Source organism: Bradyrhizobium sp. AUGA SZCCT0105 (assembly GCF_018129565.1).
In the GTDB taxonomy this organism is placed as follows: Bacteria; Pseudomonadota; Alphaproteobacteria; order Rhizobiales; family Xanthobacteraceae; genus Bradyrhizobium.
Map to the genome: position 1 here is coordinate 1707864 of NZ_JAFCMK010000001.1, position 115343 is coordinate 1823206.

Sequence of the window (115343 nt, forward strand, 5' to 3'; positions counted from 1 at the left end):
GGCCGCGTGCCTCTTGATGCGCAAGCGCGATTTCGTGGCCGTCGGCGGCATGGATGAGGTCCGCTTTCCGATCAGTTTCAACGATATCGATCTGTGCCTGAAGCTGCGTCAGATCGGAAAGCGGATCGTATTCACGCCGGACGCGAAGCTCGTTCACCTGGAGTCGGCAAGCCGGGGCCGCGATTCCGCGCCGGACCGCAAGGCACGCTTCGGGCGCGAGCTGGCGATGCTGCGCGCGAAGTGGGGCGAGGTGCTGCTCGACGATCCCTATTACAGCCCGCTGCTCGGGCTGGATTCGACGCCGTTCTCCTCGCTTGCATGGCCGCCGCGGTCATGGAAGCCGCGCGCCAACCTCCCGCCTGTGCCGACTGCTCCTCCGATCGGGATGTAGCTGCACGTCTTCGACCACCCAGTCGAGGACAGCGGCAACCATTTCATCGGCGTCAAAGCCGGGCTGCAGCTTGAGGTCGGTCTTTCGGCTGCGTCCCGGCGGTGTCGGAAGCCATTCCGTCGCGGCGGCCGGCAATCCGCTCGCCAGCAGCGCGTCGACCAGCGGATGCCCGAATGCCGGTTCGCCGATGTCGAGCACCAGTTTCGTGATGCCGTGACCTTCGATGAGTGTCGCGACGTCGTCGACGGCGATTTCGCCGGTGACCATGACATTGGTCCGCTGCATCAGCTTGAGGTCGTCGAGGGTGGTGCCGAGCACGATGATCTCGGTGTCTGCATGGGCATTGGCGATTTGATCGCTGAGCGCTCTCACGAAGCGAAATTCCGCCGCACTGTCGCGCAGGGCAAGCAGGCCGAGACGCGCCGGGCTGCTCGCGGCGGGATGCCGTGCCGGCCGCACCAGCGGGTCGCTCGGCCTGACCACTTGCAGGCCGAGAACCGAGACCGAAAAGGCTGCCCCATCTTCGCCGATCGCGATCACGCCTCGGGCCCCTTCGACGAGACTGGTCCAGTCCGGATGGAGGCCCGATCCAATCGCGGCACGCACGGCAAGTCTGGTGTCGGTGATCAGCAGCTCGTAGGCGAAATGTTGCGTGAGCTGCGCGAAACATGCGCCGGGGATGCGGTTCGGTTCCGAAATCTCGAGCGAGCGGATTCGGAGATCGGTGAGAAACCTCAGAAAGGCTTCGCGTCCCTCGGGTGTCGCAACGTCGAGTGCGATCGACTGCGGGGCTCCGCCGTCCGGCGCAAAGATCGCAGCCAGCTGGCGTCGTCCCTCGGCGCGGAAGTGAACGATCAGCCCGCGCTTGTTGTCCGCCGCGAGTTGCCGGCACCGCCTGATGGCAATCTCGCGGCCAACGGCGGAGCCGCAGAGGATGACGTGCGGGCCGGCGGCGCGCGGTTCGTTGCAGAGCAGCTTGAGCTCAAGCGCCGCGCGGCAATCACGCAGCGGATCGGCGAGCAGGAACGCCGCGCACTCCGTCGCATAGCGCCGGTAACGGTGCTCGAGCACGCGAAGATTGCGCAGCACCAGCGAACGCTTCTCGCCAAGAAACGAGCGCGAACCTTCGTGTCCGACAAAGACCGAAGGGATGCACACATTGCGGAAGCCGGCCTCCGCGGCGCGGAGACAGAAGTCGACGTCTTCAAGATAGCCGCGATAGAAATCGTCGGAGAGCGCGTGCACGGCGTCGAGGCATTCGCGGGTGATGTAGAGGCAGAACCCGATGCCGTTGGGAATGTCGATGGCGATCCCGGAATTTGCCGTGCCGGCAATTTCGTCCAGCAATTCAAGTTCGTCGGGCGAGGGCAGGGGGTTCGACCGGTTCGGAACTGGAAAGCTGGTATATTCGCCGTTGTTCGAGAGCGGGGTCGCCGTGCCGACGCCCGGCGTCGATTGCACCGCGCTCCGCAGGCGTTGCAGCGCGTATTTCGGCACCGTCGTATCCGAGTTCAGCAGCACGACGTCGCCGCTATCGGTCTCGGCAAGCGCCCGGTTGACCGCGCCGACAAAGCCGAGATTGTGCGCGTTGGTCAGGAGCCGGATGCGCTGCTCGGACGCCAGTTCGCCGAGCAGGCGCTTGATGTCGGGCTCGGGCGACGCATCATCGACGGCGACGATGGTCGCACCCGGCGTGCAAGCCACGGCCGTCAATGCGCTCTCGATGCAGGCACGCGTCGCGGCCAGATCCCGGTACACCGGAATGATGATGGTGAGCGGCGGAGTTTCGGCCCTCTCAGCGCGAGGTGGCCGTTGTGGCGCCTCGCGGCGATCCGGCGCGCGGTTGGCCGGGAGCTGGATGCTCGCGATGACGCGGCCCGCCTGCGCGATCTCGAGGCGTTGCGAGGTCGCGGACGCCGGCCGCATCAGACGGAAGCTTGCAGCACGTCGTCCATTGACCGCAAACCTGTGACGGGGATCGGCGGGAAGCTGGACGGTGCTGGATTGATCGGCCTGCGCCAGTGAAAGGTGGGGATCGTCCGCGCCTCGCCACGTCACCCATCCCTTCACTTCCTCATCCAGGAAGTCGATACGGGCGCAGCTGTCCTGACCGTTCTGCTCGAGCAGCAGGAGAGCGCTCCTGACGGAATCCGGATCGTCATCGCGCCGCGCGACGCTTCGTGCGGCTTCGATCTGCGCAACGCCGTCGCCCCAAGCCATCATTCGCCGAGCGGCGGCAAGATCGTCCGGTTCGAGCTCGAGCGCTTTGGCTACGCTGGCGACCGCCGCTTCCTTGAGATCGAGGCGAAACAGCGCTTCTGCGCGCAGCAAATGGGCGCGGGCGCCCGGATGCGGTAAGATCCGGCAGCGGCGGTCGGCGAGCGCAAATGCGCGACGGAAATCACGTGCCTCGAGCGCCCTGACAGCGGCCCGCTCGAGATCGACATGGTGGAGCGTTCTGGACGTAAAGGCGATCCTGCGCGCGTCGGCGGTCAAATGTCGCCCTTGTCTGCCCGCATGGTCAGCCCGCCGTCTTGACCGCGTTCTGCCGGCTCCGGAATACGCGTACCCGTCCCTCGAGGCGCGGTGCCTCCTGGCGCGGCATAGGCATCGGGGGAGCGGGTTCAGCGTGCCTTGGCTGCCGGGGCGCGAGGGGCGCTGCTTGCGCCCGGTGCTCCTCAAGACTGAGCTTGAGGCCCACCAAGGGTTCCCGGCCTGAAGGGCCCGATACCACAATCCGGTTCCCGGTTACGCGCAAGGCGGGAGCCCCGAGGAAGATGGTTTCGGCGGCGATGGCGTAGCGATCCGCGCCGGGGCCTGTGGCCTCCAGCGAGAACCCTGTGATGGCCAGCGCGCGTCCCCGGGTTCCGGCAAAGGTTCCGAGCGGAACGAACTGGTTGTCGCCGCGCTGCGGCCTGGCGAACTTGACCGCATATTGCAGGTTGAGATCGTACGGCTTGTTCGGCCATTCGAGGGAAATTCCCTCGATTCGGGCCGGCGCGGCCGGTCCGGCAATCCAGGTATTCGGGCCGACCGTCACGTCACCCAAACCCGCGACATGCGCGAGCAGCTTGAGGGCGCTCAGCTCGTCAGGGCCGGCCTCGGGCTCGTAGGTGTCGAATGGCTGGCTGGCCGGCTGACCGATCGGCTGCACGGCCGGTTGTCCCTGGCTCAGCGGTTCGATCTTGATATTGGCGGCGGTCGAGCCCCCGACGCGCCCTGCCGTGACCTCGACGATCAGGCGGCTTGGCCGGGCCACCGACACGACCAGCGCGGTCTCGGGCGCAAACAGGGTTCCATTGGCCGCATCGGGTCCGGTAATAATGTTACAATTGTTAAGGCTGGCGCGATCGGCATAGACGCGCACCACCGGAGGTGATGTCTTGTCTTCCGCGCCATTGTAGCGAACCAGGAAAAGACCCCGTGCCAGGTCGATGGTTTTCTGCTGAATCTGTTCGTTCATGGTCGCCTGTGAGCCTAACGGAATGGATCGATATGTTTCCCACAGTGTGCCCCAAAAATTGGTGTGATAGAAGGGGGGTAATGTTAATCCGGTGAGATAGTTCGCACGTGCATATCGAAGACACCCTGCCGGTCATGATCTCGAGCATGACCCCAACCGAAGACCGCGCGGCCGGGGGGCGCGCCCGCCCGCCAATGAACGTCCTCTTCGTCCACAACAACTTTCCAGCCCAGTACCGCCACATTGCGCGTGCGCTCGCGGAGCAGCCCGGAAACAAGGTCGTTGCGGTCGGTTCATCGACCGCGAGCACGACGCGGGATATCCGGCTGCTGAAATATTCGACGACCAAGTCGGACTCCGCGATGGTCCATCCCTTTGCCCGCCGCTTCGACGTCGAGGCGCGGCGTGCCGAAGAGGTCCTGTATGCGCTGTCGTCGCTGTCGGGGCAGGGCTTCGTGCCCGACCTGATCTTCGCGCATCCCGGTTGGGGGGAGACGCTGCCGCTGCGCACGATGTTTCCGAAAGCGCGGATCATCCTCTATTGCGAATTCTACTACGGCGCCGAGGGCAGGGACGTCGGCTTCGATCCCGAGTTTCCGATGACGGGCCTCGACGGCAATGTCGCGCTTCATCTGAAGAACGCGACGACGCTGCTGGCGCTCACGGAATGCGATTCCGGCGTTTCGCCGACGCCATGGCAGAGGTCGACCTTTCCCCGCGAGTTTCAGAGCAAGATCGATGTCATCCACGAGGGCGTCGACACCGACGAGGTGAAGCCCAATCCCGTCGCCAGGTTTCAGCTTCCGAACGGCGCGACACTGTCGGCGGACGACGAGGTGATCACCTACGTCTCGCGCAATTTGGAGCCGGTGCGCGGATTCCATGTCTTCATGCGATCGCTGCCGAGGATATTGGCTGCGCGGCCGAATGCGCAGGTCGTGATCGTCGGCGGCAGCGGGACATCCTACGGCGCGAATCCGCCGAAGGGCTCGAGCTGGAAGTCGATGTTCCTCGACGAAATCAGATCGGACATCGACCTGCGCCGCGTGCATTTCCTCGGCCGGATTCCGCGGGACCAGTATCTCGCGCTGCTGCAGATATCCTCGGTGCACGTCTATCTGACCTATCCCTTCGTGCTGTCATGGTCGCTGCTGGAGGCCATGAGTGCGGGATGTGCGGTGGTGGCATCCGACACCGCCCCGCTTCGCGATATCATCTCGGACGGCAACGGCCTGCTGGCGCCGTTTTTTGATATTGATGCGTTGTCGGATCAGGTCGTCTCGGTGCTGTCACGGCCGAAAGCCTTCAAGAAGATGCGGATGAAGGCGAGGAGCTTTGTGCGAGACAATTACGACGCAAAGCGGGTCTGTCTGCCGCGGATGCTGACGCTCGTCGATGAAGGTGTCCTCGCGCGCGCGCACGGGGGATAACGCCAGGAGCTAGCGATGCCGCTTGTCATCTCGGTTGCCCAGCGCAAGGGCGGGGTCGGAAAGACGACCCTTGCGGTTTTGCTGGCTGCAGAACTGGATCGGCGTACGGGCTTGGTAGGACTGGTCGACGCCGACTCCCAGGCGTCCGCCTGCCACTGGGCCGAGCCCGGCAATTTGTCGTTTCCCGTCTACCAGCTTGATCCGGAAACCCGGCCGGTTGCCGAATGGGCCAGGCTGATGCGCCAGATTCCGCATCAGATCATCGTCGTGGATTCCGCGCCCAACGACCGGGTGCTGGGCGCCGTGCTCGCGGTCGCCAATATCGTGCTGATGCCCTGTACGCCGTCCGGCCTCGACATCGAGGCCACTGCGCGGACACTCGACATCGTGCGCGAGGTGCGCGCGACGCGGCGAACCGCGCTCCGTGCCATGATCGTGCCGAACCGCGTCGACCAGCGCACGCTCGAGGGCCAGCAGCTGATCGAGGAGCTGGATACGCTCGACGAAGAGATCGGACCGATGATCGGAAGCCGCTCGGCCTATGTTCGCGCCGTCGCGTTGGGGCAATCGGTTGCCGATTTCGCCAGCGGTACGCCCGCGGATATCGAGATCAAGACGCTCGCCGATCTCGTCATGAGCTGGTGCGGGATCGCACCCCGGCAGCGCGTGACGGTCTAGATTCAACTGAGCGCTCCGGCTGCTTCACATCAGGCTAACCATGCCTGCATGGGAGCAAGAAATCCTGCGCCGCGACGGCCGCTTCATCTGCCGGCGGCGTCCTCCGAACAAGCAGGAGAAATGGCCCGGAAGCGCGATGGAGTCGCGATTCGTTGACCGGCATGTGCGTTATCGTTCGGCAACCGAAAGGCTTGCCGGCGCGCGAACCTCGCTTGGTTAACGGACTGCTCGCTCGCGTCTGAGCATTTGAGGCAAATGCCGCCGCGCGCCTGAGCCTAAGCTCAAGACATTTCCCGTACATGCTTCCCCTCACTGTGGGGAGTGAAGAATGTACAACGTCAAGAGAGTGATGGCCTTGCTGCTGGCCATCGTCGCGCTCGGGACCAGCGCGCAGCAAACGCAGGCTGCAATGATCGGCTCGCCGCTGCCGCTGCGCGGCATGGTCGAGAAGATCCGCTTCAGCGAGCCGACGCTGGCGCCGATGGCCTACGTCATGTTCTGCATGCGCTATGCCGACGAATGCAAGCCGAAGCCGCGTGCCCGCGTGGTGTTCCGCGGCGGCGCAACACGTCTGACCAAGCAGCGCATGGCCGACCTGATCGAGGTCAATGCCTCGGTCAATCGTAGCATCGCACCACAGCGCAACGAGCGTGGCCTCGCCGGCGAGGAATGGCTGATCAATCCGGCACGCGGCGATTGCAACGACTATGCCGTCAGCAAGCGCCATGAGCTGCTGGCGCGCGGCTGGCCGATGCGCAACCTGCTGCTGAGCGAGGTGGTGACCTCCTGGGGCGAGCATCATCTCGTGCTGGTGGTCCGCGCCCAGGGCGGCGATGTCGTGCTCGACAATCTGAACGCGCAGATCCGCAACTGGTCGCAGGCGCGCTATCGCTGGGTCAGGATGCAGACCCCGGCGAGCCCCGATCGCTGGGCCGCCCTCGCGCAGGCCGGCGTTTGACATCTGAATTTGCTAACGCCCCGCTGGGGGCGCGTTAGCCGTCGCTGCGGCGGTAAATCCGTTCGGTCTTAACGCTATTCCCATCGTCATTTTGCTGCGCCGGACGGAATGTCGTACCCATCATTGCGATTGTTGAGGCGCGGGATTGGTCCGCGCAGGGACGGCGTTTTCAATGGCGAGCAGGGGTTCGATCCTCATCACGGGCGGCGCGGGATACATCGGATCCCATTGCGCCAAGGCGGTCGCCGAGGCCGGGTTTCTCCCGGTCGTCTACGACAACCTCTCCACCGGCCACCGCAACTTCGTGCAATGGGGACCGCTCGTGATCGGCGACGTCGCCGATCATGACAGGATCGCCGCCACCATCCGCGAGCACGATGCGCTGGCCGTGATGCACTTCGCCGCGTTTAGCGCGGTCGGCGAGTCCGTCGCGGATCCGCAGAAATACTTTGGCAATAACGTTGCCGGCACGCTCGGCCTGCTGCGCGGCATGCGTGAGGCAGGCTGCGACCGCCTGGTGTTTTCCAGCACCGGCGCCGTCTATGGCAATGCCGGGCGCGATCCCATTCCCGAGAGCGCCGCAGGGCCGACCGTCAATCCCTACGGCCGCTCCAAGTTCATGATCGAGCAGATGCTCGACGATTATCGCGCCGCCTATCAGTTCAAATCGGTCTGCCTGCGCTACTTCAACGCCTGCGGCGCCGATGCATCCGGCACCATCGGCGAGCTCCGCGATCCCGAAACGCATTTGATTCCGCGCGCGCTGATGGCGCTGCTCGGGCACGTGCCGGACTTTGCGATCTTCGGCGAAGATTATGAGACGCCTGACGGCACTGCGGTGCGCGACTACATCCATGTCGACGATCTCGCCACCGCGCATATCGCGGCGCTCGAGCTGCTGTTGAAGGGGCATGCCGGCGGTGTGTTCAACCTCGGCACCGGCGCCGGCTATTCGGTGCGCGAGGTGCTCGACGCGATCCGCGCCGAGACCGGTGAAGCGGTGCCGAGCGTGGTGCGCGAACGCCGGGCCGGCGATCCGCCGATCCTGGTTGCCGATCCCTCCAGGTCGGAAAGCGGCCTCGGCTTCAAGGCGAGCCGGTCGGATCTCGGCTACATCATTCGCTCGGCCTGGGCGTGGCACCAGAAGGCGCATCCACGCCGGCGATAGGGCATGATCCGGAAACGTGCGAAGCGCGGCTTTCCGTCACGACAAGCGCGGAACGGTGTGCGGAGATCATGCCCAAAATGGCGGAAGACTAAGCTGCGTCCGTGCGCGACCTCAGCCGGCCGAACTGACTACGCAGCACCAGCAGGATGAGGTGACCGGTGCCGATGCCGGCAAGACCTCCCGCCACCTTGACGATCGCGTCAAGCAGGCGGCCGTGACGGTCCGGTGTCAGCAGTTGCATCGCTTCGAGTGTGAACGAGCTGAAGACGACAAAGAGCACGATCAGCGCGGTACGCCGCGGGTAACCCAACACAAAGGCCATCGCCATCACTGCGTATGCGGCGAAGCGCTCGGTCTGAGGGGGGAAAAACGACGGACGGTCCTGGATCGGCGATAGCGTCACGAAGGCGATAAAGGCAAGCGCGAGCCAGCCCGCAATCACGCCGAACTTCCGTATCTGTGAAATTTCCAACAAAGTATTCCCGGTCCTGTACCGCAGACGACCCCCTGGCTGGATTAGCGCATCACAGGTGTCAGCGACATGGAAATGGTGGCCGAAGGTTAACTTGCCCGCCGACTGTGACCGACACGACGCGTCGTCCTGTTGCCAAATTATAGGTATTAAAATACCGTATGCTGAAACTCGGTCCCACCTGGCGCGCATCTCTTTGCGGGAACCTGTCGCGCTTGCGCGGGTTCCCGGGGGTGGTGCACCTGACGAAAAAATAAGGTTTGCCCTGCGGCTCCATTCATAGGCCGTTCACGGCCGGGAGCCTCATTTGATGCCGGAATATCGCAATGCTCACTCTCGGAGGCCAAAGTGCGTCTGCTCGTCGTTGAGGATGACCCGGATCTGAACCGCCAGCTCACCACCGCCCTGACGGACGCCGGCTATGTGGTCGATCGCGCGTTCGACGGCGAGGAGGGGCATTTCCTTGGCGACAGCGAGCCCTACGACGCGGTCGTGCTGGATATCGGCCTGCCGAAGATGGACGGTATCTCGGTGCTCGAGGCCTGGCGGCGGAACAAGCGGGTGATGCCGGTGCTGATTCTCACCGCGCGCGACCGCTGGAGCGACAAGGTTCAGGGGTTCGATGCCGGCGCCGACGACTATGTCGCAAAGCCCTTCCATCTGGAGGAGGTGCTGGCGCGGATCCGCGCGCTGCTGCGCCGCGCGACCGGGCATGCCCAGGTCGAGCTGACCTGCGGGCCGGTGGCGCTGAATACCCGGACCAAGCGGGTCACCGTCAACGGCAACCCGATCAAGCTGACCTCGCACGAGTACAACCTGCTTGATTATCTGATGCACCACACCGGGCGGGTGGTCTCGCGCACCGAACTGGTCGAGCATCTCTACGACCAGGACTTCGACCGCGACTCCAACACCATCGAGGTGTTCGTCGGCCGCATCCGCAAGAAGCTGGAAGTCGATATCATCCAGACTGTTCGGGGCCTCGGCTACATGCTGTCGCCGCCGACTTAAAGCGTTTTCGAGCGAAGTGGATAACCAGTTCGCTCGCGTGAAGAAGACGCGACCAAACAAAAGGATGAGAGCATATCCTGTTCAATCGGATCATGTTCTTAGAGCGCTTGATCGGCGTACACGGGCATTGGCATGATCCGCGCCGGGAGAACTGGATTCGCCAATGTTTGAGTCCCTGACGTCTATTGCCGCTGACACGCTGTTCGAGCCTGTGTCCTGATGGGCGGCAGCTCGCTTGCGACCCGCCTGTTCGTCTCGGCGACCGCCTGGGTGGTGGTGATTCTGGCGATCACCGGCGTCATCCTGTCGTCGGTCTATCGCGACGCCACCGAGCGCGCCTTCGACCGGCGGCTCAATCTCTATCTGCGCACCCTGATCGCCGAAGTGGCGACGCCGGACGAGCCGGCGGACCGCCAGTTCCAGTCGCTCGGCGAGCCGCTGTTCGACCTTCCGCTGTCGGGCTGGTACTGGCAGATCACCCGCACCGATACCGAGAAGGGCGAAACCCGCGCCTCGCGTTCGCTGTGGGACAAGAAGCTGCCGAAGCTCGAGGAGCACGGCGCCGAGCTGACTGCCGCCGGGGTCCGCCTCGGCTATGTCGATGGACCCGAAGGCCAGAGCCTGCGTGTGGTCGAGCGCCCGGTCGACCTCGGCGCCGACGGCAAGTTCCTGGTCAGCGTCGCCGGCGATGCGACCGAGATCTTCGATGAGACGCGCAGCTTCGACTATTATCTCGGCGGCACCTTCGCAGCCCTCGGCATCGTGCTGCTGCTGACCACGATCTTCCAGGTGCGCTACGGCCTCGCGCCGCTCAAGCGCATTTCGGATTCGATTGCCGATATCCGTTCCGGCCGCGCCGAGCGGCTGGAGGGCCGGTTTCCGGTCGAGATCGCGCCGCTCGCGCGCGAGACCAACGCGCTGATCGATGCCAACCGGGAGATCGTCGAGCGCTCGCGCACCCATGTCGGCAATCTCGCCCATGCGATCAAGACGCCGCTGTCGGTGATCGTGAACGAAGCCGGCGCCCATGCCGGCGATCCCTTTGCCAGCAAGGTGCTGGAGCAGGCCGATCTGATGCGCGACCAGGTCGCGCACCATCTCGAGCGCGCGCGGATCGCCGCCCGGGCCACCATCGTCAGCACCATCACCGACGTCGCCCCTGTCATCGAGGCGCTGCGCCGGACCATGGAGAAGATCCATCGCGATCGCGATCTCGCGATCGAGGCGAAGGCCGACCCGGCGGCGGGGTTTCGCGGCGAGCGGCAGGACCTCGAGGAGATGGTCGGCAATCTCGTCGACAACGCCTGCAAATGGGCGGCCTCGCAGGTGTTTATCGAGGTCACCGTCGTGCCGCCGGAGGCCCCGGGCGCCGGGCCGAAGCTGCGCATCGTGGTCGATGACGACGGCCGCGGCCTGTCCGAGGACGAGCGCGCCCAGGTGGCGCGGCGCGGCCAGCGGCTCGACGAATCGAAGCCCGGCTCGGGGCTCGGCCTGTCGATCGTGACCGATCTCGCCGGCCTCTATGGCGGCAAGCTCGCCCTGAATGACGCGCCGATCGGCGGCCTGCGGGCCGAGCTCATGCTGCCTGCGGTGTAGGGCATGATGGAATTCGGTTAAATGGCGGTCGCGAAGGCGGTTCGCACCCGCTCCCGCTTGCAGGTGCCGTCCGTATATAAGCCCTCGTGCGGGACGCCATCTGTTCTTGCCCATGATCTAGATCAAAGGTTCAGATCCAATCCCGGGGTTCTCCGTGGGTGAACGGAGTTCCAGAAGTCGTATTGTGCGGCTTGTTCCCCGTGCAATCATCCCCCGATCTCGGGAGACGGCCCATGAAGGACATGCAGGCGCACTTGGAGAAGCTTCGTGTCGAGGCGGAAGAGTGCGAGCTAATCAGCAAGCTGGCGACCAATAAGTCCAAGAAAGAACTGTTCGCTAGGTTGGCCGCACATCACCGGACGCTAGCCGATGAAGTCGAGCGGACCATGAAGGAAGCCCGATAGGAACTTTGCATTCCCATGTGGATTTACAGCCCCGTTCCCGTAAGGAACTGAGCGAGGAAAAAGGTCACATGGGCCAAATTCGACGTCGGGTCAGACACACCGATTCACTTGAAGCGCGCCTTGTTGAGAGAGCCAGAGAGCTACGCGAACAGGCCGAAGCGCTCGCCCCAGGTATCGAGAGAGAAGCGCTCCTGAAGCTAGCCCGGCAAGCTGAGGCTGGCGCTAGCATGACCGAATGGCTGCGCGCTGGGGGGCTGCAATCATCCGCGACCTAGAAACTCTTTGCCGACGTCACCATCAATCTCTGCCGCGTGCATGATGCACTGCGGACTACGCCAGCTATAGCGCTTGTTATTGCTAAGCAGGTTTGGACGATCGATGATTTGCTGGATGCCGTGTGCCGCTGGAGCCGAACGGCCAGTGCGCGTGACGCGCAACGGCCCCAGCGCCGGGGGAACGCTGAGGCCGTGTCCAAGTGCTGTCCGTCTTGAGCACCGGGACCACGCGACAACGGAACGTCACCGGGGGCTGTTCCTAACCGTGAAAAAGAAACGGCCCCAGCGAGGGGGCGCAAGCCGGGACCGAGTTTACATACGTCATCCGACGCGCCCGGCGGGGACGCCGGACATAAAACAACCGCCAGCCAACACGCCTCGTTCCTGTGGCGCGCAAAGAAACGGCCCCAGCACCCTTGGAGGTGATGCTGGAGCCGTTCTTTATTCCCATTCTCACGCCGAACCGCCGGTTGCCGATAATTGACGGCCCCTTCTGGGCTGTAATTTGATCTTAATGAAACACCCTGCCCAGTTCCGAAAGGATCGAATCAGCGGGCTGTTCCAGAAATCACCTGTGTGAATCGAACGCAAATAAACTGCCACTTTTTCCAGGGCGTTTGACAAATGTCCTGGTTTCCCGGAGCGCGTGTCCGAATGAGGACAGCACCCGCTTGCGGGGGGAGGCGAGGAGAGCTCGCGGACAATCTTCGCAGACGTCATATGCGAATTGGCCTGCGGACGCGGCGCAGCCTTTTGGGCGGCTCGACCCGCTATTATTCCTAAACGGCTTCTTAACGCGCCCACCTCTATCATCGCGGGCGGACGGGCTGCGGCGTTTGCCGGGCACCTAGCTTTCACGACCGGGCATGAGCCAGAAATCGACCGAGCGGCTGAGGGATTATCTCGCGCAGCTTCCGCCGCAATCGCAGGCGCTGCTGATGCGGGAGCTGGAGCGCGCCGTCGAACGCGGCGATGATGTCGCGATCGCCAATCTGGTTCTGGAGCAGCTGCGCAAGATCGTGCGCGGGGTCGAGGAGGACGAGCAGATCCAGCCGCGCAGTGACGACCCGGCGCGGCTGCTGTTCCGGCCGCTCGAGCCGTTCCTTGCCGAGACCAATTTCCCGACCCGAGCCGGCCAGCTCCGCCGTGCCTCGCTGCTGCCGATCTGGCAGTGGCTCGCCCGCGAGGGCGCGCCCGAGGCCGCCCGCGAATTCGAGAAGGCGCTGGCGGCTGCCTCGGAGAGCGGTCCGATGGAGATCGCCGCGCGCAAGTTCCAGCTGGCGGCTGCGGAAGCCATCCTCAAGATCGCGGGGCCGACCCAGGACGACCGTCAGCGCGCGTTGGCGCGCGTGGGCCCCCCGAGCGTTGTCGAGGACCTGCTGCCGATCGGCCTCGTGTTGCAGGCCCGTGAAGCCCTGGAAACCCTGGGCAGCCGGCTGCCGAGCCAGATCAGGGTGTTTTCCGATTCCCAGATCGCCTCGGCGATGGAGGCGCTCAAGCTGCCGTCGCTGCAGACGCCGCAACTGCTGCCGTTCGCGCTGTCATTGATCGCGCAGCGGCTCGCCGCGCCATGGCAGCTCATCCGCCTCGCGATCAAGATGGCGGCCTCCGACGACGAGCTGCGGGTCGCGGCAACGCCGTACGGCATCGCCGTCACCATCGCGCTGCATGACCTGTCATTCGTCGCGGCCTGCCTTCGCACCGACATCAAGCGCGGGCATTTCGATTATGTCGGCGACCAGCTCAAGACCCTGCACGACGGGGTCCGCGGCCTGCGCACCGAGCTCGACCTGCGCAACGATTCCACCTGGGGCCGCCAGCTCACCTCGGTGCGCGCCGATACCTCGAACGCGCTGCAATCGGAGATCGACAGCGTGCCGGGCCGGGTCCGCCGCATCCTGCGCCAGCGCGCCGACAAGGACATCACGGCCGGCGCCAAGATCGATGCGTCGGAGGTCGAGGATGCCGCCGCCCTGATCGATTTCGTCGCGGTGTGCCGCACCTATGCCAGCGAACTCGCCATCAACGAGGTGACGCTGCGGACCTTCTCGGACCTGCAACATTATGTCGAGCAGTCGACCGAGGGGCTGGTGCAGTCGCTACGCGGCGGCGACGCCCGGGTCCGCACCTTCCGGCAGCAGCAGGTCAAGGCCGCGATCCGCTTCTGCGAGGTGCTGTTCGGACACGACTACGCCTCGCTGATGAACCGGGCGGCCGAGAACGCCGTGACCGGCGAGCGCAAGTCGTCTCGCGCGGGGTAGCGAGAGCGCGCCATTCGTGGGCATTCTCGACGGCAAACCGACGGGCCCCGCCAAGTCGGGACGACAAGCATTTGCGCAATTTCGGAATAATGGAAGTGTCGCGCTGATTTGCCCGACGTGTCAAGTCGTCAATCGCCCGGTGGCAGCCGCTGGCTACTTTGCATGGGGTTGTTTTCGATATTTTGGTCGCGCGCACCCTTCGCCCGGGAACGCCGTTGCAGTACCGCCGGAACGGCACCGGAAACCGGCTGATTTCGACCTTCGGTCGATCCAGCAATTGTCAATTGCCGCGCTTGGCGCCGGTAGTGTAAAGCGATTCTAAGGCGGCTTGCCGGAAGCCGCCGTTCCATCCGGGAACCGCTTGATGACGCTGTGGTTTGTGTTCGCGCTGATGACGGTCGCGGCGATCTTTGCCGTGCTGTGGCCGCTCAGCCGCCGCGGACGGGCGAATACCGGCGGCAGCGAGGTCGTGGTCTACCGGGACCAGCTCGCCGAAATCGACCGCGACATGGCCGCCGGCATCATCGGCGCCGCCGAGGCCGATGCTGCGCGGATCGAGATCAGCCGCCGGCTGCTGGCCGCCGCCGACCAGAGCGGGCGCGAAGCCCCGGTGCAGGGCAGTCTCAGCCTGCGGCGCACTGCTGCGATCGTGGCCCTGGTCGGGTTGCCGGTCATCGCTTCGGGCTTCTATCTCGCGCTCGGCTCGCCGCGGCTTGGCGACTTTCCGCTCGCCGAGCGCAGCCGGGTGGCCGATGCCAACCAGCCGCTCACCAATCTGGTCGCGCAGGTCGAGGCCCATCTGGAAAAGAACCCGACCGACGGCCGCGGCTGGACGGTGCTGGCGCCGGTGCTGTCGCGCCTTGGCCGCTACGATGATGCCGTCCGTGCCTATCGCAATGCCATCACCTATGCTGGCGACAGCGCCGATCGCCGCGCCGATCTCGGCGAGGCGTTGATGGGGAGCGCCGGCGGCGTCGTCACCGCCGACGCCAAGGCGGAGTTCGAGCGCTCGGTCGCGCTGAATGGCGACGACGCCAAGGCCAATTATTTCCTCGGCCTCGCCGCCGAGCAGGACGGCCGCAAGGCCGACGCCGCCGCGATCTGGCAGAAGATGATGGCGAAGGCACCGTCGGACGCGCCATGGCGGCCGCTGGTGCAGGCTGCGCTGGTACGGGTCGGCGGAGTCGGTGCACCCGCTGGCGCCAGCGCGCCCGCGCTGCCGGATGGCGCGGTGGCGGCGGCCAAGGACATGAGCGAGGCCGATCGCGGCATCATGATCAAGGGTATGGTCGATCGGCTGGCGACGCGGCTGAAGACCAACGGCGACGACGTCGAGGGCTGGCTGCGGCTGGTCCGCGCCTATCTCGTGATGGGTGAGCGCGGCAAGGCGATGAGCGCACTTGCGGATGCCCGTCAGGCGGTGGCCAATGATGCGGACCGGTTGCGTCAGCTCAATGAGGGGCTGAAGAATCTCGGGCTGGATGGATAACGCATGATGCCGAAACATGTGCAGCGGTTTTCGGCTGACGTCATGCGCAAGGATGCACCATGACCAGGAAGCAACGGCGTTTGACACTGATCGGCTGCGCGCTCGTCGTGCTCGCGGTGGCCGCGGGCCTGGTGCTGAACGCGCTGCGCGATTCCATCGTGTTCTTCTCGACGCCCTCGATGGTCGCCGAAAAGCATCTCGGGCCGGGCAAGCGTTTCCGCCTCGGCGGTCTGGTGGAGCAGGGCTCGCTCAAGCGCGGCGACAATCTCGCGGTGACCTTCACCGTCGGCGACGGCGGCGCAACGCTGCCGGTCGCCTACAAGGGCATCCTGCCGGATCTGTTCCGCGAGGGGCAGGGCGTGGTTGCCGAAGGCGCACTCGATGCTGACGGCGTATTCCGTGCCGACACCGTGCTCGCCAAGCATGACGAGACCTACATGCCGAAGGACGTCGCCGATGCCCTGAAGAAGCAGGGCCACTGGAAGGACGACTACGGCGCCAAACCAAACAGCATGCCGAGCGCCTCCGCGGCGCCGACCCAGGGAGCGATGCGGTGATCGCCGAAAGCGGACATTATGCCCTGGTGCTGGCGCTCGCCCTCGCGCTGATCCAGTCGATCGTGCCGATCCTCGGCGCGCGCTGGCGCGATGCGGCGCTGATGAACGTCGCGCGCTCGACCGCGCTTGCCCAATTGCTGTTCGTCGCGGCGTCGTTCGCGGCGCTGGTGACCTTGCACGTCACCTCGGATTTCTCGGTCGCCAATGTCTTCGAGAATTCGCATTCGCTGAAACCGCTGCTCTACAAGATCACCGGCGTGTGGGGCAACCATGAAGGCTCGATGCTGCTGTGGGTGTCGATCCTGGCGCTGTTCGGCGGCCTCGTCGCGGCCTTCGGCAACAACCTGCCGCTGTCGCTGCGCGCGCATGTGCTGGCGGTGCAGGCCTGGGTCGCCAGCGCCTTCTATCTGTTCATCCTGATCACCTCGAATCCGTTCCTGCGCATCGCCAATCCGCCGCTCGAGGGACGCGACCTCAATCCGGTGCTGCAGGATATCGGCCTCGCGGTGCATCCGCCGATGCTCTATCTCGGCTATGTCGGCTTCTCGATCTCGTTCTCGTTCGCGGTGGCGGCGCTGCTGGAGGGCCGGATCGACGCCGCCTGGGCGCGCTGGGTGCGGCCGTGGACGCTGATGGCGTGGATCTTCCTGACGCTCGGCATCGCGATGGGCTCCTACTGGGCCTATTACGAGCTCGGCTGGGGCGGCTGGTGGTTCTGGGATCCGGTAGAGAACGCCTCGCTGATGCCCTGGCTTGCCGGCACTGCGCTGTTGCATTCGGCGCTGGTGATGGAGAAGCGCAACGCGCTGAAGGTCTGGACCGTCCTGCTGTCGATCCTGACCTTCTCGCTATCGCTGCTCGGTACCTTCCTGGTGCGCTCCGGTGTGCTCACCTCGGTCCACGCGTTCGCGACCGATCCGACCCGCGGCGTGTTCATCCTGCTGATCCTGTTTGTCTTCATCGGCGGCAGCCTGTCGCTCTATGCCTGGCGCGCGCCGACGCTGAAGCAGGGCGGGCTGTTCGCGCCGATCTCGCGCGAAGGCGCGCTGGTGCTCAACAACCTCCTGCTCACCACCGCCTGCGCGACGGTATTCATCGGCACGCTGTATCCGCTGGCGCTCGAGGTCCTGACCGGCGAGAAGATCTCGGTCGGCGCGCCGTTCTTCAATTTCACCTTTGCGCCGCTGTTCGTGCCGCTGCTGCTCGCGGTGCCGTTCGGGCCGCTGCTGGCCTGGAAGCGCGGCGACCTGCTCGGCGCGGCGCAACGGCTGATGGTGGCCGGCATCGTCGCGCTGGTTGCGATCGCGGTGGTGTGGGCGTGGACCTATGGCGGCGCGACGCTGGCGCCGCTCGCGATCGGGCTTGCGGCCTTCGTGATCATGGGCGCGCTGTGCGATCTCGCCGAACGTATCGCGCTGTTCCGGATTCCGCTGTCGCTGTCGCTGCGCCGCGCACGCGGCCTGCCGCGCGCGACCTGGGGCACGGTGTTCGCGCATGCCGGCCTCGGCGTCGCACTGATCGGAATCGTCTGCGAGACCACCTGGAACAGCGAATATATCGGCTCCATGAAGCCGGATGATGTCGCCAAGGTCGCCGGCTACGAGCTGCGGCTCGACGGCCTGAATCCACGGCAGGGGCCGAACTTCCGTGAGATGGTCGCGCAATTCACCTTGATCCGCGACGGCGAGAAGGTCAGCGTGATGACCCCGTCGAAGCGCAACTTCACGACCCGCGGCGCCTCGACGACGGAGGCCGCACTGCTGACGCGCGGCGCCAGCCAGCTCTATATCTCGCTCGGCGATACCTCGGCCGACGGCGCGATCGCGGTGCGCATCTATCACAAGCCGCTGGTGCTGATGATCTGGTGGGGCCCGGTGCTGATGGCCTTCGGCGGCATGCTGTCGCTGTCCGACCGCCGCTTGCGGGTCGGCGCGCCGAAGCCGGCCAAGGCAGCGGCGCGCGCCTTGCAGGCGGCCGAATGATGCGGTCGCGCACCCTTGCGGCCGCCGCGCTTGCGGCGACCCTGATGCTCGGTGCGATGCCCGCCCGGGCCGTGCTGCCCGACGAGATCATGGCGGACCCGGCGAAGGAGGCGAGGGCGCGCGAGCTTTCGAAAGAGCTGCGCTGCATGGTCTGCCAGAACCAGTCGATCGACGATTCCGAGGCGCCGCTGGCGCGCGACCTCCGTTTGCTGGTGCGTGAACGGATCTCGGCCGGCGACAGCGACCGCCAGGTGATCGATTTCCTGGTGGCCCGCTATGGCGAATTCGTGCTTCTGAAGCCGCGCCTCAACGAGCACACGCTGGTGCTGTGGCTGACCCCGCCGCTGGCGCTTTTGCTGGGCGGTTTTGCGCTCTGGCGGCTCGGCCGGCGTAAGGCAAATCCGGCCGCCGGCGCGGGCGATTCCAGCCCCGGATTGACGCCCGACGAAGAGGCGCGCCTTGAGCGGCTGCTGGCGGCCGAATCCGCGCCGGACAAGCCGCTTTAGTTCCTTTCTAAGCCCTTAATTTGCATGCGCTATTCTGCCGCAGCGCAGGATTGCTCAATTACCAAAGTTTAATTCCGCAGCCAGCGCGCCGTAAGGCTGATGACCCCATGTTCAGACGCATCAGGTGCTCGCCCCCGCACCGAATGATTCTGGCCCTGGAGACCTCAAGACATGACCGACCGTCCCGACCTCTCGACCCCTCCGTCCTACAAGGCGCCGAAGCGCTCGCTGTTCTCTGCCCGCAAACTCGCGCTGATGGCGTCGGTCGTGGCCGGCCTCGGTGCCGCCACCTACGGCTTCAGCCCCACCCACAACCCGGCCGACCTGTTCACGACGCCCGCGCATGCGCAGGTCAATAACGAGGTCAAGAAGGTTCAGCAGCCGGTCGGGTTTGCCGACATCGTCGAGCGGGTGAAGCCGTCGGTGATCTCGGTCAAGGTCAATATTCGCGAGAAGGTCGCGAAGGATGACAGCAACAATAATGACGATTCGCCGTTCCAGCCGGGTTCGCCGATGGAGCGTTTCTTCCGCCGCTTCGGCGGTCCGGATGGCTTGCCCCCGGGCCTGCGCGGTGGACCGCGTGGCGGTGGCGTGGTGACGGGCCAGGGCTCCGGCTTCTTCATCTCGGCTGACGGCTTCGCCGTGACCAACAATCACGTCGTCGATGGCGCCGACAAGGTCGAAGTCACGACCGACGACGGCAAGACCTTCTCCGCCAAGGTGATCGGCACCGATCCGCGCACCGATCTCGCGCTGATCAAGGTCGAGGGCGGCTCCAACTTCCAGTTTGCCAAGCTCTCCGACACCAAGCCGCGGATCGGCGACTGGGTGCTGGCGGTCGGCAATCCCTTCGGTCTCGGCGGCACCGTGACCGCGGGCATCGTCTCGGCCTCCGGCCGCGACATCGGCAACGGCCCGTATGACGATTTCATCCAGATCGATGCGCCCGTGAACAAGGGCAATTCGGGCGGCCCGGCGTTCGACGTGTCCGGTGAGGTGATGGGCGTCAATACCGCGATCTACTCGCCGTCCGGCGGCAGCGTCGGCATCGCGTTCTCGATCCCGGCCCAGACCGTCAAGAGCGTCGTTGCCCAGCTGAAGGACAAGGGCTCGGTCAGCCGCGGCTGGATCGGCGTCCAGATCCAGCCGGTGACATCAGACATCGCCGACAGCCTCGGCATGAAGAAGGCCGAAGGCGCGCTGGTTGCCGAACCGCAGGCCAACGGCCCCGCGGCCAAGGCCGGCATCGAGTCCGGCGACGTCATCACCGCCGTCAATGGCGAGCCGGTGAAGGACGCGCGCGAACTCGCCCGCACCATCGGCGGCCTCGCGCCCGGCAATGCCGTGAAGCTGAACGTGCTGCACAAGGGGCAGGACAAGACCGTCAACCTCACGCTCGGCCAGTTGCCGAACAACCTGGAAGCCAAGGCTGACACCGACAACAACGGCGACAAGGGCAACTCGTCCCGTGGCACCGACGTGCCGAAACTGGGCCTCACTGTGGCACCCGCCAACAGCGTGGCCGGCGCCGGCAAGGAAGGCGTGGTCGTGACCGAAGTCGATCCCAAGAGTGCTGCCGCTGAGCGGGGCTTCAAGGAAGGCGACGTGATCCTCGAGGTCGCCGGCAAGTCCGTCGGCACCGCCGGTGAGGTGCGTGATGCGATCACCGCGGCGCGCAATGACAACAAGAACAGCGTTCTCATGCGCGTGAAGAGCGGCGGTTCGTCGCGCTTTGTGGCAGTGCCGCTGGCGAAGGGATAACTATCTATGAGTTGGAACGCGTCGCCGGCATTAGTCGCCCCCGCCGACGGCGCGTTCCGGGGGGCGGGCCCCTTGCTCGCTCCCTATGTTGCCTTTCGATGGAATATGCCCCCCTCTGTCGGAAGGTCTCAGGGCGGTGAGGTCCCCCAGCTTCACCGCCCACTTTTTTCAGCGCCGCATGATCCGGAAAAGTGGAAACCGGTTTTCCCCCGCGACAAACCCGGAACGGGTTTGCGCGGAGATCATGCGCCCACAAGATTCCCGGAATATTCGCGGTCGTCTTGCATGTGCAGGCCGGCCGCGCCATGCTGACAGAGGGCCCTTTCCCGTGACCGCAACCGCTCCGCAAATGCGTATCCTGATCATCGAAGACGACCGCGAGTCAGCCGACTATCTGGTCAAGGCATTCCGTGAAGTCGGCTATATCGCCGATCTCGCCTCCGACGGCGAGGAAGGCCTGTCGATGGCGGAGACCGGCGACTACGACGTGCTGGTTGTGGATCGCATGCTGCCGAAGCGGGACGGCCTGTCGCTGATCGGCATTCTGCGCGACAAGGGCAACCGGACGCCGGTCCTGATCCTGTCGGCGCTCGGCCAGGTGGACGACCGGATCAAGGGCCTGCGCGCCGGCGGCGACGACTATCTGCCAAAGCCCTATTCCTTCGCCGAGCTGCTCGCGCGCGTCGAGGTGCTGTCGCGGCGCAATGTCGGGCCGGCCGAGGAGACCACCTACCGCGTCGGCGACCTCGAGCTCGATCGCCTGTCGCATCGCGTCGCCCGCGGCAAGGATGAGCTGACCTTGCAGCCGCGCGAATTCCGCCTGCTCGAATATCTGATGAAGCATGCCGGGCAGGTGGTGACGCGGACCATGCTGCTCGAGAACGTCTGGGATTATCATTTCGATCCGCAGACCAACGTCATCGACGTCCACATCTCGCGGCTGCGCTCCAAGATCGACAAAGGATTCGAGCGGCCGCTGCTGCATACCATCCGCGGCGCGGGGTATATGATCAGAGATGGCATTAGGTAGATCGTGACGGCCTTCGGCAAACTGATCCGGACCACGGCGTTTCGGCTGACGCTGGTCTACCTGTTCCTGTTCGCGCTGTTTGCCGCCTCGCTGCTGGCTTATTTCGCCTGGAACACGCGACGGCTGATCACCGAGCAGATCACGACCACCGTCAATGTCGAGATCGGCGAGATCACCGCCATCTATAACCGTCGCGGCCTGCACGGCCTGCTGACCACCATGGGCAATCGTGCGCTGCGGCCGGGCGCCAACCTCTATCTCTTGACGGCGCCGAACGGGCAGGCGCTGGCCGGCAATGTCGGCTCGCTGGCGCCTGGCGTGATGAGCGTCCAGGGCTGGAGCGAGACCGCCTATCGCCGGTTCGACGATCAGGACAAGACCGATCACCGCGCGCTGGTTCGGGTCACCGAGATGGACAACGGTTTCCGCCTCCTGGTCGGGCGCGACCTCGAGGAGCGGCGGCGGCTGTTCGGCATCGTCGCCAAGGCCGCGCAATGGTCGATCCTCGTCGTCGTCGTGCTCGGCATCGGCGGCGGCATCTTCGTCGCGCGCCGCGTGCTCCGCCGGATCGACGCCATGACCGGCACCACCAAGCGCATCATGGCGGGCGATCTGTCCGGCCGGCTGCCGGTCGGCCGCAGCGGCGACGAGCTCGACCGTCTCGCGGAAAATCTCAATGTCATGCTGGAGCGCATCGAGGCGCTGATGACGGGGCTGAAGGAGGTCTCCGACAACATCGCCCATGACCTCAAGACCCCGCTGACGCGGCTGCGCAACCGCGCCGAGGAGGCGCTGGCGCGGTCGGGCTCCGAGGCCGATTATCGCGCGGCGCTGGAGCGGACGATCGAGGAGTCCGACGGCTTGATCCGCACCTTCAACGCGCTGCTGATGATCGCGCGCGCCGAGTCCGGCCAGGCGCGCGGCAACATGGACGATTTCGACGGCGCCGACGTCGCCAACGGCATCCACGAACTGTACGAGCCGCTGGCTGAGGACGACGGCATGACGCTGCAGGTGAAGACCGCGCCGGCGCCGATTCACGGCAACCGCGAATTGATCAGCCAAGCGGTCGCCAACCTGGTCGAGAACGCGATCAAATATGGCAAGCCCGAACCGGGCGTGGAGCCGATGAAGGCCGATGCGCGGGAGATCCTGATCGAGGCCCGGCGCGAGGGCGATCAGGTCCTGCTCAGCGTCACCGACCACGGTCCGGGCATCCCCGAGGGTGACCGCAAGCACGCGGTGGAGCGCTTCGTCCGGCTCGAGGCCAGCCGCACCTTACCCGGTTCCGGTCTCGGCCTCAGCCTGGCCTCGGCGGTTGCCACGCTCCATGGCGGTGAGCTGCGGCTCGGCGATGCCCATCCGGGGCTGGTGGCCACCCTGGTGCTGCCGGCGCGGGCGGGCGGCAGTGACAGGCTTGCGGCTCAAACGCAGGATGTGCCACAGAAGGCGGCATGAATGCCGCCGCGCCGGGAAACGCGGATCGACACCTTCTGGCCGCGCGGTTCGCGGACGGACCGCGTGTCGCCGCTCCCGTATCCGCCGATCAGCGCCTGACCGACTGGTTCGCCGAGCTCGAGCCGGCGCAATCGGCTGCGCTCGCGGCGCTGCTGGAGCACCCGTTCGCACGGGACATCCTGCGCGGCATTGCCGAATTCTCGCCCTATCTGTTCGAGCTCGCGCGGGCTGATGCCGCGCGGCTGATCCGGATCCTGTCATGCGACCCGGAGTCGCATCTTGCGAACCTGATCGAGACGACCTCGCGCGACGTGCTCGCCGCCGGCAGCGAGGCCGACGTGATGGTTCTGCTTCGCCGCATGAAGGCGGAGGCCGCCCTGATGATCGCGCTGTGCGACATCGGCGGCGTCTGGCCGGTGATGCGGGTGACGGCGGCGCTGACCGACATCGCGGTGAATTCGGTGCAGTCGGCGCTGCGATATCTGCTCCGGCAGGAAATCGCGCGCGGCCGGATGATTGCCGCCGACCTCGACCATCCCGAGATCCGCTCCGGCCTGATCGTGCTTGCGATGGGCAAGATGGGTGCGGGCGAGCTGAACTATTCCAGCGACATCGACCTGATCGTGTTCTTCGATCGCACGGCCACCTCGCTCGCCGAGGATATCGAGCCGCAGCCGTTCTTCGTCCGTGTCACCCAGGCGATGGCGCGGATGCTGCAGCAGCGCTCGGGCGAGGGCTATGTATTCCGGGTCGATCTCAGGCTGCGTCCGGACCCGGCCTCGACCCAGGTCGCGATCTCGACCGACGCGGCCTTGCATTATTACGAGCGCGAAGGACGCACCTGGGAACGCGCCGCGATGATCAAGGCGCGGCCCTGCGCCGGCGATCCCAAGGCCGGCGATGCGCTGATCGCCGAGCTCGCGCCGTTCGTCTGGCGCAAGCATCTGGATTTTGCGGCGCTGGCCGATGTCCACGACATGAAGCGGCAGATGCAGACCTATCGCGGCCAGAGCGAGATCTCGGTCGAGGGCCACAACGTCAAGGTCGGCCGCGGCGGCATCCGCGAGATCGAGTTCTTCGCCCAGACCCAGCAGCTGATCGCCGGCGGCCGTCATCCGGAGTTGCGGGTGCGGCCGACGCTGGAGGCGCTCAATGTGCTCGCCGACAGCAACTGGATCACCTTCGAGGCGCGCGACGAGCTGGCCACGGCTTACGAATTCCTGCGCCGGGTCGAGCACCGGCTGCAGATGATCGCCGACGAGCAGACCCACTCGCTGCCCGAAGCGCCCGAGGACGTCGAGCGCTTTGCGCATTTCTTCGGCTACGCAAATCGCGAGGCCTTCGCCAGGGATTTGCTCGGCCAGCTCAACATCGTGCAGAACCATTACGGCAAGCTGTTCGAGGGCGACGATCCGACCGGGAGCGCGAAGCTGCCGGACGTCGACTACGGGGCGGGCCCCGAAGACGGTCGCCTGATCGAGCATCTCGCCAGTCTCGGCTTCAAGAAGCCGGTCATGGTCGCCGGCACTGTGCAGCAATGGATCAAGGGCGATTATCGCGCGCTGCGCGTGGAGGCGACGCGGGCGGCGTTCCTCGAATTCATTCCCGGCCTGATCGATGGCCTCGCGGATGCCGAGGAGCCGGACGATGCGGTCGCGGCATTCGACCGTTTCCTGGCCGCGCTGCAGCGCGGCGGGCGGCTGATCTCGCTGCTCAGCCAGAACCGCGATTTCGTCGCGCTGGTGGCGCTGATCCTCGGTGCTGCGCCGCGGCTCGGCGACATGCTGGCGCGGCAGCCGCAGATCATGGACGGTCTGGTCGATCCACGCTTCTTCGGCGCGATGCCGGACAAGAAGGAGCTGTCGGCGCGGCTCGCCGCCACGCTGCAGGACGCGTCCTCCTATGAGGACTTCCTCGATCGTCTGAGATTGTTCGGGCAGGAGAGCCTGTTCCTGATCGGCACGCGGATCCTGTCGGGCACGGTGTCGGCGCAACACGCCAGCACGGCCTTTGCCGATGTCGCCGAAGGCATCGTGCACACCGTGCACGGTCTCGTCACCGACCAGTTCGCCGCGCAATATGGCCGGATCAAGGGGCAGGAGACTGCGATCGTCGCGATGGGCCGACTGGGCAGCCGCGAGATGACCGCGTCCTCCGACCTCGATTTGATCCTGCTCTACGATTTCGACGGCGAGGCGCCGGACTCCGACGGAGAGCGCTCGCTGCACGGCGCGCAGTATTTTGCCCGCTTCACCCAGCGCCTGATCAGCGCATTCACGACCCGGACCAATTACGGCGTGCTCTATGACGTCGACATGCGGCTGCGGCCGTCGGGGCGGGCCGGTCCGGTCGCCTCGCGGATCGATTCGTTTTCCGACTACCAGGAGCGCGAGGCGTGGACCTGGGAGCACATGGCGCTGACGCGTGCGCGCGTGATCTCGTCGTCGCCGCAATTCCGCGAGAGGATCGAGGCGATCACCCGCAGCGTGCTGACCCGGCCGCGCGATGCGGCATCGACCGCGGCCGACGTTGCCGACATGCGGCGCGCGATTGCGCTGGAGAAGGGCGAGGACGATGTCTGGGACCTCAAGCTTGCCGCCGGCGGGCTCGTCGACATCGATTTCATCGCGCAATATCTGCAGCTCGCGCATGCCTCAGCGAAGCCGGAGATCCTCAGCGTCTCGACGCTGCAGGTGCTGGAGCATGCCGCCAAGCTCGGCCTGCTCGGCCAGTCGGAAGCCGAGATCCTGCGCTCGGCGGCGCGGCTCTATCATGATCTGACGCAGATCCTGCGGCTGTGCGTCACCGGCAAGTTCAATCCGGAGACCGCGGGCGAGGATCTGCGGCGCGTGATGGCGCGGGCCGGCGACGCGCCGGATTTCTCCGCGCTGGAAGCCCGCCTGCGCGAGACGCAAGGCGAGGTACGCCGCGTCTTCAACACGATCGTGGGCGGGGGATAGCGCGCACGATATTTGATCCGTCATCCCCGCGCAAAGGCTTCGCCTTTGTCGCTGGAGGTGCGAGCTCTTGCGAGCCTCGAAGGATGCACGGCCACAGTCGGGCCGTCGACCCTTCGAGACGGCCGCCGCGCGGCCTCCTCAGGGTGACGGCGAGAAAGCCGTGGAAGCGCTTCGAGAGCTACGCCTGCTGCTTCAGCTTCTGCAGGGCATCGCGGACGTCGGGGTCGAGGCCGGCGCCGCCGGTGTCGAGATGGGCGAAGATCTGCTTGCGCATCCTGGGGTCCCAGAACTTCCAGATGTGCTCGGAAATGCCCTGCACCGCGCGGTCGTGTCCCTGGCTGTGGAAGAACTTTCCGATCTGGTTCGCCATATAGACCAGTTTGTCAGGCGACGACGACATAAGCGGACTCCTTGCCGGGCACCGCGCCTGTGACGCGTTCCGGATGCGTAAAGATTTCAAATCCGTCGGCGCGCGCGATCGCGGCAAGCGTGATGCCGGCGGCGTCCGCCATCCGCACCGCAAGCGCGGTCGGGGCCGACACCGCAGCAATCAGCGGCGCGCCGATCGCGGCGGTCTTCTGCACCATTTCGACCGAGACGCGGCTGGTCACCAGCACGATGCCGTCACTTGCGACGACCTTGTCGCGGGCCAGCGCGCCGGCGAGCTTGTCGAGCGCATTGTGGCGGCCGACATCTTCGCGCAGCGCGACGATGCCGCGCGTGGCGGTCCAGAACGCGGCGGCGTGCACCGCGCGGGTCTGGTGGTTGATCTCCTGCAGCGGCGCGACCGCCGCCACCGCTGTCATGATCTCGCGCGGTGCGAAGACGCGGCCCGCGGGCACCACCGCGGCCGGCCGGACCGCCTCGCTGATGGAATCAAGACCGCACAGGCCGCAGCCGGTCGGGCCGGCGATGTTGCGCCGCCGCTCGGCGATCCGCGCGGCCTTGTCGGGCTTGAGCCACATCCGAAGCTCGATGCCGTCATCGAGCTCGACGATGTCGAGGGTCTCGATCTCGTCGGCTGATTGCACGATGCCTTCGCTCAGGCTGAAGCCGACCGCGAAGTCGCCGAGGTCCTCGGGCGAGCCCATCATCACGGCGTAGGTGCCGCCATTATAGGTCAGCGCCAGCGGCGTCTCTTCCGGGATCAGGCGCGCGCCCTCGCTGAAGACGCCGTCGCGCCAGACCTTCCGGTTCGCCTTGTGGACCGGTTCGCGCATCGCTACTCCGCGGCTTCCACCACCGGCGCGATGCGCCGGGAGTTGCGCGCCTGCTCGTCATAGGCCTTCTGCCAGTCGGACGGACCGTTCGACGGCGAGATCTGCACGGCGGTGACCTTGTACTCCGGACAGTTGGTCGCCCAGTCCGAGAAGTCGGTCGTGATGACGTTGGCCTGGGTGTCCGGGTGATGGAACGTGGTGTAGACCACGCCCGGTGCGACGCGGTCGGTGATCAGCGCGCGCAGCGTGGTCTCGCCGGCACGGCTCGCCAGCCGTACCCAGTCGCCGTCGCGCACGCCGCGCTGCTCGGCATCGTGCGGATGGATTTCGAGCCGGTCCTCGGCGTGCCACACCACGTTCTCGGTGCGGCGGGTCTGCGCGCCAACATTGTACTGGCTGAGGATGCGCCCCGTCGTGAGCAGCAGCGGGTAGCGCGGGCCGGTGCGCTCGTCGGTCGCGATATATTCGGTGATGATGAACTTGCCCTTGCCGCGCACGAAGCCGCCGATATGCATCACCGGCGTGCCTTCCGGCGCCTTCTCGTTGCAAGGCCACTGTACCGAGCCGAGTTTATCGAGCCTGGCATAGGAGACGCCGGTGAAGGTCGGCGTCAGCGCGGCGATCTCGTCCATGATCTCCGACGGATGGCTGTAGTTCATCTCGTAGCCCATCGCCTTGCCAAGCATGATCGTCACTTCCCAGTCGGCATAGCCGTTGAGCGGCGTCATCACCTTGCGGACGCGCTGGATGCGGCGTTCGGCGTTGGTGAAGGTACCGTCTTTCTCGAGGAAGGTCGAGCCGGGCAGGAAGACGTGGGCGTAGTTCGCGGTCTCGTTCAGGAAGAGATCGTGGACGATGACGCATTCCATCGCCGACAGCGCCGCCACCACATGCTTGGTGTTCGGGTCGGATTGCAGGATGTCCTCACCCTGCACATAGAGCCCCATGAAGGTGCCTTCGATCGCGGCGTCGAACATGTTGGGGATGCGCAGGCCCGGCTCCTTGTTGAGCTTGACGTTCCACATCGCCTCGAACTGCTCGCGCACCGCATCGCCGGAGATGTGGCGATAGCCGGGCAGCTCGTGCGGGAACGAGCCCATGTCGCAGGAGCCCTGCACGTTGTTCTGGCCGCGCAGCGGGTTCACTCCGACGCCGGGCCGGCCGATATTGCCGGTCACCATCGCGAGGTTGGCAATCGCGATCACCGTGGTCGAGCCCTGGCTGTGCTCGGTGACGCCGAGCCCGTAATAGATCGCGCCGTTGCCGCCGGTGGCGTAGATCCGCGCCGCCTCGCGCAGAGCCTTGGGATCGACGCCGGTCATGATCGCGGTCGCTTCGGGGCTGTATTTCTCCTGGGCGACGAAGGCGGCCCATTCCTCGAACTCGCTCCAGTCGCAGCGTTCGCGCACGAAGCTCTCGTTGACGAGCCCTTCGGTGACGATGACGTGGGCGAGCGCCGTGACCACCGCGACGTTCGTGCCGGGCATCAGCGGCAGATGCAACGCCTTTACATGCGGCGATTCCACCATCTCGGTGCGGCGCGGATCGAGCACGATCAGCTTGGCGCCCTGGCGCAGCCGCTTCTTCAGCCGCGAGGCGAACACGGGGTGAGCCGAGGCCGGGTTGGCGCCGATGATCATCACGACGTCGGTGTCTTCAACCGAATCGAAATCCTGGGTGCCGGCCGAGGTGCCGAAGGTCTGCGACAGGCCGTAGCCGGTCGGCGAATGGCAGACGCGGGCACAGGTGTCGACATTGTTGTTGCCGAATCCGCCGCGGATCAGCTTCTGCACAAGGTAGGTCTCTTCGTTGGTGCAGCGCGAGGAGGTGATGCCGCCGACCGCGTCGCGGCCGTATTTCTGTTGAATGCCCTTGAACTTGGCGGCGGCGAAATTCAGCGCCTCGTCCCACGACACCTCCTGCCAGGGATCCTCGATCCGCTCGCGGATCATCGGCTTCAGGATGCGCTCCTTGTGGGTGGTGTAGCCCCAGGCGAAGCGGCCCTTGACGCAGGAATGGCCGCGGTTGGCCTTGCCGTCCTTCCACGGCACCATGCGCACCACTTCCTCGCCACGCATCTCGGCCTTGAACGCGCAGCCGACGCCGCAATAGGCGCAGGTAGTGACGACCGAGTGTTCGGGCTGGCCGATCTCGATCACGGATTTCTCGGTCAGCGTCGCGGTCGGGCAGGCCTGCACGCAGGCGCCGCAGGACACGCATTCGGAGCCGAGGAAGCTCTCGCTCATGCCGGGCGAGACGCGGCTGTCGAAGCCGCGGCCGGAGATCGTCAGCGCGAAGGTGCCTTGCACTTCCTCGCAGGCGCGGACGCAGCGCGAGCAGACGATGCACTTCGAGGGATCGTAGGTGAAATACGGATTGGATTCGTCCTTCGGCATCCAGTTGTCGTTTTCGCAGCCGTGCGATTTGGCGAAGACGTGGTTCTCGCCTTCATAGCCGTAACGCACGTCGCGCAGGCCGACGGCGCCTGCCATGTCCTGCAATTCGCAATCGCCGTTCGCCGCACAGGTCAGGCAGTCCAGCGGATGGTCGGAGATGTAGAGCTCCATCACGCCCTTGCGTAGCTTCTTCAGCCGATCGCTCTGGGTGTGTACGACGAGGCCCGGCATCACCGGCGTGGTGCAGGAGGCCGGCGTGCCGGCGCGGCCCTCGATCTCGACCAGGCAGAGCCGGCAGGAGCCGAAGGCGTCGACCATATCGGTCGCGCAGAGCTTTGGAATCTGCGTGCCGGCTTCCATCGCCGCGCGCATGATCGAGGTGCCCTCGGGCACCGTGATCTGATTGCCGTCGATGGTCAGCGTGACCATCGCCTCGGATTTGGATTTTGGCGTGCCGAAATCGATTTCCTGGATCAGCGACATCGTGATCTCCTTGCTATTCCGCGGCCTGCAGCCGGGCCGGTGCGGGACCTAAATCTCCGCCAAAATCTTCCCGGAAGTGTTTCAGTGCGCTCATCACGGGGTAGGGCGTGAAGCCGCCGAGTGCGCACAGCGATCCGAATTTCATGGTGTTGCAGAGGTCTTCGATCACGGCGAGGTTTTCCGCCACGCGCTCGCCGTTGATGATCTTGTTGATGGTCTCGACGCCGCGGGTCGAGCCGATCCGGCACGGTGTGCACTTGCCGCAGGATTCGATCGCGCAGAACTCCATCGCGAAGCGCGCCTGCTTGACCATGTCGACGGTGTCGTCGAACACCACGATGCCGCCATGGCCGATCAGGCCGTCGCGCGCGGCGAATGCCTCATAGTCGAACGGCGTATCGAACAGCGCGCGGGGGAAATAAGCGCCGAGCGGGCCGCCGACCTGCACCGCGCGCACCTCGCGTCCGGTGAAGGTGCCGCCGCCGATCTCGTCGACGAGCTCGCCGAGCGTGACGCCGAACGCGGTCTCGAACAGCCCGCCATATCTGATGTTGCCGGCGAGCTGGATAGGCATCGTGCCGCGCGAGCGGCCCATGCCGAAATCGGCGTAGGCCTTGGCGCCGTTGTCGAGGATGAAGGGGATCGCCGCGAACGACAGCACGTTGTTGATCACGCTAGGACGGCCGAACAGGCCCTTATGCGCGGGCAGCGGCGGCTTGGCCCGCACGATGCCGCGGCGGCCCTCGAGGCTCTCCAGCAGCGAGGTCTCTTCGCCGCAGACATAGGCGCCGGCGCCGACCCGTACTTCGAGATCGAACTCATGCGTCGAGCCGCCGATGCGCTTGCCGAGGAAGCCGGCGCGCCGGGCGGCCGCGATCGCCGCGTTCATCGCCTCGACCGCGTGCGGATATTCCGAGCGGATGTAGATGTAGCCCTTGGTGGCGCCTACCGTGGTACCCGCGATCGTCATGCCCTCGATCACGACGAAAGGGTCGCCTTCCATGATCATGCGGTCGGCGAAGGTGCCGCTGTCGCCTTCGTCGGCATTGCAGACAATGTATTTGCGGTCGGCGCTGGCCTGCGCCACCGTCTTCCACTTGATGCCGGTCGGGAAGCCGGCGCCGCCGCGGCCGCGCAGGCCCGAGGTCATGACATCGGCGAGGATCTGGTCGGAGCTTAGCGTCAGCGCCCGCTCCAGGCCTCTGTAGCCGCCATGGGTGCGGTAGTCGTCGACCGAGCGCGGATCGACCACGCCGCAGCGGACGAAGGTCAGTCTCGTCTGGCGCTTCAGCCAGGGGATCTCATCCGTGACACCAAGCCGCAGGGCATGCTGGCCGTTGCCGGCCATCGCATCGAGCAGCGACGGCACGTCGGCCGGGGTCACCGGGCCGAACGCGACGCGGCCCTCGGCGGTCGAGAGCTCAACCATCGGCTCCAGCCAGCACAGCCCGCGCGAGCCGTTCCTGACGATCTCGATTGCTGCGCCACGCGCTGCTGCGGCTTGCGCGAAGGCGAGGGCGACCTCGTCGGCGCCGACCGCGACCGCGGCGGCATCGCGGGGGACGTAAATTCGCATCGTCATCGCTGTGCCTCCGCGACCAGCGCGTCGATGCGCGCTTCATCGAGGCGGCCGACCAGCCGGCCATCCAGCATCGCCGAGGGTGCGGTGGCGCAGAGCCCGAGGCAGTAGATCGGCTCCAGCGTCACCCGCTCATCCGCCGTGGTATTGCCTAAGGATACGCCGAGCTTTGCCTCCGCGCGCGCCGCAAGCCGATCGCCGCCGGCGGCCTGGCAGGCCTCGGCGCGGCAGAGCTTGAGGACGTGGCGTCCGGCAGGTCGCTTCCGGAAGTCGTGGTAGAAGGTGAACACGCCGTGCACCTCGGCGCGGGACAGATTGAGCGCCTCCGCCACCATCGGGATCGCGGGCTCCGGCACGTAGCCGAAGGCTTCCTGCAGCGCGTGCAGGATCACCAGCGTGGCGCCTTCAAGCCCGGCATGCTCGGCGATGATCTCCGCGCCGCGCGCCTTGTCCCAAGGTTCGTATCCCACCGTCATCAGCGCTTCTCACGATCAGTTTTTTGCTTTGCACATGAGAATTGGAATCCTTCGAAACATCAATAAAGCTGTCTCATGCGGCGATTGCGAAACGCGATTAATAGCGTTGCCGAATGGGTCGATCCGGGATCGCAATAATGTTCTCGAATCACGGACTTCCGGGACGCTTTGGATTTCGGGATCGCACCCCGATCGTGCTACCTATGGACACGTCGGGCTGCCATCTGGGGCGCCGTTTTCCGAAGGGGTTTGAACCTTGATCGACAAGCTGGAACTTCTGCTGGCGCTGGCCAAGGAACGGCATTTCGGCCGGGCTGCGGAGGCCTGCGGGGTCACCCAGCCGACCATGTCGACCAGTCTCAAGCAGCTCGAGGAAATCCTCGGCGTCATGCTGGTGCAGCGCGGATCGCGCTTCCAGGGTTTCACGCCGGAGGGCGAACGGACGCTGGACTGGGCGCGGCGCATCGTCGGCGATGCGCGGGCGATGAAGCAGGAGATCAACAGCCTCAAGGACAAGCTGTCGGGCGAGATCCGGATCGCGGCGATCCCGACCGCGCTCGGCATGGTGGCCTCGCTCACCACGCCGTACCGGGCGCGCCATCCCGACGTGCGGTTTCGCATCCAGTCGTGCACGTCCGCCGACGTGCTCGGCCTGCTCGAAAATCTCGAGGTCGATGCCGGGCTGACCTACATCGAGAACGAGCCGATCGGCAAGGTCCGCACCATCCCGCTCTACAACGAGAGCTATCGTCTGCTGACAGCGCCGGATGCGATGTTCGGCGACCGCAAGCAGGTGACGTGGAAGGAAGTCGGTACCGTGCCGCTGTGCCTGCTGACGCCCGACATGCAGAACCGCCGCATCATCGATCGCGCGCTGACTTCGGTCGGTGCGGAGGCGACACCGTCGCTGACGTCGAATTCCCTGCTCGTGCTCTACACCCATGTGAAGACCGGACGCTGGGCCAGCGTGATGCCGGCCAAGCTCGCCGAGACGCTCGGCCTTGCCGATGCCGTGCGCAGCATTCCGATCGTCGATCCGGTTGTCGACTACAGCATCGGCCTCGTGATCCCGCAGCGTGATCCAATGACGCCGCTGATCGCAGCCCTGGTGCAGGTCGCGCGCGAGGTCGCGCCGAAGCTGGAGAGCGCGTAGCGCCGGGCAATCGAGGCGCTTCCAAGACGGTTCCCATTCCGACGACCGCTGGCCTAGCCCCGGGGCGAAGCAATTGTCCTGCGCGCATGGCAACCTTGGAACTCAGCGACGGCTGAGCGGTTTCATTGCGACGTCCCGGTCAGCGAGCAGGAGCTGCTTTGAATCGTCGCCAGTTACTCCACGGATCGGCCATGTTGCCGGCACTCATGCTTTTGCCGCAGCGGGAGGCCGCTGCGGCGGGCAACACGGCTGATGCACCCTTCAACCCGTCGATGGTGAGGGAGCTCGCCCGCAATCTCGCCGGCAAGTCGTTCGAGGCGCCGGACGAGAAGTTGCCGAATGGCCTGACGGACCTGAACTACGATCAGTACCGCTCGATCCGCTTCGTGCCGGAGCGCGCGCTGTGGCGCGGCGCGAGGCTGCCGTTCGAGGCGCAGTTCTTCCACCGCGGCTTCTTCTACAAGAACAAGGTCAAGATCTTCGAGGTCGCGGACGGCAAGGTCAGCGAAGTCAGCTACAGCAAGGACATGTTCTCGTTCGGTGAGACCGTGCCTGCCTTCACCGAGACCGATCTCGGCTTCGCCGGATTTCGGATCCACGCGCCGATCAACAAGCCTGACTATTACGACGAGGTCTGCGTCTTCCTCGGAGCGAGCTATTTCCGCGCCGTCGCCAAGGATGAGACCTATGGCCTGTCGGCGCGTGGCCTGTCGATCGATACCGGCGAGGCGAAGGGCGAGGAGTTTCCGTTCTTCAAGGCGTTCTGGCTCGAGCGCCCGGTGCCCAACGCGACATCCCTCGTGATTCACGCGTTGCTCGACAGCAAGAGCTGCGCGGCGAGCTATCGCTTCACGATCAGGCCGGGGAAGACCACGGTGTTCGATGTCGAGGCATCGCTCTATCCGCGCGCCGATCTCGAGCACGCCGGCGTTGCGCCGATGACCAGCATGTTCTTCTTCGGGCCGAACGATCGCAACGAGGTCGATGACTTCAGACCGTCGGTGCACGATTCCGACGGGCTCGCGATCTACAACGGCAGGGGCGAGAGCCTGTGGCGTCCGCTGAGCAATCCGCGCGACCTCCAGATCAGCACGTTCCAGGACATCAATCCACACGGCTTCGGGCTGATGCAGCGGGAGAAGAATTTCTTCGCCTATCAGGACATCGAGTCGAGCTTCGAGAAGCGCCCGAGCCTGTGGGTCGAGCCGATCGGCGATTGGGGCGAGGGCGCGGTCATCCTGTTCGAGATTCCGACCAAGGAGGAGATCCACGACAACATTGCCGCGTTCTGGCGGCCGAAGGCGCCGCTCAAGGCCAAGAGCGAGACCAATCTCACCTATCGCCTGCATTGGGGATCTGACGCGCCGAAGCCGCATTCGCTGGCGCGCTTCACGCGCACTGGCATCGGCGCGCATGGTGAGAACAGCAAGCTGTTCGTGCTCGATCTGTTCGGCGACAATCTGAAGGGTGTCGATCCCAAGAGCATCAAGGGCGTCGTATCGGCCGAGAAGGCCGAGATCACGAACATCGTTACGCAGCCGAACCCGAACACCGGCGGATGGCGGCTCAGCTTCCAGTGCGCCGTCAAGAAGGATCCGATCGAGCTGCGCGCCCATCTGGCGCAGGATGACAAGCCGCTTTCGGAGGTCTGGGTCTATCGATGGGCGCCATAGTCACGTCGCCTCGTCCCGACGTCGCGGCAGCAGCCGAAGGCTTCCTGCCACGAGAGAGCCCGCTTGCGATGGCGGCGGCCGACCTCGGCCGGCCGCCGCGCGCGGTGAGCAAGCCGGTGTCGGTCGGTGCGGGCATGTTCATGCGCCGCGCTTTCGTCCTGATGCTGACCGTCGCACTGACCGGCGCTGGCGCCTACGAGATGTACATGGTGGTCCAGGTCGGCGGCGTGACGATCATGGAGGGCATGGTGCTGGCGCTGTTCGTCGCGCTGCTCGCCTGGATCGCGTTCTCGTTCGCCTCGGCGCTGGCCGGCTTCTTCGTGCTGCTTCGGCGCAATGGGAATGCCCTGCCGATCCGCGACGATGGTCCGTTGCCACAGCTTGCGAGCCGGACCGCAGTGCTGCTCCCGACCTACAACGAGAATCCGTATCAATTGATGGCGCGCCTGCAGGCCATCTACGAGTCCATCGAAGTGACTGGACAAGCGGACAGCTTCGACTGGTTCGTGCTGAGCGACACGCGCGATCCCGACATCTGGATCGCGGAGGAACAGGCTTTCCTTTCGCTCAGCGATGCCTGCGGTGGTGGGCGGCTCTATTACCGGCATCGCGCCGACAACACCGCGCGGAAGTCCGGCAATGTCGGCGAGTGGATCACCCGGTTCGGCGGCGCCTACCAGTTCATCATCGTGCTCGACGCCGACAGCTTGATGTCGGGCGACACCATGGTGCGGATGGTCCACGCCATGGAGACCAATCCGCAGGCGGCGTTGCTGCAGACGCTGCCCATCATCGTCAATGCGCGCAGCCTGTTCAGCCGCCTGCAGCAGTTCGCCGGCCGGCTCTACGGGCCGATGGTCGCCGCCGGCGTCGCATGGTGGCACGGCTCCGAGGGCAATTACTGGGGGCACAATGCCATCATCAGGATTCGGGCCTTTGCGGAGCAGGCGGGCCTGCCCGAACTCTCCGGGCGCAAGCCGTTCGGCGGGCATATCCTGAGCCACGATTTCGTCGAGGCGGCACTGATGCGGCGCGCAGGCTGGGGCATCTACATGGCGCCGATGCTCGGCGGCAGCTTCGAGGAGGTGCCGCCATCGCTGTTGGATTTTGCCGCGCGCGACCGGCGCTGGTGCCAGGGCAATCTGCAGCATCTCGCGGTGCTGACGACGCGCCGCCTGCACTGGATCTCGCGGCTGCATTTCATGACCGGGATCGGCTCCTACATCACCGCGCCGCTTTGGCTTGCGTTCCTGCTGCTCGGCATCCTGATCTCGTTGCAGGCGCGCTTCATTCGCCCCGAATATTTCCCGAAGGGCTTCTCGCTGTTCCCGAACTGGCCGGCGCAGGATCCCGTGCTCGCCGCATGGGTGTTTGGCCTCACGATGGCGCTTCTGATCGTGCCGAAGCTGCTCGGCTTCATCCTGTTGCTGACGCGGTCGGACACGCGCCGGCAATTCGGCGGCGGCTTCCGGGCGCTGGCAGGTGTGATCGCCGAGGTGCTGATCTCGGCAATGATCGCGCCCGTCATGATGGTGTTCCAGTCGATCGCCGTCATCGAGATCCTGCTCGGCCGGGATGCCGGCTGGCAGACGCAGCGGCGCGACGACGGCGAGGTCGAGCGCCGGGAGCTCTATCGGAAATACGGCATCCCGACCGCGTGCGGCGTCGCGATGGCGGCGAGCGCCTATGCGGTGTCATTGCCGCTCCTGCTGTGGATGTCGCCGGTGATCGTCGGTCTCTTGTTTGCGATCCCGATCGGCGCCTGGACCGCCAAGCCCGCGATGCGCGCGCTGTTCATGACGCCGGAGGAGGTCGGGCCGCCGGGCGTGCTGGTCCGTGCCAACGAACTGGCGTCGTCGCCCGCCCAGGCCTCGGCCCCCGCGCTCGCAATGCTCCGGCAGGATTCCGACCTGCTGCATCGTCATCTCTCGTCGCTACCGCCGGCGAGGCGCCGCGGTCCGGACGAGATCGATCCTGACCTCGCGATGGCGCGCGCGCGGATCGAGGCGAGCGGGAGCTTCAACGAGGCGGTCGAGCATCTCACGCCGCGCGAGACGCTCGCCGTCCTCGGCGATTCCGTCCTGCTGGAAGGGGTGCTTGCGAAGTAGTGTGGGGGCTCAGGCCGCTTCCGGTAACCTGGTCTGCAGCGAGCGCGGATCGCGGGGCAGCGTGATGCGGACGACGGTGCCGATGCCGAGCTTGGAGCGCAGCTTCATCGAGCCGCCGTGCAGGTTGGTGAGCGAGCGCGCGATCGCAAGTCCGAGGCCCGAGCCCTGGTAGCTCTTGGTGAGCTGGCTCTCGACCTGCTCGAACGGCTTGCCGAGCCGCCGCAGCGATTCCGGTGCGATGCCGATGCCGCTGTCGGCGATCAGCAGCACGATCGAGCCATCCAGCATCTGGCCGCGCACCAGCACGCGGCCGTGATCCGGCGTGAACTTCACGGCGTTGGAGAGCAGGTTGACGATGATCTGCTTGACCGCGCGGCGGTCGGCGACGACCGAGATCGTGCTTTCGATATCCGATTCCAGCGACAGGCCCTTGTGCTCGGCGCGGCCGGAGACCACCCGCAGCGACTCGGCGAGGATGCCGGAGAGGTCGAGCGGCTCCATGTCGAACTTCATCCGGCCGGCCTCGATCTTCGACATGTCGAGAATGTCGTTGATGACCTCGAGCAGGTATTTCCCCGAGGTCAGGATGTCGTGGCAATACTCCGCGTACTTGTCCGAGCCGAGTGTCCCGAACAGGCCGGAGCCCATGATCTCGGAGAAGCCGATGATGGCGTTGAGCGGCGTGCGCAGCTCATGGCTCATATTGGCGAGGAACTTCGACTTCGCGGCGTTGGCGTCCTCGGCGCGGGTCTTTTCCTGCGAATATTTCTCGGCGAGATCGGCGAGCTCGACGGCCTGGCGCTCCAGCTCGGATTGCGAGCGCTGCAGGTCGATCACGGTGGCGCGCAGGCGGAGATCGTTGTCGACCAGCTTCTGCTCGTGCGCCTTGATGCGGGTGATGTCGGTGCCGACCGAGACGTAGCCGCCGTCCTTGGTGCGGCGCTCGCTGATATGCAGCCAGCTGCCGTCGTCGAGCTGCGCCTCGAAGGTGCGCGCGCCCGGCGCCGGCACACCGCTCTCGTGCAGGCGGGTGCGCACCTCGGGCATGCTGCCGACCTCGATCACGGTCTCATAGGAGGTGCCGGGGCTGACGGCGGAATCGGGCAGCTTGTGCAGCCGCTGGAAGTGCGAGTTGCAGAGCACGAGGCGGTCCTCGGCGTCCCAGAGTACGAAGGCCTCGGGAATGGTCTCGATGGCGTCGCGCAGCCGGAGGTCGGCTTCCACCGACTTCTCGGCGAGGCTCTTCTGTTCGGTGATGTCGACCGCGATGCCGATCAAATGCAGGCCGCTGTCGGCCGCGGCGTGGCTGAGCTCGCAGCGGACGCGCAGCCAGATCCAGTGGCCGCCGACATGGCGCATGCGGAAGCTCTGGTCGATGTGATCGATCTTGCCCGAGATCAGCTGCTCGGCGATGTCGAACAGGTTGATGTCGTCGGAGTTCACCAGCGCGTTGACCTCGCCGAAGGTGAGCAGGTCGTTGCGGGTATCGAGGCCGAGCAGGGTGAACATCGACTGCGACCAGAAGATCCGGCCGCGCGACAGGTCCCAGTCCCACAATCCGCAGCGGCCGCGATTGAGCGCGGTGTCGATCCGGCCGCGCACGGCGTCGTTGATCAGGTCACCCTCGCGGGCGCGGGTCGATTGCCAGTGGAAGGCGAAGCCGAGGATCAGCACCACGAAGCTCGTGGTCGCCGACAGCGTCACCGAGAGTGCGGCGTCCGATCCCCAGATCGGCTCGTTCATCTCCTGGATGACGACGACCTGGCCGGGCAGCGACTTGACGAGCTGCGAGATCGCCAGCGCGCCGGTGCCGCCCGGCAATGTCATGTCGCTGACCGCACCCTGCTGGCCCGGTGCGACCAGGAGCTGCGCGGTGGAGACGATGTCGAGGACGCGGTCGTTCTCGCCGGCGCCGTCGATCGGAACGCGGGCCAGCACGCGGTGATCGGCGCTGGTGATGATGACATGGCGGCCGTTGGCGATGCCCCAGGACGGAATGAGGTCCGGCAGCAGCTCCTGCATCTGCTCGATATTGGCGAGCCGGTCGCGCCGCACCGAGGTCAGGCGGTCGAGACGCTCGGCGAGGATGTCGGAGAGCGCGGCCAGGTCGCGCTTCATCGCGCCGCGCTTCTGCCGGTTCTGGTCGATCACCTGGACGAAGGCGCCGAGGCAGATGGTGATGAGGAAGGCGATGATCAGCGTAGGGACAGCGCGGCGCAGTGCAGGCTCGGCCGTCAAGAGCCTGTGATAGGCCGGTTTCGCGATCGACTGTGCCAATCCCTTGATCGAATCGGATTGGACACAAGCGTTCGCTGCATGCGCGCGCGCCATGCCTTAGACCCCCATCTAAGCTGATTTTTTACCCGGATCGGATGCTCCCCTCGTCGCATCCGAATCATGATGATTTGAATCCAGATTTCGCGGGCTGTCGAGAGTCAACGATTCGTTAATGCGAAAAAATTCTTGTCCAAGACAGAATCAGTGCGCGCAAAGTGAGTCCGAAACAGGAACGGCTCCGTAGAATTACGCGCGCGTCGGTTCTGCGTGACTGATCACACGCTTCACGGTGGGGAACGCGCGGCGCAGCTTGCGTTCGATCTCGTCGACGCTTTCGTGCACCTTGATCACACTCATCGAGGGCTCAGCGCGGCAATGGAAGTTGACGACCTCGCCGGCGTCGGTGTTGCGGACCCGCACATTATGGATGTCATGGATCGCGCCGCCATCGGCGAATCCGGTCAGCGCGGTCTTGATCGCTTCAACGCGGTCGGGCGCGGCGTCGGTTCCCCACGGCAGTTCCGGCTCGAGCGGCTCGATATGGGTGTCGACCTCGACGTCCTCGCCAAAATCCTCGCGGATCGCGCGCTCGAGCTCGTGGGCGATGTCGTGTGCGGCGTCCAGCGCCATGTTGCTATCGACCTCGAGGTCGATGCCGACGATCAGCTTGCCGCCGATGTCGTGCACGGTGACGTGGTGGATGGCGAGGCCGGAGTTGCGCGCGATCACCATGATGCGCTCGCGCACGCTCTCATTGTCGCGCGCCACCGGCACCGCGGTGAAGGTGAGATCGGCGTCGCCGAACGTCTTGGTCATCGCCTGCTGTGCCCTGCGCTTGATGTCCTCGACGCGGTCGATCGGATAGGTGCGCGGCACGGCGGCAATGGCGTCGATGAAATGCGTGGCGCCGACCATGCGGACCCGTAGCCGCTCGACGTCGACCACGCCCGGCACGGCCTTGATGGCCGCGGTGGCCTTTTCCAGCGCGCCTTCGGGCGCGCGGTCGAGCAGGGTCTCGACCGTCTCGCGCGCCATGCGCAGGCCGAGCAGGGCGATCATCACGGCAACCGCGATGGCGGCCGCGGCATCGCCCCACCAGAAGCCGAAGCCCGCCAGCACCAGGCCGACAATGACGGCCGCGGATCCCATCACGTCGGAGGCGAAATGGAGTGCGTCGGCGGCCAGCGCCTGGCTCTTGGTGTCGCGCGCGGCGCGGTGCAGCGCGCGGGCGCGCCACAGATTGACGCCGATATCGAGGACCAGGACGACGAAGGGAACGGCTGATATCGAGGGCGGCGGCGCGCCTTCGCGCAAATGGCTGTAGGCCTGCACCAGGATGCCGCCGGCCAGCACATAGAGCAGGGCGATGACGAAGAGCGCCGAGACGCTTTCGAACTTGCCGTGGCCGTAATGATGCTCGGCGTCGGCCGGCTGGTCCGACACCCGCACCACCGCCCAGGTAATGATGGTGGCGACGAGGTCGATCGAAGAGTGCAGCGCCTCGGAGATCAGCGCCAGCGATCCGATGGCGATGCCGACGACGAATTTCGCCACGGCCATGCTGCCGCTGGCAAGGATCGAGATCGCGGCGACTGATGTCTTGGTGTTGGGTGTGCTGGTGCTGGAAGAGCTCATGGGCGGGGGTTTAGCAGGGAGTCCGTGAACATCAAGTGTCAGTCGTCACGCGCAATCGCCACTCACTTGCAATTGCATCTTTGCGCGAAAATTCACACCGTCGTCCTGGCCTGGTGCGCAATTGCGCACTAGGCCAGGACGACGGTGTGGATGGTTCTCGCGCGATACGACGCACCGTCATTGCATACTTTATCTCGGTGTCATCGCCCGGATCGACCGGGCGATCCAGTATTCCAGAGACCCCGGTGCTTGAATCGAGAAGCCGCGGCGTACTGGATCGCCCGGTCGAGCCGGGCGATGACGGTGTGGGCGAGGACGCAGCTTCGCATTCTCGCGACACGATTTGTCCGAGCTTTGGATTTCGTTCCGCCCTCTCACTTGAAGAGGGCGCAGGGAATACCGGGTGCGCGCTGCACCCGCGGTCTCGTGTGCAAAAGTGGAAACAAAAACGCACACGAGCATACAGGTTCAGCGGGAGACACTCCGGCATTCCCTGCGCGATGGCGTTACGGCTTATTTCGTGCTCTCCCCGGCGAGACCGGGCTTGCTTGTCACCGTCCTCGCAAGGCGCATCGCGTCTTGCGAGAAGACACCTGCCACTGGGGCGTCAGGACCACACGACTTCACCGTCCGCCTCATGCATGCTCGTCAGTCACACACGCGGCGGCCACCGCATCTCACCGCAACACCCGTGACGATCGCGAAGCGCCCCTCGATCGGGTGAGACGGGCGGATCATACGCTGAGTTGAACTTCTGATAAAGCGAAATATTTTTGACGCGAGGGATTGACGCGTTTTGCTGAGTTGCCCGTCGTGTCGAATGGGCAACACACCGGTTGCCGCAACGACCGGCGCAGCAGGATGGGCAGAGCGCAGCGAAACCCATCAATTGTATCCGCGTGGTGAGGTGATGGGTTTCGTGTCGCTGACTACGGACCACTACGCCGGTAATCCGATGCTCGGAATTTGCTCGGGCAAATAATGGCCCGCGCGAATATCTTTCAGCAGCGTGCTGAAATCGGTGCCGGATTTGAAGCTCTGGTAGACGCGCGCCGGATCGAAGGATACGCCGATCGGATTTTCGGAGAATGCGCGGGACGTCCGCATGTACGCGGTCGAAAGTTTCCAATCGGAGAAATTGTCGCTTTGCAGTTCGACGTAGTTGGCCTCGGGGTCCTCATAGCCAGCCCAGCCGCAACTCGCCGGTTCGTGATCCAAATGACCACTTGCGATATGTAGACCAATTGGTCTATATATCGACAATGAGCCGCCAAACCACCATGCAGTTGCCCCGCGGCCGCCCGCGAAGCTTCGACATGGAAGCTGCTGTCGGACGCGCGATGGATGTGTTCTGGTCGCGCGGCTATCATGCGACGGCGCTTCCGGACCTGCTTCGTGCGACGAAGCTCTCGCGTGGCAGCCTTTATGCTGCCTTCGGCGACAAGCACTCGTTGTTCCTGCGGGCGCTCGATCGCTACATTGCCGATGCGCTGACTCGGATGGATGTCGAACTCGCCCCCGGCAGAGAGCCGGTTGCCGGCCTGCGGGCCTACCTTGCCGGTTATATCGAGCGCGCCGGCGGCGCCAACGGCCGGCGCGGATGCCTGCTGGTGGCGACGGCTATGGAACTGGCCGGCCGGGATGCCGAGGTTGGTCGTCGCGTCGCAAGCTTTTTCAAAACCATGGAAGCCAGGGTGGCAGACGCACTGTCTCGCGCGGAGGCGGCGGGCAGATTGGCCGATGGCGTCGAGCCTGCGAGTGCCGCCCGAATTCTCGTCTGTTTCGTTTGGGGGTTACGAGTGGTCGCCAAAACGGCACAGACACGGATCGCATGGCAAGCCACCGCCGACGCGCTTCTCGATCGCTTCTTCAGATAAGCAATAACCCATGGACGCCTCCGCTATTGGTGCGTCCATATCTAGACTGATCGGTCTTGAAAGGAATGTTGCCATGTCGGCCATCCAGATCGTCTGCGCAGTAGCCGTTCCCTTGCTCTGGGGTCTTCAGTTCGTGGCCATCAAGGTGGGCGTCACGGAGTTTCCGCCGCTATTCTTCCTCGCACTGCGCTTCCTGGCGATCGCACTGCTGCTTGTTCCGTTCGTCAAAAAACCCACGCGTCAACAGTTCGGCCCTATCGCAGCTATTTCGATCTTCCTTGGCGGACTGAACTTCGGGCTGTTCTACGTTGGTCTTGGGCTCGGCTCGGGAAGCATATCGGCCGTCGCATATCAACTCGCGCCGCCTTTTACCGTCCTGTTGGCCTGGCCGCTGCTCGCGGAGAGGCCGTCTCTCGTCACGTCAGCCGGCGTGGTGCTTGCATTCGCCGGCGTGGTGGTGTTGGCGGCGGGGCCGGGGCTGTCGACCAACGCGCTTCCGCTGCTGCTTGTGGTCGGGGCGGCGTTCGCGTTCGCGGTGTCCAACGTCCTGACGAAACGCTACGGCCCGTTTGATCCCCTGATGTTGATGGGCTGGTCGTCGCTGCTCACCGTGCCGCAGGTGATGTTGATGTCGCTGCTGCTCGAATATGGACAGCTGGCGAGCCTTGGCACGGCGGATCAACGCGGCTGGCTGGCGCTCGCCTACACCATCTTCATCGGAGGCATTGTCGGCTTTGGCCTCTGGTTCTGGCTGATCGGGCGTTGCTCCATGGGCCGCGTCGCCCCGTTCGGCCTGCTGCTTCCGGTGTTCGCTCTGATCTCGAGCGTGTTGTTCCTTGGCGACAGCGTGACGCCGAAGCTGGTTGTCGGCGGGCTGCTCGCGATCTCCGGCGTCGCCATCACGCAGGTACGACCGAGATTAGGGTCGTAGGACGGGTAGAGCGGCAGCGATGTCAATCAAATTGGATCCGCGCGATGAGGTGATGGGTTTCGCTTGCGCCTTCGCTCTTCGAGCTACGGCGCACGAGTCGCTCACCCCATCCTGCGGAGCAGCGTGCAGCGCTACAGCGTCACCACGATCTTGCCGAGGTGCTTGCTGGCTTACATGTATTCGAACGCCTTGCTGACGTCGGCGAATCTGTAGACCTGGTCGATCGGCAGTTGCAGCTTGCGCGCCTCGACCGCGGCCCAGATGTCCTTGCGTGCCTCGTCAAAAAATCTCGCGGATCTCCCCGATCGAGCGGGTGCGGAAAGTGACGCCGAGATGCTCTTCATGCGCTGTCGAAGACCGCTCCATTCAGTCATTTTGCTGACGCATTCTCTGTCTTAGTCGGGCGCGAGACTGAAGACACGGTGTGAGGACCGCCACGGTTCTCATAATGGTTCCGTCGCCGGAACTGGCGCGAATCCGCAAAGAATTGGCACACGTTAACGCCTCCGCGTTCGTTCGACCATGTTTTGCGGCATCGGGAACCGGACGATCAAAAAAATCAATCAAGGAGTTATGATGCTGTTCGGCTCGAGCGCCGCAATTTGCGGCGCCCTGGTTGCGCTCGCCATTTCTGGCACCGCTGCTCGAAGTGAAATCGGTGCGGTTCATTCAAGCGCCGTCGTCAACGCCGCGTGTGGGGATGCAATCGTTGGCGCGGCATCCATGTACAATCCGTTCAAGCCCGGCAAGGAGGAGGGCGGTCCGAGCACAGCCTCCGGCGAGCGCTACGATCGCTCGGTCTGGGCGGCTGCCATCAAAACGAGTTTGCGTCGGAAGTTTGGTGGGGTCCAATTTGGCGCGAGGCCGAAATATGCCCTCGTCGAGGCTGTAGGCAAGAAGGTCATCGTGAAGATAAATGACGTGGGGCCGCTACGGCCTGGCCGCATCATTGACCTCAATGAGCGGACGATGCGCTATTTCGATCCAAGCCTGGAGCTCGGAGTCATTGGTGACGTAAAGGTCAGCCCGCTTGCGGGGGATTATTGGATTCCCGGACCGGTCGGCTGAACACCGCACGCGAAAGAGCCAGGGCATCGCACGCAGCAGGCGCGGATCAGCCCACCGCGTCCGCGCGAAGCGCGGCCCGATGACAGGCTCCGGCGTAATCCGCCGGTGCACCCGACAGAAGATGGCGGATTACGCTTCGCTAATCCGCCCTACGCACCTCGTCGCTACAGCGTCACCACGATCTTGCCGAGGTGCTTGTTGGCTTCCATGTGTTCGAATGCCTTGCCGATGTCGGCGAATTTGTAGACCTGGTCGATCGGCAGCTGCAGCTTGCGCGCCTCGACCGCGGGCCAGATGTCCTTGCGCACCTCGTCGAAGATCTCTCTGATTTCCTCGATCGAGCGGGTACGGAAGGTGACGCCGATATACTGGATGCGCCGCGCCGCGTGCAGGTCGAAATTGAAATCGGCGTGGGTGCCGCCGAGCCGGCCGACATTGACGATGCGGCCCTTGACCTTGGTCGCCTTGAGATTCTGGTTCGCCACCGGTCCTGAGATCTGATCGACGATCAGATCGACACCTTCACCGCCGGTCGCCTGCAACACCTGATCGACCCAGCCGGGATCCCTGGAATCGACCGCGAGATCGGCGCCGAATTCCTTCAAGCGCCCGCGGCGCATCGCATCGGTCGAGGACCCGACCACGAGCTTCGCGCCCTTCAGCTTGGCGATCTGCATCGCCATCAGGCCGACGCCGGAGCTCGCGCCCTGGATCAGCACGGTCTGGCCCGCCTGCAGCGCGCCATTGGTGACGACGGCATTGTGCATGGTGGCGAGCGCGACGGGCAGGGTGGCGGCCTCGTCGAAGTTCATGTTCGATGGCGCGCGAAACAGCCTGCCGTGATCGGCGAGCGTGTACTCGGCGAACGCCGCGCCGCCGGAGCCCATGATCCTGTCGCCGACCTTGACACCCCTGGCGTCGGGGCCGAGCTCGGCAACCTCGCCGGCCCATTCCATGCCGAGCACGGTGCCGACGCCGCCGGCCGCGCCGTGGGCGTGGCCCTTGGTCATGCCGAGATCGGCGCGATTCAGCCCGCAGGCGTGAACCTTGACCAGCACCTGCGTGCCCTTCGGCACGGGCTTGGCGACGTCGGTGATTTCAGGGCCATTGGCTCCGTACACATAGGCTTTCATGGGCTTCTTCTCGTTGTGTCGTCGAATTCGAGATGACTCTGAGTTCCGTCATCCCGAGGAGCGCGCAGCGCGCCTCGAAGGATGAACGGCCCGGCCTGTGGCCGTCGACCCTTCGAGACGCGCTTCGCGCTCTTCAGGGTGACGGATCACGACTCGATGCTTACTCCGCGGCTTGGCGCTTGCCGACCGATGTCATGCGGTCCAGGCGTTCGCGGATGATCGCTTCCGCCTCGCTCACGATGCGCGAGATCAGTTCGGCGCAGGACGGAATGTCGTGGATCAGGCCCTGCACCTGGCCGGCCGACCAGATGCCTTCGTCGGCATCGCCGGTGGCGTAGACCATCTTGCCGCGGGCGCCGGCGACCAGCTCACGGACGTCCTCGAACTTGGCGCCTTCCTTCTCCATCTGCACGACCTTGGTCGAGATCGCATTCTTGGCGACGCGCGAGGTGTTGCGCATGGTGCGGAAGATCAGCTCGGTCTCGCGCTCGTCATTGGCGACGATGCGTTCCTTCACGAGCTGATGGATCGGGCTCTCCTTGGTGCACATGAAGCGTGTGCCCATGTTGATGCCTTCGGCGCCGAGCGCCAGCGCTGCGACGAGGCCGCGGGCATCGCCGAAGCCGCCGGAGGCGATCATCGGGATCTTCACCTTGTCGGCGGCGGCCGGAATCAGGATCAGGCCGGGGGTGTCGTCCTCGCCGGGATGGCCGGCGCATTCAAAGCCGTCGATCGAGATCGCGTCGGCGCCCATCCGCTCGGCGGACAGCGCGTGGCGCACGCTGGTGCATTTGTGCAGCACCTTGATGCCGTGCCTCTTGAACTCGTCGACATGTTCCTGCGGCTTGTTGCCGGCGGTCTCGACGATCTTGATGCCGCTCTCGATGATGACCTGGCGGTATTCGGCGTAAGGCGGCGGCTTGATCGCGGGCAGGATGGTCAGGTTCACGCCGAACGGCTTGTCGGTCAGTTCGCGGCAGCGCGCGATTTCCTTGCGCAGATCGTCCGGCGTCGGCTGCGTCAGCGCGGTGATCATGCCGAGCGCGCCGGCATTGGCGACGGCGGCGACCAGCTCCGCGCGCCCGACCCATTGCATGCCGCCCTGCACGATCGGGTGGTCGACGCCGAACATTTCGGTGAAGCGTGTCTTGATCATTCTGCCCTCGTTTCCATCAGAATTTTCCGCGACGCGGACGGCCGCGCACGGTGTTGTTTTTGCATGTCGAGGGAAGGATGCAGTTCTGTCCGGCAAATGTCTACCGGCGACCTGCGGCGCGCCCATGCGGAAATGACGGGGCGCGGTGGTCAGGCGAGGGCGGAGTTTTAGGTTATTGCGGCAGGCGCTGGTGATCGGCACGCAGCGCCTGGCCGAGAGCAATGACAGCGGAGATGCTTGTTACGCCGGCACCGCGTCCTTCTTCGAGGCGGAAGTTTCCTCGTCGAACGCGGCCGCGATGTCGCGCATGCTGACGACGCCGATCAGGCTGTAATCGTCGATCACGGGCACGTGGCGAATGTGGTGCTTGGTCATGAGATGACGGATGTGCTCGAGCGTGTCGCTCGAGGTGCACGACACCAGCTGTTGCACCGAGACCAGCTGCGACACCTTCATGCTGGCGCCGGCGGCGCCGTGCTCGGCAATCGCGCGCACCACGTCGCGCTCGGTGAACATGCCGACGGCAGTGTTGCCCTCGGTGCGAACGACATCCTTGACCACGAGCGCGCTGATATTGCTGGCGCGCATCAATTGCGCGGCGATCGCCACCGTCTCGTTCATGCGAACCGTGGCAACGCGAGGGGTCTTCTTGCGCAGGATATCTCCGACTTGCATGGCAACCTCCTTGGTTATCGTTGACAGGATTTTGGTATACAAAATGCCAATTGTCAACGCGGCCGTTACGGAAATCTATCACCAGGAAACCGCCGAAATAGGCAGAGTTGCTGACGTTTCAGACGATTGTGACCTGGTGTGAGCGGGCTGGCCATCTGCCGCGCTTGGCGTATCTGGTATCTGGCATCCCTGTACTCCCCAAACGAAAGAGGCGCACCGAAATGCGCCTCCATCAGTTCCGCGGGAAGTCCCGAACTCGGGCCGTCAAATCAGGCCGGCATATCAAGCCGACATATCAGGCTGTCTTGGCGTTCGTCGCGGTCTCGGCTGCAGCGGCAGCCTCGTTGCCGTTGATGAAGGCGCGGCGCATCGGCTTGATCACGAACAGCGCCATCAGCGCCGCGGTGGCATTGAGCGCGACCGCGATCACGAACACCGCCTGCCAGCCATAGCTGGCGGCAACGATGCTGGCGGCCGGCACCAAGAGCGCAGCGGTGCCCTTCGCGGTGTAAAGCATGCCGTTGTTGGTGGTCGCGAACTTCGAGCCGAAAGTGTCGCCGCAGGTCGCGGGGAACAATGAGTAGATCTCGCCGAACACGCCGAAATAGACCGCGGTCGCAAGCACGAACACCAGCGGGTTATGGCCCCAGGTGGACAGCGTCAGCAGCATCAGCGCGCCGGTGCCGAACGCGATGAACATGGTGTGCTCGCGGCCGATATTGTCGGAGACCCAGCCGAAGAACGGCCGTCCGAACCCGTCGAAGATGCGGTCGAGCGAGATCGCAAATGTCAGCGCGGCCATCTGGAAGCCGGCGAGCGAGACCGGCGTGTTGGCGATCTTGTAGTCGTGCGCGATCGGCGCGATCTGCGCCGCCGCCATCAGGCCGCCGGAGGCGACCATCACGAACACCAGATACATCACCCAGAAGATCGGGCTGCGCAGCACCTGCGGCGGCGTGAAGTCGATCTTGGTCTGCGGCAGATTGAGCTGCTTCTTCTTCGGCGGGATCGTGACCGCAGGCTTCTGGATGAAGAAGGCGAGCAGGAACACGATCAGGCCTTGCCCGATGCCGAAATCGAAGAATGCGGTCTGATAGCCGCTCGAGGCGATCATGTTGGCGATCGGCACCACGGTCAGCGCAGCGCCGGCGCCGAAGCCCGCGGCGGTTGCGCCGGCGGCGAGGCCGCGGCGATCGGGAAACCATTTCAGCGCATTGCCGACGCAGGTGCCGTACACCGAGCCGGCGCCGATGCCGCCGATCACAGCCGCGGCGTAGAGCAAAGTGAGCGAATCCGCGTAGGAGTTCAGCACCCAGGACAGCGTGATCATGACGCCGCCGAACATGATGACGATCCGCGGGCCGTATTTGTCGACGAACCAGGCCTCGACCGGCACCAGCCAGGTCTCCGTCACCACGAAGATCGTGAAGGCGAACTGGATCGCCGCGCGGCCCCAGTGATGCGCGCCGTCGATCGGATCGACGAACAGCGTCCAGCCGTATTGCAGGTTCGCGATCATCGCCATGCAGACGATGCCCATGACGAGCTGCAGCCAGCGGAAGCCACTGGACGAAGGTTGTGCTTGTGTTACGGCAGCATTGCTGGAAACCATCAAATCCTCCCGAGCGCGCCTGGTCTTGTTGTGACCCAGTGTCGCAATTCTTGTGGCGTATCGTCGCAAGCGCTTAGCCGGAGGTTGGTATACTATATTCCAGAAAGCAAGCCTATCTTTCTGCTGCATTGCAGCAGAACTGGCATACGACGCGCCGCTTCAGCCTCGGATTCGAGCCCATAGCGGACGCCGAAAAATGAAAACGCCCGGCGTTCGGCCGGGCGCTTTCGTCAGCAGAAGATTAGCACGTTGCTTAAGCCATCGCCGCCGATTTCGCGACCACGATTTTCCGCCACGGCTTGAGCACGGCGATCGCGAGCAGCGAGGCAAGGATGTTGGCGCCGGCTGCGATGATGAACACGTTGTCCCAATGGCCCGACGACTGCTGCATGTAGTTGGCGATCGGCACCAACAGCGCGGCGGTGCCTTTCGCGGTGTAGAGCAGGCCCGCATTCGTCGTCGCGAACTTGGCGCCGAACGTGTCGGTGCAGGTCGAGGGGAACAGCGAATAGATCTCGCCCCAGGCGAAGAACACGAAGCCCGAGAGCAGCACGAACCACACCGGGTCGTGGCCCCAGAGGTAGAGCATCCAGATGCCGAAGCCTTCCATGCCGAAGGCGATGAACATCGTGTTCTCGCGGCCGATCATGTCGGAGATCCAGCCAAAGAACGGACGCGTCAGACCGTTGAGGACGCGGTCGATGGTGGCCGCGAAGGTCACCGCCGTCATCGTCACCGCCATCAGCGTGACCGGCACGCTGTCGACCTTCCAGTCGACTGCGATCGGCTTCAGGTTCGCCGTCACCATCAGGCCGCCGGCGCCGACGATCACGAACATGAAGTACATCAGCCAGAAGGTCGGCTGTCGCAGCACTTCGGTCGGCTGATAGTTGCGCCGGGTCTGGATGATGTTGGCATTCGCCACGACGGCCGGCACCTGACCGGCCTTCGGCGCGAGCAGGAAGAAGGCGAGCAGCACGATGATGATGCCCTGGCCGAGACCGAAATACAGGAAGGTGGTCTGGAAGCCGGAGTCCTTGATCATCGCCTGGATCGGCGCCACCGTGAGTGCGGAGCCCGCGCCGAAGCCGGCTGCGGTGATCCCCGCCGCAAGCCCGCGCTTGTCGGGAAACCATTTCAGCGCGTTGCCGACGCAGGTGCCGTAGACGCCGCCGGCGCCGATGCCGGCGATGATCATGCCGAGATAGTAGCCGTTCAGCGAGGTCGCCTGCGCGTTGATCGACCACCCGATCGCGCAGAGAATGCCGCCGATCAGCACGACGAGGCGCGGGCCGTATTTATCGACGAACCAGCCCTCGACCGGCACCAGCCAGGTCTCGAACAGCACGAAGAGCGTGAAGGCCCACTGGATCGATGCGCGATCCCATCCGAATTTCTTCTGGATGTCGGGGACGAAGAACGTCCACCCGTATTGATAGTTTGCGATCATCACCATCGCGGCGACGCCGATCGCAAGTTGCGTCCAGCGATAGGTATCGCTGACCCGCGCGGCCGCGGGGGCCGCAGTTGCCTGAACCATGTCCGACATTCATCCTCCCAGTGCGCGCTTTGTCATTCTGCTTGTGGCGCGGCTCGGTCATCTTGGTATTTGATATGCCAAGGTTCAAGCTATCGCAGAGGTCGCGTGCGCTTATGCCGCAGAGGACTGAAGGCGGTCACCGCAGCGAGAGTAATTCAGCGCGCAAAAAAATGGCCCCGAAAATCGGGGCCATTGGTCGAAGGTTCAATGTCAGGTCGCAACTTGCGACGAAACGGTCTCGGTGCCGCGCGCGCGGAATCATCTGGCCTCAGAGGCCGAAGTGCGGCAGGTCGCCATTGCGGTTGGAGATCTCCGCGCTCTTCATCAGCAGGCGGTCGATCGAGGCCATCAGGCGGCCGAACAGGGTGGAGGAGGGCGCGAGCGTGAGTGCAGTGGTCTTGGACATTGGTGTCCCCTTTGACTGGAGGGCCAGCAACGGGCCGGCTCATCATCTGCAGTCAAACTATGTATACCAGATACCAGAGGCAACGGACTTGTTTGCATAGCAGCATTTCGGATTGTGCAGTGCAATAGGATGGACTGGTTGGCATCCCAGATCGGGCGACGAGGGCACGGTACCCGCGGAACTGGCGAGCTCGGAATTTCCAGCAAAAATTGGCTTTTACCGAGTGTTTTGCGCCCGCTCGGCAGACGTCCGACATGGGCGATGCCGACGCCGGCCTGCGGCGTCATCCGCAGGTCGAGTCCGCCTTCGAGCTGCGCCGCGTTGCGGCCACGCTGAAACTGGTTCCCCGGTTCTGGAAGGCGAGCGCTGCGGTCGGCGTGATGCTGCCAAAGACGTATTGGCAGGCGATCGAGGCGCGGCGTCAGCCAGATGGCGTTGGCGAGCGAAGCAAGGCGGCGCCGCAGGGCCGCCTTGCTTCAATATCAATGCTCTGAGGACGAGTTACCCCGCGGGTAACTCATCTTCGGACAAGGTCTGCTCGATAGCGGAAGGCATTTTCGCAACCGACATCAGCGAGCGCGCGACCTGATTGAGCAGCTGATCGGCGTTCTCCTCTTCCGCCAACGTCTTCGAAAGCAGCGCGACAATGGCACTGTAACGCAATTGCTGCGCCAGGTTGCGAGCAGTGGTGTAGCCGGCAATTTCGTAATGCTCGACGCGCTGTGCCGCGCCGATCAAGGCAAGATCCGCAGCTGCATCGTCCTTCTTGGCACTCTCCTTGATCACTTCGCCGCCCTCGTCGACGAGCCCCTGCATACCCTTGCAGGGCTTGGCGCGCGGCTTCTTGCCGAGCAACCCGAAGCACTCGTCGAGGCGGTCGACCTGTGCTTCGGTCTCGATCAGATGCATTGTGAAGAGCTCGCGGAGCTGGTCGTAGCGTGCCGCCTCGATCATCTCAGGCAATGCCTTTGTCAGTTGTTTCTCGGCATGCAAGAGGTCCCGCAGCTGATCGATCAACAGATCGTCGAAACCAACGAATGCTTCGGGTGGGGAACTCTCGGCCACGATGGAAGGTGCCGTGCCGGACTCGCCACTCTGGAGCGCCGGCGATTCCATGAAAACCCAAGCTTCACCCTCGTTCCAGGGACCTCGCGTGTCGATTTCACCGTTCTCGCCGGAACCGGTCGAATCGTTGAAGAACTGGTCGACGAGACCCGGGGTAGGAGCGATACGGCCGATACTGAAACTGGGCTTCCCCATGCTCTCAAGCGCGAGCGCGAACGCCTTCATATGGGTGATTTCCCGCGTCATCAAAAACTGCAACGCGTCCTTGGTCCCGGCGTCATCACAGAAATTGATCAGCCGTTCATAAACAATTTTGGCACGAGCCTCTGCTGCGATGTTGCTGCGCAGATCAACGTCCAGTTCGCCGGTGATCTTGAGATAGTCGGCTGTCCAGGCATTGCCTTGCGAGTTGAACAGATTGACGCCGCCGCCTCCGGCGATAGCGATCAAGGGATCGGCTTCCGCCGCTTCGCGGTCGAACTTCAAGGGTTTCAGATGCAGGCGTGCGAGGGAACCCACGACTTCGAGGTGGCTCAATTCCTCCGTTCCAATGTCCATCAGGAGGTCCTTGCGATCTGGATCTTCGCAATTGAGGCCTTGAATGGAATATTGCATGGCGGCCGCCAGCTCGCCGTTGGCGCCGCCGAACTGTTCCAGCAGCATGTTGCCGAACCGAGGATCGGGTTCATCGACCCGGACCGTGAACATGAGCTTCTTGACGTGATGATACATGGGAAGACCTTTGATGATTGGCAGGAGGACACGTGGCCAACAGGACGTTCGGTTGAACGTTCCTAACTGCGACTAGCGCCGCAGCCAGATCCGCTGCGAAGTTAGAACGCTCTCAATGCAGCGTTTCCGCCGCGGCTTCGTCGACCGCCGCCATCAGGTCGGCCGTATCCGACTGCTGAATCATATGGCCGGCTCTCGGGAGGCGGTGCATCTTGCTGTGCTTGATCTCGTCATGCAGCCTGCCGGACTGCTCGTCGATGTCGATGATGCGATCGTCCTCGCCTGCCAGGATGACGACCGGCATGGCCAATTCACCGTAGGTCTTCGCGGACAGGATCGCCGCAGGGACCATTAGCGCAGCTTCGGCGGCACTGGCGCGAAGTTGCGATGGACGCACGGCCAATGACTTTGGAAAGCGGTCGAATTTATGCGGGACGGATTTGGGTCCGAAAAGCTGCCGCAGCATGGCGGGCCACATCAGGCGGCTGAGGATCGGCGAGATTGTGTGACTGAGGATATCGCCGAATCCGGGTATTGCCGGCCCGGCCATCGCCATGATCGCGTCGGGGCGGGCCGTCGGGAAATAGTATCCCGACGCCAGTATTAGCGCTTCGACCATCGAAGGATACTTGCTCGCCAAGGCGACTGCAACGGAAGCCCCCCAGGAATGTCCGAGCACGATCGCCTTGTCGACGCCCAGGTGCGCAAGCGCGTCCCTGAAGAGATCCGCCTGGGCCGCGGGGGTCCATACGACATTGCGGGGCCTCAGGCTGTAGCCGAAGCCCGGGCGATCAAACACGATTACGCGATAGTGCCTGGCGGCGAGATCGATGAGACCACTCGTCTCAAAATCCTGGATCATGCTGCCGTTGCCATGAAGCAGGACCAGTGGCCGGCCGGACCCGCGTTCGACATAGTGCAGGCGGACGCCGTCGATTTCGATGAAACGTCCTTGTGGCGGATGATCGCGCTGCGCCTTGTCGGCAAGTCGTTGATTGACGACCGCAGCGGCAGCCATCAAGCCGACTGCCGCGACAACGGCGGATGCCATCGGATATTCCCTCAGAGCACGAACGGCGCTGACCGCCAGCGATGGCGAACGTTTTTTCAGAATGCGCATGTGACACTTTCGCTGGACGAAGCCAGCTGCTGGAGACGGGTTGCTTGCGGATCTGCGTCCTGGTCCGATTGCGATCTTGATGACGCCGACTTCTTCGTCGCGTTCTTTGTCGCGAAATTTCTTGCACAGCTCAGGCCGAGACCGGCCGGATGACTGACCGCAATGCTGGGATCGATTTCGCCATCGACGATCTTCGGCCTTGACCCTGTCGAGGACGGCTCCCGCGGCGCCGTGCCGGTCATGTCGTGCAGACGCAACAGGAGGTGCAACGATAGGTTCCTAACATCGCGAGGGGATGCGGCATGGCGGGATAGGAACGAACCTCCCAGGGGCTGACTGAGCTTCATGGACGATTGGCGTGAGCAACGGGATGCGGCCGCGCAAGCTGCGAGCTCGGTCCCAGCGTGTTGATGCTGCTCGGCGCCAGCGGTGCACTTGCAGCTCTCATCGTGGGGGACACGTGGCTTACTTCAGACCCGGATCGCAAGCCGCGCGGCGATGGAGGAACCAAAGCTTCAACGGCGGCTTGGCTCACTCCTCAGACCCTGGAGAAAATTATGAAACGCCCATCAATCTTCGTTTGCATTTCTTTATTGGCGGCTGCCACGGCATTGCCGGCCTCGGCGCAGAATCCGCCGGCGCAGTCCCAGCCGAACAACAACGCGGTCAACAGTGCCGGTCAGAACAACTCCGATGCTCCTGTCGCGGGTCACAACAGTTTCACCGAAGGCCAAGCCAAATCGAAGATCGAGGATGCTGGCTACGCAAACGTCACCGAGTTGAAGAAGGACGACAACGGCGTCTGGCGCGGCCAAGCCAGCAAAGGCGGATCGGCCACTGCAGTCAGCGTCGACTTTCAAGGCAACGTCAATTCGGCCAAGTAACAAGTAACAAGGATACAAAATGACCGTTACAATTTCTCGCCTTTACGACCAATACAATGACGCCCAGCAGGCTGTTCGACGGCTCGAGGCTGCGGGCGTGCCTCATTCGGACATCAGCATCGTTGCCAATAATTCGGACAGCTGGTTCAGTTCCGACAAGAAGGTGGATCGTGACCGCGATGGTGTCGACGATCGCGCCGAAGGTGCCGGCAAGGGCGCCGGCATCGGTGCGGGGTTGGGTGGCGCCGCCGGCCTATTTGCCGGTCTCGGCTTGCTGGCCATCCCTGGCCTTGGGCCCGTTGTCGCAGCAGGCTGGCTGGCCGCGACTGCGGTCGGTGCTGCCGCGGGCGCCGCTACGGGCGGAATTGTCGGAGCGCTCACGGAGGCCGGCGTTTCAAGGGAGGATGCGGGCACCTACGCGGAAGGGGTTCGTCGCGGAGGTACGCTCGTGTCAGCGCGCGTAGCGGATGCGGAGCGGCCTCGCGTTGAGACGATACTCGACGAGTCGTCCGTCAACCTGCGTGACCGGAGTGCCGCGTGGCAAAAGGCCGGGTGGAAATCGTTCGATCCTGCCAGCCAGCCTTATGGCGCCGAAGAGATTCGCGAGGAGCGGCGGCGTTACGGTGGTTCACTGCGTTAAACAGAACGTTGCGACGGCTTGCGCGCGCAAGCCGTCGCTCTTCTATACTTTCCCTACGAGAGAGGGCAGGGCATATCCGGGAAGCGATGTCTGCTTTGATGAATCCGGCTCGCTTGCTGGAATCTCTGATTTCTCCTCTGGCAGGTGCGGGAGACAGGCGCCGCTTTCATTGCTGTCCGCCGGCGGTCCGGCTACGCCGCGCAAGGTGCTCAACAATCCCAAACGAGCCGGGAGCTGACGCGGCTTGCTGCGGCCTCCATGGAGGCGTCGCCTTCATAAAGAAGGCCGCCTGACGGGGCGGCCTTGAGTGACTGGGTTTGCTTTTCTTCTTGGCCGATGAAGGGTCGGGGCCAGATCCCTTCACCGCGTCCAGTCTTCGCCCGCGCACAGCGTTCCCATGCAGCCGCGAACGTTCAGCGTGCCCGACGACATCAGTGTCACCGAGCTTTCATAGGTCTTGCCGTCATCGGCGTTGTAGATCCTGCCGGCCCATTTGTTCGGGCCTGCGGGCTGCATGTTGATGAACAGCGAGATGCCTATCACCGGCCGGGTCCGCTGCACGGGATCGGCATTCTTGTCGTCGCGCTGCGGCTTGCCGGTGGCCTTGTCGGTCGGCTCCTTCAGCCAGACGACGCGGCCGCACAGCGCGCTGCCGCAGCGCTGCACCTTGATCCTGGCGTCGCCGGACTGGGTCAGCCAGACCCCGGCCGGATCGTTGGCCTTGTCGGCGGCTTTGGCGGCATCGGCGGCGCTGCCAAGCAGCGGAATGTGGAACGCCGCCACGATCAGGCGGCGCGTGAGGTGAGCGTGGATCAGCTGTTTCAGGGCGCTGCGGAGGCCGTCAATATCTGGGGGTAACGTCATCATCCACCTTCTTCATGAAAAATTTCATGATAAACATGAAATAAATCACGTTTAAGGTTGAGTCAACAACATTACCGCAGCATGATGCCGCCCGGCCGTAACGGCCTGTACGGGCAAAAAATTATCGGATGGATGTGATGAGGAAATCGGTTCGCGAGCAGCGCCAGCTTTGGTTTCGCCGGCTCGATCGGGCGTTCTGGGTGATCTGGGCTGCGCTGCCGGTCGTGCTGTGGCTGGCCTATTACCGCACCACGACGGCCGCGGGCGCGATCGCCGAAAGCCTCACCGGCGAGCAGGCGAAATGCGCGGCCATCGTCGCCGACCCGCTCGCCATGTCGGCCAAGGGGCAGATGCTGTTCTGGGCGCTGTTCGCGCTTGGGGTATCGTTTTATGCCGTGCTGATCGGCATCCTTCATCGCATGGTGAATCGATTCGCCAACGGACGAATCTTCGTGTCGGAAACCTTGCAGGGTGTGTGGTGGATGGGGATCTTCCTGGTGGTCTGGCCGTTTGTCGATACGATCACCACCAACGCGGTCGCCTTTGCCTTGTACAAGCTCGGCGACATCAAGTTCTTCCTGCCGAGCTACGGCGTCGACGTCGGCACCATCGCCGGCGGTGTGTTCCTGATGGCGCTGAAATTCGTGCTCGAGCACGCCATCCTGTTGCAGTCCGAAAACGATCTGACGATCTGAGGGTGATGCTCGTGCCCATCGTGGTGAACCTCGATGTCATGCTCGCAAAGCGCAAGCGCCGCCTCGGAGACCTCGCGGACGCGATCGGCATCTCGATCCAGAACCTGTCGATCCTGAAAACCGGCAAGGCCAAGGCGATGCGCTTCTCGACGCTGTCGGCGATCTGCCGCGAACTCGACTGCCGGCCGGGGGACATTCTGGAATATGTGCCGGGCGATGAGGGTGAGGCCGAGGGCGGCTGATCTGGCGCGACCGACTGGAAGGCCGCGCGGCCAGTCCGCTCAGCTTGCAGCGGCGCCTGGCCGGATCATGGCGCGCATTAGCTCCTCGACGAGAGCTGTTGCCCTAGGCCAGCGCAAGGTGGGCTTGTTGATCTGGAGTGAGATCACGCCGTGGGTGGCTGCCCATAGCAGCAGTGACAGTCGTTCCGCATCTTCCGCCTCGCGGCCGGGTGTCGCCGCGAGGATTTCCTTGATCAGCGCCACCACGCGGATCTGAATCGCACGCCCGAACGTTGCGGCCTTCGGATCGCTCAGGCCGCGATATCACGCGGCCTTCGTAGAGCATCTTGTAATGGTCCGGCCGTTCCAGCCCGAAACGGACCGTGGCGAAGACGCCGGCCCGCAGGCGCTCCCATGCACCGCTGCCGGCTGCGTCCTCCGCCCTGGTGCGCAGCTCGACGAGTTCATCGAACAGCTTTTGCAGGACCGCGAGCAGCAACGCGTCGCGATCGGCAAAGTGCGGATAGATCGACGGCGCGGCGATGCCGGCCTGCTTGGCGACAGCGCGCAGCGAAACGCCTTCGCACGAGCCGGCTTTGTCGATCAGGGCAATGGCGGCCTTGAGGATGTCCTAGCGCTATTGCCCGCCTTCACCTCGCGCATTCCGTCGACGCGCCTTCATCCGATTCCCTTGGCGATAGCGTTTTCCAGCGAAGCGGACACCGGTTCGCGTGAGGAAAACGCGTCAAAACATGAATCTCGAGCGATTCAGTTCCGATTCTATCGGAACTGAATCGCTCTGGGGATCGTAACCCTACGCGTGTTCGGCTTGACGTGTAAATTTAACGGACCCCGCCGGGCTTACGATCGCGACCAAGGTCGGCGCGCGCCGCGGACCGGACAAATCCTGGCCCAGGGCGATATCCCGGGAGGAATTGATCGACGCCGTGCACGACAATCCGCGCAATCTCGGCCTTGACGTGCTTGATGTCGTCAACCTGCGCCTCGGTGGCCAGTTCGGCCCGGACGACAGTTCGGTGGAGGCGCCGCTCTCCGTGCTGGCCGAATTGCAGCAGCAGGGTTTGATCCGCCATATCGGCCTGAGCAACATTTCCCGCGCGCAGTTCGATGAAGGCAGCAGGATCGCCGCCATCGTCTGCGTGCAGAACCACTACAATCTGGCGCATCGCAGCGATGACGCCTTGATCGATGATCTCGCGGCCAAGCAGGTTGCCTATGTGCCGTTTTTCCCCTGGGCGGCTTCCGCCCGCGCAACTCGCCCATTCTGGACAGCGTCGCGCAAAGCCTCGGGGCGACGACCCGCCAGGTGGCGCTCGCGTGGCTGCTGCAACGCGCGCCGAACCTGCTGTTGATCGCCGGCACGTCATCGGTCGCGCATCTCCACCAGAATTTTGCAGCGGGCGCCCTGCGACTGCCGCCCGAGGCCATCCCGCAGCTCGACCGCGTCGCTATGGCCAGTCAGGCATCTCGCGCCGCTGGCCAGCAGGAGCAGAGCTGACAATGCGCGACGGGGGCCGTGGTTTGCCTCTTTTGCCTAGATAGGATGCATATGGGCGCCAAGGTTCGCTTCTGACGCGAAGCGGTCATGAGAGCGGCAGCGAGAGTTCTTGCGCCAACAGGGAAAATGATTGCTGATGATGTCACCGACACGCAGCGGGATCGGGCCGATTCGTATTCCGGATGCTGCCGCGCGTCGTGTACCGCCACCGTTAGGTCAACGGTGCTGTCCGATGGCCCTTGGTTCCGAAGTTGCCTAGCGCCTCTCTACTCACGATCGGGCGGCCATGTTTTGGTCAAAACTGCGTCCGCATTGTTGAGATGCCCACTGCAAAAGGCTCGCGATGGAAAGGGCAACGTTCGCCAAGGCCAGGATTTTCGCTTTTGGCGACGCTTGGAGCGTTGCGATCTACGCGGCCGAAATCCTGATAATTGCCGCAATTTATGCTGGTCTCGCCGAATCCGCGCGATTGCTTCCCGCAATCAATCCAGCCGCGACACCGCTATGGCCACCAACCGGGCTTGCGCTCGCGCTGGTCCTGCTGCGCGGCTACCGGATCTGGCCCGCGATCCTGGTGGGGGCCCTCGCTCCTTACCTCTTGGCCGACCGATCGCTCCTGGAGATCGGCGCCGCCGGGATCGGCAGCCTGCTTGCCGCATGTGCCGGGACATGGCTGATCGGCCGCTGGTCGAACGGTCGCCAGACGTTTGCCACACCGTCCGGTGTCGCAAGGTTTGCAATCATTTCCTTTGCGCCGACCACGATCATCAGTTCAGCCATCGCCTTGGCCGGCTTCACGCTCGCCAACGAATCGAATTTTTCCGATTCCGTCGTCGCCGGGTTGACCTGGTGGCTTGCGGACGCTGCCGGGGCCCTGGTGATTGCTCCGGTCATCGTGCTCTGGGCGACGATGCCCTTACGCATTGCTTCCAAATGGACTCTGTTGGAATCGATCACGGTCGCTGCTCTCGCTGGTACCATCGGGCTCGCTGCTTATAGCCCGCTGATCGGTAGCGATCTCGTCAGCAACGGCCTCGACGTGTTGCTGCCGCATCGGAGCCTTCTGGGCTTTCTGGTTTTACTGCCCTTGATCTGGGCCGGTCTGCGCGGCGATCGATGCGCCGCGACGACGGCCGCGCTCATTTTCGTCGGAACTGCCGTGTGGGGGTTCTCGGTGGGGAATGATCCATTTTCGAAAATCGATCCGAACGGGGCGCTGTTATCCTTGTTCGTGCTTTCGATCATCGTGTCGGCGCCTCCGCTTGCCCTGGCCGCGGCAAGCGCGACGCGCCAGGCCAGGGAAGCCCAGTTGCTTTCCGTCCAGGATCAGCTGAACGGTCAACTTGAACGGAAAGCTTTGGCGCTCGACAGCATCAGACGGCACTTCCAGACCCTTATCGAAGGCGTTGTCGATTATGCAATTTTTGCGCTTGATCGAGAAGGACACGTGACGAGCTGGAATAGCACCGCTCAAAAGATCATCGGCTACACCTCGGAAGAAATCATAGGCAAGCACTTCGGGATATTCTATCGGCCGGATGAACGCCGCGCGGGTTCACCGACGCACGCGCTGGAGTCGGCAATCGAAAGCGGCAAGTACGACGTAGAGGGTTGGCGTATCAGAAAGAATGGTACGCCGTTTTTCATCACAGGCTCAGTCTCTTCGAGCCGTGATGACGCAGGAAATCTGATCGGTTTTATCAGTATCCTGCGCGACGCGACGGAGCGCCGCGACGCGGAGGAGAAGCTGGTCCAGGCGCGCGAACAGCTCGCGATGTCTCAGAAGATGGAGGCAATCGGCAAGCTGACCGGCGGGATCGCACACGACTTCAACAATCTATTGATGATCATCGGCGGCAGTGCCCAGATATTTCAACGCCTGCTTGATCCAAAACTGCCAAAGGCCATCGAAGCCATACAAACCGCGGCCAAACGCGGCGAAAGTCTCACGCGCCAATTGTTGACATTCTCTCGTCACCAGCATCTCAGCCCGACGGTCGTTGATCTGAATGCGTCCATCAAGAACATGCGGACCATGATTGAGAGCTCGCTGCGCGGGAACATCGTGTACAACGAGAACGTTGGCGACGGCGTTTCACCGGTCAAGGTTGACCTCGCCGAGCTGGAACTTGCGATCGTCAACATCGCCGTCAATGCGCGAGATGCAATGACAAGCGGCGGCACATTCACGTTGTCGGTCCACGCGGTGACCGCAAATCAGGAAACCGGCGGCGATCGCCGTGGGAAGGCCTTCTTTGCGATCACACTTGGCGATACCGGCACCGGTATTCCGCCAAATCTTCTGTCCAAGATGTTCGATCCGTTTTTCACGACCAAGGAGGTCGGCAAAGGGACCGGGCTCGGCTTGTCCCAGGTTTATGGTTTTGCGCACCAGGCGGGCGGAACCGTGACGGCAGACAGCAAGGTCGGACAGGGAACAACGATTACAATCTATTTGCCGTCCTGTGTGGACGAGCAGATCACCAGCAAAGAGCTCGCCGCTGCCCGGGCAAGACCAAGGCAGCCGCCGCGGCAGACGGTTCTCGTGGTCGACGACAGCCCCGAAGTGGCGGATGTGACATCATCGCTGTTCGAGCATCTGGGTTATGAAACCATCTACCGAGACTCGGCCGAAGCGGCATTGAAGTTGCTCGATACCGGTACGAAGATCGATCTCGTCTTCAGCGATATCGTCATGCCAGGGACCATCGATGGCGTCGGGCTCGCGAGAGAAGTTCGGTCGCGGTACCCCGGTTTGCCCATAGCCCTCACAACCGGTTATAGCGATGCCGCAAAAGCAGCCCCGCCAAGCCTGAAAATACTCCGCAAGCCGTTCGATACCGAAGCACTAAGAGATTTTATCCAGGATCTTGCGCCGCCGAGATCAACGCGCTCATCCGGCATACCTTTGGCGTCAAGCACGACTGAGGCTGTACGCAGAAGTTGACCGGTCGCACCATCGCGGGCATTGCACCGGCGGTGCCGACGCAGTGATCGAACAGGCTATTGTCGTAAAAGCTGAATAGGTTGTCCGCATCTCGCCCCGGGCAGACATGAGGCACCGGGCTCATCGATGTCCGCCATTGATGCGGAGAGCGGCAGCCCGAACAAAAATGGCCGCGGTTGCCCGCGGCCATTTGTCGTTTTGATTGAGCGCAGCCGTTACTCGGCCGCCTGCTTCCTCGGCGGGTCGAGCGCGCCGGAGTCGTGGATCTCGGCGACCTGGTGATCGCTGAAGCCGAGCACCTCGCGCAGGATCTCGTCAGTGTGCTCGCCGAGCAGCGGCGAGCGCTGAACGTCGCTCGGCGAATCCGACAGCTTGATCGGGTTACCGACCGAGATGTACTTGCCGCGGGTCGGGTGATCGACCTCGACCACGGTGCCGGTCGCACGCAGCGACTGGTCTTCCGCGATCTCCTTCATCGACAGGATCGGACCGCAGGGGATGTCGTCCTTGTTGAGTATCTCCATCGCCTCGAATTTGGTCTTGGTCATCGTCCACTGTTCGATGCGGGCGAAGATCTCGTTCAGGCGCGGCAGGCGTGCCGGCGGCTTGGCGTAGTTCGGATCGGTCTTCCAGGTCGGCTCGCCGATCACGTCGCAGATCTTCTCCCAGACCTGGGCCTGGGTGATGAAGTAGATGTAGGCGTTCGGGTCGGTCTCCCAGCCCTTGCACTTCAGGATGCGGCCGGGCTGGCCGCCGCCGGAATCGTTGCCGGCGCGCGGCACCGCGTCGCCGAACGGAATGCCTTCGCCGAACTGGCTGTATTCCCTGAGCGGTCCATGGGCGAGGCGCTGCTGGTCGCGCAGCTTGACGCGCGCCAGGTTGAGCACGCCGTCCTGCATCGCGGCGGTGACCTTCTGGCCCTTGCCGGTCGTGGTGCGCTGATGGAGAGCGGCCAGGATGCCGATCGCAAGATGCAGGCCGGTGCCGGTGTCGCCGATCTGCGCGCCGGTGACCAGCGGCAGGCCGTCGCGGAAGCCGGTGGTCGAGGCGGCGCCGCCGGTGCACTGCGCGACGTTCTCGTAGACCTTGCAATCCTCATAGGGGCCGGGACCGAAACCCTTGATCGAGGCGACGATCATCTTCGGGTTGAGGCTGTGGATCTTCTCCCAGGGGAAGCCCATGCGGTCGAGCACGCCGGGGCCGAAATTCTCGACCAGCACGTCACATTGCTTGATCAGCGCGGTCAGCACTTCCTTGCCCTTCGGGTTCTTGGTGTCGAGCGTGATCGAGCGCTTGTTGTGGTTCAGCATGGTGAAATACAGGCTGTCAACGTTCGGGATGTCCTGCAGCTGGCCGCGCGTAATGTCGCCGACGCCGGGACGCTCGACCTTGATCACGTCGGCGCCGAACCAGGCCAGCAACTGCGTGCAGGTCGGACCCGACTGGACGTGGGTGAAATCGAGAATGCGAACGCCCTTGAGCGCCTTGGTCATAATATTATGCTCCGTACTGTGGTCTGCCCCTGCACCCGCAGGGAGTGATGGGTTGAAGGGGACTGCTTACTTTTTCTTCAGAACGCTCTGAGGATTGAGGTTGCCGATGCGGCCGCTCTCCGAGCCCGCCGCCGGATCGATCACCGCGTTGATCAAGGTCGGCTTGCCGGAATCCAGCGCCGCATTGACCGCGCGCTTCAGCTCGTCGGGCGAGGTGGCGTTGACGCCGACGCCGCCGAAGGCTTCCATCATCTTGTCGTAGCGCGAGCCCTTGACGAAAACGGTGGTGGCCGGATCCTCGCCCGCGCTGTTGACGTCGGTGCCGCGATAGATGCCGTCGTTGTTGAAGATCACGACGCAGATCGGCAGCTTGTAGCGGCAGATGGTCTCGACCTCCATGCCGGAGAAGCCGAACGCGCTGTCGCCTTCGACTGCGAGCACGGGCAGGCCGGTCTCGACCGCGGCCGCGATCGAATAGCCCATGCCGATGCCCATCACGCCCCAGGTGCCGACGTCGAGCCGCTTGCGCGGCTTGTGCATGTCGACGACGCCGCGGGCGAGGTCGAGCGTGTTGGCGCCTTCGTTGACGAAGATGGTGTCCGGACGTTCCGCGATGATCGTGCGGAGCGCGCCGAGCGCGCCGTGATAGTCCATCGGCGAGGCGTTGCTCATCAGCTTCGGCGCCATCTTGGCGACGTTGTCGTCGCGCTTCTTCGCCACAGTGGCGAGCCAGTCGCTCGGCGCGGCCGACCAGTTGGCGCCCATGGCGTCGAGGAACGCGGACACGCAGGAGCCGATATCGCCGACCACGGGGGCGACGATCTCGACGTTGGAATCCATTTCCTTCGGCTCGATATCGACCTGGATGAACTTCTTCGGAGCCTCACCCCAGGTCTTGCCCTTGCCGTGCGACAGCAGCCAGTTGAGGCGGGCGCCGATCAGCATGACGACGTCGGCATCTTTCAGCACGGTCGAGCGCGCCGCACCCGCGCATTGCGGATGCAGATCGGGCAAGAGGCCCTTGGCCATGCTCATCGGCAGGAACGGCACGCCGCTCTTCTCGACGAAATTCTTGATCGCCTCGTCGGCCTGCGCATAGGCCGCGCCCTTGCCGAGGATGATCAGCGGACGCTTTGCGTTCTTCAGCACGTCCAGCGCGCGCTTGACCGCCGACGGGGCAGGGAGCTGCGCCGGCGCAGCATCGATCACCTTGACCAGCGACTTCTCGCCGGCCGCCGCATCCATGACCTGGCCGAACAGCTTTGCGGGCAGGTCGAGATAGACGCCGCCCGGACGGCCCGACACTGCGGCGCGGATCGCGCGGGCAAGGCCGATGCCGATGTCCTGGGCGTGCAGCACGCGGAACGCCGCCTTGCACAGCGGCTTGGCGATCGCGAGCTGGTCCATCTCCTCATAGTCGCCCTGCTGCAGGTCGACGATCTCGCGCTCGGACGAGCCCGAGATCAGGATCATCGGGAAGCAGTTGGTGGTGGCGTGGGCAAGCGCGGTGAGGCCGTTGAGGAAGCCGGGCGCCGACACCGTGAGGCAGACGCCGGGACGCTTGGTCAGGAAGCCGGCGATCGAGGCCGCATAGCCGGCATTCTGCTCATGGCGGAAAGAGAGCACGCGAATGCCCGCCGCCTGGGCCATGCGGCCCAGGTCCGTGATCGGGATGCCCGGCACACCATAGACGGTATCGATGCCGTTGAGCTTGAGCGCATCGATGACGAGGTGGAAGCCATCGGTCAATTCTTGCTCGGTGCCCGGTGCCTCGGACTTCGTAGCGGTATTCAGCATCGGCATCGTCTCCCTGATCGTTCTTGGTTCGGACGATCTGATCGTCGTCTGAAGCGGGTGTGGACTCTCAAACTTACGTGAACGGTTCTCTACGTGAATAATTCTTGGCCGTGCGCCTCGACATAGGCGGCAAGGCCGAGCGTGTGATCGCGCGCGCGCTTTTCGGCGAGCTCGGTGTCGCGCGCTTCCAGTGCCTCGATGATTCCGAGATGCTCCGGCAGCGAGGTCGCGGTGCGGTCCTTGCGGCCGATCGTGAGCTGGCGATAGCCGCGCACATGCAGCAGCAGGTCATTGGTGAGGTCGACCAGCACAGGCGATTCCGACAGCGAGATCAGCGCCTGGTGGAAGGCGATGTTGGCCTTGGAATATTCCTCGACGTGATCCTGCGGCAGGCGATCGTCGCTGAAGTCCTTGAAGAAGTCGCGCAGCGCCGTGATGTCCTTCTTGCGCGCTGTTGTCGTGATCAGGCGCGCCGCCATGCTTTCCAGCGCCGCCCAGGCGCGGATCATGTCGACGATCTCCGCCTTGGTGCGCCGGACCACGACGATGCCGCGGCGCGGCACGGTCTTCACGAATCCGTCCTGCTCGAGCATCGCGATCGCTTCGCGGATCGGCGTGCGGCTGACGCCGAGACGCTCGGACAATGCGCGCTCGTCGAGCATCACCGGCTCCGGCGTCGCGTAGATGTCCATCTTCAGGATCGCTTCTTTCAAGGCCTCATAGGCCTTGTTCTTGAAGCTCGTCTCCGGCGCGATCCGGACGATGGCGATATCTGTGTCAGCCATGGTGGGCGACGCCTTGGTCTGTTTCGGTTCTGGCACGACTCGTCTCCTCCTCTTGGAGACGTCTTCTTAGCAGAAGAAAGTACCTTAGATTTTTGGCATGCCAAATACCAGAATGTCAAGCTGCCCATATTTTTCGGTATTTTTGGGCATCGACCGACCTTGACAATTACGTTTTTGGCATACCAAATGCCACGAAATCTGTCCCAGGAGGAAGCCAATGTCAAATTCGAAGGATGCGGTCCGCAAAATTCTCGATGCGGTCAGGGCCGACAAGCGTACGAGCCTCACCGCGCCCGAAGGCAAGGTGGTCTGCGACGCCTACGGCATTCCGGTGCCAAAGGAGGGCGTCGCCAAGTCGGCCGCCGAAGCCGCGCGGATCGCCTCCGACATGGGCTTCCCGGTCGTGATGAAGATCGTCTCGCCCGACATCCTGCACAAGACCGAGGCCGGCGGAGTGGTGGTCGGCGTCAAGAGCGCCGCGGATGCCGAGAAGAGCTACGAGACCATTCTGGCCAACGCCAAGAAATATAAGGCCGATGCCAAGATCGAGGGTATCCAGGTCCAGCAGATGCTGGGCGGCGGCACCGAGGTGATCGTCGGTTCGATCACCGACGGCTCGTTCGGCAAGCTGGTCGCCTTCGGCCTCGGCGGCGTGCTGGTCGAAATCCTCAAGGACATCACCTTCCGCCTCGCGCCCGCGACCAAGGACGATGCGCTGTCGATGCTCGACGGCATCCAGGCGCATGAGATGCTGAAGGGCGTACGCGGCGGCGAGCCGGTCAACCGCGAGGCGCTCGCCGAAATCATCGTCAAGGTGTCGCAGCTGGTCAGCGATTTCCCCGAGATCGTCGAGCTCGATCTCAATCCGGTGTTTGCGACCAGCAAGAACGCGATCGCCGCCGACGTCCGCATCGTCGTCGACTTCGACTACAAGCCGCGTCCGGCGCCGCGCCCGACCGAGGAAATCGTCGCCGCGATGAGCCGCATCATGCAGCCGAAGGGCGTAGCCGTGATCGGCGCCTCCGCCGAGGACGGCAAGATCGGCAACTCCGTGATGAAGAACCTCATCAACGGCGGCTACAAGGGCGAGATTTATCCGATCCACCCGAAGGCCGCGGAGATCCTCGGCTACAAGGCCTACAAGAGCGTCAAGGACGTGCCGGGCGTGATCGACACGGCGGTGTTTGCGATCCCGGCGAAATTCGTCGCCGGCGCGCTCGTCGAGTGCGGCGAGAAGAAAATCCCCGGCGCGGTGCTGATTCCCTCGGGCTTCGCCGAAGCCGGCGCGCCCGAATTGCAGGCCGAGATCGTCGAGGTCGGCAAGAAGTACAACATCCGCCTGATGGGGCCGAACATCTATGGCTTCTACTACACGCCGGCCAACCTGTGCGCGACGTTCTGCACCGCCTACGACGTCAAGGGCCACGCGGCGCTGTCGTCGCAGTCGGGCGGCATCGGCATGGCGATCATCGGCTTCTCGCGCTCGGCCAAGATGGGCGTGTCGGCGATCGTCGGCCTCGGCAACAAATCCGACATCGACGAGGACGATCTGCTCGCCTTCTTCGAGCAGGACCCCAACACCAATTTGATCGCGCAGCACTGCGAAGACCTGAAGGACGGCCGGGCCTTCGCGGAGGCCGCCAAGCGCGTCTCCAAGAAGAAGCCGGTGGTCGTGCTCAAGGCCGGCCGCACTTCTGCGGGTGCGAAGGCGGCGTCGTCGCACACCGGCGCGCTCGCCGGCAACGACAAGATCTATGAGGACGTGTTCAAGCAGTCCGGCGTGATCCGCGCGCGCTCGCTCCGGCAGCTGCTCGAGTTCGCCCGCGGCGTGCCGGTGCTGCCGACGCCGAAGGGCGAGAACGTCCTGATCATCACCGGTGCCGGCGGTTCCGGCGTGCTGCTCTCCGACTCCGTCGTCGACAACGGCTTGTCGCTGATGCAGATGCCGCCGGATCTCGATGCGGCGTTCCGCAAGTTCATCCCGCCGTTCGGCGCGGCTGGAAATCCTGTGGATATCACTGGTGGCGAGCCGCCGATCACCTACGTCAACACCGTGAAGCTCGGCCTCTCGGACGAGCGCATCCACGCGCTGATCCTCGGTTACTGGCACACCATCGTGACGCCGCCGATGGTGTTCGCCCGGAACATGGTCGAGGTGAAGAAGGAGATGGAGGCCAAGGGCTTCGTGAAGCCGATCGTCGCCTCGCTCGCCGGCGACGTCGAGGTCGAGGAAGCCGCCGAATATCTCTACCAGAACGGCATTCCGGCCTACGCCTATTCGACCGAACTGCCGGTCGAGGTGCTGGGTGCCAAGTACAAATGGGCCCGCGGCGCGGGACTGCTCTGATCGTCTGATCTGTCGAACACCAGAGGCCGCCTCGGACATCGTCCGGGGCGGCTTTTTATTTGGCTCCAGTCTGGGCCTTGCCGCCGAGGTGGGCGGGAAGGGCGGCATCAGCCCGATCGTTCGAACCCAGCCCGAGCTTTCCGGCTCCGTCTTGCGCCGGTTCCGCGCGCCATCCTTTTTTCCCGATCGCGTTCTGTCCATCAAGGCAGCTTGCCTTCCGTGGCTGATGTGCTACTGATATGTCAGATAAGAATGATGGAGGACGCCGCGATGGAGTTGGCTGCAACAGGGATGACCGACCGCCAGCGCAAATATCGCGCGACCTACCGCGAGCGCGTGGTGGGCTGGTACAATGGCTGGCTGCACGTCGTGCTGATCTACACGATCGGCTTCACGGCGCTGTACGTCTATTTGGCCAATGTGCACGATTTGAAGTGGTGGGAGTACCTCACCATTCCGGCGGTATTCCTGATTGCGAACTTCTTCGAATGGGCGGTGCATCGCTTCGTCATGCACCGGCCCTCGAACGTGCCGCTGCTGCGCGCGATCTACAGCCGCCACACGCTGATGCACCATCAGTTCTTCACCGAGGAGGAGATGCGCTTCGCCGATCATCACGACTGGCGCGTCACCTTCTTCCCGCCCTATGCGCTGGTGGTGTTCACCCTGATGTCGATCCCGCCAGCGATCGTCGCCGGTCTCGTGATCTCGGCCAATACCGGCTGGCTGCTGATCACCACGACCACGTCGATGTACCTGATCTACGAATTCATGCATTTCTGCTGCCACGTCGAGGAAAATGCCTTCGTGCGCAACATGCCCTTCGTCAACACCATCCGCCGGCATCATACCGCCCATCACAACCAGTCGATCATGATGGAGCGGAACATGAACCTGACCTTCCCGGTGATGGACTATGTGTTCGGCACCTCCGATCTCAACCGCGGCCTGCTCGGCCACGTCTTCAACGGCTACAGCACGCGCTACGTGAAGACCGACATGCGACGGACGGCGCGGACGCCGCGGGTCGTGGTGAAGGAGCAATCGGTGCCGCATGCCGCAGCTTGAACCCAATCTCGCCGGCCTCGCCTGGTTCGGCCTGCTGTGGAGCGTGTGCTGCATCGGCTTCCTGCAGCTGACCGGGATGTATCCGCTGCGCGGACGCGCCGTTCTGCCGGTGACGATGACGACCGCATTATGGGCGATGTTGCTCGCCGGCACGCTGGCATTCGCCCTGGTCGAGCTGCGCTGGACCACCGTCGTTGTGGTGGGCGGTGTGCTGTTCCTGTTCCTGCCCGGGCTGTTTCAGGCGCTGCCGGAATGGTGGCGTGACGGACGCGTGGGATTGCGGCTGTCCTGTTGCGCCATGATTGCGGCGCTGGCGCTGCTGGTCGGCGTGGCCGCACCATCGTTCCACATGTGGACCTAGAGGGAGGTCTCGATGCCAAGCCACATCAAGCTCATGCTGTCGCTGGCGTGCCTCGCCACGGCGGCCTGTGGATACTTCTTCATGGTCTATCTCGGACAGCAGGGACCGAGCTACGCGGTCGCCTTCCTTGGCGTATTCGCCACGGTCGCGATGTGGATCTTCCCCGAGGTCGTCAAGAAGGACATCACGATGCGTCCGCCAAGATCCTGACAGGACTCCTGATATGATGCTGCAGCACAGGGAGACTCCGATGGCGAGCTATGCCGGGGACCGCACCATCGACGGCATTTCCGTGCTGGTCGACGGCGAGCCGCTGTCACCGCATTACGACCAGCTTCGGCTCACCGAACACGGATTTGAATGGAGCTATGAGGGGCCCGAGCCGGCACAGCTGGCCTTCGCGCTGCTCTATGAACATCTGCACGACGCGACCGCGGCGAAGGCGCTGCACGAGAGCTTCATGCGGCGCATCGTCGCCAATTTCGGCAATGAATGGGAGCTCTCCTCGGCCGATCTCGATGAGGCGGTCGCGGCGCTGCGGTCCGGACAAACGGCCTGACCCGACGCTGATGTCCCGGCGAGAGAATTTTTGAGATGACCCTGACCTGTCGCGCGGCGGTGCTGCACCAGAGCGGAGCGCCGCTCTCCATCGAACGCATTTCGCTTGCAGCACCCACGCCGACCGACGTCGTGGTGAAGGTACGTGCCGCGGGGCTCTGCCACACCGATCTGGAGGTGATCGACGGGTCGCTGCGCTACCCCTTGCCGATGATCCTCGGGCACGAGGCGGCCGGCGTGGTCGAGGAGGTCGGCAGCGCGGTGCACGACGTGCGCGCCGGCGACCATGTGATCCTGTCCTGGAATCCGCATTGCGGACACTGCTTTCACTGCGATCGCGCGCAGCCGATCCTGTGCGAGAGCTATCTCACCAGGGGTGCGGAAGGCGTGCATTTCGACGGCGCGTCGAAGGCGCAGCTCGCGGGCGGCGGCAGCCTGTCGCATCTGATGTTCCTCGGCGCGTTCTCGGAATACCTCGTGCTGCCGGCGCAGCAGGCGATCGTCGTGCCCAAGGACATCCCGTTCGATCGTGCCTGCCTGATCGGCTGCGGCGTCATGACCGGCGTTGGCGCCGCGCTGAATGTCGCCGCCATCGGCTATGGCGATACCGTGATGGTCACCGGCTGCGGCGCGGTCGGGCTGGCAGCGGTGCAGGGCGCCCGGCTCGCCGGCGCCGGTGCGATCATCGCGGTCGACCTCGACGATGCAAAGCTTGCGCTGGCGCGGCAACTCGGCGCGACGCACGCGGTCAACGCGGCGCGCGAGGACCCGGTCCGGTTCGCAAAGGAGGCGACGCGTGGGCGCGGCGCCGACGTCATCCTCGAGGCGGCGGGCCATCCACTGGCGTTTCGGCAGACCGCGGAAGCAGTCCGGCCGGGCGGCGACGTGATCTGGCTCGGCAAGATCGACGTTACGCAAGACGTGAGTTTTCGCTGGGGCGCGCTGATGGGCGAGAAGCGATTTCGCCGCTCGAGCTACGGCGGCGCGCGGCCACAGCGCGACTTCCCGTTGCTAGCGCAGGCCTACCTCGACGGCCGGCTCAAGCTTGACGAACTGATCACCGGCCACTGCAGCCTCGACGGCATCAATGATGGCTTCGAGGCGTTGCGGCGCGGCCGCTCGATCCGCACGGTCGTCGAGCTCTAGAGCATGATCCGGAAAAGTGGAGCCCGGTTTTCCCTCGCGACAAACGCGAAGCGTTTGCGCGGAGATTATGCTCAAACAAAGAGACGAGATCATGATGCGATTTCATCCAATCGCATCATGATCTCAAGCCCTCACAGCGTCGAACGTGCAAAGCTTTCGATGTAGTCGATCAGGCTGTCGGACGCGGCGCCCGCGGCATCGACGCGGCGCTCCGCGACGGCTTCGGCGACGTCGGCATGCAGCCGCGCCGCGAGCGGCAGGTCGGCCGCTTCCTTGTAATGCTGGTACCAGAATCGGCGCGACAGGCCGTGCATCAGGCCCATGGCGCGGGAGGCGAACTCGTTGCGCGACGCCGCCGAGATCAGGGTGTTGAACTGGTGATCCAGCCGCATGAACAGCAGATCGTCGGATTTTTCCGACGCGCGGCGCATGCCGGCGGCGATCTCGGAGAATTGCTTGCGTTGCTCGGTGGTGGCGCGCTCGGCGGCGCCGCGCGCCATCAGCCGTTCCAGCTCGCGCCGCACCTCGAGCAGGCGGAGCTGGGCGCGCAGGTCGATCTCGGATACCAGCACGCCGCGGCGGGCCAGGATGTTGACGAGGCCGTCGCGCGACAGCCGCTGCAACGCCTCGCGGATCGGGGTCCGGCCGATGTCGAGCCGCTTGGCGAGCACGAGCTCGGAGAGCGCGGTGCCGGGCGGCAGTTGCAGCGTCACGATCAACTCTTCCAGCTCGGCATAGGCACGGTCGGTGAGGGTGACGTCGGCTTGCGGGAGACGGGCCTGCGCGGCAGCGCGCGGCTTGCCGGCGGCGGCGGACGATGGCCGCGCCGGCCGGCGGTTTCCTGCTGCGCGGGCGCGCACCGTGCTGGATCGCTTGTTCGAATCGGCCATCGGGATCTTGCGTGCTGCTGTACAGCAGATATCTCACACGCCCCGCCGGCAGTGACAAGGCCGCTCGACGGGCGCTACACCGAATCCGGCCGCGTGCAGCGAACAGCGGCGCATCATCAGTGCGAAATGCTCTCCAGCGTGCGGCCGCGGGTTTCCTCACCGAGCAACAGCACCGCCAGCGCCGCCACCACGAACGCGCCGGCGCCCAGCGCGAACACGCCGCTCTGTCCCGCCGCGGGCAGGATCACGCCGATCACATAGGGGCCGATCAGCGAACCGATTCGGCCGATCGCGGAGGCAAAACCGGTTCCGGTGGCACGGACATGGGTCGGGTACAGTTCGGGCGTATAGGCGTAGAGCGCCGACCACATGCCGAACAGGAAGAACTGCATGCAGAGGCCGGCAATGATGAGCTGGGTCTGGTCCGCCGCCGAACCGTAGAAGTGGCAGGCGATCGCGCCGCAGAGCAGGTTCATCACCAGCGTTGCCTTGCGGCCCCAGGATTCGACGAGCCAGGCCGAGACCAGGAAGCCGGGGATGCCCGCGAGCGAGATCATGATGGTGTAGAACACCGATTTGGTGATCGGGAATCCCTTGGCCTGCAGCAGCGCGCCGAGCCATGTGGTCAGACCGTAGAAACCGAGCAGGGCGAAGAACCACAAGGTCCACAACATTGCGGTCCGCTTGGCGTAGATGCCCGAAAACAGCGTTCTCAGGCCGGTCACTTCGGATGTGGGAGCGGCGGCCTGGCGCACCACCGGCGGCAGCTCCTTGCTGCCGAGACGATCGCGGACCCTGCTTTCGATGGCGCGCACGGTCGCTTCGGCCCGCTCGGAATAGCCGTGGGACGCGAGCCAGCGCGGCGATTCCGGAACGTAGCGCCGCACCACAAGCACGAAGACGGCCGGGATCGCTTGCAGGATGAACACCCAGCGCCAGTCGGCGACCTGCAGCACGAAATAGGTCAACAGGCCCGATGCGATGAAGCCGAGCGGCCAGAATCCTTCGAGGAACGCGATGTAGCGGCCGCGGTTCTTGGCCGGCATGATCTCCGAGACCATCGACTGCGCGACTGGAAACTCCATGCCCATGCCGAAGCCGAGCAGCAGGCGGGAAGCGCCGAGCGCGGTCGCCGTCGTCGAGAGGCCGCAGCACAGGCTGCCCAAGCCCCAGAAGATCATGCTGACCTGGAAGACGCGGGCACGGCCGAAGCGGTCGGCCAGTAGGCCGGCGGACGCGGCGCCGACGAACATGCCGAGGAAGCTCATGCTGGACAGCAGCCCGGTTTCCGCCGTCGACAGGCCGAAGGTCTGGCGGATCGAGCCAAGCACGAAGGTCAGCGCGGCCAGGTCCATGCTGTCGAAGAACCATGCGGTTGCGATGATCCCGAAGATCCATCGCTGATAGGAGGTCAGCGGCAGCCGTTCGAGGCGCGCCGCGATGGCGGCGACTTGCTGCGCTTGCGCGGTGCGCGCGACGGCGGCCGGAGCCCGGCTTGCGGCCGATGCGGTGGCGTCGGAAATGGTCATTGCTGTCCTCCCCAAGTGGACGTTGCCGGGCTCTTGTCGGCCCGTTCCGTAAAATGTCACACGGATAGCAGTGATATGTCAATTGGTGATCACACGCGAATTGGCGGCGCTGACCGACTCGTGGCGCCGGGCATGGCCGGGGACAAATCGGCGCGGAGCGCGGGCCTGACCGGCGTTCGATAGCGCTTCGGACATCTTCCGAAGCGGCATCAAAGCCCGGTTAACGGCATGCGATAAATCGGGGCCTGTCCGATAATCCGACTTTAATGGGGGGCCGACTAAAGGTCTCATGGTTGCAATGTGCCGGACGCCTGGGGGTATCCGGTGTTGGGTCCGGAGGAGGCGTTTTCCCCATCATGTCAGTTCAGGTCGATTTGGATTTTGCGAGCGACGATCGCGCAAGGGCGCAGATCGGCGCGGCGGTGAGCTATCTGCTCAGGGACGCGACCGGTGCTGCGCGTGAGCATGCGGTCGAGATGATTGTCGAGATGGTCCGCGATGTCGCAAGCCGGCCGGCCGGCCTCGAAGCAGCGTCCCTTCAGCCGCTCATGAGCGGCGTCACCTATCGGGATTTTGTGATCGATGCCTACCGGCGCGATGTCGATCGCTGGCGCGCAACCATCCGCCGGTCGAACGGCAAGAAGATCCGGATCGCGTCTCCGCCGTCGGTGCGCGACGAGGCGACGACGACAGCGGATGCGATCACCGCCGAGAAGGCCATCGAGTTCGCGAGGCGGGCGATCGATTTGGGCGAGGTGCTCTGACCACACCGCCCGAGGGTGCTTTCGCCGCGAAAGTCCCGGCGATGCCACCGACCCTATGCTTGGGACGCGCGATGTGCTCCGATGCGACGGCTGCGTCGGTTCCGGAGCCGTCAGCGGAATCTTGATCCATCCTATCCCAGCAGAGAGAAGCCATGCCTTCCGAACTCCGTTCGCCCCGTCTGGCGGTCCTGATCGACGCCGACAATGCATCTGCCAGGATCGCCGATGGGCTGTTCGAGGAGATCGCCAAGATCGGCGAGGCCAGCGTGCGCCGCATCTATGGCGACTTCTCCAATCCGAGGTCCAAGGGCTGGGCCGACATTCTGGCCAAGCACGCCATCATCCCGCAGCAGCAATTCGCCTATACGACCGGCAAGAATGCATCCGACATCACCCTTGTGATCGATGCGATGGACCTGCTGCACAGCGGCCGGTTCGATGGATTCTGCCTGGTGTCGTCGGATAGCGATTTCACCCGGCTTGCCGCCCGCATCCGCGAGCACGGTATCGACGTGTTCGGGTTCGGCGAGCAGAAGACGCCGGAGAGCTTTCGGCAGGCCTGCCGCAGGTTCGTCTATACCGAGAATTTGCGCGGCGGCGCGACGAGCAATCAGGACGCAGCGGTGCGCGCCCAGCCGTTGCAACCGCCGGACGCCGCCACGCCCATCCTCAAGAAGGTGATCGGCCAGATGGCCAGTGAGGACGGCTGGGTGACGCTTGGCGAGGTCGGACGGCAGCTGGCCAATCTGGCGTCCGATTTCGATCAGAGGACTTACGGCTTCCGCACCCTGAGCGAACTGGTGCGCAGGACAAATGCGTTTGAGATCGAACAGCCCAAGGGCGGGACGACGCGAATCCGTATCAAGCCTTCAGCTGACGCCCCTGCGAAAGCACCTCCAAGACGGCGAACGCCAAGACGACGAGCCGGTCAAAAACCGCCGGAATGAATGGCGCGCAGCGCGCTCCTGCTCAGAACCATCTCTGAATCTGAACCAACGATGAATGCTGCTTCGGACGTTATCCGGAGCAGCATTTTCGTATGTGCTGGAACTAAAGCGAGTTGCCGCGGAACTGGAATTTGCCCGCAAGTTGCCGCGTTGGAACTGGAACGTCTCGTTCCCTGCGATGTTGAAGGGGCGTCTCATAGCTCGGAGGAGGAGAATAATGAACAAGCGTTTTGCCGTTTCCCTTGTCGCCGCTGCGTCACTGCTTGCGTCCGGTTCGGCGTTCGCGCAGTCCACGACGGCGGCGGGCGCCGCGAACGGTGCGCGGACCGGTGGCGAGATCGCAGGCCCGGTTGGCGAGATCGTCGGCGGCACCGTTGGTGCTGCGGTCGGTGCCGGCCTCGAGATTCCGAATGCGGTGATCACCTCGATCCCGCGCGACGAACCCTCGGTTGTGGTGCGCGAACGCGTCGTGGTCGGCGAGCCGCTGCCCGACACCGTCGTGCTGCGTCCGGTGCCGCGCTACACTGAATATCGCTACGCTGTTGTCAATGATCGCCGCGTGATCGTGGAGCCGCGCACCCGCCGGATCGTCAAGATCATCGATTGATCGCAATTTCCGACTGCGGACATCCTCGCGGGCAAATCGCCCGCGGGGATTTTCGCATGGCACGGGCCCGCTTTTTTCATGAGGCGCCTGGTTGGCCTGCCGGCCCGATCCCCTAGACTGATCCGCAATCGGCGGACGCAGCCAGCGTCCGCCTCAATCAAGAGCAGGGTGGAAACATGGGTCGGAAGATCGCGATCGTCGGTGCGGGTGCGGTCGGCGGCTATGCCGGGGCGCATATGGTGCAGGCGGGTGAGGACGTCACCTTCATCGATCCCTGGCCCGAGCATGTCGCGCACATGCGCAAGCACGGACTGCGCGTCACGCACGCGATGGACGTTGCGGAGTTCTCGGTGCCGGTGCGTGCGCTTGATGTCACCGACGCGCAGCAGCTGGCGAAGGAGAAGCCGGTCGACATCGCCTTCGTCTGCGTGAAGTCGTACGACACGGCCTGGGCGACCATGCTGATCCGGCAATATCTGGCGGCCGATGGCTATGTCGTGTCGCTGCAGAACTGCATGAACGAGGAGACGATCGCCGGCATCGTCGGTTGGGGCAAGACGCTCGGCTGCATCGCGAGCAGCATCACCGTCAATCTGCCCGAGCCCGGCCATATCCACCGCGGCGCCGGCAAGGGTGGCGCGGCGCATACCGTGTTCCGCGCCGGCGAGGTGCATGGCCGCATCACCGCGCGGGCGGAGGAGGTTTGCCGCCTGGTCGGCTTCTCCGATAGCGCCAAGGTGACCGGCAATCTCTGGGGCGAACGCTGGTCGAAGCTGGTCGCCAACGTGATGGGCAACGGGCTGTCGGCCTGCACGGGTCTAGCGGGCGGCGAGGTGCTGCAAAGCGAACCGCTGCGCCGCTTCTCGACGCGGCTTGGAAGCGAGGCGATCCGCGTCGGCCAGGCGCAGGGCTATCAGCTGGAAGAGATCCTGCATCTGCCGCCGGAGACCATCGCGCGGGCCGGCGAGGGCGACGAGGCTGCGACCCGCGCCTGCGACGAGCAGCGCTTCAAGGATAGTAAGCGCACGTCATCGGCGCAGCGTCCCTCGATGGGCCAGGACATGCAGAAGGGCCGCCGCACCGAGATCGAATTCCTCAACGGCTTTGTGGTGCGCGAGGGCGAGAAGCTTGGCCTCGCATGCAATGCCAACGCCGCGCTGACCGATATCGTCAAGCGCGTCGAGCGCGGCGAACTCGCGCCGGATCCCCGGCACATCACGGAGTTGAGGTTGAATTGAGCAGCGTGTGTGCTGCGTCAAAGGCGGACGGCCGGAAGCGGCCACGTCGCCTTCAGCACGAGCATGTACAGGGCGAAGGTTGCGGTTGAGGCAATTGCCAGCATGACCCCGTCGTGCAGGGTCAGCCGTTCGAGCTCCATGGTCCGTCCCCCGCTGAGGTAGCGCTGCAGAGCAAACAACATGAAGGGAATCCCGATCAGGAGCGATTGGAGGTAGACGGCGAGCGCGATGCCGATCAGGATCCCGATCCAGCCCACGATCAACGCGGACCTCCGATTCACCGAGCCGACGAGAGCATTGAGGATCAGGCCGCCATCGAGGGGATAGATCGGCAGCAGGTTGCTCGCATTCACAAATGCGAACAGTTCGGCCAGCTTTCCAAGATAGAGTTGGCCGGTGGCCTGATAAGCGGCGAACAGGCCGAGTGTTGGGATGAGGCTCAGGCCCGGGCCCATCAGCGCGATGAAGCCGAGCCGGCCCTCCGTCCGATAGGCCGCCTTGGGAACGGCCATCCCGCCAAAGCAGGGCACGAGGTAGATGCCGCGTACGCTGACACCGGCCATCAGCATCGCCGCGGCGTGACCGGCTTCGTGCAGGACGACGACCACGGTCAGGAGCAGCGCCGCCTTCCACCCCACAAGGTACCAGAAGCTGAGCAGGGCCACGATCGACAGCAGCCATCCGTTGTTGCCGACCGTGGAGAGACGATTGGAGGTGCCGGCTTCTTTCTCGCATTGCTGCTTGATCAGGTTCGCCATGCGGCGCAGGCCGATCGGGTAGTTGATACGGTCGCGAAAGACGTGCGGGGTCAATTCATTGGATACGATGAGCTTCGTTCCCGCGGACGTCGCCTCGATCGTGAGTTCGGCTACGGTATCGCGGCCGCCTTCCGGTGGAATGGAGAGCGGGTGAGCCACGATTCGTCCCCGGATGATCCCTTTTTCCTCGTCGCGCTCGAGCTCGCGCGAGACGTTCTGCGCCCGAACCTGGCCGTTCACGGTGGCGCTTGTCAGCCAAAGATCGGCGCTGTCGGGCACCGGCTCGCGCGATATCTCCATGATCGGCGGCCCATCGAACACCATGCGGTCCGCAATATTGAAGCGCCACACGGCCTCGCGTGGCGCGTTGATCAGAACAGTGAACTCGCACCGCAATCGGTTACGTGCCCGTAGCGCGTCGACGAGGCCTTGCAGCGCATAGTAAGCGATGCGCAGCAGCTCGATGGGTAGTGACAACAGTGCGAGCATGACGGAGGAACCTACGCTAACTCAAGTGGCGAGCCGTGAAGTGCCGCCTGGGCAGGCCAAAGTTATCAGCGCATTGCTGCAGTGTCCCCCGCGCGGACCAATAGAATACTAGCATAGGTTGTTTTTGGGTAAATCACGAACCAGCGTGCTGGTTCGACCTTCCCCCGTATGGTCGGTCTTGCGGATTGGCGGGCCGTCTTCGGCTTGTGCGCTGAGCTTCGCGGAGTCTTACAGCAACTGCCTCACTCCCATCCCGTGCATGAAGCGCTCGCGGATCTGCACGGGGTCGCGGCGGGTGGTGCCAGTGCCGGGCTTGTCGTCGATGCGGACGCCGATCAGGGTCGGGCCGGGTGCTGACTTCGACTGCTCGATCAACCGCTCGAAATCGTCCTCGTCGGCGGCCCAGGAGCTGTTCGCGATCCCGCTGGCGAGCGCGACCGCGACGATGTCGGTATGGCCCGCCGCCGGCGTCGGCTGGCTGCCGGTGATCTGGTAGATGCCGTTGTCCATCACCACCATGGCGAGATTTGTCGGCGCCAGCGTTGCGATGGTCGAGAGGCAGCCGAGCTGCATCAGCAGCGAGCCGTCGCCTTCGAGCGCGAAGACGCGCCGCTTCGGCTGCGCCAGTGCGACGCCGAGCGCGATCGGAAACGCAAGTCCCATGCTGCCCAGCATGTAGAAATTCTGCGGGCGATGGCCGGCGGCCCAAAGGTCAAAGTTGGTGTTGCCGATGCCGCCGATCACGGCCTCGTCCTTCAGCCCGGCGACGAGGCGCTGGGTGAGGTCGAAGCGGTTCATCACCTTGGTGTTGCGCGCGTGGGTGCTGGTCATGGCTGATCTCACTTGTCGAAGGTCTTGCCGCCGGTCAACAGCGGCGAGAGGATCAGCGCCACCGGCGCCTGGGTGGTGATCGCCTGCTTGATCGAGCGGTCGGCGATGAATTCGAGCTCGTCGAGCCGGGTGATGGTGTGGTGTTCCATCGCCAGCGAATCCAGCACCGGGCGCATGGTGCGGCAGACCAGCGCCTGGCCGTAGTTGAACTCGCCGAGCGTGCCGCGCTCGGAGACGAACATGATCAGCGGGATCTGGTAGGGCACGGCGAGCGAGGCCAGCACGTTGGCAAGCGTGGCAAAGCCGGAGGTCTGCATCAGTACGGCGCCGCGCGTGCCCGCCATCCAGGCGCCCGAGACGATGCCGACGGCCTCTTCCTCGCGCGCGGTCGGAAACGTCGTGAAATAGGGATCGGCGTGCAGGTCCTTGATCAGCGTGGTCAGCACCCGGTCGGGCACATAGGGCACCAGCTTGATCTCGTTCCGCTTCAGCGTCTGCAGCACGATGCCGTGCCAGGTGGTCGCCGACTTGTGGGACGAGGCTTGTTCCGCGGCCGCCATCCTGTTCTCCCTCTCGCGCGACGCTGATGATCGCTTGCGCCATGAAACTTGACGCTGACCATACGATTGTCAACATGTCGCGGCCGCAACGCGATCTGCGGAATTGGGCCATCGTAGTGCCGAACTGGCGTGCGATACAGGCGGTAACGATCAAGGGACGGAACGATCAAGGGACGGGAGGTGTCGATGGCCGGATGGGTCTGGCGGACCGCCATTGCGGCAGCGGCCACGGTCGTGGCCGGCCTTGCGTCCGCGCAGCCATACCCGGCAAAGGCCGTTCATATTCTCGTCCCATATCCGCCCGGCGGCGGCGTCGACGTGCTGACGCGGACGCTCGCCGAAGCCGTGTCGAAAACCTGGACGCAGTCGATCGTGGTCGAGAACCGGCCGGGCGCCGGCGGGGTAATCGCCTCGCAGGCGATCGCGAGCTCCGCGCCCGATGGCTACAACCTGATCATGGTCGCGAGCGGCCACGCCACCAATCCGTTCCTCTATCCAAAACTGCCCTACGACACCTTCAAGGATTTTTCGCCGATCTCGCTGCTGGCGTCATCGCCGAACGTGCTGCTGGTGCGCGCGGACTCACCGTTCAAGTCGGTCAGCGATGTCATCGCAGCGGCGAAGGCAAAGCCGGGCAGCCTGTCGTTTGCCCATGCCGGCAACGGCACCTCGACCCATCTTGCCGGCGAGCTGCTCAACAGCCTCGCCAAGATCGATCTCAACGCGATCCCCTACAAGGGCGGCGCCCCGGCGATCAACGATCTGCTGGGCGGACAGATTCCGATGTCGTTCAACAACGGGCCGGAATCGGTTGGGCAGTTGCAAGCCGGCACGGTCCGCGCGCTGGCGGTGACGACGGGCTCGCGCGCGCCGTTCCTGCCAGATGTGCCCAGCATGTCGGAGGTGGTGCCGGGTTATGACACCGAGGTGTGGTGGGGGCTGCTTGGTCCCGGCAACATGCCCGCCGATCTCGTCGCGAAAATCTCGCATGATTTCGTCGCGGCGGTGAATACGGATGCCGTGAAGGAGCGGCTCGGCAAGCTCGGCGCGATCCCGATCGGCTCGACGCCGGAGCAATTCGCGACCAAGATCAAGGCCGACTACGACAAATGGGGGCCGATCATCAAGGCCGCCGGCATGAAGGCGGAGTAGGAAGATGGCTGTATCAGAGATTCCCGCCTGCCTGCCGCCGCGTCCGGTGACGCCGCCGAGAGAGAAGCTGCCGCCAAAGGCCTGCGACACGCATGCGCATGTATTCGGCCCGGCGGACCGCTTCCCCTATGCCGCCGATCGCAGCTACACGCCGCCGGACGCGCCGCTCGCGACCTATCTCGGCATGCTCGATGCGCTGGGTTTCAGCCGCGGCGTGCTGGTGCAGGGCAGCGCGCATGGCCACGACAATTCGGCGATGCTGGATGCGTTGCAGCGCGAGCCGGCGCGGCTGCGCGGCGTCGCGGTGGCCGATGCCGATGTGGCGGCGGGCACGCTGCGGCAATGGCATGTGCTCGGCGTGCGCGGCTTGCGCTTCAACCATTTCTTCCGCGGCGGGCAGTTGCACTATCGCGGCGGCATCCCCCTCGATGTCGCCGAGACGCACGCGGGCGTGATGGCCGAGCTCGGCTGGCATCTGCAGCTCTGGATCGACGTGAAAGATTTGCCTGACACGGTCCCGACGCTGAAGGCACTGGGCCTGCCGGTCGTGGTCGACCACATGGGCCGCACCGACGCTGCCGCCGGCATCAACACCGCGGGCTTCCGGAGCCTGCTGCGCGCGGTCGGCGAGGGCTGGTGCTGGGCCAAGCTGTCAGGCGCACATCGCCTGAGCCAGCGCGCGCCGGATTATCCGGATGCGCGGCCATTCCACGAGGCGCTGGTATCAGCCAACTCCGAACAGCTGGTGTGGGGCGGCGACTGGCCGCATCCGCGCGTCGAGGGCGAAATGCCCGACGCCGGTCATCTGCTGACGCTGTTCCAGGAATGGACGCCGGACGCGGCGACCCGCCACCGCATCCTCGTCGACAATCCCGCACGACTCTATGGCTTCCCAAACTGAAAGCTGCCCGAAGACATGACCGTCAACAACAAGCGCGTGTTCTACGTCAAATACCTCGCCCACGAGATCTACGTCGACATCCTGAAGAAGCGGCCGGATGTCCGGCTCGACCGTCTCGAGAACGACACGCCGGAAGCGGCGTTCGCACCTGTCCTCGCCGATGCGCATGCCTATCAGATCGGCGCCGCCCGCGATGAGCTGGCGCCGCATTTCCATGCCCATGCCGAGTTGTTGAAGCGCGCGCCGAACCTGTTGATCGTGTCCTCGAACGGCGCCGGCTTCGATCCCGTCGATGTCGATGCCTGCACCGCGGCGGGCGTGCTGGTGGTCAACCAGTCCGGTGGCAACGCCAACTCGGTCGCCGAGCACGCGCTCGGCATGATGCTGACGCTGTCGAAGCGCATCATCCAGTCCGACCGCCGGCTGCGGCGCGAGGCCAACGTCAACCGCAACGACCTGATCGGCAACGAGCTGAACGAGAAGACCGTCGGCATCGTCGGCCTCGGCAATGTCGGCCGCCGCATCGCCGAGCTGTGCAAGGGCCTCTTGCACATGAAGGTGATCGCCTACGATCCGTATCTGACGGCCGAGGAGATGGCGAAGCGTGGCGGGGAGAAGGTCGAGCTCGACGATCTCCTGCGCCGCGCGGATTTCGTCTCGATCTCCTGTCCGCTGGACAGCAAGAGCCGAGGCATGATCGGCGCACGCGAGTTCGCGCTGATGCAGCCGCACGCCTATTTCGTCACCACCGCGCGCGGCTTCATCCACGACGAGAAGGCATTGGAAGAGGCATTGCGCGAAAAACGCATCGCCGGCGCCGGCCTCGACGTCTGGTCCAAGGAGCCGCCGCCGCCGGATCATCCGCTGCTGCAGTTCGACAATGTGCTGGCGAGCCCGCACACCGCCGGCGTCACCCGCGAGGCGCGCATCAACATGGGCCGGATCGCCGCCGAGCAGATCCTCGACGCCCTCGACGGCAAGCGCCCGCCGCGCATCATCAATCCCGAGGTCTGGCCGGTCTACGCGAAGCGGTTCGAGAAGGCGTTCGGGTTCACGCCGGGATAGGTCGACGGTCATTGCTGTCAACGGTGAAGTCAGCCAGGTGAGGTCGGCGCGCTGGTCAGGCGTCCCTCTTGGAGGGCTGCGCGCGGCCAAAATATCGAAAACAACCCCATGCAAAGAAGCTGACGGCGCCGGCGGTTCGATGAGTCAACTTGACGCGTCGGGCAACTCAGGGGTACATTTCCAATATTCCGAAATCGTGCAAGCGCCCGGCCTTACGGGGAGACACCGCAGGGGCGGAGGGTACTGTCCGCCGGTGCGTGCCTCACGCGAATGGCCAATCGTCCGAGTGTTGTCGCGCGCGCAAAAACACAGGAGAAAATCTCCTTCGTCGTAGCCTCGATCGAGGCAATAAACCCGCTGCCAAAGCATCACCTCACGACGCATCCGTTGTTATTTTCCCTGAGATATCGACGACTTAGCCTGAAATCGCCATCTTCCTTGTGTGTCCACCCGTTCCGGGCACGGAAGGAAGAAGTGTCATGCGACAGGTCCAGTCACTGCTCCGCAACGCGCCCGCCAGGATCGGCCGCCGCATTGCGCAGATCGTCGCGATCGCTGCTGCCAGCCTGCCCCAGGCCGGCGCGTAGTTTTCCACCGCTACGAAACGCCACATCCGCGCGCTGAATTAACTCAACACCATTTCGCGTTAGTGCTAACGTGGTACCCCCGGGCTCTGCCGGCGCAGCAGGGAGGGTTCCATGTCACGCTTCGTCGTTCAGTTCATGAAGGACGTGCTCGGCGGCAATGGCCGCCAGCGCGAGGTTTGCCAGGGCGAACTCGAGGTCGACGCCTCGAGCGAAGGCCAGGCCACCGAAATGGCCAAGCTCATATTCTGTCAGGAACAGGCGCTCTGCGACTGGTCATTGCATGCCGACCGCATTCGGATCGAAGCGGCCGACTTGCAAGTGACTTGACGCGTCCAGAGCCCCGTTCCGATTCAATCGGAACGGGGCTCTGGATTTTTGTTTTGAGGCGTTTTGTTTACGCGAACCGGTATCCGCTTCGCTCGAAAACGCTTGGTCCGACTACTCCGGCAGGATGCGCACGGCACCCTTCGCCGCGCTGCTAGCGAACGCCGCGTAGGCCTTCAGCGCGGTCGAGACGGCGCGCTTGCGCGGCGCCGCCGGCTTCCACGCCGCGTTGCCCTTGGCTTCCATCGCCGCGCGGCGGCGTTTCAGTTCGGCATCGTCGACCTTGAGGTTGACCTTGCGGTTCGGGATGTCGAACTCGATGATGTCGCCTTCCTCGACGAGACCAATCAGGCCGCCTTCGGCGGCTTCCGGTGAGACGTGGCCGATCGACAGGCCGGACGATCCGCCGGAGAAGCGGCCGTCGGTGATCAGCGCGCAGGCCTTTCCGAGCCCCTTCGACTTCAGATAGCTGGTCGGATAGAGCATCTCCTGCATGCCCGGGCCGCCGCGCGGACCTTCATAGCGGATCAGCACGACATCGCCGGCCTTGACCTTGTTGGTCAGGATGGCGTCGACCGAGGCGTCCTGGCTCTCGAAGATGCGGGCCGGGCCCGAGAACTTCAGGATGCTCTGATCGACGCCGGCGGTCTTCACGATGCAGCCGTCCTCGGCGAGGTTGCCGAACAGCACGGCGAGGCCGCCGTCCTTGGAATAGGCGTGCTCGGCGTTGCGGATGACGCCCTCGGCGCGATCGATATCGACCTCGTCGAAGCGGCGGTCCTGGCTGAAGGCTTCCTGGGTCGGCACGCCGCCCGGCGCGGCGCGGTAGAAGTTGCGCACCTTGTCGCTCGTGGTCCGCACCACGTCCCAGCGGTTCAGCGCGTCGTCGAGCGTCGCGGCGTGCACGGTCGGTCCGTCGGTCGTGAGCAGTTTGGCGCGGTCGAGCTCGCCGAGGATCGCCATGATACCGCCGGCGTGGTGCACGTCCTCCATGTGAACGTCCTGCACCGAGGGCGCGACCTTGCACAGCACCGGCACCTTGCGCGACAGACGGTCGATGTCGGCCATCGTGAACGGCACTTCGCCCTCGCGCGCGGCGGCGAGCAGATGCAGCACGGTGTTGGTCGAGCCGCCCATCGCGATGTCGAGCGTCATCGCGTTCTCGAACGACTTGAAGTTCGCGATGTTGCGCGGCAGTACCTTGGCGTCGTCCTGCTCATAGTAGCGGCGGGCGAGATCGACGATCAGATGGCCGGCCTCGACGAACAGGCTCTTGCGGTCGGCATGGGTCGCCAGCACCGAACCGTTGCCGGGCAGCGCGAGGCCGAGCGCCTCGGTCAGGCAGTTCATCGAATTCGCTGTGAACATGCCGGAGCAGGAGCCGCAGGTCGGGCAGGCCGAGCGCTCGATCACCTCGACCTCCTCGTCCGACACGTTGGAGTCGGCGGCGGCCACCATCGCATCGATCAGGTCGACCGCGCGCTTCTTGCCCTTGAGCAGGATCTTGCCGGATTCCATCGGACCGCCCGAGACGAACACCGTCGGGATGTTGAGGCGCAGCGTCGCCATCAGCATGCCGGGGGTGATCTTGTCGCAGTTGGAGATGCAGACCATCGCGTCGGCGCAATGCGCGTTGACCATGTATTCGACGCTGTCGGCGATCAGCTCGCGCGAGGGCAGGCTGTAGAGCATGCCGTCATGGCCCATCGCGATGCCGTCGTCGACCGCAATAGTGTTGAATTCCTTGGCGACGCCGCCGGCCTTCTCGATCTCGCGTGCGACGAGCTGGCCGAGATTCTGCAGATGGACGTGGCCGGGCACGAACTGGGTGAAGGAGTTGACCACCGCGATGATCGGCTTGCCGAAATCCTCGTTCTTCATGCCGGTGGCGCGCCACAGGCCGCGTGCACCCGCCATGTTGCGGCCGTGGGTGGTGGTGCGGGAGCGATAGGCGGGCATCGTAAATCCTTGGGTTATGGCCATTTTTTAGGGGAGATGGCAGTCCTTATGCCCGCCCGCAGCAGCCGATTCAAGCGCGGAACCGCATGGCAGAACCCCGCTATCTGACTTCGATCCCGGCCTCTGTGGCGACGGCACGCAGGAGACGGGCCGCGGCTCGTTTCGCGGTGCCCTCTCGACCCGATTGTCTCACGCGTCAATCCTCGAACCTGAACCTGAAGGCCTCGCCATGCCTGACCACGCGGCCTGCGGTCGGGGCGGGGAAGTGCCCGGTCAGCAGATAGCTCGGCGTATCCGCCAATTCCTCGAGCAGCGTCACGCGGGTGGCGAGTGCCGCCGCGGGATCGGCGTCGGCGGCATTCGACAGCCACGGCTCCGCGCACTGGATCGGATGATGGATCACGTCGCCCGACATCACGGCATGATCGCCGCCGCCGTTGAGATGGATCTGCATGTTGCCGGCGGTGTGGCCCGGCGCCGGCGCAAAGCGCAGGCCCGCGTCGCGGTCGTCGAACAGCAGGTGATTGGTCTCGACGAATTCGGCCTGGCCGGCCGCGACGACCGGCAGCACCGAATCCTCGAACGAGCCGTGATTGACCGGCGTCGGCGGGTTCGCCCGGTGCGCTGCCTCCCAGTGGCGAAACTCGGCGCGTCCCATCAGGTAACGCGCCTTCGGAAAGGTCGGCACCCAGCGCCCGTTGATCAGCCGCGTGTTCCAGCCGACATGGTCGACATGCAGATGCGTGCACATCACGAAGTCGACCTGTTCGGGCCGCACGCCGAGCGCGGCCATGTTTTCCAGATAGGGCTGGTTGAGATTGTTCCAGGCCGGCACGCGCGGACGCGGCTTGTGATTGCCGCAGCAGGTGTCGACGACGGCGGTCCAGCGCGGCGTGCGCACCAGATAGGAGTGGTGGCTCAGGATGAAGCGGCCGGTCTCCGGCTCGATGTAGCGGTGATCGAGCCAGCTTCGGTTCGCGGCGATCACCTCGTCGGTGACGTTGGCGAACAGCCATGTCTTGTCGAAGGCGAGCGAGGGGATTTCGACCAGCCGGTCGATGCGCATGCTGCCGATCGTGATCTGGCGCATGCGGTGCTCAGTTCTTGATGAACTCGCCGAACGGCACCCAGCGCGTGCCGTCGTAGCGGATCAATTGCAGGCTGGTCATCGGCGTATACCGCTCCGGCGAGTTGCTGACCGCCGTGCCGTTGATCAGCATCGGCAGATGCAGATCCCTGATGCTGGTCGCCTGCTTCATCACATTGGCGCGGGTCAGGTCGTTGCCGGCGGCCTTCAGCGCCGCGACCAGCGTCTGCGCGATGGTGTAGCCGTAGACATTGAGCCAGTCGCTCTTGTTGGCGTCGGGCAGGTACTTGTCCATGAAGGCGACCCATTCCTTGTAGCCGGCGTCGTCCTTCAGCGCCGGATCGGTCGAGTCCTTCAGGTACTGGCTCGAGATCACGCCGGTGGAATTGTCCTTTCCGGCGGGTTCGAGCACGCCGCTGATCGAGGCCGAGACATTGGAGATGATGGTGGTCGGCTTCCATCCGATCTCGCCGATCTTGCGGATCGCCTGCGCCGCGAATTTCGGCGTCGCCGCGACCAGCAGCACGTCGGCGCCGCTGCTCTTGAGCAGCAGGATCTGGGTATCGACGGTGGGGGCCGTGGTCTCGTAGGCCGCTCGCGCCACGATGGCTTCGGTGCTGCCGAGGCCTTCCTCCAGCGCTCTTAGATAGTCCTTGCCGAGGTCATCGTTCTGATAGAGCACACCGACCTTGGCGTTCGGGTGGCTCGCCTTGATGTATTTGGCGTAGGCGATTGCCTCGTCGCGATAGGTCGGCTGCCAGCCCACGGTCCACGGAAAATTCTTCGGATCGTCCCACTTCGCCGCACCCGAGCCGAGGAAGAGCTGCGGCACCTTCCGGTCGTTGAGGTATTTGTGCACGGCGCTGTTGGTCGGCGTGCCGACGCCGCCGAAGATCAACAGCACCTCGTCGCTCTCGACCAGGCGGCGGGTCTGCTCCACCGTCTTGGGCGGGCTGTAGGCGTCGTCGGCGATCATCATCTGGATGCGCCGGCCGTTGATGCCGCCCTCGTCATTCACCTTGCGGAAATAGGCCTCCGCCGATTTCGCGATTTGCGCGAAGGCCGAGACGGGGCCGGACAGCGGCGCTGTGGTTCCGACCTTGATCGTCTTGTCGTCGGCGCCCGAGTCATATTTCGCGCTCTCGGCTCGGGCGGTACCGGCGGCGATCAGCGGCAGCAGCAAGAGGGCCGCGCGCAAATGAGAGCGGACGAGGCGCGCCATGACGGTATCTCCCCAAATTGCTCTCCGCCTCTTCGGGCGGAGTTGAAACGCGAATACGTCGCCCGCCGCCTGCGCGGCTTGCGGGCCGCGACCGCCGCCATACAGACGAACGATCGTTCGTACGTTGACTAACGAACGATCGTTCGCTAGTCAAGGCGCCATGGCGGCTTCCACATCCAGCGCGGCCGACGCGGTCGTGACCTCCACCCGCGAGCGCATCCTCAGCGAGGCGCTCGGCCTGTTCGCGCAAAGCGGCTATGGCGGCGCGTCGATGCGCGAGCTTGCGCGGCGCGTCGGTATCCGCGAGAGCAGCCTCTACAATCATTTTCCGGGCAAGGCCGCGATCCTCGAAGCGATCGTCAGTGAGCACGGTCCGGCGAGCTCGGCCGACCGGCTCGAGGCGCCGCGCTACCGGCAGCTTGCGCGGCAGCCGGCGGCGTTCTGCCGCCAGTTCGCGCTCGACCTCGTCGAACAATGGTCGGATCCGCGCGAGCATCAGTTCCAGAAGGTCATCACCGCCGAACGCAACCGTGTGCCCGGTATCCGCGCCAAGTTCGCCGACCATTTCTATACGCGCGAACAGAATCTGATGACGGACTACTTCCGCGGCTTTGCGCTCGCCGGACTGATCTCGACCACAGACCCGCGCGAGGCGGCGCGGCTGTTCGCGGCCGGCCTGATCTATGTCAGGCTCGAACATTATGTGATGGGCGCGCAGGCCTCGCCGCGACCGAAGGTGATCGAGGCGATCGAGCGCTACCTCGCGTTCTTCCTGTCGCTGATTGCGGCAAAGGACGCAGACATCTCGGACAAGAAACAACGAAAAAAGGGAGAGACGCGTGGCAAGGCTGCCTCTGATTGATCCGGACACCACGAGCGGCGACATCCGCGCGGCGTTTGACCGCATGCCGGTCAAGCTCAATATCTTCCGCATGATGGCCCATGCCGAGGCCAATGCGATGCCCCTGATGCGGCTCGGCAATTCGATCCTGCACAAGCAGAAGCTGTCGGCGGTCAACCGCGAGCTTCTGATCCTGCAGGCCGCGCAGCTCGAGGGCGGCGCCTATGAGTGGCGGCAGCATGTGCCGATCGCGCTCGGCGTCGGCGTGACGCAGGCGCAGATCGATGCCGTCGAGCGCAGCAACTACGACGATGCCGCGCTCAACGCGGCCGAGCGTGCGCTGCTCGGCTTCGGCCGCGAGGTGGTCGAGAAGGTCCGCGTCGGCGAGGCGGCTTTCGCCGGCATGTGCCGGCATTTCAGCGATCAGGAGACCGTCGAGGCGATCGTCACGCTCGGCTTCTACATGATGATGGCGCGGCTGACGGAGGCGACCGAGACCGATCTCGATCCGGCCGCCGGCATGGCCGTGTTCGAGGGCGGCAAGAAGCGGGGTTGATGGATGTCGGAGACTTCGCAAGAGGCCAAGCAAAGGACCTCGCAAGACATGAAGCCGGAGCGCTATGTCCGTCCGCTGAGCGCGGAGTCCTCAGGCATGGCGCCGGGCAGGGGACGCCTCAACGGCCGCCGCATCCTGGTGGTCGGCGGCGGCCAGCGCGTGTTCGATGCCGCGACCGATCCGATCGGCAACGGCCGCGCGATGAGCCTGCTGTTCGCGCGCGAGGGCGCCCATGTCGCGGTCGCCGATCTCAACCGTGCTTCCGCCGAGGATACGGTCGCGCGCATCGCCGAAGACGGCGGCCGCGCCTTCGCGATCGCTGCCGACGTCACCAGGGAGGCCGATGTCATCAGGATGATCGACGAGGCCCACCACGCGATGGGCGGTCTCGACGGCATGGTGCTGAACATCGGTACCTTCGGCAAGACCGGGCTCGACAATGTCAGCGCCGAGGAATGGAACAGGATCTACGACGTCAATGTCCGCGGCCCGATGCTGTGCTGCCGCGCGGCTCTGCCCAAATTCGCCGATGGCGGTTCGATCGTCTTCATCTCCTCGATCGCGGCGCTGAAGGCGGGATCGCAGATGGCGGTCTATGATTCCTCCAAGGCGGCGCTCGGCGGGCTGATGCGCAACATCGCGCATACCGGTGCGCGGCGCGGCATCCGTGCCAATCTGGTTTATCCCGGGCTGGTCGATACGCCGAACGGCCGTGAGGCCGGCGCGGGACGACCGTCGCGCGGCAAAAGCCAGGTTCCGTTCGGCCGCCAGGCCACGGCGTGGGAGATCGCCTATGCGGTGCTGTTCTTCATGTCGGATGAGAGCGTCTACGTCACCGCGCAGACGCTCGCGGTCGACAGCGGCCTGAGCGGACTCTAGCCGAGTTGAACCCCGCCGCTACTCCGCGGCGAGGCTGGTCGGCACCGGGATGCCCACTTTGGGGCGCGTTCTTGCCGCGCGGCGGTTCTTGCTGAAACGGCTGCCGGCCAGCAGCGCCGCGGCGGCGCGCAGCTGCTCGCGCAGCCATTGGTTGGTGGTGTCGCCCTCGGCAGTGGCATGCCAATAGAGATAATTGACGTGTGGGCTGATCGGGAACGGGCAGGGGAAGCACTGCAACAGCCCGGGATCCTCGAGCACGGAGGCGGCGCTCTCCGATGCCGTCAGCAGCATGTTGCTGCGGCTCACCACGTGGCAGGCGGTCGCAAAATTCTGGCAGGTCAGGCGCACGGTGCGGGTCAAGCCGAGGCGCTGGAACTGGAAGTCCTCGAACGACAGGCCGCTGCGCCGCGACGTCACGCAGACATGTTCCAGGCGCAGGTACGCCTTCTTGTCGAGCCGCTTGCCGAGCTCGGGATGGCCGCGCCGGGCGAACACCGCGATATGCTCGGTCAGGATCTGCTCGCGCCGCACCTCGGTTGAGAGCGGCAGCAGCGTATCGATCGCGACATCAAGCGTGCCGGCGGCAAGCTCGCGCTCCAGATTGTTGCGCTCGCTGCGCACGGTCGCGATCTCGACCAGCGGCGCGACAGTGCTGATGCGGTTGATCAGCGCGCTCAGCATCGGCGCCTCGAGGTTGTTGCGCAGGCCGATCACGAACCGCTTCGGCGTTCTGGCCGGATCGAAGCGGTTGGTGTGGGTCAGCGTCGTCTCCAGGCCGTTGAGCGCCTGGCGCACCGTGGTGATGATCTGGCGCGCCAGCGGGGTCGGCGTCATCACGTGATGGCGCCGCACGAACAGCGGATCGTTGAACATCGCGCGCAGCCGGCCCAGCGCATGGCTCACCGCGGGCTGGGTCAAATTGAGGCGGAAGCAGGCACGGCTGACACCGCCCTCGGTGTAAATCGCGTCGAACACGACGAACAGGTTCAGATCGATATCGCGCACATGCATGGAAATAATCAATCCGTATCCGTCGAATGCATTTGACGAATATGAGTTGGCGCTCTTAAAGTCTCAAGCAAAATAATACCTGGAGGAAACGATGAGCGTGCAATCGCCATCGCGCGGCGTTGCTGTCCCTGCGGCATCATCTCGCTCGGGCACAATGTTCGCAAAACCGAGCCAGGAGCAGATCGTGCTCCTGATCACGATCGCGCTTCTTGTCGTGTTTGGCCTGACCCTGAACGGTTTCGCCAGCGTTTCCAATCTCCTCAATCTGTTGCGCAGTATTTCCATCCTCGGCGTGCTCGGCCTCGGCATGGGGCTGATCGTGATCAGCCGCGGCATCGACCTCTCCGAGGTCGCGATCATGGCGGGTTCCTGGGCGATCGCGCTGATCTACATGCAGAACGGCATGCCTGTTTTCACGGCAGTGCTGCTGGCGCTGGCCATTGCGGTGCTGATCGGCGTCGTCAATGGCGTCATGGTCGCCTTCGTCGAGGCGCCGGCGCTGTTCGTGACGCTGGCTGCCGGCTTCGTGATCTATGGTCTCGCGTTCTGGATCGCGCCGGCCTGGGTGGTCTACGCGCCGAAGGACGCGCCGGGCCTGATGTATCTCGGCGCCGGACGGCTGTTCGGCATCCCGGTTCCGATCCTGGTGTTCGCGGTCTGTGCGATCGCGATGCACCTGTTCCTATCGCGCACCTCGATCGGGCGCTTCATCTATGCGCAGGGCGACAATCCGGAGGCCGCGCGGCTGACCGGCATTCCGCTGCGTCCGCTGATTGTGCTGGAGCACGTCTTGGTTGCGCTGCTCGCCTGGATCGCAGGCCTGGTCTGGGTCGGCACCACGGGCAGCATGCAGATGGCGATCACGCAAGGGACAATGATCTTCGACGTGGTGCTCGTCGTCGTGATCGGCGGCATCAGCCTGATCGGCGGCCGCGGCAGCGTGTTCAGCGTCGTGGTCGGTTGTGTCCTGATCGGCACGCTGCTCAACGCCTTCACCATCATGGACGTCAACAGCGAGGTGCAGAACATCATCAAGGGCGTGGTGCTGCTGGCCGCGATCGTGCTCGACAACTGGCTGCATCCCCGTGACGAGGAGACCGCGCGGCAAGGAGACTGACACGAGGCGACCGAGCGCACCGCGCCAGAGAAATCCAATCAATCAAAAGAATTTTCTGTGGAGGAGACGATGAAGACGACCAAGTTCTGGACGATCCTGCTCGCCGGGGTGACGCTCGCCGCGATGCCGTTCGCGGCATCGGCGCAGGAGGAAGGTACCAAGGCAGGGCGCGAGCTGCGCGCCGCCTACGACAAGTCGCTGCAGGGCAAGACCGTCGCCTATCTGCCGATTGCGCTCGGCGTGCCGCTGTCCGACGAATGGGGCCGCGTGGTGCAGGAAGAGGCCGAGTGGCGCGGCATGAAGTATGTCGTGCGCGACCCCAACAACAATCCCTCCGCCATGCAGCAGGCGCTGACCGCGCTGGTCGACCAGAAGCCCGACGTCCTGATCGTGCAGAATCCGAGCGTGACGCTCTTGATGAAGGACCTGAAGCGCGCCGAGGCCCAGGGCACCCATGTGATCCAGGTCAACATGGCCTCGAACTACAAGTCCGGCGCCTTTGTCGGCGTCGACTGGCGCGAGATCGGCAGGATGCTCGCGAACGAAGCCGTCAAGGCCTGCGGCACCGGCTCCGGCAAATCGGGCAAGGTGCAGATCGTGCAGGGCGAATTGACGGCGGCCGCGAGCGTCGATCAGGTCGGTGCCATCATGGATGTCCTGAACAAGGATCCCAACATCAAGGTGGTGTCGAACCAGGCGGCGAATTGGGATGCCAACACCGCGCTCAACATCACCGCCACCGTGATCCAGCAGCATCCCGATCTCTGCGCCTCGATCGGCTTCTGGGGCATCATGGAGTCGGGCGCCGCGCAGGCGATCCGCAATGCCGGCAAGATCGACGATGTGAAGGTGTTCGCCTCGGGCGAGGGCTCGCAGCTCGATTGCGACCAGGTCACATCAGGCAATTTCAGCAAGTTCCTCAGCTACAAGGCGACCGAGCAGGGTCACGACCTGATGTTCGCAGCCGAGACGCTGCTGATGTCCGGCGACAAGCCCGGCACGAAAAATCTGTCCTATTACACGCGGCCGATCTGGATCGATAAGTCGAACGCCTCGCTCGGCGGCACCTGCTTCGCGCTACCCAAGAAAAACTAACAAGGCGCGAGACAGCCGGCGCGGGGGGCATTCCCGCGCCGGCTGTATCACGGGTCAGAATCCGGAGACGTTGAAACCGGATCAGGAGTGCTTTGGCGATGTCGATGGCAGTTGATTCCTTTTCCGCGTCGGTGCGGCGGTTCTCACCCCGGCTCCTGCTATCGGAGCTGTTGCTGAAACAGTGGTTCGAGCCGGTCGTTCCCTTCACCGTGATGATCGGGCTGTGGGCGTATTTCGCGCTCACCATTCCCGATTACGCCTCGGTGCAGAATTCGGTGTCGCTGCTGCGGCTGTTCGCCGAATTCGGCTTCGTCGCGCTCGCGATGGGCTTCTGCCTCGTCACCGGCGGCATCGACCTTTCGGTCGGCGCGATCTTCGCGCTGTGCAATTTCGCGGCGCTCTACTTCCTGCTGGTGCGCGAATGGCCGGTCGGCCTCGCGGTGCCGGCGACGCTTCTGGTCGGCGCGCTGCTCGGCAGCATCAACGGCTTTTTGATCGGCTTCCTCAAGACGCGGCCGTTCCTGACCACGCTGGTGACGCTGATCATCCTGCGCGCCTCGGTCAACCTGCTCAACACCAGCTATGCCCAGGTGTTCGCGACCAATTCGGTCGAGAGCGACGCTTGGGATTTCATCGGCGGCGGCAGCGTGCTCGGCATCCCCGTCAATGCGGCGACGCTGTTCGTGGTGCTTTTGATCTGCCACATCTTCCTGTCGCGCTCGCGCTATGGCTGGCATCTCACCGCGATCGGCGCCAGCCGCAAGGCGGCGCGCCACGCCGGCATCCGCGTTCGCTTGATGCTGTTCATGACCTATGTGCTGTCGGGCACGCTGTGTGCGGCGAGCGGCATCTTCTATGCCGCACGCCAGGCCTCGACGGATTCCACCACCGGCGTAGGCTGGGAATTCCAGGCGCTCACCGCCGTGGTGCTCGGCGGCGTGTCGCTGGCCGGCGGCAAGGGCACGGTGTGGCGGGCGATGATCGGCGCGCTGATCATCTTCCTGTTGATCAACGGCCTCGTGCGCATGGGCATCCCGGGCTACGTCACTTCGGCGGTGACGGGCATGATCCTGCTCGCCGCCGTCGGCATCGACGTCAAATGGTCGAAGAACCGCGGCAAGGCGATCCAGAAGATCTATGTCAATCCGGCCTTCGTGCCGCTCGCGTCGGCACCTGCGGTGCAGCCCGGCGCAGCATCGCCCTACGCGCAGAACGATCGGCTGATCAACGCGCAGGCGATCGGCGTCGACCAGGTCGAGGGCCCGGAGGACGTCATTCTCGACCGTCAGGGCCGGCTCTACGGCTCGACCCGCGACGGCAATGTGATCCGCTTCTCCGGACCGGACTTCAAGACCCGCGAGGTGTTCGCCCATATCGGCGGCCGGCCGCTCGGCATGCAGTTCGATCGCGACGAGAATCTGATCGTCGCCGTGGCCGGCATGGGCGTCTACGGCATCACGCCCGACGGCCGCATCTTCAAGGTCACCGACGAGACCAACCGCACCTGGTACAAGCTGAACGACGACAGCCGCCTGCGCATGGCCGACGATCTCGACATCGCGCCGGACGGCAAGATCTATTTCAGCGACTGCACCACGCGCTACGAGATGACCACCAACACCCTCGACATCCTCGAGGGCCGGCCGAACGGCCGCGTGGTCTGCTACGATCCGGCGACCAAGACCACGCGCACGGTGATCAACCACTTCTATTTCCCGAACGGGATCTGCGTCTCCCATGACGGCAAGTCGATCCTGATCGCGTCGACCTCGCTGTGCAAGGTGTTCCGCCACTGGATCGAGGGGCCGAACAAGGGCAAGACCGAAGTGCTGATGGACAAGTTGCCGGGCAACCCCGACAACATCAACCGCGCCTCCGACGGCACCTATTGGCTGGCGCTGGTCGGCATCCGCACGCCGACCTTCGACCTTGCCGCGCGCAAGCCCGGCTTCCGCCTGCGTATGGTCAAGGAGGTGCCGACCGACGAGTGGCTGGCGCCCGCGCTCAACCATGGCTGCGTGCTGAAGTTCAACGAGCAGGGCGAGGCGCTGGAGTCGTGGTGGGATCCGACCGGCATCTCGCATTCGACCCTGACCTCGATGCGCGAGCACCAGGGCTATCTCTATCTCGGCGGGCTCGAGAACAACCGGATCGGCCGCATCAAGCTCGACGGCGTCGACGACAGCTGGACCGGCTACGATGCCTATTGGGGCGCCAAAAGCAGGGTGACGACGTAATGGGATTTTTCGATCATCTGCTGCGCGACATCCGCAGCGTCGTCGACCGCGATGGCGGCCAGAACGCGATCCCGCCGCTCGACGGCGCGATGAGCCCGAACGATCGGCTCGACACCGCTGTGCCGATCGGCGCGCCGCTGCCCGGCGTCGACGACGTCATCGCCGCCGGCGACGGTGCGATCTATGTCTCCGCCGGCCGCCAGGTCTTGAAGCTCAGCGGCGGTGATTTCGAGACCCGCACGGTTGTCGCCGAGTTCGAGGATGATGCCGGCGGGCTCGCGCTGCATCCGGACGGCCGGCTCCTGGTCTGCGTCGCGGGCAGGGGGCTTGCTGCGATCGATCCTGCAAAGCCCGCGCCGCGCTGGCTGGAGGCCGCCGGCGGCAGCGCGCTCGCCGGACTGTTGTCGGTGACGGCAGCGGCCGATGGCCGCATCTATGCGGTTGAAGGCAGCGCCGGCCGCCGCCCAGACGAATGGCGGCACGATCTGATGGAGAAGCGCGCCGGCGGCCGGCTGATCAGCTGCGGTGCCGGTCTCGACAATCCGCAGGTGCTGCTCCGCGATCTGCCCTATCCCTATGGCGTGATGGCCTCGGCCGACGGCAAAAGCCTGTGGCTCACCGAGAGCTGGGCGCATCGCCTCAGCCGGTTCGCGCTCGCTGGCACTGGTCTCGGTCCGCGGGAGACTATCGCTGCCAACATGCCGGGCTATCCGGCGCGGCTGCATCCGGACGGCCATGGTGGGGTGCTGCTCGGCATGTTCGCGCGCCGCACCCATCTGATCGAATTTGTGCTCAAGGAAGACGATTTCCGCGAGGAGATGATGGCGACGATGCCGCCCGATTACTGGGTGGCCCCAGCGCTGGTCGGCGGCAGCGATTGCCTGGAGCCGATGCAGATCGGCAGCGTCAAGGCGCTCGGCATCCAGAAGCCATGGGCGCCGCCACGTTCCTACGGTCTGCTCGTGCATCTCGATGCCGAGGGCGAGGCCAGCGACAGCCTGCACAGCCGCGCCGGCGGCCGCTTCCACGGCATCACCGCGGCCTGCGCGACGCCTTCGGGCGTCGTGATCGCGGCGCGCGGCGCCGGACGGCTGCTGCGCTACACGGGAGAGCTGCGATGAATGACGGCGTGACGCAGGCTGTGACCGCGACCCAGTCCGCAACCCGCGAGCCGGTGCTGCAGATCAGCAACGGCTCGAAAATCTATGGCGGCGTCCACGCCATCGAGGGGGTCAATTTCGATCTCTATCCCGGCGAGGTGCATGCGCTGGTCGGCGAGAACGGCGCCGGCAAGTCGACGCTGTGCAAGGCGATCGCGGGCGCGATCAATCTCACCTCCGGCGACTATCTGCTGGACGGCAAGCCCGCCAATTTCGAGCAGCCGCGCGACGCGCTCGATGCCGGCATCTGCATGGTCTATCAGGAGACCAGCCTTGTGCCGACCATGACCGCGGCGCAGAACATCGAGCTCGGCAATGAAAAGCTGTTGACGCGCTTCCGCACGCTGAACATCCAGGCCCAGCAGCTGCTGCAGTCGCTCAACTTCCACGTCGATCCGGCGACGCCGGTGGCGCTGCTCGGCACCGCCAAGAAGCAGATGGTCGAGATCGCGCGCGCGATCTACAACAAGGCGCGCATCATCATCTTCGACGAGCCGACCGCCTCGCTGACGCCGGAGGAGATCGTCCACTTCTTCCATTTGGTGCGCGACCTGCGCGCCCGCGGCGTCTCGATCATCTACATCTCCCATGCGCTGGAGGAATCGCTCCAGATCGCCGACCGCATCACCGTGCTGCGCGACGGCAAGCTGGTGATCACGGCGCCCGCCAAGCAGCTGACCCGCGATGCGCTGGTGCAGCACATGGTCGGGCGCGAAGTGGCGCAGGCGGTCTATGGCGGCAAAGCGAAGACCCATCAGCGCCGCGAGAAGGTGCTGACGGTCGAGAACGTCACCATGGGCATGGCGGTCAAGAACATGTCGTTCTCGGTCTATGCCGGCGAGGTGGTCGGCATCGCCGGCCTGATCGGCTCCGGCCGCACCGAGATTGCCAAGGTCGTCTACGGCGCGTTGAAGCGCAACCTGGTCAATGGCGGCACCATCCGGCTGCGCGGCAAGCCGATCCGCTATCGCGTGCCGCGGCAGGCGATCAATGACGGCATCGCCTACATCACCGAGGACCGCAAGGCCAACGGCTTCTTCGAGACCATGGTGGTCGACGACAACGTCTATATCGGCAGCCTCGCCACAAGGAAGGGCTGGAGCTTCCTGCTGTCGCGCGCGAGGCGCAGCAAGCTCGCCAATTACTGGGTCGACCGGCTCAAGATCAGCGCGCTGCAGCGAAAGGCCAAGATCATCGAGCTGTCCGGCGGCAACCAGCAGAAGGTGGTGCTGGCCAAGACGCTGGTGCAGGAGCCGTCGATCATCTTCTTCGACGAGCCGACGCGCGGCGTCGACGTCGGCACCATCCCGCACATTCACGGCGAAATCCGCCGGCTCGCCGATGAGGGCAAGGCCGTGGTGGTGATCTCGTCCTATCTGCCGGAAATTCTCGCCGTCTCCGACCGCATCCTGGTCGCCCGCACCGGCCGCATCGTCGCCGAGTTCGACGCGGCGGATGCAACCCAGGACAAGATCCTGTACGCCGCGGTGCATTGAGGGCGCACGGCGCGGTCTCTCCACGTCGTCATTCCGGGGCTCGCGAAGCGAGAGCCCGGAATCCATTGCGCTGCGCATGATGCGGCTTGATGGATTCCGGTCTCGACGCTCCACGTCGCCCGCCGGTGCGCGAATGACAGCCGTATCCTGCTCTGTCATCGCCAGCAAAAGCGGGCGATCCAGTACGCCGCGGCCCATCGGTGCAATCGCAGCCGCCTCTGGAATACTGGATCGCCCGGTCAAGCCGGGCGATGACAGGACGGATCGGTACCAAGCCGACCCTTGACAATTATTTTAAGTATAAAATAATATGCCGTATCGGCTGGCGGGGAAACCGACCCCGGCCGAAGCCAGAGCATGATCCGGAAAAGTGACACTCGGTTTTCCGACGCGATCATGCTCAAACGGAAAGGCGAAACGCCATGCGCATCGTTTGCATTGGAGGCGGGCCGGCCGGGCTCTACTTCGGCATCCTGATGAAGATGCTGGATCCCGCACACCAGATCTCCGTGGTCGAACGCAACCGGCCCTATGACACGTTCGGCTTCGGCGTGGTGTTCTCCGATGCGACCATGGACAACATGCGCAAATGGGACCCGGTCACCGCTGACACGATCGAGCAGGCCTTCAACCACTGGGACGACATCGAGGTCCTGATCAAGGGCCGCCGCATGCGCACCACCGGGCACGGCTTCGTCGGCATCGGCCGCAAGCGGTTGCTCAACATCCTGCAGGCGCGGGCCGAGGAGCTCGGCGTCGAATTGATCTTCGAGCGCGAGGTCAATTCCGATCTCGAATTCCCCGACGCCGATCTGATCGTGGCGTGCGACGGCGTCAACTCGAAGGTCCGCGCCAAATACGCCGAGACCTTCCAGCCCGACATGCTGATGCGGCCGAACCGCTATATCTGGCTCGGCACCGTCAGGCCGTTCGATGCCTTCACCTTCGACTTTCGCAAGACCGAGCATGGCTGGTTCCAGTCGCACATCTACAAGTTCGAGGAGGGCGCGGCGACCTTCATCGTCGAGACCACCGAGGAGGCCTATCTCGCCCACGGCCTCGACAAGATGGATCAGGGAGAATCCATCGCGTTCTGCGAGAAGGTGTTCGCGGAAATCCTCGAAGGGCATCATCTGGTCTCGAACGCGCGGCATCTGCGCGGCTCGGCCTGGCTGTCGTTCCCGCGGCTGATCTGCGGCAAGTGGACCGCGTTCAACGGCAACAGCCATGTCGTGCTGATGGGCGATGCCGCCCACACCGCGCATTTCGCGATCGGTTCGGGCACCAAGCTCGCGCTGGAAGATGCGATCGAGCTGACCAACCAGTTCAAGACCCACGGCGCGACCAAGGACAGCATTCCCGCCGTGCTGAAGGCTTACGAGGAGCTGCGCCGGGTCGACGTGGCGCGGATCCAGAATGCCGCGCGCAACGCGATGGAATGGTTCGAGGTGGTCGGCTCGCGCTATGCCGATACGCTGGAGCCGGAGCAGTTCATGTATTCGCTGCTGACCCGCTCGCAGCGCATCAGCCACGAGAATCTGCGGCTGCGCGACAAGACATGGCTCGAAGGCTATGAGCGCTGGTTTGCCGAGCGCAGCGGCGTGCCTGCCACCAACGAGCGCGTCACGCCGCCGATGCTGACGCCGTTCCAGATCCGCGGCCTGTCGCTGCACAACCGGATCATCGTCTCGCCGATGGCGATGTATTCGGCCGAGGAGGGCGTGCCGAACGATTTCCATCTGGTGCATTTCGGCTCCCGCGCGCTCGGCGGCGCCGGCCTGTTGTTCACCGAGATGACCTGCGTCTCGCCGGAGGCGCGGATCACGCCCGGCTGCTGCGGTCTGTGGAATGACGCGCAGGCTGTGGCCTACAAGCGGATCGTCGAGTTCGTGCATCGCAATTCGCAAGCCCGGATCGGCATCCAGCTCGGCCATGCCGGCCGCAAGGGCTCGACGCGCGTCGCGTGGGAAGGCATGGACGAGCCGCTGCCGGATCACAATTGGCCGCTGGTGTCGGCCTCGCCGGTCCCCTATCTGCCCGACGGCCAGATCCCGGAGCCGATGAGCCGCGCCGAGATGGACGAGGTGCGCGACCAGTTCGTTGCCGCCGCCAGGCGCGCCGCCGCCGCCGGCTTCGATATTCTGGAAGTGCACTGCGCCCACGGCTATCTGTTGTCGAGCTTCCTCTCGCCGCTGACCAACCGCCGTACCGACGACTACGGCGGATCGATCGAGAACCGCGCGCGTTATCCGCTGGAGGTGTTCCGCGCCATCCGCGCGGTGTGGCCGGAGGACAAGCCGATGTCGGTCCGCCTCTCCTGTCACGATTGGGCCGAGGGCGGCAACACGCCCGAGGATGCGCTCGCCTTCGCAAAACTGTTCAAGGAAGCCGGTGCGGACCTGATCGATTGCTCCTCGGGCCAGGTCTGGGCCGACGATCATCCGATCTATGGCCGGCTCTACCAGACGCCGTTCGCCGACAAGATTCGCAACGAAGTCGGCATCGCCACCATCGCGGTCGGGGCGATCTCGGAGGCCGATCACGCCAACTCGATCATCGCCGCCGGCCGCGCCGATCTCTGTGCCATCGCGCGGCCGCATCTCGCCGATCCGGCCTGGACGCTGCATGAGGCCGCGAAGATCGGCGTCAAGCAGATCGCATGGCCGAAGCAGTATCTGTCGGGCAAGTCGCAGTACGAGGCCAATCTCGAGCGCACAGCCGCGGGAGTGAAAGCATGACACGCTTCTGGCCCAACGCCCATGCGCTCGTCACCGGTGCCGGTTCCGGCATCGGGGCCGCAACGGCAATCGCGCTCGCAAAAGCCGGGGTGCGCGTCAACATCGCCGGACGCCGGATCGATGCGCTGAAGGCGACGGCTTCGTTACTCGGTGAGCGCGCAGGCGCTGTTGTCGCGATCGACGTGACCGATGAAACGGCGGTGACCAAGGGTATCACGCAGATCGAGGCCGAGGCCGGCCCGATCGATATTCTCGTCAACAATGCCGGGAAGGCTGCGAGCGCACCGTTCGACAAGACGAGCGCGGCGCTGTGGGCGGACATGCTGGCGAGTAATCTCACCAGCGTGTTCCTGGTGACGCATGCGGTGCTGCCGGGGATGGCGCAGCGCGGCCGCGGCCGCGTGATCAACGTGGCCTCGACAGCGGGCCTCACCGGCTATGCCTATGTCTCGGCCTATGTCGCCGCCAAGCACGGCGTCATCGGCCTGACGCGTTCGCTGGCGCTGGAGTACGCGCGGCGCGGCGTCACCGTGAATGCGGTCTGTCCCGGCTACACCGATACGCCGCTGGTGGCGGATGCGGCCGCCAACATCGTCGCCAAGACCGGGCGCAGCGAGCAGGAGGCGCGGGCTTCGCTCGCCAAGGTCAATCCGATGCAGCGGCTGGTCACGCCGGAGGAGGTCGCCGACACCATCCTCTGGCTCGCATCTGAAGGTGCATCGTCAATCAACGGACAAGCCGTCGCGGTCGCCGGCGGCGAAGTCTTTACCGGGTGAAGGAACACATCATGTCCGAGATGAAAGCAAAGCTGCGTCCGTTCAGGGATTATCCTGCAAAGCACTTCCGCTGGTCGACGGATGCGAGCGGACGCGTCGCGACGATCACGCTGAACCGGCCGGACAAGAAGAACCCGCTGACCTTCGAGTCCTACGAGGAGCTGCGCGACCTCTTCACCAACCTCAAATATGCTTCTGACGTTCGTACCATCGTGCTGACCGGCGCCGACGGCAATTTCTGCTCCGGCGGCGACGTGTTCGAGATCATCGAGCCGCTGACGCGGATGGCGATGCCCGACCTGCTCGCCTTCACCCGGATGACCGGTGAGGTGGTGCGCGCGATGCGCAAATGCCCGCAAATCATCGTCGCCGCGATCGACGGCATCTGCGCCGGGGCCGGTGCGATGCTGGCGCTGGCGTCCGACCTGCGGCTGGCGACGCCGCAGGCCAAGACCGCGTTCCTGTTCACCCGCGTCGGCCTTGCCGGCGCCGATATGGGGGCGTGCGGATTGTTGCCCCGCGTGATCGGGCAGGGCCGTGCCGCCGATCTGCTCTACACCGGGCGCGCAATGAGCGCCGACGAAGGTTTTGCCTGGGGCTTTCACAACCGCCTGGTGCCGCCGGCCGAGCTCGCCGCCGCCGCGCAGGACCTGGCGCGTTCGCTTGCGGATGGACCGTGGTTCGCACATGGCGTGACCAAGACGATGTTCAACCAGGAATGGGCGATGGGCGTCGACGAGATGATCGAGTCGGAAGCGCAGGCGCAGGCGATCTGCATGGTGACGGGCGATTTCCGCCGCGCTTTCGAGGCCTTCGCTGCCAAGCAGAAACCCGCCTTCGAGGGCAATTGAGATGATCGAGACCCTGCAACCGGACGGATGGGCGAAGCCGATCGGCTACGCCAACGGCATGGCCGCGCGCGGCAAACAGATTTTCATCGCCGGCCAGATCGGCTGGAACGGGCAATGCGTGTTCGAGAGCGACGATCTCGTGGCGCAGATCGGTCAGACATTGCGCAACATCGTCGCGGTCGCCGCCGCCGGCGGGGCCGGGCCCGAGCACATCGTGTCGATGACCTGGTTCTTGCTCGATCGCAAGGAATATTCCGCGCGGCTGAAGGAGATCGGCGGGGTCTATCGCGACGTGATCGGCCGGCGCTTTCCGGCGATGACCGCGATCCAGGTTGCGGGCCTGATCGAGGATCGCGCCAAGGTGGAAATCCAGGCGATTGCGGTGGTGCCGGATTGAGGGCACGCGCTCCTACCAATTCCGTCATCCTGAGGTGCGAGCGGAGCGAGCCTCGAAGGATGGACGGCCCGGCCGTTGGCCGTCGATCCTTCGAGGGCCGCTGAAGAAGCGGCCACCTCAGGATGACGGGGAAAGACGGAGTTTCGCTGAGCCAATGTTAAGGCTAAGCCCAATCATCGCAGGCCGGTCCAAGTCCTGGGCGACCAAGCCGCTTGCGGCCGGGCGCGGGGCCGTGCGACCTTAGGCGAAAGCGTAAAGGCGTCCTGTTGTGAGTGGAGTAAGGGACGATGAAGGCGATTATCGTCGGAGGCGGAATCGGAGGCCTCACCACTGCGCTGATGTTGCGCTCGCGCGGCATCAGTTGCGAGCTGTACGAGCAGTCGGAGACGATCCGCGAGCTCGGCGTCGGCATCAACACACTGCCGCATGCGATCCGCGAGCTGGCGGGGCTTGGCCTGCTCGACAAGCTCGACGAGGTCGCGATCCGCACCTATGAGCTGTTCTACCTGACGCGGCACGGCCAGCAGGTCTGGCACGAGAAGCGCGGGCTCGATGCCGGCCACGACGTGCCGCAATTCTCTGTTCATCGCGGCCGCCTGCAAAGCGTGATCCATCAGGCCGTGATCGACCGGCTTGGCGCGGATGCGATCCGCACCGGCTGCCGGCTCGGCTCGTTCACGCAGGACGAGGGCGGTGTCTCCGCCTATTTCTTCGACCGCTCCGGCAGCCATGTGCATACCGCGCGCGGCGATATCCTGATCGGCGCCGACGGCATCCACTCCAAGGTGCGGCAGACGCTGTTTCCGGACGAGGGCGGGCCGTGCTGGAACGGGCTGATGCTGTGGCGCGGCGCCACCGACTGGCCGGCCTTCCTGACCGGACGCTCGATGATCATCGCCGGCGGGTTGAGCGCCAAGGCCGTGATCTATCCGATCGCGCCGGGCTCGAGCCCGGCGAGCCGCCTGACCAATTGGGCGGTGCTGGTGCGGATCGGCGACGGCTCTTCGCCGCCGCCGCGGCGCGAGGGCTGGTCCAATCTCGGCCGCCGCGACGAGATGATGCCCTATGTCACTGGTTTCACGATCCCGCAGGTCGACTTCGCCGGCTTGATCAACGCGACGCCGGAGTTCTGGGAGTATCCGTGCTGCGACCGCGATCCGCTGCCCTATTGGTCGAGCGGCCGCGTCACGCTGCTCGGCGACGCCGCGCATCCGATGTATCCGGTCGGCTCGAACGGCGCGTCGCAGGCCATTCTCGATGCGCGTTGCCTCGCCGACATGCTGGCGCGATCGGAACATCCGCGCCAGGCGCTGGCGGCTTATGAGCGGCAGCGGCTGCCGATGACCGCCGACATCGTCGCCTCCAACCGCCGTGGCGGGCCGGAGGGCGTGATCGACGCCGTCGAGCAGCTCGCACCGCAGGGCTTTACCGACGTCGACACCATTCTCAATTACGAAGCGCGCGAGGCGATCGTGCGTGGTTATGCGGCGAAGGCCGGCTTCGCCGCGCGCGTGGTGGCGCGGCAGTAGGAGGCAACGTCCGATCCGTCGATCCGTCACCCTGAGGAGGCCGCAGCGCGGCCGTCTCGAAGGGTCGACGGCCACGAGCGGGGCCGTGCATCCTTCGAGACGCCGCTTCGCGGCTCCTCAGGATGACGGAAGAGAGGCCCGCGCGTGTGCTACGCCGGAGGCGGCGGCAGGAAGTGGATGTTGTGCTCGGCGGCGAGCCGCACCACGTCGTCCGGGTTCTGCTCCTTCATGTTGTGGATCGCCCAGAACAGGTCGTAGAGCCTGCGGGTCGGCGACACCCAAAACAGCGTCTTGGCCGGCTGCTGCGACTTGTTGAAGATGCCGTGCGGCTTGCCCGCCGGCAGGCGCACCAGATCGCCTGGCGTGGCTGATTCATCGGCGCCGTCGAGCATGAAGTCGAGCTTGCCCTCGAGGATGTAGAGATACTCGTCCTGGTCGGGATGGATATGCGGCGGAACGAAGGTGCCCGGCGGGAAGGTGGCGTGCCAGGAGAAGGAATGCTCGGTGCGGCTCTTCGGCACGTAGGTCTGGCCGAGGATACTCCAGGAAATGCCCTGGATGCCCTCATTGGCGCGGGTGATGCCGGCGATCTCTTCTTTCATGATTATGATTCCTCCTGTGACTTACTTTGTGGCGCAGTCCTTGGCGTAGCGGTCGCCATAATTCGAAAACACCTTTTCGACGATCTCGGTCTGGAATTTGCCGTCCGGCCGCTTTGCGACCCTGGTGAGATAGAAATCCTGGATCGGATAGCCGTTGTTGTTGAACTTGAAGTTACCGCGCAGCGAGGTGAACTCGGCCTTCTTCAGCGCCGCCGCGACCGCGTCCTTGTTGGCGAGGTCGCCCTTCACGACCTTGACCGCGCTGTCGATCAGGAGCGCCGCGTCATAGGCCTGCATGGCGTAGGTGCCGGGCACGCCGTTGTAGGCCGCTTCATAGGCTGCGACGAACTTCTTGCTCTGCGGATTGTCAAGGTTCGGTGCCCAGTTCGCGCCGCCGAACATGCCGACGGCGGCGTCCTGCTGCGCGGGCAGGGTGGATTCGTCGACGGTGAAGGCGGAGAGCACCGGCACGGTCGCGCCGGCCTGCTTGTACTGCTTCACGAGGTTGACGCCCATGCCGCCAGGCATGAAGGTGAACAGCGCGTCCGGTTTCAGGGAGGCGATCTTGGAAAGCTCGGGCTGGAAATCCAGCGTGTTCATCGGCGTGTAGGATTCCTCGACGATCTCGCCCTTGTAGTCGAGCTTGAAGCCGGCGACGGAGTCGCGGCCGGCCTGATAGTTCGGCACCAGCAAATAGACGCGCTTGTAGCCGCGGTCCTGCGCCACCTTGCCGAGGACCTCGTGCACCTGATCGTTCTGGTACGACGTCACGTAGAAGAACGGGTTGCACTCCTTGCCGGCGTAGCTGGAGGGGCCCGCATTCGGGCTGATCAGGAAGGTCTTGCTCTCGGTGACCGGGCGGTGGATCGCCTGCAGGATGTTGGAGAAGATCGGGCCGACCACGAAATCAACCTTGTCGCGCTCGAGCAGGCCGCGCACCTTGACCACGGCACCGTCGGGCTTGAGCTCATCGTCGGCGTTGACGATCTCGACCTCGCGGCCGGCCATCTTGCCGCCGAGGTCCTTGATCGCGAGCGCAAAGCCGTCGCGAACCTGCTGGCCAAGCGCTGCGGCTGGTCCCGAGGTCGTCACCAGCACGCCGATCTTGATCTTCTCTTGGGCAGCCGCCGGATTCACCGTGATACCCAGCAGCGCCGCCAGTCCTACCAGCTTCGTCAATTGTTTCATGTCTCTCCCCCAAACCACTGCCTTGATGTTTCGGCTTCGGCCTATTTGACCTCAGCTTAGTCTGACGCGTGCAACCGCTGCAAGCGATGTGGCATCGCGTCAGGGCGACCGTCGCGCTCCATGCAGGTGTTGCACATGCAAGCGTCGCGCCAATTGCTTGAAGTTTAAAGAAATTGCAGGATCGGCCGGGCATGTCGGACTGGATTCGCAATTGTCCTTGCGGGACGCCGCGAATTGCTTGAAGCTGAAAGCAATCGGTCCGACCGAAACCTGCCGCGGAGGCACGATCGCCGCATGATCCTCGATTCCGAAACCAAAGCCGTCGAACTGCCCGACGATCACGGCACCGAGCTAAGGCTGTGGCTGCGGCTCTTGACCTGCACCACGCTGATCGAAGGCGAGGTGCGCAGCCGGCTGCGTGAGAAGTTCGATGTCACGCTGCCGCGCTTCGACCTGATGGCCCAGCTCGACAAGGTGTCCGACGGCATGACGCTGTCCGACCTGTCGAAGCGGATGATGGTGTCAAACGGCAACGTCACCGGGCTGGTCGAGCGGCTGGTCGAGTCCGGCCATCTCGATCGCCGCACCTCGGAGACCGACCGCCGCGTGCAGTTCATCCGGCTGACCAAGCTCGGCCGCGCCGAATTCCGCAAGATGGCGGCCGAGCACGAGAAATGGATCGCCGATATTTTCGGCGACCTGTCGCCGAAGGATATCCGCGAACTGATGCGGCTGCTCGCCAAGGCCAAGGGCTCGGCCCAGCGCTCCGCCAAGGCGAGGTCAGCTTGAGCCGTGAGCGAGATCGATTACGAGGTCGAATACAACAACCGGGCCCGGGTGCCGGAAAATCCGGCGCTGATGGCCGGCTGGGCGAGGGACTCGGCGGCCTATCGTGAGCAGCACCCGCCACGGCGACTGAGTTATGGTCCCGGAAGCCGCAACGTCATCGATCTCTTTGGGGGCGATCGCGACGGGCCGCTCGTGGTCTTTATCCACGGCGGCTATTGGCAGGCGCTTGATGGATCGTCATCGAGCCACTGCGCGCGGGGCCTCAATGGTCACGGCATCAGTGTCGCGGTGCCGAGTTACGACCTCTGCCCCAACGTCACAGTCGCCGACATCATCGGCGAGATGCGCGCGGCGTCACGCGAACTGGCGAAGCTCGGCCGGCCGCTGGTCATGTCGGGACACTCCGCAGGCGGGCATCTTGCCGCATGCATGCTTGCGACCGATTGGCCGGCTTACGATGCGTCGCTGCCGGCGAATCTGGTCAGGGCTGCTTACGCGATCTCCGGCCTGTTCGAGCTCGAGCCGCTGGTCGGCACCTCGATCAACAAGGCGCTTGGTCTTGACCGCGACGCAGCAAGGGCGGCGAGCCCGCTGCTCTGGAAAGCGCCCGCAGGTGCGACGCTCGATGCGGTGGTCGGCGGCGATGAGAGCGCCGAATATCACCGGCAGAGCCGGACCATTGCCGATGTCTGGGGCAGGGCGGGCGTGGCGACGCGGTTCGGCACCGTGCCCAATGCCAATCATTTCACCGCGATCGCACCGCTCGCCGACCCGGACTCGGCGATGGTCGCGCGGCTGAAGCAGCTCACACAGATCTGAGGTTTGCAGGATCGCAGGCATTTCCACCCCTGCGCCCCCTTGCGCCAAATTATTTTAAGTATAAAATGATTAGCGATTGGAACGCTGCCGGGCGTCCTCGATACTGGTCTTCTCGATGTTGATCTTGGCCTTTCTGGATGGAAAGCGAGGGGCAATCGAATGTCAGGTGAATTTCCCGGGCTCGGCCCATCCGGGCATGTCGACGATTTCGCACGGCGCAACCTGCCGCCGTTTCAGCAATGGCCGCAGCTGCTGCTCGACCGGCCCGAATTCAGCTATCCCGACTATCTCAACGCCGCGGTCGAGCTGACCGACCGCATCGTCGAGCAGGGCATGGGCGATCGCATCGCGTTGATCGGCAATGGACGCCAGCGCACCTACAAGGAATTGACCGACTGGTCGAACCGCCTGGCGCATGCGCTGGTGGAGAATTACGGCGTCAAGCCCGGCAATCGCGTCCTGATCCGCTCGGGCAATAACCCGGCGCTGGTCGCGGCCTGGCTCGCGGCGACCAAGGCCGGTGCTGTCGTCGTCAACACGATGCCGATGCTGCGCGCGGGCGAACTGGCCAAGATCGTCGACAAGGCCGAGATTGCGCTGGCGCTGACCGACAGCCGCATCGCGGACGAGCTGGTGGCCTGCGCCAAGACCAGCAAATTCCTCAAGCAGGTCGTCAATTTCGACGGCACGCAAAACCACGATGCCGAGCTCGACCGGATCGCGCTGAACAAGCCGGTCAAGTTCGATGCGGTGAAGACCGGCCGCGACGACGTCGCGCTGCTCGGCTTCACGTCGGGCACCACGGGTGAGCCGAAGGCGACGATGCATTTCCACCGCGATCTCCTGATCGTCGCGGACGGCTATGCCAGGGAAGTGCTCAAGGTGACGCCGGATGACGTGTTCGTCGGATCGCCACCGCTTGCGTTTACGTTTGGCCTTGGCGGGCTCGCGATCTTCCCGCTGCGCTTCGGCGCCACCGCGACGCTGCTGGAGAACGCGGCGCCGAGCGAGATGATCCGGATCATCGAGACCTACAAGGCGACGATCTGCTTCACGGCGCCGACCGCCTATCGGGCGATGATGGCGGCGATGGACAAGGGTGCCGATCTGTCGTCGCTGCGGCTTGCGGTCTCGGCCGGCGAGACGCTGCCGGCGCCGGTGTTCGAGAGCTGGACCAGGAAGACCGGCAAGCCGATCCTCGACGGCATCGGCAGCACGGAGCTGCTGCACATCTTCATCACCAACCGCACCGGCAGCGCCGTCGCCGGCACAACCGGCACGCCTGTGACCGGCTACCAGGCGAAGATCGTCGACGAGGACATGAACGAGTTGCCGCCGGGGCAGGTCGGCAAGCTGGCGGTTCGCGGCCCGACCGGCTGCCGCTATCTCGCCGACTCCAGGCAGACCAAGTACGTCCGCGACGGCTGGAACATCACCGGCGATGCCTTCGTCAGCGACGAAAACGGCCGCCTGTCATTCGTGGCGCGCGCCGACGACATGATCATCTCGGCGGGCTACAACATCGCCGGTCCCGAGGTCGAGGCGGCGCTGCTCGGACATCCCGATGTCGCGGAATGCGCTGTCATCGGCGCACCTGACGAGGAGAGGGGACAGATCGTCTCGGCGTTCATCGTGCTGAAACAGGGCGCGCGCAGCGACGATGTCGAGGTCAAGCTGCTGCAAGATCACGTCAAGGCGACGATCGCGCCGTACAAATATCCCCGCGAGATCGCTTTTGTCGAGGCGTTGCCGAAGACCCAGACCGGGAAGATCCAGCGCTTCAAGCTGCGCGAGGCGAGCTAAGAGGGGACGACGGCCGCTGGCCGTCGCCCCAGGGGATCACAACGAGAGATCAATGCGCCGCGCCGCCGCCGGCGACATTCTTCGGCTTTCCGGTCAGCACGATCGCGATCGCAGCGAGGACCAGCACCACGCCGATCACCGCGAAGGCGTCACTGAAGCCAAGCACCAGCGCCTGACGCTTCACGATGTTGCCGATCGCCACGATCGCCTGGCTGTGTGCGGTGGCGGGGTCCGAGATGCCGTGGCTGAGGAAGTAGTTGGTGACCTCGGCGATCCGGGTACGCACCTCCTCGCGGCCCAGGTGCACGGACTGGCCGATGATGTTGGAGTGAAACTGCTCACGCTTGGTGACGATGGTGCTGAGCAGCGCGGTGCCGATCGCGCCGCCGAGGTTGCGCATCATGTTGGAGATGCCGGAGGCCGCCGGTGCATCTTGCGGCGCAACGCTGCCGAGGCTGATGGCGGACAACGGCGCCAGCGTAATCGCCTGGCCGACGGCGCGAACGATGTTCGGATAGAAGAACTGGTCGCCGGAGTAATCCAGCGACATCTGGATGTTCATGAAGGATGAGACCGCGAACAGGATCATGCCGGTGAAGGCGATGAAGCGTGGGTCGAAGCGCTGCATCAGCTTCGGCACCAGCGGGATCAGGATCAGCTGCGGCAGGCCGGTCCAGGCCAGCACCTGGCCGATCTGCTCGGCATTGTAGCGCTGCACCTGGCCGAGATAGGCGGGTAGCAGATAAACCGAGCCGAACAGCGCGAACCCGACGAACACCGCCGAGATCGTGCCGAAGCCGAAGCTGCGCTGGGTCAAGAGCCGCAGCCGGAGCAGCGGCTTCTCGACCACGAGCTCGATCCAGACGAACAGGGTCAGGCTGACGGCGGCGATCACCGCAAGCTTGACGATGAAGGGCGAGCCGAACCAGTCGTCCTTGTTGCCTTCCTCGAGCACGGCCTGCAGCGACGCGAGGCCGATTGCCATCGTGATGATGCCGAGCCAGTCGCCCTCGCGCAGCAGATTGAGCTGCATCGGCTGGCGTTCCAGGGTGAAAGAAAGGGTGATGACCATCACCGCGGTCGGAATCACGTTGACGAAGAAGATGGTCTGCCAGCCGTAATTCTCGGTCAGGTAGCCGCCGATGGTCGGGCCGATCGCCGGCGCAAAGGTCACGGCGAGGGCGAACATCGCGAGGCCGATCGGCTGCTGCACCTTCGGCAGCTTGGTGAAGACAAGCGTGAAGGCCATCGGGATCAGCACGCCGCCGAAGAAGCCCTGCAGGCCGCGCATCGCGATCATCGACGGCAAATCGTGGGTGAAGGCACAGGCGACCGAGAAGATCGCAAACAGCGTGGCGAAGCCAATGATGATCTTGCGGAACGAGAACACCCGGCTGAGAAAGTCGGTCAGCGGGATCACCACGATCTCGCCGATCAGATACGACGTCGAGATCCAGGAGCCGTTGTCGACGCCGGTTCCGATGCCGCCCTCGATGTTGAGCAGCGAGGCGTTGGTGATCTGGATGTTGAGGATCGCCATGAAGGCGCCGATCATCGCCGCGACGATGGAAATCCAGACGGCCATGCTGGCGCGGTTGGGGTCAACTGCTGCGGCGCGGGGCGCAGCAGCCGGGGAGGAGAGCGCGAGGTCGGACATGACATCACCTATTTGAAAGAGGCGACAGCGAGCTTGGGTGAGGCGCTGGAGCGCGGCGTTTCCTCGGCAGGATGCGAAAGCGTCGCGATGGAGGGGATCACCGACATGCCCGGCCGCAGGTCGACATTGGTTGCGTCGAGCACGATCTTCACCGGGATGCGCTGCACCACCTTGGTGAAGTTACCGGTGGCGTTGTCCGGCGGCAGCAGCGCGAACTCCTGGCCGCTGGCCGGCGCGAGGCTGTCGACATGACCGCGCACGACCTGACCGGGGAACATGTCGACCTCGATCTCGACCGGCTGGCCCTTGCGGACATTGGTGAGCTGGGTCTCCTTGTAGTTCGCGATCACGTAGGCGCCGGTGGCCGGCACCAGTGACATCAATTGCGTGCCGGCCTGGACGAACTGGCCGGTGCGCAGGGTGCGGTTGCCGACGACACCGTCGATCGGGGCGATGATGGTGGTGTAGCCGAGGTTCAACTCGGCCTGATGCTGGAGCGCGGTCGCTCGTGCCTGCGCCGCGACAGCCTGGGCGATGTCAGCCTTGAGTAGTTCCACCTGGCGCTCTGCGGAGGCGAGGTTTGCGGTGTCGCGGGCGATGGCGGCCTGCGCGCTGGCGTAGCGCGACTGCGCCTGCTGCGCGTTCTGCACACTGCCGTAGCCGGTGCCTGCGAGGTCGGTGTAACGCTTGTTCTCCTGCTCGGCGAAGGTCTGGTTCGCGGTATCCACGGCGAGCGTTGCGCGCGCCGCCTCGATCACCGAGTGCTGCACGTCGAGCTGCGCGCGCTTGCTGGTGATCGCAGCTTCGGCGGCGGCGACGTCGGCCTTGGCCTGGTCCAGCGCGACCTTGAAATCGCGCTCGTCGATCCGCGCCAAGATCTGGCCGGCGCGCACATGTTCATTGTCGCCCACCAGCACCGCGCTGAGATAGCCTGACACTTTCGGTGCGATCGTGGTGTTGTCGGCCTTCACGTAGGCGTCGTCGGTCGAGACCTGAAAGCGGCCGACCGTCCAGTAATCCCAGCCATACCAGGCGCCACCCGCCAGCAGGGCGAGCGCCGCGCCGGTCATGAGCAGGCGCCGAAGCTTGCCCTTGGCGGCGGGCGGCTTGGCCGCCTCCGGATTTGCGATCAACTGCTTGGCGGTCTCGGCCGGAACCTGGCTCTCGGCCTTGAAGGACGTTTCGTGCTGGCTCATGGCAGGCGCTCCTGATCGTTCTATCCTGCTGGGAAACCGTAAGAATTTGGATTTCGGCGGCCCCGGGATAATTAGGAAACTTGATGTTTTCCAAAATAGAGCCCATATTGGGACTGTCAATAGAATGACAGTCATCATCTAAAAGCATGGCTCGCGGATGAACCGGAATGACAAAGACCAGACAGACCAGACAGAGCAGACGGCGCCGGTGCCAGAACGGCGCGGCCGCGGGCGGCCGCAGCTTCGTTCCGACGACGAGACGCGCGCACTGATCTATGAGGCCGCGCGCCGTGAGTTCTCGGAGCGCGGCTTCGCCGCGGCCAGCATCGCCGACGTGGCCTGCCGCGCCGGTGTTTCCACCAAGACGCTCTATCGTTTGATCCCGACCAAGCTGGCGCTGTTCGAAGGCATGGTGACCGACCGGGTGGACCGGTTCGTGTCCATCGTGAATCTCGGCGCCTGCGATGGCCGCAATGTTGCGGCGGCCCTGGAGGCCGCGCTGCTGGTCTGCGCCGAGCTCATTCTCGATGCCGAGGTCATCGCGCTGCAGCGGATCATCCTGGCCGAGAGCGACAAATTCCCTGACATCGCCGAGACGTTTTACGAAAAGGCCATGCAGCGCTCGATCGCCGCGCTGACGAATTGGCTGGGCATCCAGCAGCGGCGAGGGCGGATCGTGCTCGATGACACCGAAGCCGCAGCAGGCATGCTGCTCGGCATGCTCGTCTTCAAGCCGCAGCGCGACGTCATGTTCGGGCACAAGCCCGCGCCAGTGCACAGTGAGATGGCAGCGCGCGCCAAGGCCTGTGCTGCGCTGTTCCTGACCGGATGCGCCGTGCCGGCCGACCGGACCAACAAGCCGATCGGAGGCGCGTGATGCCGGAGCCGGCCGCGACCTATACTGTCGAGGCGCAGATCGCGCGCGACGACCGGGCCAAATGCGAGGATGTCCTGACGCGCTGGATGGCGGCGCTCAATCGCTATGACGCGTCCGCCATGGACGCACTGATGCACTTCCCGCATGTGCGGATCGCCGGCGGCGTGGTCACGGTCTATCAGCAGCCCGGCAACAATCCGATGGACCTGTTCGAGCGGTTGCGCAAACAGGATGGCTGGCATCACAGCGTCTGGAACGAGACCAGGCTCGTGCAGTCTTCACCCGCGAAAGCGCATTATGCCGTCCGCTATACGCGCTACCGCGAGGACGGATCGGTCATCGGGGTCTACGATTCCCTCTATGTGCTGAGCCTGCTCGGCGGCGCCTGGAAAATCCAGAGCCGCTCGAGCTTTGGTCCCTGAGCAAGCCGCGCTACAAGCCGCGTTACTTGGCCGCCACCGCTGATGCGGGAGGCTGGGTCAGCACCTGCCGGATCATCCGGGCGAGATCGGCCTTGCGATAGGGCTTGGGCAATAGCGTCACGTCCGGGTCGAGACGACCGTGATGGATGATCGCGTCCTCGGTATAGCCCGAGGTGAACAGCACGCGCACCGAGGGCAGCTTGGCGATCACAGCGTCGGCCACCTGCCGGCCGTTCATGCCGCCTGACATGATGACGTCGGTGAACAGCACGTCGCAGACAAAGCCGTTCTCGACCGCAGCCAATGCCTCGGGGCCGTTGGCGGTGACCATCGTGTGGTAGCCGAGCTGCTCAAGCTGGGCGGCGACGTAATTGCGGACCAGCGGATCGTCCTCGACGACCAGGATGGATTCGTGGCCGCCGCGCGTGTCGGCCGGTGCGGGCGGCTCGACGTCGACCATGTCGCCCATGCTGCGCGGCAGATAGAGCTTGATCGAGGTGCCGTGGCCTTCTTCGGAATAAATCTTGAGATGCCCGTCAGACTGCTTGATGAAGCCGTACACCATGCTGAGCCCGAGGCCGGTGCCCTTACCGGTGTCCTTGGTGGTGAAGAATGGTTCGAACACCTTGTCGCGGATTGCCGCGGGAATGCCGCCGCCGGTGTCGCTGACCGCGACCATTACATATTCGCCGGCCCGCACATCGGGGTTGGCCGCGGCATAAACCTCGTCGAGGATGACGTTGCTGGTCTCCAGCATCAGCTTGCCACCATCGGGCATCGCATCGCGGGCATTGACGGCGAGATTGAGCAGCGCGGTCGCCATGTGGTTGGGGTCGATGAAGGCCGGCCAGGCGTCAGGCTCGAGCGCGGTATCGATTTCGAACTGCTCGCCGAGCGACGGGCGCAG

At 64.5% G+C, this 115343-nt stretch carries 99 protein-coding genes and 3 pseudogenes (2 of these 102 cut by a window edge); 62 read left to right on the forward strand and 40 right to left on the reverse strand.

The genetic code is table 11. From position 1 onward, the window contains the following. A protein-coding gene (locus JQ573_RS07720; protein ID WP_212311010.1) for a glycosyltransferase family 2 protein crosses the window boundary here: on the forward strand, positions 1-391 show its end. 1949 nt of this gene lie to the left of the window's left edge; the window shows 391 of its 2340 coding nt (coding positions 1950-2340); its start codon lies off the left edge, out of view; the stop codon is at positions 389-391. Here JQ573_RS07720 and JQ573_RS07725 read toward each other — a convergent pair. Together JQ573_RS07725 and JQ573_RS07730 are read right to left on the reverse strand one after the other, a co-directional pair. Then, on the reverse strand, positions 332-2887 hold the full coding sequence (locus JQ573_RS07725; RefSeq protein ID WP_212311009.1) for a glycosyltransferase: 2556 nt from the start codon (positions 2885-2887) through the stop codon (positions 332-334). The genes JQ573_RS07720 and JQ573_RS07725 overlap by 60 nt on opposite strands. A gap of 25 nt (positions 2888-2912) precedes the next feature. Then, a complete protein-coding gene (locus tag JQ573_RS07730) occupies positions 2913-3854 on the reverse strand; it encodes a hypothetical protein (RefSeq protein WP_249131257.1) in 942 nt (313 codons plus the stop codon). A gap of 194 nt (positions 3855-4048) precedes the next feature. Here JQ573_RS07730 and JQ573_RS07735 point away from each other — a divergent pair, with 194 nt between their 5' ends. The 4 genes from JQ573_RS07735 (at position 4049) to galE (ending at position 8088) form a co-directional block, all read left to right on the forward strand. Beyond that, a complete protein-coding gene (locus JQ573_RS07735; protein WP_212311655.1) occupies positions 4049-5284 on the forward strand; it encodes a glycosyltransferase family 4 protein in 1236 nt (411 codons plus the stop codon). 15 nt (positions 5285-5299) lie between these two features. Then, complete coding sequence (locus JQ573_RS07740) at positions 5300-5962, forward strand: ParA family protein (RefSeq protein WP_092125246.1); 663 nt, start codon at positions 5300-5302, stop codon at positions 5960-5962. A gap of 328 nt (positions 5963-6290) precedes the next feature. Then, positions 6291-6920: a transglutaminase-like cysteine peptidase gene (locus tag JQ573_RS07745; RefSeq protein ID WP_249131259.1), complete on the forward strand. Its 630-nt coding sequence runs from the start codon at positions 6291-6293 to the stop codon at positions 6918-6920. Between the two features lie 172 nt (positions 6921-7092). Then, positions 7093-8088, forward strand: a complete 996-nt coding sequence (gene galE, locus JQ573_RS07750; protein WP_212311008.1) for a UDP-glucose 4-epimerase GalE — start codon at positions 7093-7095, stop codon at positions 8086-8088. Positions 8089-8176: 88 nt separating this feature from the next. Here the strand turns inward: galE and JQ573_RS07755 are convergent, their stop codons facing one another. Further along, a complete protein-coding gene (locus JQ573_RS07755) occupies positions 8177-8560 on the reverse strand; it encodes a VanZ family protein (RefSeq protein WP_212311007.1) in 384 nt (127 codons plus the stop codon). A gap of 348 nt (positions 8561-8908) precedes the next feature. Between JQ573_RS07755 and JQ573_RS07760 the strand changes: the two genes are divergently transcribed. The 12 genes from JQ573_RS07760 to JQ573_RS07815 all read left to right on the forward strand — a co-directional run bounded on the left by JQ573_RS07760 (position 8909) and on the right by JQ573_RS07815 (position 25850). Beyond that, complete coding sequence (locus JQ573_RS07760) at positions 8909-9571, forward strand: response regulator transcription factor (RefSeq protein ID WP_092125249.1); 663 nt, start codon at positions 8909-8911, stop codon at positions 9569-9571. Between the two features lie 219 nt (positions 9572-9790). Further along, entirely contained in the window at positions 9791-11167 is a 1377-nt protein-coding gene (locus tag JQ573_RS07765) for a sensor histidine kinase (protein WP_212311006.1), read from the forward strand. Between the two features lie 233 nt (positions 11168-11400). Continuing rightward, the gene (locus JQ573_RS07770; protein WP_212311005.1) at positions 11401-11571 is read left to right on the forward strand and encodes a hypothetical protein; all 171 of its coding nucleotides are present in this window, start codon (positions 11401-11403) and stop codon (positions 11569-11571) included. 1141 nt (positions 11572-12712) lie between these two features. Next, positions 12713-14107, forward strand: coding sequence for a hypothetical protein (locus JQ573_RS07775; RefSeq protein WP_212311004.1), 1395 nt, complete (start codon positions 12713-12715; stop codon positions 14105-14107). A 364-nt stretch (positions 14108-14471) separates the two neighbouring features. Beyond that, positions 14472-15596: a c-type cytochrome biogenesis protein CcmI gene (gene ccmI, locus JQ573_RS07780; RefSeq protein ID WP_212311003.1), complete on the forward strand. Its 1125-nt coding sequence runs from the start codon at positions 14472-14474 to the stop codon at positions 15594-15596. A gap of 59 nt (positions 15597-15655) precedes the next feature. After that, positions 15656-16153, forward strand: coding sequence for a cytochrome c maturation protein CcmE (ccmE, locus tag JQ573_RS07785; RefSeq protein ID WP_092125254.1), 498 nt, complete (start codon positions 15656-15658; stop codon positions 16151-16153). Continuing rightward, positions 16150-18135 carry a heme lyase CcmF/NrfE family subunit gene (locus tag JQ573_RS07790; RefSeq protein ID WP_212311002.1) on the forward strand — a complete coding sequence of 662 codons (1986 nt, stop codon included), beginning with the start codon at positions 16150-16152 and terminating at the stop codon, positions 18133-18135. The genes ccmE and JQ573_RS07790 overlap by 4 nt, the downstream gene beginning before the upstream one ends. Next, the gene (locus JQ573_RS07795) at positions 18135-18641 is read left to right on the forward strand and encodes a cytochrome c-type biogenesis protein (RefSeq protein ID WP_212311001.1); all 507 of its coding nucleotides are present in this window, start codon (positions 18135-18137) and stop codon (positions 18639-18641) included. Before JQ573_RS07790 ends, JQ573_RS07795 begins: the two co-directional genes overlap by 1 nt. A gap of 171 nt (positions 18642-18812) precedes the next feature. After that, a complete protein-coding gene (locus tag JQ573_RS07800; protein WP_212311000.1) occupies positions 18813-20402 on the forward strand; it encodes a Do family serine endopeptidase in 1590 nt (529 codons plus the stop codon). A gap of 349 nt (positions 20403-20751) precedes the next feature. Then, positions 20752-21432: a response regulator transcription factor gene (locus tag JQ573_RS07805; protein ID WP_212311653.1), complete on the forward strand. Its 681-nt coding sequence runs from the start codon at positions 20752-20754 to the stop codon at positions 21430-21432. 3 nt (positions 21433-21435) lie between these two features. Then, positions 21436-22890 (forward strand): ATP-binding protein, encoded by a 1455-nt coding sequence (locus JQ573_RS07810; protein ID WP_212310999.1) that lies wholly within the window; start codon positions 21436-21438, stop codon positions 22888-22890. Further along, on the forward strand, positions 22887-25850 hold the full coding sequence (locus JQ573_RS07815; protein ID WP_212310998.1) for a bifunctional [glutamine synthetase] adenylyltransferase/[glutamine synthetase]-adenylyl-L-tyrosine phosphorylase: 2964 nt from the start codon (positions 22887-22889) through the stop codon (positions 25848-25850). Before JQ573_RS07810 ends, JQ573_RS07815 begins: the two co-directional genes overlap by 4 nt. A gap of 178 nt (positions 25851-26028) precedes the next feature. Here JQ573_RS07815 and JQ573_RS07820 read toward each other — a convergent pair whose 3' ends face one another. Genes JQ573_RS07820 through JQ573_RS07840 form a run of 5 tightly spaced genes read right to left on the reverse strand, consistent with a single transcriptional unit; the run spans position 26029 to position 32004 of the window. Further along, positions 26029-26250, reverse strand: a complete 222-nt coding sequence (locus JQ573_RS07820) for a formate dehydrogenase subunit delta (RefSeq protein WP_173641858.1) — start codon at positions 26248-26250, stop codon at positions 26029-26031. Further along, positions 26234-27070, reverse strand: coding sequence for a formate dehydrogenase accessory sulfurtransferase FdhD (fdhD, locus tag JQ573_RS07825; protein WP_212310997.1), 837 nt, complete (start codon positions 27068-27070; stop codon positions 26234-26236). The genes JQ573_RS07820 and fdhD overlap by 17 nt, the downstream gene beginning before the upstream one ends. 2 nt (positions 27071-27072) lie before the next feature. Then, positions 27073-29949, reverse strand: coding sequence for a formate dehydrogenase subunit alpha (fdhF, locus tag JQ573_RS07830; protein ID WP_212310996.1), 2877 nt, complete (start codon positions 29947-29949; stop codon positions 27073-27075). 13 nt (positions 29950-29962) lie between these two features. Beyond that, a complete protein-coding gene (locus tag JQ573_RS07835) occupies positions 29963-31531 on the reverse strand; it encodes an NADH-ubiquinone oxidoreductase-F iron-sulfur binding region domain-containing protein (protein WP_212310995.1) in 1569 nt (522 codons plus the stop codon). After that, a complete protein-coding gene (locus JQ573_RS07840) occupies positions 31528-32004 on the reverse strand; it encodes a formate dehydrogenase subunit gamma (protein ID WP_212310994.1) in 477 nt (158 codons plus the stop codon). The genes JQ573_RS07835 and JQ573_RS07840 overlap by 4 nt, the downstream gene beginning before the upstream one ends. A 256-nt stretch (positions 32005-32260) precedes the next feature. Here JQ573_RS07840 and JQ573_RS07845 point away from each other — a divergent pair, with 256 nt between their 5' ends. The 3 genes from JQ573_RS07845 to mdoH all read left to right on the forward strand — a co-directional run bounded on the left by JQ573_RS07845 (position 32261) and on the right by mdoH (position 36938). Continuing rightward, a complete protein-coding gene (locus JQ573_RS07845; protein WP_212310993.1) occupies positions 32261-33157 on the forward strand; it encodes a LysR family transcriptional regulator in 897 nt (298 codons plus the stop codon). A gap of 191 nt (positions 33158-33348) precedes the next feature. Continuing rightward, positions 33349-34830, forward strand: coding sequence for a glucan biosynthesis protein G (locus JQ573_RS07850; RefSeq protein WP_409334640.1), 1482 nt, complete (start codon positions 33349-33351; stop codon positions 34828-34830). Continuing rightward, positions 34818-36938, forward strand: coding sequence for a glucans biosynthesis glucosyltransferase MdoH (gene mdoH, locus JQ573_RS07855; protein ID WP_212310991.1), 2121 nt, complete (start codon positions 34818-34820; stop codon positions 36936-36938). The genes JQ573_RS07850 and mdoH overlap by 13 nt, the downstream gene beginning before the upstream one ends. A gap of 9 nt (positions 36939-36947) precedes the next feature. On the opposite strand, the gene JQ573_RS07860 is transcribed toward mdoH, so the two are convergent. The 3 genes from JQ573_RS07860 to JQ573_RS07870 all read right to left on the reverse strand — a co-directional run bounded on the left by JQ573_RS07860 (position 36948) and on the right by JQ573_RS07870 (position 42113). Then, positions 36948-39269 (reverse strand): PAS domain-containing sensor histidine kinase, encoded by a 2322-nt coding sequence (locus JQ573_RS07860; protein WP_212310990.1) that lies wholly within the window; start codon positions 39267-39269, stop codon positions 36948-36950. A gap of 192 nt (positions 39270-39461) precedes the next feature. Beyond that, entirely contained in the window at positions 39462-40850 is a 1389-nt protein-coding gene (locus tag JQ573_RS07865) for a cation-efflux pump (protein WP_212310989.1), read from the reverse strand. A 939-nt stretch (positions 40851-41789) separates the two neighbouring features. Then, positions 41790-42113 (reverse strand): hypothetical protein, encoded by a 324-nt coding sequence (locus JQ573_RS07870; RefSeq protein ID WP_212310988.1) that lies wholly within the window; start codon positions 42111-42113, stop codon positions 41790-41792. A 17-nt stretch (positions 42114-42130) separates the two neighbouring features. Here JQ573_RS07870 and JQ573_RS07875 point away from each other — a divergent pair, with 17 nt between their 5' ends. After that, complete coding sequence (locus JQ573_RS07875; protein ID WP_212311652.1) at positions 42131-42727, forward strand: TetR/AcrR family transcriptional regulator; 597 nt, start codon at positions 42131-42133, stop codon at positions 42725-42727. A gap of 73 nt (positions 42728-42800) precedes the next feature. Further along, on the forward strand, positions 42801-43658 hold the full coding sequence (locus JQ573_RS07880) for a DMT family transporter (RefSeq protein ID WP_212310987.1): 858 nt from the start codon (positions 42801-42803) through the stop codon (positions 43656-43658). 170 nt (positions 43659-43828) lie between these two features. Here JQ573_RS07880 and JQ573_RS07885 read toward each other — a convergent pair. Further along, positions 43829-43994, reverse strand: a pseudogene (locus tag JQ573_RS07885) (quinone oxidoreductase); the annotation flags it as partial. A gap of 237 nt (positions 43995-44231) precedes the next feature. Between JQ573_RS07885 and JQ573_RS07890 the strand changes: the two are divergent. After that, positions 44232-44726 (forward strand): septal ring lytic transglycosylase RlpA family protein, encoded by a 495-nt coding sequence (locus tag JQ573_RS07890; protein WP_212310986.1) that lies wholly within the window; start codon positions 44232-44234, stop codon positions 44724-44726. Between the two features lie 164 nt (positions 44727-44890). Here the strand turns inward: JQ573_RS07890 and JQ573_RS07895 are convergent, their stop codons facing one another. The 6 genes from JQ573_RS07895 to JQ573_RS07920 all read right to left on the reverse strand — a co-directional run bounded on the left by JQ573_RS07895 (position 44891) and on the right by JQ573_RS07920 (position 51248). Then, positions 44891-45859, reverse strand: coding sequence for a zinc-binding dehydrogenase (locus tag JQ573_RS07895; RefSeq protein ID WP_212310985.1), 969 nt, complete (start codon positions 45857-45859; stop codon positions 44891-44893). A 160-nt stretch (positions 45860-46019) separates the two neighbouring features. After that, the gene (locus JQ573_RS07900; RefSeq protein WP_173641873.1) at positions 46020-47015 is read right to left on the reverse strand and encodes a nitronate monooxygenase family protein; all 996 of its coding nucleotides are present in this window, start codon (positions 47013-47015) and stop codon (positions 46020-46022) included. A gap of 240 nt (positions 47016-47255) precedes the next feature. Beyond that, a complete protein-coding gene (locus tag JQ573_RS07905) occupies positions 47256-47690 on the reverse strand; it encodes a CBS domain-containing protein (protein ID WP_212310984.1) in 435 nt (144 codons plus the stop codon). A 295-nt stretch (positions 47691-47985) separates the two neighbouring features. Further along, positions 47986-49302, reverse strand: coding sequence for an oxalate/formate MFS antiporter (gene oxlT / locus JQ573_RS07910; RefSeq protein WP_212310983.1), 1317 nt, complete (start codon positions 49300-49302; stop codon positions 47986-47988). A 253-nt stretch (positions 49303-49555) separates the two neighbouring features. After that, complete coding sequence (gene oxlT, locus JQ573_RS07915; RefSeq protein ID WP_212310982.1) at positions 49556-50851, reverse strand: oxalate/formate MFS antiporter; 1296 nt, start codon at positions 50849-50851, stop codon at positions 49556-49558. A 259-nt stretch (positions 50852-51110) separates the two neighbouring features. Beyond that, the gene (locus JQ573_RS07920; protein WP_173641877.1) at positions 51111-51248 is read right to left on the reverse strand and encodes a hypothetical protein; all 138 of its coding nucleotides are present in this window, start codon (positions 51246-51248) and stop codon (positions 51111-51113) included. Between the two features lie 254 nt (positions 51249-51502). On the opposite strand from JQ573_RS07920, the gene JQ573_RS07925 reads away from it, so the two are divergent. After that, positions 51503-51742 carry a hypothetical protein gene (locus JQ573_RS07925; protein ID WP_212310981.1) on the forward strand — a complete coding sequence of 80 codons (240 nt, stop codon included), beginning with the start codon at positions 51503-51505 and terminating at the stop codon, positions 51740-51742. A 7-nt stretch (positions 51743-51749) separates the two neighbouring features. Here JQ573_RS07925 and JQ573_RS07930 read toward each other — a convergent pair whose 3' ends face one another. Both JQ573_RS07930 and JQ573_RS07935 read right to left on the reverse strand, forming a co-directional pair. Then, positions 51750-53045, reverse strand: coding sequence for a DUF892 family protein (locus JQ573_RS07930; protein ID WP_212310980.1), 1296 nt, complete (start codon positions 53043-53045; stop codon positions 51750-51752). 112 nt (positions 53046-53157) lie between these two features. Next, the gene (locus JQ573_RS07935; RefSeq protein ID WP_212310979.1) at positions 53158-54165 is read right to left on the reverse strand and encodes an alpha/beta fold hydrolase; all 1008 of its coding nucleotides are present in this window, start codon (positions 54163-54165) and stop codon (positions 53158-53160) included. Between the two features lie 557 nt (positions 54166-54722). Between JQ573_RS07935 and JQ573_RS07940 the strand changes: the two genes are divergently transcribed. Further along, positions 54723-55049, forward strand: coding sequence for a hypothetical protein (locus JQ573_RS07940; RefSeq protein ID WP_212311651.1), 327 nt, complete (start codon positions 54723-54725; stop codon positions 55047-55049). Positions 55050-55068: 19 nt separating this feature from the next. After that, positions 55069-55689: a general stress protein gene (locus JQ573_RS07945; protein ID WP_212310978.1), complete on the forward strand. Its 621-nt coding sequence runs from the start codon at positions 55069-55071 to the stop codon at positions 55687-55689. 360 nt (positions 55690-56049) lie between these two features. Here the strand turns inward: JQ573_RS07945 and JQ573_RS07950 are convergent, their stop codons facing one another. Beyond that, positions 56050-56556: a DUF2147 domain-containing protein gene (locus tag JQ573_RS07950; RefSeq protein ID WP_212310977.1), complete on the reverse strand. Its 507-nt coding sequence runs from the start codon at positions 56554-56556 to the stop codon at positions 56050-56052. 134 nt (positions 56557-56690) lie between these two features. Here JQ573_RS07950 and JQ573_RS07955 point away from each other — a divergent pair, with 134 nt between their 5' ends. Then, on the forward strand, positions 56691-57248 hold the full coding sequence (locus JQ573_RS07955; RefSeq protein ID WP_212310976.1) for a DUF2975 domain-containing protein: 558 nt from the start codon (positions 56691-56693) through the stop codon (positions 57246-57248). Positions 57249-57253: 5 nt separating this feature from the next. After that, a complete protein-coding gene (locus JQ573_RS07960; RefSeq protein WP_212310975.1) occupies positions 57254-57490 on the forward strand; it encodes a helix-turn-helix transcriptional regulator in 237 nt (78 codons plus the stop codon). 39 nt (positions 57491-57529) lie between these two features. On the opposite strand, the gene JQ573_RS07965 is transcribed toward JQ573_RS07960, so the two are convergent. Continuing rightward, a complete protein-coding gene (locus JQ573_RS07965; protein WP_283815058.1) occupies positions 57530-57784 on the reverse strand; it encodes a TetR-like C-terminal domain-containing protein in 255 nt (84 codons plus the stop codon). A 229-nt stretch (positions 57785-58013) separates the two neighbouring features. Then, positions 58014-58097: pseudogene (locus tag JQ573_RS40890) on the reverse strand (hypothetical protein); the annotation flags it as partial. A gap of 232 nt (positions 58098-58329) precedes the next feature. Here JQ573_RS40890 and JQ573_RS07975 point away from each other — a divergent pair. Continuing rightward, positions 58330-58988 (forward strand): annotated as a pseudogene (locus JQ573_RS07975) (oxidoreductase); the annotation flags it as partial. 343 nt (positions 58989-59331) lie between these two features. Next, on the forward strand, positions 59332-61935 hold the full coding sequence (locus JQ573_RS07980; protein WP_212310973.1) for an MASE1 domain-containing protein: 2604 nt from the start codon (positions 59332-59334) through the stop codon (positions 61933-61935). 215 nt (positions 61936-62150) lie between these two features. Here the strand turns inward: JQ573_RS07980 and frc are convergent, their stop codons facing one another. The 3 genes from frc to JQ573_RS07995 form a co-directional block, all read right to left on the reverse strand. Continuing rightward, positions 62151-63428 carry a formyl-CoA transferase gene (gene frc, locus JQ573_RS07985; RefSeq protein ID WP_212310972.1) on the reverse strand — a complete coding sequence of 426 codons (1278 nt, stop codon included), beginning with the start codon at positions 63426-63428 and terminating at the stop codon, positions 62151-62153. A 66-nt stretch (positions 63429-63494) separates the two neighbouring features. Further along, the gene (gene oxc, locus JQ573_RS07990) at positions 63495-65225 is read right to left on the reverse strand and encodes an oxalyl-CoA decarboxylase (RefSeq protein WP_212310971.1); all 1731 of its coding nucleotides are present in this window, start codon (positions 65223-65225) and stop codon (positions 63495-63497) included. Between the two features lie 89 nt (positions 65226-65314). Continuing rightward, positions 65315-66010, reverse strand: a complete 696-nt coding sequence (locus JQ573_RS07995; protein ID WP_097670734.1) for a GntR family transcriptional regulator — start codon at positions 66008-66010, stop codon at positions 65315-65317. A 217-nt stretch (positions 66011-66227) separates the two neighbouring features. Between JQ573_RS07995 and JQ573_RS08000 the strand changes: the two genes are divergently transcribed. The 6 genes from JQ573_RS08000 (at position 66228) to JQ573_RS08025 (ending at position 71490) form a co-directional block, all read left to right on the forward strand. Continuing rightward, positions 66228-68357, forward strand: a complete 2130-nt coding sequence (locus JQ573_RS08000) for an acetate--CoA ligase family protein (protein ID WP_212310970.1) — start codon at positions 66228-66230, stop codon at positions 68355-68357. Positions 68358-68627: 270 nt separating this feature from the next. Beyond that, positions 68628-69425 carry a sterol desaturase family protein gene (locus tag JQ573_RS08005; protein ID WP_212310969.1) on the forward strand — a complete coding sequence of 266 codons (798 nt, stop codon included), beginning with the start codon at positions 68628-68630 and terminating at the stop codon, positions 69423-69425. Further along, the gene (locus tag JQ573_RS08010; RefSeq protein ID WP_212310968.1) at positions 69412-69786 is read left to right on the forward strand and encodes a hypothetical protein; all 375 of its coding nucleotides are present in this window, start codon (positions 69412-69414) and stop codon (positions 69784-69786) included. Before JQ573_RS08005 ends, JQ573_RS08010 begins: the two co-directional genes overlap by 14 nt. A gap of 12 nt (positions 69787-69798) precedes the next feature. Further along, a complete protein-coding gene (locus JQ573_RS08015; protein ID WP_212310967.1) occupies positions 69799-69996 on the forward strand; it encodes a hypothetical protein in 198 nt (65 codons plus the stop codon). Between the two features lie 40 nt (positions 69997-70036). After that, a complete protein-coding gene (locus tag JQ573_RS08020; RefSeq protein WP_249131263.1) occupies positions 70037-70345 on the forward strand; it encodes a DUF6166 domain-containing protein in 309 nt (102 codons plus the stop codon). A gap of 35 nt (positions 70346-70380) precedes the next feature. After that, on the forward strand, positions 70381-71490 hold the full coding sequence (locus JQ573_RS08025) for a Zn-dependent alcohol dehydrogenase (RefSeq protein ID WP_212310965.1): 1110 nt from the start codon (positions 70381-70383) through the stop codon (positions 71488-71490). 131 nt (positions 71491-71621) lie between these two features. Here the strand turns inward: JQ573_RS08025 and JQ573_RS08030 are convergent, their stop codons facing one another. Together JQ573_RS08030 and JQ573_RS08035 are read right to left on the reverse strand one after the other, a co-directional pair. After that, positions 71622-72380: a GntR family transcriptional regulator gene (locus JQ573_RS08030; RefSeq protein WP_212310964.1), complete on the reverse strand. Its 759-nt coding sequence runs from the start codon at positions 72378-72380 to the stop codon at positions 71622-71624. Between the two features lie 116 nt (positions 72381-72496). Next, positions 72497-73909 (reverse strand): MFS transporter, encoded by a 1413-nt coding sequence (locus JQ573_RS08035; RefSeq protein WP_212310963.1) that lies wholly within the window; start codon positions 73907-73909, stop codon positions 72497-72499. A 356-nt stretch (positions 73910-74265) separates the two neighbouring features. Between JQ573_RS08035 and JQ573_RS08040 the strand changes: the two genes are divergently transcribed. From JQ573_RS08040 to JQ573_RS08055, 4 genes are all read left to right on the forward strand, one after another. Further along, positions 74266-74673, forward strand: a complete 408-nt coding sequence (locus JQ573_RS08040; RefSeq protein WP_176532404.1) for a hypothetical protein — start codon at positions 74266-74268, stop codon at positions 74671-74673. A 152-nt stretch (positions 74674-74825) separates the two neighbouring features. After that, positions 74826-75620, forward strand: coding sequence for an NYN domain-containing protein (locus JQ573_RS08045; RefSeq protein ID WP_212310962.1), 795 nt, complete (start codon positions 74826-74828; stop codon positions 75618-75620). A 217-nt stretch (positions 75621-75837) separates the two neighbouring features. Then, the gene (locus tag JQ573_RS08050; RefSeq protein WP_212310961.1) at positions 75838-76227 is read left to right on the forward strand and encodes a DUF1236 domain-containing protein; all 390 of its coding nucleotides are present in this window, start codon (positions 75838-75840) and stop codon (positions 76225-76227) included. Between the two features lie 176 nt (positions 76228-76403). Then, complete coding sequence (locus JQ573_RS08055; protein ID WP_212310960.1) at positions 76404-77465, forward strand: ketopantoate reductase family protein; 1062 nt, start codon at positions 76404-76406, stop codon at positions 77463-77465. 17 nt (positions 77466-77482) lie between these two features. Here the strand turns inward: JQ573_RS08055 and JQ573_RS08060 are convergent, their stop codons facing one another. The 3 genes from JQ573_RS08060 to JQ573_RS08070 form a co-directional block, all read right to left on the reverse strand. After that, positions 77483-78712, reverse strand: coding sequence for a hypothetical protein (locus JQ573_RS08060; RefSeq protein ID WP_212310959.1), 1230 nt, complete (start codon positions 78710-78712; stop codon positions 77483-77485). 228 nt (positions 78713-78940) lie between these two features. After that, positions 78941-79543 carry a thiamine pyrophosphate-dependent enzyme gene (locus tag JQ573_RS08065; RefSeq protein ID WP_212310958.1) on the reverse strand — a complete coding sequence of 201 codons (603 nt, stop codon included), beginning with the start codon at positions 79541-79543 and terminating at the stop codon, positions 78941-78943. A gap of 8 nt (positions 79544-79551) precedes the next feature. Then, positions 79552-80103 (reverse strand): thiamine pyrophosphate-binding protein, encoded by a 552-nt coding sequence (locus JQ573_RS08070; RefSeq protein ID WP_212310957.1) that lies wholly within the window; start codon positions 80101-80103, stop codon positions 79552-79554. Positions 80104-80289: 186 nt separating this feature from the next. Between JQ573_RS08070 and JQ573_RS08075 the strand changes: the two genes are divergently transcribed. The 4 genes from JQ573_RS08075 to JQ573_RS08090 all read left to right on the forward strand — a co-directional run bounded on the left by JQ573_RS08075 (position 80290) and on the right by JQ573_RS08090 (position 84135). Then, positions 80290-81255, forward strand: a complete 966-nt coding sequence (locus JQ573_RS08075) for a tripartite tricarboxylate transporter substrate binding protein (protein WP_212310956.1) — start codon at positions 80290-80292, stop codon at positions 81253-81255. Between the two features lie 4 nt (positions 81256-81259). Beyond that, on the forward strand, positions 81260-82156 hold the full coding sequence (locus tag JQ573_RS08080) for an amidohydrolase (RefSeq protein WP_212310955.1): 897 nt from the start codon (positions 81260-81262) through the stop codon (positions 82154-82156). A 15-nt stretch (positions 82157-82171) separates the two neighbouring features. Then, positions 82172-83221, forward strand: coding sequence for a hydroxyacid dehydrogenase (locus JQ573_RS08085; RefSeq protein WP_212310954.1), 1050 nt, complete (start codon positions 82172-82174; stop codon positions 83219-83221). Positions 83222-83919: 698 nt separating this feature from the next. After that, on the forward strand, positions 83920-84135 hold the full coding sequence (locus tag JQ573_RS08090) for a hypothetical protein (protein ID WP_092125295.1): 216 nt from the start codon (positions 83920-83922) through the stop codon (positions 84133-84135). Positions 84136-84246: 111 nt separating this feature from the next. On the opposite strand, the gene ilvD is transcribed toward JQ573_RS08090, so the two are convergent. The 3 genes from ilvD to JQ573_RS08105 all read right to left on the reverse strand — a co-directional run bounded on the left by ilvD (position 84247) and on the right by JQ573_RS08105 (position 88400). Beyond that, positions 84247-86091 (reverse strand): dihydroxy-acid dehydratase, encoded by a 1845-nt coding sequence (gene ilvD / locus JQ573_RS08095; protein WP_212310953.1) that lies wholly within the window; start codon positions 86089-86091, stop codon positions 84247-84249. A 196-nt stretch (positions 86092-86287) separates the two neighbouring features. Further along, positions 86288-87181 (reverse strand): MBL fold metallo-hydrolase, encoded by an 894-nt coding sequence (locus JQ573_RS08100; protein WP_212310952.1) that lies wholly within the window; start codon positions 87179-87181, stop codon positions 86288-86290. A gap of 7 nt (positions 87182-87188) precedes the next feature. Continuing rightward, on the reverse strand, positions 87189-88400 hold the full coding sequence (locus JQ573_RS08105; RefSeq protein WP_212310951.1) for an ABC transporter substrate-binding protein: 1212 nt from the start codon (positions 88398-88400) through the stop codon (positions 87189-87191). Positions 88401-88560: 160 nt separating this feature from the next. Between JQ573_RS08105 and JQ573_RS08110 the strand changes: the two genes are divergently transcribed. Genes JQ573_RS08110 through JQ573_RS08120 form a run of 3 tightly spaced genes read left to right on the forward strand, consistent with a single transcriptional unit; the run spans position 88561 to position 90676 of the window. Continuing rightward, positions 88561-89262 (forward strand): TetR/AcrR family transcriptional regulator, encoded by a 702-nt coding sequence (locus JQ573_RS08110; RefSeq protein WP_212310950.1) that lies wholly within the window; start codon positions 88561-88563, stop codon positions 89260-89262. Beyond that, positions 89240-89797 (forward strand): carboxymuconolactone decarboxylase family protein, encoded by a 558-nt coding sequence (locus tag JQ573_RS08115; protein ID WP_212310949.1) that lies wholly within the window; start codon positions 89240-89242, stop codon positions 89795-89797. Before JQ573_RS08110 ends, JQ573_RS08115 begins: the two co-directional genes overlap by 23 nt. A gap of 3 nt (positions 89798-89800) precedes the next feature. After that, a complete protein-coding gene (locus JQ573_RS08120; protein WP_212310948.1) occupies positions 89801-90676 on the forward strand; it encodes an SDR family NAD(P)-dependent oxidoreductase in 876 nt (291 codons plus the stop codon). 18 nt (positions 90677-90694) lie between these two features. Here JQ573_RS08120 and JQ573_RS08125 read toward each other — a convergent pair whose 3' ends face one another. After that, positions 90695-91699, reverse strand: a complete 1005-nt coding sequence (locus JQ573_RS08125; RefSeq protein ID WP_249131264.1) for a LysR family transcriptional regulator — start codon at positions 91697-91699, stop codon at positions 90695-90697. Positions 91700-91871: 172 nt separating this feature from the next. Here JQ573_RS08125 and JQ573_RS08130 point away from each other — a divergent pair, with 172 nt between their 5' ends. The 10 genes from JQ573_RS08130 to JQ573_RS08175 all read left to right on the forward strand — a co-directional run bounded on the left by JQ573_RS08130 (position 91872) and on the right by JQ573_RS08175 (position 105083). Next, positions 91872-92804 (forward strand): ABC transporter permease, encoded by a 933-nt coding sequence (locus tag JQ573_RS08130; protein WP_312011376.1) that lies wholly within the window; start codon positions 91872-91874, stop codon positions 92802-92804. 69 nt (positions 92805-92873) lie between these two features. Further along, positions 92874-93899 (forward strand): sugar ABC transporter substrate-binding protein, encoded by a 1026-nt coding sequence (locus JQ573_RS08135; RefSeq protein WP_212310945.1) that lies wholly within the window; start codon positions 92874-92876, stop codon positions 93897-93899. A 104-nt stretch (positions 93900-94003) separates the two neighbouring features. Further along, positions 94004-96136 carry an ABC transporter permease subunit gene (locus JQ573_RS08140; RefSeq protein ID WP_312011377.1) on the forward strand — a complete coding sequence of 711 codons (2133 nt, stop codon included), beginning with the start codon at positions 94004-94006 and terminating at the stop codon, positions 96134-96136. After that, positions 96136-97257, forward strand: a complete 1122-nt coding sequence (locus JQ573_RS08145) for an SMP-30/gluconolactonase/LRE family protein (RefSeq protein WP_212310943.1) — start codon at positions 96136-96138, stop codon at positions 97255-97257. Before JQ573_RS08140 ends, JQ573_RS08145 begins: the two co-directional genes overlap by 1 nt. Further along, positions 97254-98792 (forward strand): sugar ABC transporter ATP-binding protein, encoded by a 1539-nt coding sequence (locus tag JQ573_RS08150; RefSeq protein ID WP_212310942.1) that lies wholly within the window; start codon positions 97254-97256, stop codon positions 98790-98792. Before JQ573_RS08145 ends, JQ573_RS08150 begins: the two co-directional genes overlap by 4 nt. Before the next feature lie 422 nt (positions 98793-99214). Further along, complete coding sequence (locus tag JQ573_RS08155) at positions 99215-101530, forward strand: bifunctional salicylyl-CoA 5-hydroxylase/oxidoreductase (RefSeq protein ID WP_212310941.1); 2316 nt, start codon at positions 99215-99217, stop codon at positions 101528-101530. Beyond that, a complete protein-coding gene (locus tag JQ573_RS08160; protein ID WP_212310940.1) occupies positions 101527-102306 on the forward strand; it encodes an SDR family NAD(P)-dependent oxidoreductase in 780 nt (259 codons plus the stop codon). Before JQ573_RS08155 ends, JQ573_RS08160 begins: the two co-directional genes overlap by 4 nt. 11 nt (positions 102307-102317) lie before the next feature. Then, a complete protein-coding gene (locus tag JQ573_RS08165) occupies positions 102318-103157 on the forward strand; it encodes an enoyl-CoA hydratase family protein (protein WP_212310939.1) in 840 nt (279 codons plus the stop codon). 1 nt (position 103158) lies between these two features. After that, positions 103159-103554, forward strand: a complete 396-nt coding sequence (locus JQ573_RS08170; protein WP_212310938.1) for a RidA family protein — start codon at positions 103159-103161, stop codon at positions 103552-103554. 287 nt (positions 103555-103841) lie between these two features. Further along, a complete protein-coding gene (locus JQ573_RS08175) occupies positions 103842-105083 on the forward strand; it encodes a flavin-dependent oxidoreductase (protein WP_212310937.1) in 1242 nt (413 codons plus the stop codon). A 149-nt stretch (positions 105084-105232) separates the two neighbouring features. Here the strand turns inward: JQ573_RS08175 and JQ573_RS08180 are convergent, their stop codons facing one another. After that, positions 105233-105685, reverse strand: coding sequence for a cupin domain-containing protein (locus tag JQ573_RS08180; RefSeq protein WP_212310936.1), 453 nt, complete (start codon positions 105683-105685; stop codon positions 105233-105235). Positions 105686-105706: 21 nt separating this feature from the next. After that, positions 105707-106873 (reverse strand): ABC transporter substrate-binding protein, encoded by a 1167-nt coding sequence (locus JQ573_RS08185; protein WP_212310935.1) that lies wholly within the window; start codon positions 106871-106873, stop codon positions 105707-105709. A 294-nt stretch (positions 106874-107167) separates the two neighbouring features. Here JQ573_RS08185 and JQ573_RS08190 point away from each other — a divergent pair, with 294 nt between their 5' ends. The 3 genes from JQ573_RS08190 (at position 107168) to JQ573_RS08200 (ending at position 110284) form a co-directional block, all read left to right on the forward strand. Further along, positions 107168-107662 (forward strand): MarR family winged helix-turn-helix transcriptional regulator, encoded by a 495-nt coding sequence (locus JQ573_RS08190; protein ID WP_016845834.1) that lies wholly within the window; start codon positions 107168-107170, stop codon positions 107660-107662. A gap of 3 nt (positions 107663-107665) precedes the next feature. After that, entirely contained in the window at positions 107666-108481 is an 816-nt protein-coding gene (locus JQ573_RS08195; RefSeq protein WP_212310934.1) for an alpha/beta hydrolase, read from the forward strand. A 159-nt stretch (positions 108482-108640) separates the two neighbouring features. Next, positions 108641-110284 carry a benzoate-CoA ligase family protein gene (locus JQ573_RS08200; protein WP_212310933.1) on the forward strand — a complete coding sequence of 548 codons (1644 nt, stop codon included), beginning with the start codon at positions 108641-108643 and terminating at the stop codon, positions 110282-110284. A gap of 49 nt (positions 110285-110333) precedes the next feature. Here JQ573_RS08200 and JQ573_RS08205 read toward each other — a convergent pair whose 3' ends face one another. Together JQ573_RS08205 and JQ573_RS08210 are read right to left on the reverse strand one after the other, a co-directional pair. Beyond that, entirely contained in the window at positions 110334-111941 is a 1608-nt protein-coding gene (locus tag JQ573_RS08205; RefSeq protein ID WP_409334641.1) for a DHA2 family efflux MFS transporter permease subunit, read from the reverse strand. An 8-nt stretch (positions 111942-111949) separates the two neighbouring features. Next, complete coding sequence (locus JQ573_RS08210; RefSeq protein WP_212310932.1) at positions 111950-113137, reverse strand: HlyD family secretion protein; 1188 nt, start codon at positions 113135-113137, stop codon at positions 111950-111952. 208 nt (positions 113138-113345) lie between these two features. Between JQ573_RS08210 and JQ573_RS08215 the strand changes: the two genes are divergently transcribed. Together JQ573_RS08215 and JQ573_RS08220 are read left to right on the forward strand one after the other, a co-directional pair. Then, positions 113346-114014 carry a TetR/AcrR family transcriptional regulator gene (locus JQ573_RS08215; protein ID WP_312011378.1) on the forward strand — a complete coding sequence of 223 codons (669 nt, stop codon included), beginning with the start codon at positions 113346-113348 and terminating at the stop codon, positions 114012-114014. Beyond that, entirely contained in the window at positions 114014-114436 is a 423-nt protein-coding gene (locus JQ573_RS08220; RefSeq protein ID WP_212310930.1) for a hypothetical protein, read from the forward strand. The genes JQ573_RS08215 and JQ573_RS08220 overlap by 1 nt, the downstream gene beginning before the upstream one ends. A gap of 22 nt (positions 114437-114458) precedes the next feature. Here the strand turns inward: JQ573_RS08220 and JQ573_RS08225 are convergent, their stop codons facing one another. Beyond that, positions 114459-115343, reverse strand: the 3' portion of a protein-coding gene (locus tag JQ573_RS08225) for an ATP-binding protein (RefSeq protein WP_249131265.1). 813 nt of this gene lie beyond the right edge of the window; 885 of the gene's 1698 nt are visible here — the last part of the coding sequence; the start codon falls outside the window, past its right edge; the stop codon is at positions 114459-114461.

What these genes read in the sequence shown, in the direction of transcription:
- JQ573_RS07730 (WP_249131257.1), bottom strand. Translation starts at nt 3,854, where the DNA reads ATGAACGAACAGATTCAGCAGAAAACCATCGACCTGGCACGGGGTCTT.
- JQ573_RS07735 (WP_212311655.1), top strand. Translation starts at nt 4,049, where the DNA reads ATGAACGTCCTCTTCGTCCACAACAACTTTCCAGCCCAGTACCGCCAC.
- JQ573_RS07740 (WP_092125246.1), top strand. Translation starts at nt 5,300, where the DNA reads ATGCCGCTTGTCATCTCGGTTGCCCAGCGCAAGGGCGGGGTCGGAAAG.
- JQ573_RS07745 (WP_249131259.1), top strand. Translation starts at nt 6,291, where the DNA reads ATGTACAACGTCAAGAGAGTGATGGCCTTGCTGCTGGCCATCGTCGCG.
- galE (WP_212311008.1), top strand. Translation starts at nt 7,093, where the DNA reads ATGGCGAGCAGGGGTTCGATCCTCATCACGGGCGGCGCGGGATACATC.
- JQ573_RS07765 (WP_212311006.1), top strand. Translation starts at nt 9,791, where the DNA reads ATGGGCGGCAGCTCGCTTGCGACCCGCCTGTTCGTCTCGGCGACCGCC.
- JQ573_RS07770 (WP_212311005.1), top strand. Translation starts at nt 11,401, where the DNA reads ATGAAGGACATGCAGGCGCACTTGGAGAAGCTTCGTGTCGAGGCGGAA.
- JQ573_RS07775 (WP_212311004.1), top strand. Translation starts at nt 12,713, where the DNA reads ATGAGCCAGAAATCGACCGAGCGGCTGAGGGATTATCTCGCGCAGCTT.
- ccmI (WP_212311003.1), top strand. Translation starts at nt 14,472, where the DNA reads ATGACGCTGTGGTTTGTGTTCGCGCTGATGACGGTCGCGGCGATCTTT.
- ccmE (WP_092125254.1), top strand. Translation starts at nt 15,656, where the DNA reads ATGACCAGGAAGCAACGGCGTTTGACACTGATCGGCTGCGCGCTCGTC.
- JQ573_RS07795 (WP_212311001.1), top strand. Translation starts at nt 18,135, where the DNA reads ATGCGGTCGCGCACCCTTGCGGCCGCCGCGCTTGCGGCGACCCTGATG.
- JQ573_RS07800 (WP_212311000.1), top strand. Translation starts at nt 18,813, where the DNA reads ATGACCGACCGTCCCGACCTCTCGACCCCTCCGTCCTACAAGGCGCCG.
- JQ573_RS07805 (WP_212311653.1), top strand. Translation starts at nt 20,752, where the DNA reads ATGCGTATCCTGATCATCGAAGACGACCGCGAGTCAGCCGACTATCTG.
- JQ573_RS07815 (WP_212310998.1), top strand. Translation starts at nt 22,887, where the DNA reads ATGAATGCCGCCGCGCCGGGAAACGCGGATCGACACCTTCTGGCCGCG.
- JQ573_RS07820 (WP_173641858.1), bottom strand. Translation starts at nt 26,250, where the DNA reads ATGTCGTCGTCGCCTGACAAACTGGTCTATATGGCGAACCAGATCGGA.
- fdhD (WP_212310997.1), bottom strand. Translation starts at nt 27,070, where the DNA reads ATGCGCGAACCGGTCCACAAGGCGAACCGGAAGGTCTGGCGCGACGGC.
- fdhF (WP_212310996.1), bottom strand. Translation starts at nt 29,949, where the DNA reads ATGTCGCTGATCCAGGAAATCGATTTCGGCACGCCAAAATCCAAATCC.
- JQ573_RS07835 (WP_212310995.1), bottom strand. Translation starts at nt 31,531, where the DNA reads ATGACGATGCGAATTTACGTCCCCCGCGATGCCGCCGCGGTCGCGGTC.
- JQ573_RS07840 (WP_212310994.1), bottom strand. Translation starts at nt 32,004, where the DNA reads ATGACGGTGGGATACGAACCTTGGGACAAGGCGCGCGGCGCGGAGATC.
- JQ573_RS07850 (WP_409334640.1), top strand. Translation starts at nt 33,349, where the DNA reads ATGTTGCCGGCACTCATGCTTTTGCCGCAGCGGGAGGCCGCTGCGGCG.
- mdoH (WP_212310991.1), top strand. Translation starts at nt 34,818, where the DNA reads ATGGGCGCCATAGTCACGTCGCCTCGTCCCGACGTCGCGGCAGCAGCC.
- JQ573_RS07860 (WP_212310990.1), bottom strand. Translation starts at nt 39,269, where the DNA reads ATGGCGCGCGCGCATGCAGCGAACGCTTGTGTCCAATCCGATTCGATC.
- JQ573_RS07865 (WP_212310989.1), bottom strand. Translation starts at nt 40,850, where the DNA reads ATGAGCTCTTCCAGCACCAGCACACCCAACACCAAGACATCAGTCGCC.
- JQ573_RS07875 (WP_212311652.1), top strand. Translation starts at nt 42,131, where the DNA reads ATGCAGTTGCCCCGCGGCCGCCCGCGAAGCTTCGACATGGAAGCTGCT.
- JQ573_RS07880 (WP_212310987.1), top strand. Translation starts at nt 42,801, where the DNA reads ATGTCGGCCATCCAGATCGTCTGCGCAGTAGCCGTTCCCTTGCTCTGG.
- JQ573_RS07890 (WP_212310986.1), top strand. Translation starts at nt 44,232, where the DNA reads ATGATGCTGTTCGGCTCGAGCGCCGCAATTTGCGGCGCCCTGGTTGCG.
- JQ573_RS07895 (WP_212310985.1), bottom strand. Translation starts at nt 45,859, where the DNA reads ATGAAAGCCTATGTGTACGGAGCCAATGGCCCTGAAATCACCGACGTC.
- JQ573_RS07900 (WP_173641873.1), bottom strand. Translation starts at nt 47,015, where the DNA reads ATGATCAAGACACGCTTCACCGAAATGTTCGGCGTCGACCACCCGATC.
- JQ573_RS07905 (WP_212310984.1), bottom strand. Translation starts at nt 47,690, where the DNA reads ATGCAAGTCGGAGATATCCTGCGCAAGAAGACCCCTCGCGTTGCCACG.
- oxlT (WP_212310983.1), bottom strand. Translation starts at nt 49,302, where the DNA reads ATGGTTTCCAGCAATGCTGCCGTAACACAAGCACAACCTTCGTCCAGT.
- oxlT (WP_212310982.1), bottom strand. Translation starts at nt 50,851, where the DNA reads ATGTCGGACATGGTTCAGGCAACTGCGGCCCCCGCGGCCGCGCGGGTC.
- JQ573_RS07920 (WP_173641877.1), bottom strand. Translation starts at nt 51,248, where the DNA reads ATGTCCAAGACCACTGCACTCACGCTCGCGCCCTCCTCCACCCTGTTC.
- JQ573_RS07925 (WP_212310981.1), top strand. Translation starts at nt 51,503, where the DNA reads ATGGGCGATGCCGACGCCGGCCTGCGGCGTCATCCGCAGGTCGAGTCC.
- JQ573_RS07930 (WP_212310980.1), bottom strand. Translation starts at nt 53,045, where the DNA reads ATGTATCATCACGTCAAGAAGCTCATGTTCACGGTCCGGGTCGATGAA.
- JQ573_RS07935 (WP_212310979.1), bottom strand. Translation starts at nt 54,165, where the DNA reads ATGCGCATTCTGAAAAAACGTTCGCCATCGCTGGCGGTCAGCGCCGTT.
- JQ573_RS07940 (WP_212311651.1), top strand. Translation starts at nt 54,723, where the DNA reads ATGAAACGCCCATCAATCTTCGTTTGCATTTCTTTATTGGCGGCTGCC.
- JQ573_RS07945 (WP_212310978.1), top strand. Translation starts at nt 55,069, where the DNA reads ATGACCGTTACAATTTCTCGCCTTTACGACCAATACAATGACGCCCAG.
- JQ573_RS07950 (WP_212310977.1), bottom strand. Translation starts at nt 56,556, where the DNA reads ATGATGACGTTACCCCCAGATATTGACGGCCTCCGCAGCGCCCTGAAA.
- JQ573_RS07955 (WP_212310976.1), top strand. Translation starts at nt 56,691, where the DNA reads ATGAGGAAATCGGTTCGCGAGCAGCGCCAGCTTTGGTTTCGCCGGCTC.
- JQ573_RS07960 (WP_212310975.1), top strand. Translation starts at nt 57,254, where the DNA reads ATGCTCGTGCCCATCGTGGTGAACCTCGATGTCATGCTCGCAAAGCGC.
- JQ573_RS07980 (WP_212310973.1), top strand. Translation starts at nt 59,332, where the DNA reads ATGGAAAGGGCAACGTTCGCCAAGGCCAGGATTTTCGCTTTTGGCGAC.
- frc (WP_212310972.1), bottom strand. Translation starts at nt 63,428, where the DNA reads ATGACCAAGGCGCTCAAGGGCGTTCGCATTCTCGATTTCACCCACGTC.
- oxc (WP_212310971.1), bottom strand. Translation starts at nt 65,225, where the DNA reads ATGCTGAATACCGCTACGAAGTCCGAGGCACCGGGCACCGAGCAAGAA.
- JQ573_RS07995 (WP_097670734.1), bottom strand. Translation starts at nt 66,010, where the DNA reads ATGGCTGACACAGATATCGCCATCGTCCGGATCGCGCCGGAGACGAGC.
- JQ573_RS08000 (WP_212310970.1), top strand. Translation starts at nt 66,228, where the DNA reads ATGTCAAATTCGAAGGATGCGGTCCGCAAAATTCTCGATGCGGTCAGG.
- JQ573_RS08005 (WP_212310969.1), top strand. Translation starts at nt 68,628, where the DNA reads ATGGAGTTGGCTGCAACAGGGATGACCGACCGCCAGCGCAAATATCGC.
- JQ573_RS08010 (WP_212310968.1), top strand. Translation starts at nt 69,412, where the DNA reads ATGCCGCAGCTTGAACCCAATCTCGCCGGCCTCGCCTGGTTCGGCCTG.
- JQ573_RS08015 (WP_212310967.1), top strand. Translation starts at nt 69,799, where the DNA reads ATGCCAAGCCACATCAAGCTCATGCTGTCGCTGGCGTGCCTCGCCACG.
- JQ573_RS08020 (WP_249131263.1), top strand. Translation starts at nt 70,037, where the DNA reads ATGGCGAGCTATGCCGGGGACCGCACCATCGACGGCATTTCCGTGCTG.
- JQ573_RS08025 (WP_212310965.1), top strand. Translation starts at nt 70,381, where the DNA reads ATGACCCTGACCTGTCGCGCGGCGGTGCTGCACCAGAGCGGAGCGCCG.
- JQ573_RS08030 (WP_212310964.1), bottom strand. Translation starts at nt 72,380, where the DNA reads ATGGCCGATTCGAACAAGCGATCCAGCACGGTGCGCGCCCGCGCAGCA.
- JQ573_RS08035 (WP_212310963.1), bottom strand. Translation starts at nt 73,909, where the DNA reads ATGACCATTTCCGACGCCACCGCATCGGCCGCAAGCCGGGCTCCGGCC.
- JQ573_RS08040 (WP_176532404.1), top strand. Translation starts at nt 74,266, where the DNA reads ATGTCAGTTCAGGTCGATTTGGATTTTGCGAGCGACGATCGCGCAAGG.
- JQ573_RS08045 (WP_212310962.1), top strand. Translation starts at nt 74,826, where the DNA reads ATGCCTTCCGAACTCCGTTCGCCCCGTCTGGCGGTCCTGATCGACGCC.
- JQ573_RS08050 (WP_212310961.1), top strand. Translation starts at nt 75,838, where the DNA reads ATGAACAAGCGTTTTGCCGTTTCCCTTGTCGCCGCTGCGTCACTGCTT.
- JQ573_RS08055 (WP_212310960.1), top strand. Translation starts at nt 76,404, where the DNA reads ATGGGTCGGAAGATCGCGATCGTCGGTGCGGGTGCGGTCGGCGGCTAT.
- JQ573_RS08060 (WP_212310959.1), bottom strand. Translation starts at nt 78,712, where the DNA reads ATGCTCGCACTGTTGTCACTACCCATCGAGCTGCTGCGCATCGCTTAC.
- JQ573_RS08065 (WP_212310958.1), bottom strand. Translation starts at nt 79,543, where the DNA reads ATGACCAGCACCCACGCGCGCAACACCAAGGTGATGAACCGCTTCGAC.
- JQ573_RS08070 (WP_212310957.1), bottom strand. Translation starts at nt 80,103, where the DNA reads ATGGCGGCCGCGGAACAAGCCTCGTCCCACAAGTCGGCGACCACCTGG.
- JQ573_RS08075 (WP_212310956.1), top strand. Translation starts at nt 80,290, where the DNA reads ATGGCCGGATGGGTCTGGCGGACCGCCATTGCGGCAGCGGCCACGGTC.
- JQ573_RS08080 (WP_212310955.1), top strand. Translation starts at nt 81,260, where the DNA reads ATGGCTGTATCAGAGATTCCCGCCTGCCTGCCGCCGCGTCCGGTGACG.
- JQ573_RS08085 (WP_212310954.1), top strand. Translation starts at nt 82,172, where the DNA reads ATGACCGTCAACAACAAGCGCGTGTTCTACGTCAAATACCTCGCCCAC.
- JQ573_RS08090 (WP_092125295.1), top strand. Translation starts at nt 83,920, where the DNA reads ATGTCACGCTTCGTCGTTCAGTTCATGAAGGACGTGCTCGGCGGCAAT.
- ilvD (WP_212310953.1), bottom strand. Translation starts at nt 86,091, where the DNA reads ATGCCCGCCTATCGCTCCCGCACCACCACCCACGGCCGCAACATGGCG.
- JQ573_RS08100 (WP_212310952.1), bottom strand. Translation starts at nt 87,181, where the DNA reads ATGCGCCAGATCACGATCGGCAGCATGCGCATCGACCGGCTGGTCGAA.
- JQ573_RS08105 (WP_212310951.1), bottom strand. Translation starts at nt 88,400, where the DNA reads ATGGCGCGCCTCGTCCGCTCTCATTTGCGCGCGGCCCTCTTGCTGCTG.
- JQ573_RS08110 (WP_212310950.1), top strand. Translation starts at nt 88,561, where the DNA reads ATGGCGGCTTCCACATCCAGCGCGGCCGACGCGGTCGTGACCTCCACC.
- JQ573_RS08120 (WP_212310948.1), top strand. Translation starts at nt 89,801, where the DNA reads ATGTCGGAGACTTCGCAAGAGGCCAAGCAAAGGACCTCGCAAGACATG.
- JQ573_RS08135 (WP_212310945.1), top strand. Translation starts at nt 92,874, where the DNA reads ATGAAGACGACCAAGTTCTGGACGATCCTGCTCGCCGGGGTGACGCTC.
- JQ573_RS08140 (WP_312011377.1), top strand. Translation starts at nt 94,004, where the DNA reads ATGGCAGTTGATTCCTTTTCCGCGTCGGTGCGGCGGTTCTCACCCCGG.
- JQ573_RS08145 (WP_212310943.1), top strand. Translation starts at nt 96,136, where the DNA reads ATGGGATTTTTCGATCATCTGCTGCGCGACATCCGCAGCGTCGTCGAC.
- JQ573_RS08150 (WP_212310942.1), top strand. Translation starts at nt 97,254, where the DNA reads ATGAATGACGGCGTGACGCAGGCTGTGACCGCGACCCAGTCCGCAACC.
- JQ573_RS08155 (WP_212310941.1), top strand. Translation starts at nt 99,215, where the DNA reads ATGCGCATCGTTTGCATTGGAGGCGGGCCGGCCGGGCTCTACTTCGGC.
- JQ573_RS08160 (WP_212310940.1), top strand. Translation starts at nt 101,527, where the DNA reads ATGACACGCTTCTGGCCCAACGCCCATGCGCTCGTCACCGGTGCCGGT.
- JQ573_RS08165 (WP_212310939.1), top strand. Translation starts at nt 102,318, where the DNA reads ATGTCCGAGATGAAAGCAAAGCTGCGTCCGTTCAGGGATTATCCTGCA.
- JQ573_RS08170 (WP_212310938.1), top strand. Translation starts at nt 103,159, where the DNA reads ATGATCGAGACCCTGCAACCGGACGGATGGGCGAAGCCGATCGGCTAC.
- JQ573_RS08175 (WP_212310937.1), top strand. Translation starts at nt 103,842, where the DNA reads ATGAAGGCGATTATCGTCGGAGGCGGAATCGGAGGCCTCACCACTGCG.
- JQ573_RS08180 (WP_212310936.1), bottom strand. Translation starts at nt 105,685, where the DNA reads ATGAAAGAAGAGATCGCCGGCATCACCCGCGCCAATGAGGGCATCCAG.
- JQ573_RS08185 (WP_212310935.1), bottom strand. Translation starts at nt 106,873, where the DNA reads ATGAAACAATTGACGAAGCTGGTAGGACTGGCGGCGCTGCTGGGTATC.
- JQ573_RS08190 (WP_016845834.1), top strand. Translation starts at nt 107,168, where the DNA reads ATGATCCTCGATTCCGAAACCAAAGCCGTCGAACTGCCCGACGATCAC.
- JQ573_RS08200 (WP_212310933.1), top strand. Translation starts at nt 108,641, where the DNA reads ATGTCAGGTGAATTTCCCGGGCTCGGCCCATCCGGGCATGTCGACGAT.
- JQ573_RS08205 (WP_409334641.1), bottom strand. Translation starts at nt 111,941, where the DNA reads ATGTCCGACCTCGCGCTCTCCTCCCCGGCTGCTGCGCCCCGCGCCGCA.
- JQ573_RS08210 (WP_212310932.1), bottom strand. Translation starts at nt 113,137, where the DNA reads ATGAGCCAGCACGAAACGTCCTTCAAGGCCGAGAGCCAGGTTCCGGCC.
- JQ573_RS08220 (WP_212310930.1), top strand. Translation starts at nt 114,014, where the DNA reads ATGCCGGAGCCGGCCGCGACCTATACTGTCGAGGCGCAGATCGCGCGC.